We start from the raw sequence: 115,343 nt of genomic DNA on the forward strand, positions 1-115,343 counted from the left end.
AAATAGACTTATTGATTTCTTCTTGTCGCTCTCCAGGACTCTCATCACTGACCATAGCGCAACGAGGTTTGGACAAAGTATTGCTTTTTGTAAGGTTAACGCGTTGTCAGGCGATCATCATGTGATTCTACCCGTGGTAGCTTATGAATTGTGAACTGTCAATGACGTTTATGTTGCAATTAATCATGTTTTTTAAGGATGAAATTAAAAAATATTACCAATAAATAATCATCTAAATCATTGGGTTGCATTTGTATGGTGCGAAACCCATCACATTGTATTACATTGTTTTTTACATTTAATGACTGTGTGCCATTGCGTTTTTAAGACTTGTGATATAATTAGCAACATAAATGAGGAAAAAAACAATTAAAAATCAATAAATAATGGGCTGAGATATGCTTAAAAAATCGCTAAAGATTAGCAGCCACGGATATCCAGTCTTTTTAAAGCTGGTCGATTTCATTGTAATCAATGCGACGTTAATTTTTAGCGCCCATCTGTTAGGTCTGGCGCCATTTAACACCATTGCCATTCTGAGTATTCTCTTCTCAGTCTTTTTCTTACTGTTTGCTGAATACATTAAAATGTATCAACAAAAGATTAAGACGATCGGTTTACGTAATCAAAAACGGTTGGTTTTTTGTACGCTACTGGCGATTTTTTTTAACGAACTGGTCAGCATGACGGTGGCTGAACCCGAGTCTCTCGGCTACTTAGACAAACTGCCTTCCCCCTTTTATTCAGCGATTATTTACTGGTACTTCATCCCATTACCTTTTCTTTATTACATTCGCTTTTTCATTTTTAAATATTCAACGAAAAAGAGTATGCGCGTGGCGATTATTGGTCTGACCGACAATGGTCTGGCGGCAGAAAACGCGTTAATGGATGAATACGCTAATATCACATTAGATCTGGCTTTTTATGATGAGCGCGCCTTATCCCGCTGTGGCGATATCGTCGATAAGGTTAAAAGCCCCTTTCGTGGGCCGGTGATCAATCTGGTTGAGGAAGCCCGGCAGGGAAATATAGACGAAATCTACATCGCTTTACCGATGGTAGCTTTACAGCGCATTCGTCATTTTTTGGCGATGATGTCAGACACTACCGTAGATACGTATATTGTTCCTGACTTCTATACCTACAGTAACAACATGTCCAAGCTACGCTCCATTCACAACCTGCAAACTATTGGAATTTTTAGTTCGCCGTTTGAAGGGGCGGGTTCGTTTATCAAGCGGGCGGAAGATTTGGTGCTTGGTAGCATCATTATGGTGATGATTTCTTCGCTGATGTTGGCCATTGCCATTGGAATCAAACTCACTTCCCGCGGGCCAGTCTTTTTCAAACAAGATCGGTATGGTCTTAGCGGGCAAAAAATTAAGGTCTGGAAGTTTCGCTCGATGCGCGTTATGGAGAACGCCGATACGGTTATTCAGGCCACTAAAAACGATCCGCGGGTAACCAAATTCGGTAGTTTCTTACGCCGCACCTCACTGGATGAACTGCCGCAATTTATCAATGTATTGCAGGGAAGTATGTCGATTGTCGGTCCCAGACCTCATGCGGTTACGCATAATGAGCAGTACCGTAAACAGGTCGAAAATTACATGATCCGCCATAAAGTTAAGCCTGGGATCACAGGGCTTGCGCAGATCAACGGTTTCCGCGGGGAAATCGATGCGCTTTATAAGATGGAAAAAAGGGTTCAGTACGATATTGAGTACATTCAAAACTGGTCTTTATGGTTGGATATAAAAATTATTATTAAAACTATTTTTAAAGGATTTATCGGTAAGAATGCATACTAAATTACTCGTGATTACCGGAATCGTGATATCGCAGCCCGTATGGGCTGATTTAACACCGAAATCACACATTGGCTTTGCGGGGATCGACTTCCAGGGCAAGGTCGCTGTGGACTATGGTTATAATGATAACGTGTCTTATCAGCCACATAGCAGAGATGCTATCGGTTCCTCGTTTCAGAGCGCAGCGCCCGTTTTGAGTATGATCGGAGAGCGCGGTCAGGATAAGTATTTACTGATGTACTCCGGTGATTATCGTAACTACTCAAGCGATTCCGCTGATAACTATAACGATCATTTTTTCCGTTTTAACGGTGCCTGGCGCTATGGGCTCAAGCACGGCTTAACACTCAATCTGGAGGATACGCTTGGGCACGAATCCCGCGGTCGAGGGATCACTGAGGGGTTTCTACCGGGTCAATTCGAGCAGTATGGGATTAAATCTCCGCTGACGACGAATTTTATTAACAGTGAATTGCGCTATAGCTATGGCGCGCCGGATGGGCGCGGGAAAGCGGAACTGGCGTTGTTATACAAAAAACTGACGTTCGGTAATACGTCCGACGCCCAGGAGAGTAGTGAAGATTTCTACAATTATATTCAGGAACAGGAATGGCACGAAAATAGCCTGGTGGCAGAAATTTTTGACCAATACACATCCAGAACGCGTTTTCGCTATAGCTTTATTACTAACCAGCGTCACTATGATAACAACTCAGAAAAAGACACTAATGAGTATTATTTGCTGTATGGCCTGAAGTCGCAGTTGACGGGAAAAACCAATGTCGACATGAATATTTCATGGTTGTACAAGACATTTGAAAACAACGCAAACTCGCATGATTTTAATGGTCTAAACTGGGATATAAAAGGGGAGTGGAAGCCGTTACAGCAGTCTGTTTTCACGGTGCACTCAGCGCAAAGCATTAAAGACCCATCGGAAGTTGGGGGATATATTTTAGTCACCCAGTATGGTCTTTCTTACCAGCACTTCTGGTTAGGTAACCGTTTTTCTACCTTGCTGGATTACTCATACACTTCAGAAGACTATAAAAAACAGAATAAAGATCGGCATGATAAAGATGGGGTATTTAGCGTAACCATGAGCTATGACTACACGCCGTCGGTCAATTTTGAGATTAAATATCAAATAGATACGTTGAATTCGAATAAGGATACTGATTCGTTTTATATCGGTCCCAACGACAATCAGGAAGTCATCAGAACGTTGGGTTATGATAATTCTATGATTATGCTTAAAGCTAAGGTTCAGATCTAAAATGAAAATAATAGAACTGTGCGCGGTTTTGCTATTCAGTATCCTGATGGTCGGATGCACAACGTCCAGCCCGAGATTAATGGACGATCCTGCTACTGTTCAGCAGGATTACCGACTTGGGGCAGGGGATACTGTCAATATCGCTGTTCATGGTCAACCCGATATGACGATGCGGTTTATTTTGGATAAGAGTGGGGAGATTAATTTCCCGTTTGTTGGTGCTCTTATATTAAAAGATAAAACTGCTGAACAGGTGACTAACGAATTAACTCAACGCCTGACCGGAGATTATTTTACTACTCCGATGGTGACGGTGAGTATTGCCGAGTTCCGTAAATACTATGTTTCTGGCGAGGTGAAAAGTCCGAATGGATTCGCTTATGAGCCAGGACTTACCGTCGAGAAATCTATTGCGCAGGCGGGGGGATTTACAGATCGTGCTGACCGTCAAGATATCAACATTCGCCTGTCAGGTAGCAATCAGCTGCTTGAGAATGTTGATTTAACGCACTCTGTTCATCCTGGGGATGTCGTGATTATTGGCATGGGGTTCTTCTGACGATGAAACTATCAATAGTGGAAAACGGCAAAAAACGAGAAAGCACTGTTGAATTCTCCCGCTTTGCCAAAGCGCTGAAAAAGAACGCCTGGAAAATCGCGCTGGCCGGTATCGTTGCCGGGGTCGTGGCTTATCCGTTAATCAGCATGATGTCCTCAAAGTATGTATCAACGGCGACTGTGCTGATTAAGGCGCAGGCCGATAACGTTTCTCCGTTCCCACAGGTTGATGGTTTCGATTCAACGCGCAGTGGTTACTACGAAACGCAATATGCGTTGATGCATTCACGAATTGTGCTCGAGCAAGCCGTTCGCGATATGAAGCTGGATGAAAATCCGGCATTTACCGGGGAAAAAGCCGATGCTCAGGGCGCTGATAGCAGTGAAAGTCGGCAACTAAGAATGGAGCTGGCGCTGAAAACGTTGTCGAAAAACCTGAATGTCATCGGTATTCGGACAACGAACCTCGCCTCTATTACCTATGAATCGACTTCGCCCCAGGTTGCGGCTAATATCGCCAACGGCGTCGCGCAGGCTTTCATCAACTATACGCTGGAGCAAAAGCGTCAGAAAGTAGAGAAAGCCCGCGAACTGAATTATGAAAAAATGGAAGAGATTCAGAAGTCGATAGCGAAGCAAAAAGAAGATATGGAGAGTTATCTGAAAAATGCCGGGCTGCTGACCTTTCGCGGTATTGATGGTTTTGAAACCGAGCAGTTAAGTATCGTGACCAATCGCCTGGCCGATGCGACTCAGCGTCGTGTTGCCGCGGAATCTGTCTATAACGAGGTGAACGGGGGAGGGAAGTCCGCTGAGAGTGTTATCTCGCTACCTTCGGTCTCTAACCACGCCCAGATTCAGGATTTACGCATTGCGTTAATTCAGGCGCAGCGTACGTTGTCTGAATTGCGCAAAGTCTATGGGCCAAAAAACCCGGCCATTTTAAAAGCAGAAGCTGATGTGCAGTCGATCCAAAGCCAAACGGGACGGGTGTTGGGTGAACTGAAAGTGGGTTTACGCCAGCAATATCTGGCGGCGCTTGCGGATGAAAAGAACTACCAGCAACAATTGGCTGAGCAGAAAGCGATCTTCCAGAAAATGGCGTCAAAACGGGATGCCTGGAACAGCCAAAAACTGGCGTTAGATAAAATGGAAGATCTGTACAAATCGCTCTATCAGCGTACTCAGGAGTTGTCGCTGTCCGGCGTGAATGCCGATGCGGTGTTATACGATCCCGCAGTTCCTGCATTAAAACCGGCGAAGCCGAATAAATCACTGCTGTTGGTGATGGTGGTCATGCTGGTGGTTGTGTTCAGCATCATGTATTTCATTGTCAAAGCGGCGATGGATAACTCAATCGCTAGCCTGAGTCGCATGAAAAAGCGCCTCAACGTTACCCCGCTGGGCGAAATCCGTCGTTTTAGTGGAACCTCAGGGCGTGCGCAAGTGCGGGACATGATCCTGAAGAACCCGCTGAATGCCGATATTGTGCACGGTATCCGTACCCGGATTATGCTCGATAACCGGTCATTACAGACGCTCATCGTGGCGTCAACGGAGCACGGTGAAGGACGTTCTCTGCTGGCGAGTTTGTTGGCGAACTCCTTTAGTTTCGATCAGAAAACTCTGCTTATTGATGCGGATTTCTTTAATACTGATGGGCTCTCTTCTGAACTGGCGTCGGCAACATCCGCAGGTCTGGCGGAACTGTTGCGCGGGGAGACTGAGCTTAAACAGGCGCGGATTACGCTCAGTGATAATCTCGACTTTATTGCGCACGGCAAGAGCACCATCTCTTCTTTACTGATGTTGTCGTCGGAGCACGTTGAACCCTTAATGCGCGAACTGAAATCGCATTATCAGCGCATCATTATTGATGTTGCTGCTGTGAATCAGAGCCAGGATGTTCAACTGATCAAACGTGCCGTCGATGGGGTTGTTTTCATAGTGAAAGCCGGGATGGGGTCGGCGGGACACATCGCCAGCGCACTGGATAAGATTGAGGAAAATAACGGCGTGGTGATTGGCGCGGTGCTCAATGCGGTTGAAGAAAAAGATCTTGAAACCCAGGAGGGTCTGCGTTCACTTAACTTCAGTACCGATCAACTGATGACGACGCCAGGCCGGGTATGAGTCTACTGAAGAGCGCTTCCACGATAGCCGGTTCATCAGTCATCTCGCAGTTGATTGGTGCGCTGTCTATCTGGTTGATTTCGCACAAGTACGATATGGCTGAGGTGGGGCTTTATGCGCTCAATTACAGCATCGCCGTGGTGGGCGCGCAGGTGTGTACCTTTGCATCGCAGCTTTTAATTCCAAAACAGCACGACGACGAACTGGTACAGAACGTCGTATTTTGCCTGATCCAAAGCACGATCATTGCCTTACCGTACGCCGTACTGACAGCGTGGCTGTTTCACCAGAACATCCTGTTCCTCTATTTGCTGACGCTGGCGACGGCGTGGGTTTTAATCTCGGAAAACCTGTCGCTGCGCACGGCCAATTTTCGTTTTCTGATTTTCCAGCGCATCTCTGTCTCTGTGGTGGTATTACTTTCGGTTCTGGTTACGCATCAGGTGCAACTGTTTTATTGGTCATGGGCCTGCGCGACGATGGTGCTGACCATAAGCTGTATTTTGCATTCGTTTGATATTCGTTCCGTGGCGGCCAGACATTTGCGACCTGCCAGTAACTGGCATTTTTTCAAACAAAATATCCATCACATTACCAAAGTCGGGAGTGCGGAAGTGCTGGCGATGGCCAGCAGTAATTTGCCGATTATGTTGATTAACTTTTGGTTCTCGGCGCTGACGGCAGGTTATTTTTCCGTAGTTAGCCGCTTTTGCCTGGCGCCGGTGGTGATTATCGGCAACGCAGTGCGCAATACTATTTTTTCCAAGTGGTCTATCGACTTCAGAAATAATACCTTTAATTATCATGAATATACCAGGGTGCGGATGCTACTGTTGGTTCTGGGGGTTATCTGTACTCTCGGGGTGTTTATTTTCTATCCAATAGTGATGCGTCTGGGCTTTAGTGAAGACTGGATTAACTCCATTGAAACGTCGCGCTACATGTTGCCCTATTTATTCCCGGCGCTGGCGATAAGCCCTCTGACGGTGATTGAGCTTATTTTTGGTTCCCACCGCTATTTTCTGCGTATCCAACTGGAACAGCTGGCGATTGTGTTATTCGCATTTGTCGTCATTCCCTATTTTCATAAAGATTATGCCACGTCGGTTATCCTGTTTTCTTCACTGACATTTATTCGCTACGCCTTCATTTATCTGAAAATGAATAAGCGAGCCAATCTTCTGAAAGACAAGCCGGTGATACTATGACGCTGAATACCGGATACTATTTACAGGTTTTTAGCTTTATCACGCTGATCCTGTGTGGCCTGGTGCAATACTTTACCGGCATGCAGTCGGTGCTGTGGATCCCCTTTTTCCTGACCCTGTTGATGGTGGGATTATTGGTGATGCAGACGCGTGATGGCTCGCTGCAGCTGGATGCGCAGGAGACGATTGTCCTGGCGTTGTATTTTTCGTTCCTGATACTGGCCGGAACATCGACGCTGATTCAGGGCGGGATCACCGTCGCGATTGTGGCATTTAAAAATGAAATCGCATTGTCACTGGTGATGATCTGTTTGCTGCTGGGATTTTGCCGGGAGTCGCAGATTTACCGTGCAACGCGCTATCTGTACTGGGTGTTTTACGCGCAAATCCCGGTAATGATTTATCAGGTTTTACTGGTCGTTCCCCAGCGCGTTGCGGTGCGTGGCGAAGATGAGAAATGGGACTCTGTGGTTGGCACGTTTGGCGGTGACCCCATGGGGGGCGGTAACACTGCTGCGATGGGCCTGTTTTGCCTGTTGATTATGTTGTTAAAAGTCTCTGAGTATAAGCACGGGTTGACCACGTTCAAGTCCATGGCGTTGCACATTGTTCTTGGGATCGGGCTATGTATTATTGGTGAAGTGAAGTTCGTCATTCTGCTGTCACCTCTGTTCCTCGCGTGGGTGTGGATCTCACCGAGCTACGTCAAAGACGTCAGTAAGGTTAATCTGAAGACGCTGTTGGTTATTGTGGCGGGCATGCTGCTGCTTATTAGCCTGTCGATAGTGATCCTCGCGTACTATTATTCTTCCGCGTTTGGCGGCGATCCGTCGAAAAGCTCGTTAAGCATTTTCATCGACTCCTTAAGCTATATCTTTGACCCGAACTACATCATGTCTACCGGGGAGTTAGGGCGCTTTACGACGTTCCTGTTCTGGTTGAAAAATAACGATCTGTGGGGGCTTTCAGGAACGTTATTTGGTTATGGGCTCAACGCCACAAACAGCGGGAGTACGGTATCGCCGGGCTTTTTGAATATCATTTATAACTTAATTCTCGACTCGACTTCCCTGAGTATGCTGCTGTGGGAAGTCGGGGTGATCGGCACGTTACTTTTTATTAGCTTATTCATTTATATCCTGAAAGTTTGTCAGCCAAAGCCATTACTGACGCTTGAACAACTGGACCAGCAGGATCTTCAGTTGCTGAGCTTTGCACCGGCGTTTAACGCTTTTGCTATCAGTTGCTTAATTAGCTTACCTTACAGCCAGATACTGATGATTACACCGATGTTACAATTCCTGTTCTATTTATCACTAGGATCAAGTTTAGTGATTCGTCGAACCGTCCTTCGCTGTGTAGGGTAATTGTATGGACCAAAAACCGTTTATTTCAGTGAGTATTAAAACACTCAATGAATCTGAATGTATTGAGAAAACGATAGACAGTATCCGCAGGCAGCTTGTTGATTATCCACATAAAATTATAGTGGCAGATAGCCTGTCAACGGATAACACCCAACAGCTTGCGATCGATAAAGGGGTGACCGTGGTCTCTTTAACTGACCCAGGCGATCGCTGCTGCGGCGTCGGGCATCAGTTAGGTTATCTGTATAGTGAAGGGGAATATCTGTTGCTGATGGACGGCGACATGGAGCTGGAAGAGGGCTTTGTGGATCAGGCTGTCGCTTTTTTGCAGGCTGAGCCGGAATATGCAGGTGTCGCGGGAACCGTTGAAATGGACGATGCCGTTAACTATGAATTTAAATCGCGTAAGCAGCGTATTAGTAAAATCTATCCGCTTGGAGATAGCGACCATTTAGGCGGTGGTGGGTTATATCGCCGCTCTGCGATTGAGAAAATTGGTTATCTCACCAACCGTAATTTGCACGCTTATGAAGAAGCTGAACTTGGCCTGCGTTTGCTCGATGCGGGTTATAAACTACGCCGTCTGAATATTCCGTATTTTATCCATACTTCGCATACCATGCCGACCTTTCAGATGCTGAAGCACCGCTGGAAAAGTGGATACTATCAGGCACCGGGCGAGCTTTTACGTTGTGCGTGGGGAAAACCTTATTTCGGCAAAGCGTTAAAAATGGTTAAGAACGAGGCGATTTTTTCTGTTTATCTGATTGCCTTGTTTATTGCGGCGGTGACCTTCAATCTCGAACTTTTCGATATTGCATTTCTACCCTTGCTTGCCTTTATTATCTTGAAAACCGTGCAGAATCGATCGTTATTGAACGGATTGCAGAGCGTAATGAACCTGGCCGTGCTTTCTGCGGGACTTGTTAAAGGGTTGACTAAACCAGTACGCGATCCGTTGACTCCGCCTGACAGTAAAATCATTCATGAATAACTAAGGCTGGCGCAATGAAAGTTTTATTAGTGAATAAGTTTTTTTTCATTAAAGGCGGCGCGGAAACCGTTTATTTTCAAGAGCGCGAGATGCTGAAACAGGCCGGAGTACAGGTTATTGATTTCTCGATGCAGCATGAGAACAATTTCCCTTCGGACTATGCGGATTATTTCGTCAGCAATGTGGACTACCACCAGGAGCGCAATCTGCTGGGCGGGCTCAAAACGGCGGTTAACTTTATTCATAATTCGCAGGCCTGCAAAAAGATGCTGGCGCTACTACAAAAAGAGCGTCCGGATATCGTCCACTTCCATAACATTTACCATCAGTTAACGCCGGCGTTGATTAAAGTGGCCCGCAATTTTGGCTGCAAAACGGTGTTGACCGCGCATGACTATAAAATCGTCTGTCCTGCCTATTCCATGCTGCGCGACGGTAAAGTGTGTGATTCCTGTATTACCGGGACGGTTTTCAATGCCTTCAGGTATCGTTGCCAGGAAGGCTCTGCTTCAAAAAGCCTCCTGCTCTCTTTAGAGGCGACCTGGCAGTATATTGCGCAAAATTACCAGGCGCTGGATGTGATCGTTTCGCCGAGCGTCTTTTTACGCGGTGTATTGTTGCGTACGCTGCCGAATTCGCGCATTGATGTCATCGTCAATGGCGTTGATGACAGCCGTCCTCTGGGTGAGGTAAGCGATGCGGGCTATATGCTGTACTTCGGTCGCCTGAGCCGTGAAAAGGGCGTGGCAACGTTATTGGCGGCGCATGAGAAAATGCAGAACAAAGCGCCGCTGAAAATTGTGGGGCACGGTCCACTGCACGATGAATTAGTCGCCCAATACCCGGACGTTGAGTTTTTAGGTTATGTGCAACAAGGGGAAGCTCTCGATAACCTTATTAAGCATGCACGGGCAGTGATCCTTCCTTCAGAATGCTATGAAAACTGTTCGATGGCGATATTAGAGGCGATGTCCTTAGGCAAGCCGGTGATCGGATCGCGCATCGGCGGTATCCCGGAACAAATTCGTGACGGAATCGAAGGGATTTTATTCGAACCTGGCAATGCGCAGGAGTTAGCAAATGCGCTGGATGCACTGGCCGACTCGCCAGAGAAGGCGCGGGTCATGGGCTTACAGGGTCGTGCGCGATTGAGTGAAAAATATGCGCTGAGTAAACATATGGATACTCTACTGGCGCTCTATAAAGAACTGCTGAGCAGGCCATAGTATGAGTAAAAAAATAACGGTTTTTGGTACGCGTGGTATTCCCGATGTATTGGGCGGGGTGGAGACACACTGTCAGAATCTATATCCTGCCATTAAGCAGCAGTTGGACGTTGATATTTGCGTGATTGCACGCTCGCCGTATGTAAATTACAAACGATCGTTATATAAGAAAGTTGAAACCTACGCGCTGTGGGCACCAAAAAAGCGCTCGCTGGAAGCGATTGTCCATTCCGTTTTAGCGGCATTTAGGACAAGTATCGACCATTCAGATATTGTGCATGTCCATGCTATCGGACCTGGGCTTGTGATCCCATTATTACGCATGTTAGGGAAGAAGGTGGTTTTCACCCACCATGGACCTGATTACGATCGTCAAAAATGGGGATTCGTTGCCAAAAAAATATTGCTGCTGGGTGAGCGTTGGGCAGTGAGATATGCCAACGAAGTGATTGTGATTTCTGAGGTTATTAATCAACTGATCCAGAAAAAACACGCTCGCTATGATGCGCATTTAATTCACAATGGCGTCAACGAGCCGCGGTCGTTATCTGTGCTGACCATCGACAATACGCTCTCCCGCTTTGGGCTGCAGCCGAAAAACTACCTCGTGGTGGTTGGGCGATTTGTGGAAGAAAAAGGGATGCATGATGCCATCGCCGCCTATCAGCGCAGCGGTTTAACTATGCCGTTAGTGTTAATTGGCGATGCGGATCATCCGACCGAATACAGCATTCGCCTCAAAAAGCTTGCCGCGGACACGCCTGGCGTTGTGATGACGGGGTTCTTGCGTGGTGATGAGCTTCAGGCGGTGTTTTCCCAGGCACAGCTGTTTGTGATGCCTTCATACCATGAAGGATTGCCCATTGCGCTGCTGGAAGCAATGTCATTTTCTCTTCCTGCCGTCGTCAGTGATATTCCGGCTAACCTCGAAGTTCAACTGCCGTCCGAGGCCTATTTTAAGGTGGGGGATGTGACCAGCCTGGCCGAAAAACTAACCGAGTGGGCGGCAACCAATAGCGTGGACTATCGTGTATATTTGCAAAACTATAACTGGCATGAAATCGCCAAAAAGACGATTAACGTCTATCACTCAATTGATAAAGATATAGGTTAATTTTGACCAGTCCTCAAAATCGTCCTCCCGTCATCGAACGATTTTATGCTCATCTTGACGAGCCGATTGCGCAAGAGTTGACCCCTGAACAAAAAGAAGGGGTGGAAAAAGCGATCCTGGCTTCGACTCTGACTTCTCGGCATCAGATCGATATTCGCCGAAGCTTTCCCTTTTTCAGTAAACGCTATTATCTGGTTTTTTTGTTTGGCAGAGATTTGCGTCGGCAGCATCGTCAGGAATCGACCCTGTCGAGAATATTGCTCACTTTTTTGCTGCTGATTGCCGTGTTGTTCGTTACCTGCTGCGTATTGCTGACGCTGTATATGATCAAATCAGCATTAGGTATTGATGTGTTCCAAAATTTTCATGTGGGTATATGGGACTGGTGGTTAAGCCTGAAAAACCGCTAGCGTAAACAAACCTGTGGAGGGCGTCACTGCGATGAAGTGTAAATGGGTTTCTGCGCTGTTGTTGATGTCCTTTCCGTTGGCGGTTATGTCCGCATTAACGACCGTAACCCCCAAAGCATTAACGGGCCCGCTAACCAATCCGGGGATTGGCGTGGCAAGTTTTCATCAGGGGTACGGTGAAACGCTGGGTCTGGCGGATTATCCCAATACCGGATTTGAATACGAGCGATTTTACTGGCGAGAGCTGGAGCCTGTTGAAGGTCAGTATAATTTTGCGCTGGTGGATGATGCCTTCAAATACGCGGCAGCGCATCGTCCCGCGATGAATGTCGGGCTGCGGTTTATGGTGCTTGCCGATCCGGGGGATGGCACAAAAATTCCCGATTGGCTGATTAAAAAAGGCGTGAAAGGCCGCTGGACGCCCGATAATAAAACATTTATTCCGGATTTAAGCGACCCGCTGTTTATTGAGTACAGCCAGCGTCTGCTGAACGCATTCGGAAAACGCTACGGCGGTAATGAGAATCTCGCTTTTGTGGATATCGGCATGGTGGGGGCCTGGGGTGAATGGCATAACAGCAATTTCCCTGATCTGAAACCACTGTTGGAGCAGTACACCACCGCGCAGTTAGACCGCTACGTCGCAATGCACTTTTCTGCCTTCCCTTCGACGCCGAAAATAATGTTGATGAGCGGTGGGCAAAGCCTGGCGAATGCGGTGGCGCGAGGGGCTGGATGGCGGGCGGATTGCTGGGGTGACCTGCGCGTATTTTCGGACTCCTGGAACCATATGGCCGATGATTACCCGCAGCGATTACTGGCAGCGCAGCAGAGCTATTCAGGGTTTAACGATGCCTGGAAACGTGCGCCGGTCAGTCTGGAAATCTGTTCATATATGCAGGACTGGAAGAACACCTTCCACTATACGCGTGCCGAAGTGCAGGGCATTTTTGACTGGGCGGTCAAGCAGCACGCCAGCACGATCAACCTGAAATCGAGAGCGATACCTAGCGATTATCGACCGATTGTTGATGATGCGCTGACCAAACTGGGCTATCGGTTTCGCTTAGCGTCTCTGAGCCATGAGTCCGTGTGGGACGGCGGACAAACGTTGAGGTTGAACAGTACCTGGTATAACGAAGGTATCGCACCGATTTATCTGCCCTACACGCTGGCATTTCGTGTGGTGGATAGCGCCAATAAGGTGGTGGCGCAGGGGAATGCGGCGGATGATATACGACGTTGGCTCCCTGGCGTTTATCAGGTTAGCTACGCATTGCCCATGCCGGGCCGACTGGCGAAAGGGCAATACGCCATTGAGGTTTCGATGCTGGATAAATCCGGGGCGGCAAGAATTAACTTTGCCAACGAAGGAAAGCAGAGCAGCGGCTGGTATCGCGTATCAACGATAACGGCACGCTAACCCGTCATGGCAACGAGCCTGAGGCTCAGGCTCGTTGCCGGGTACATCAGATGTTATAACCATTCGGGTTGTTTTTTTGCCAGTTCCAGGTGTCACGCATCATTTCATCAAGGTTGTAGATGGCCTTCCAGCCCAACTCTTTGTATGCCAGTGACGGGTCAGACCAACATTCGGCAATGTCGCCGGGCCTTCTGTCGACAAATTGATAGCTTATTTTTTTCTGTGCCGCTTTTTCAAACGCCTCAATCAGATTAATCACAGAATAACCGACCCCGGTACCGAGATTAATCACCTTGTAGGCAGCGCCTTTGTTCTGGCTATCCAGCGCGGCTAAATGGCCGGTCGCCAAATCCATGACGTGGATATAATCACGAACGCCGGTGCCGTCGGGGGTTGGATAGTCATTACCGTAAACCGACACGGTTTTCAGCTTACCAATCGCAACCTGGGAGATGTACGGCACCAGGTTATTGGGGATACCGTTGGGATCCTCACCAATTCGACCCGATGGATGGGCGCCGACTGGGTTAAAATAGCGCAGGCAGGTAATGCGGAAGTCGGGCTGCGCGCGGGAGAAATCGGCCAGAATCTGTTCGACCATTAATTTAGAGGTACCGTACGGATTGGTGGTTCCCCCCGTACGCGATTGCTCGCTCAGCGGCACGCTTTCCGGATTACCGTATACCGTAGCAGATGAGCTAAAAATGAATCGATTAACGCCTGCGGCCAGCATCTCATCCAGTAAAACCAGCGTTCCAGTGACGTTGTTTTCGTAGTAAGCAAGGGGTTCTTTTATCGACTCGGAAACCGATTTGAGGCCCGCAAAATGAATGACATCGGTGATGTTATGGTTGGCGAAAATGTTTTTTAATGCCTGCCTGTCGAGAACATCAGCGATATAGACAATGGGTTCCCTTCCTGTGAGTTCCGCGACCCTGTCCAGCGAGATTCGGCTGGCGTTTGCCAGATTATCGATGACAACGACATCATCGCCTCTTTCCAGTAGCGTTAAAACAGTATGTGAACCAATATAACCTGCACCACCAGTGACAAGAATAGCCATATGGACTCCAGAAAAATGCTAAAAACCCGAGCGATTTTCCACCAATACCACCCAAGGATCCAGGGGATCAGTTATTTTGCCGGGAAAGGTATACGTTTCTATATTTTATCATACACTTATAGGATATTTTTTTAAAGATTGCCAACAGACTGAACTTATTTATTTTTGTATCATAGGCAATATAGTTATTTGAGAAATTTAGCGTGTGAACGCCGTCACTGTGGTTGATCGACGAATTGATTTGTTCGATCAGATTCTCATCAAAAGTAGCGTCATTCAGTGTGACTAATTCTTTGATGTAGATAGATTTTCCATATGTTTCAGGTGTGCATTCCTGGGTTAAGAAATACATTTTGTTATCGACAAGATAAGGCGCACCCGCTCCCCGATGATGATGATTGCTCACCTTCAATGCAGGAGTAATTCTCTGCCACTGTCCGTGAAGATGCTCTGCCGAATGAATAATTATTTTATTATCCATGGTGGTCGATATAAGATAGCAGGTCTCATTCATTGAAAGAAAAATGTTATCTGTCACTTCGGTGTCAGAGATTAGAACTTTAATTTTCTTCCAGCGTGTAGGAAACTCTACTGACTGAAACAGTATCACTTCTTTTCTTTCTGATGATTCAGGAATCATGAAGAGCTGATCGTTAATATTGATCAGGAACGGAAATGACAAATGACACATCAGGTCGTCAAAACCTTCAAGTTTCACGTCATCAATTTCAACCAGTTCACGATCAAGAATACGGCATCGGAGCGTGCCTTTCGAGTTGCGAAAGCTAAAAGCTTCATAAAAAACATACAGTTTATCATCTTTTTCAATAAGAAAAGGATCGGCTTGAAACGTATATTCCTTTTTTAACTGCTGTGCAGCGGATTTATTTAATATATCCAGTGTGTTATCTGGGAATTGGTGTGTACCATGATCCTTAATAATCATGATATCCCATGATTCATGATAGAATAACATATTTATTATTCGTTTTAATTTCGCTAGCATTTGCGTCAGCTCCTTTTTATCGCCTGCACCATTATCAGAATTGATATCGCTGCTAGATAATTTTGATAAAACACTCAGGTGAACAGCTGTTTTAACTCTAAATACATGCAATCTGTTGCAATACTGAATGGATGAGCTAAGGCCAATGCAAAAGCAAAACATCAACGGCTATTTAAAAAACTAGCTGCAAGTGCGTTTTTTGTCTATAGCACAAAAGTAGGTAAAAGCTCTCCAGAGCATCCTTGCTCCAGGGGAAAATTTACTCGAAATGCACCTGCGGGTTATCTGCAAGGGAAACATAGGTTTTGCTGTTTTTATCAAGGGTACGGATTTCACCGCTTTCGATGTCATATACCCAGCCGTGCAGACGAAGCGCATTATTTCGCAGCCCAACCGCGACGCAAGGATGCGTTTTAATATTATTGAGCTGTGCGATAACGTTTTCTTCCACCATGGCGTTAACTTTATCGATTGGGTTATCCCAGGTTTTCTTCTCAACCACGGCTTTCGCGGCATCGGCATAGTGCAACCAGTGAGCCACAGCGGGCATCGGATCCAGAGGCTGGCTATCAGCAATGGCTTTCATCGCGCCGCAGTTGGAGTGTCCGCAGATGACGATATCCGTCACACCAAGTGCGACAACCGCGTATTCAATCGTAGCAGATACGCCACCGGGTTCCGGTCCAAAAGACGGAACGATATTACCGGCGTTGCGGATAACGAAAAGCTGTCCGGGCTCTTGCTGAGTAACGAGTTCTGGCACCAGGCGGCTATCGGAACAGGAGATGAAAAGCGCTTTGGGATTCTGGCTGGATGCCAGGCTGCGAAAGAGTTCCTTACGTTGAGGGAAAATCTCTTTTTGGAAGTTGAGGAAGCCCTCAATGATATGTTGCATAGCAGTGTCTCTTTTCTCTGTTTAAGCAGGTTATGATGAAGATCACACTTTCCAGTTTAACACCAGCCGACAGAACGGAAAAACTTTATAGCAGTTCTGCAACATCTTTGTATAGTTTTGCCCCACCGTGGCGGGGCAAAGAGTGTGATGCGCGCTACGCGTTCTGTCGTTTTTGGTACGCCGCTTTCAGTCGGTTCATCGCTTCTACCAGTACCGAGCGCGGGCACCCAACGTTGAGTCTCATGTGACCCTCTCCGCCGGGGCCATATTGTGCGCCTGGTGACAGACCCAGTTTTGCTTCCTGCACAAAAAATGCGCTTAGCTGTTCATCGCTAAGATTCATTTTTTCCGCGTTCAGGAACAGAAGATACGATGCGCCGCCATACACAATGGAGATTAAGGGACAGTGCTTTTCAATTTCACTTTTAACAAACGCCACATTGTCGGCCAGGTAGGCTAATAATTTTTGGTGCCAGTCGCCACAATGGGTAAAGGCGCTGTAAATGGCCGCCTGCTGTAATGAATGTGTCTCGGCCAGGTAGCAGTTATCCAGGAAACCATAGAACTGATGGCGTAATTCATCATTTTTAATAATGGCAATTCCGCCCTGGATCGCCGCCGTATTGAAGGTTTTACTGATTGAGGTCAGCACGATTGACTGACTCCCTGTCGCTTCGTCTAAAGTAAAAAACGGCAGATGGCGCTTGCCTGGCAGGGTTAAATCACTATGCACTTCATCGGAGAGAATAATGACGCCAGCTTGCTGACAATAGTGACTTACTTTTTCCAGCGTTTCCCGCGACCACACCATACCGCCCGGATTATGCGGCGAAGGGAAAAGAAACATTTTGCACTGCTTGAGTTTTTCGCTGAAATCATGCCAGTCAAATTCGTAATGACCATCTTTCTCAATGAGGCGCGTTTGAATCAAATTCCTGCCGCTGGTATTTACCAGATTAGGGTAGGGGTCATATATTGGCGTACAGGTTAAAATATTATCACCTGGTCGGGTAAACACCATCAGAGAGAGCACAATAGTTTTTATGACGCCGGGAATAAAATGCAACCAGTGTGGCTTTATGTCGACATCATACTGTTGTGCATACCAATGAATAACGGACTCTTTCCATTGCGGATAATCCAGGTTGTAGCCTTGTACTGGCTGCGATACCACTGAACGCAGTGTGCTCATGATTGGCTCTGGCGTCACAAAATCCATATCTGCAATCCACAGCGGTAATACATCGGTGGTGCCGTACATCTGTTGTAATTGACCGTATTTACGGCAATTAACATCCCTTATGACAATATCATCAAACAAAGACATTGCTGACTCCTGGACAGTCTCTGAAAAATAGTTTAAGCAACGCAACAGTGAAGAATATTTCTGTATATCTAATTGATATATTAAATTTACCCTGGTGGTAGCCAATATTTAGCTATTTATTAGCCTATGATTTTTGCTCAACCATATGCTCTGTAGCTTCATTTGGTTCATATTTAGCAATACCAATACCGGTGGCCGCCCACAGCAGGGCAAAGATGATGCCGCTGTAGCAGAGGATTGCCCATGGCAAATAATCAAGCGTCGCCACGCCCAGCATCGTGGCGCAATAAACGCCTGAGGCAGACCAGGGGATAATCGGTTCGACAACGGTTCCGGCATCTTCGGTAGTACGCGAGAGGTTCTTTGTCGCAAGCCCTCGTTTTTTATATTCTTCTTTAAAGGCATCGCCGCACAGCAGCAGTGGCAAGGTTCCATTTGCCGTACAGGCACAGATGGTGAACGTCGTCACAATCGTGGTGGCCACCAGGCGGAATGTGGATTTAACGCCTTTCGTGAGCGCGTTTATGACGGTGTGCAAAGAGCCTGTCGCACTCATTGCGCCGGCAAAGCTGAAGGCGCTGAAGACGGTGACGAAGCTGCTAAACATTGAAATGGCGCCGCCTCGTTCCAGTAAGCGGGAAACATCTGATGACAGTGTTGGCAGGTTATCTCCGGTGAGCATCGCGAGCTTAAAACCGCTAACCACGGATTCGCCAACCGATGATGCGGTAAATTGCTGAAAGGCTAATGCCAGAATCATCGAGACTATTGTGGATAAAAAGAGCATCGGGATTGGCGGTCTTTTTGACAGTGAGCCATACAAAACGATGATCGGTGGCAACAGTAGAAGAATGTTAAAGTGATAAATCTGGCCGATAGCGTTCATCAAGTTGGTGATATTGGCAGGCGCGCTGGATGAGGCATCAATGCCCATGCCCATATAGCTGTATACGACGCAGCAAATAATAAATCCCGGGCCGGTGGTCCACAGCAGATGGCCGATATGCGAGTACAGGTTTACACCGGCAGCCAGCGCCGCCATGTTGGTTGAGTCAGAAACCGGAGAAAGCTTATCACCAAACCAGCAGCCGGAGACAATAGCGCCAGCAGCAATGGGCAGCGAAACATTCAGACCAATCGCTACGCCAATCATGGCGATCCCGACGGTTCCGATGGATCCCCAGGAGGTGCCGGTACAGACTGAGATCAGCGCTCCCAGCATAAATGCTGAAATATAGAAATACTGCGGGTTAATCCACTTCAGACCATAATAAATCATCATTGGAATAGTGCCTGACACCATCCATGCGCCAATTAAGAAACCGATACTGGCGACGATTAATATGACAGGAAGCGCTTCAGATATTTTATTGCAAATAGATTGTAGAATGTCATCCCATGTGTAGCCGTGAGCGATGGCGATAAACGAGGCGGTTGCGGTTCCCACGAGGATCATGGGTTCAGCTCGAATATTGAAGATAAAATATCCGATGCTAATGCCACCCAGCATGACTATCATGGGTAAAACTGACCAAAAGAAAGACAATGGCTTTCTGTTGTTGGCGGTGCAGCTATTTAATTCCATAATTCCATCCCAATCGATAATGGTTGAACACGTCAAATAAATACCTGCTACAGGTCACCCATAAATGGGTAACATAGTTGCCAGAGTTCATGGCTGAACCCTATTTTATTAACTGCTGCAGATTATCTATTTTGACCTGCTATTCTGACGCTTATATTTTGGTAGTAAGGTAAGAGTGAGTTTGACGAATAAATTACCCCTCGGCATAAGGTGAATGATTTCGGCGCTGTTGGCTCAGTTTGCGATATTGCTGCGGCGGCATGCCGACGTATTTATGAAATGAGCTATAAAAACGGCTGCTGGATCGGAAACCTGCAATTGTAGCGATATCCAGAATTGTTTTATCCGTATCGCTGAGCAAAGCCCGCACATGGTTGATGCGCATTGCGGTAATATACTGTTTCATGGTTAGTTGCATCACGCGATGAAAAATGCCCATCGCATAATTTGGGTTGAGCTTAACGTGTTCGGCAATTGCATCGACCGTAAGCTGTTTGTCGCAGTTTGCGGCAATAAACTCCAGCATCTGGCTGACGTAAAACTGTGAATGCCGTGAAATACTGTTTTTCTGGGTGCGCGATGTTTTGTTACCCAGCACTGGCAGCCAGCCAGCGAGGCTAAATCGCTTGAGCATCAGGGCAATCTCATCAATGGCTAATTGACGAATTTGCTCATTGTCGCTGTTGAGTTCACTCTGCCAACGCTGCACTTCAAAAGCGCTCAGCTGCTGCGAGGCAAGCGACGTAATCACCATCCCATGCGTCACGTGGTTAATCAGTTCCCTGTCCAGCGGCCAGGACAAAAACAGATGCATCGGTAAGTTGAAGATGGCCATCTGTTTACAGTGCCCGGCATCCGTCAGCTGATGGGGTGTGCAGGCCCAGAACAGCGTGATAAAGCCCTGTTTGCTTTTCACTACTTCGTCATTGAAAAGGTACTCCACATCGCCATCAAACGGCACATTCACTTCAACCTGACCGTGCCAGTGGCTGTAGGTCATGGCCAGCGGAGCCCGCAGCTCGACGTCCATCCGCTGATACTCTGAGTAGAGCGCCAGCGGACTTCGCGACTTTTTTTCATAGCTGCGACACATATGTGGGTCGAGCGGCAGCTGCGGGGTACTTTTTGCCATTATGGGTGGGTTCCTGAATAGTGAATCTGACCATGGGTAGCGCCAAAGCATGAACATAGCTTAACCGAAAAAAAACGCCGTTTTCTCTCCATTTTCGCGAAGTTATTCCCAAAAACTCAGATCCTGTGCCTGTCGCTTGCCGATCTGAGTTAACGGGAATGGCGGTTTTTAATTTAAAAAACGGTCAATCAAAGCTGCTCACTTTGCAAAGCGACAGCGTTTTTCTGCCAATAAATCGGATTCATAGCGATAGCCAATATTCACGCAATACCATACATTTTGTATGTATCCATATCTTAAGGAATCATCATGTCCAGGCTCCGTACTTTAGCAACGGCTTTAGTTGCCGTTGCCGCGATGTCGATGTGCGCTATCCCCGTTTCGGCTAACCCCGGTAATGGCAACGGAAATGGTAATAGCGGCAACCATGGTAATAGTGGGAATAAGGGTAATAGCAGTCATAGCCAGAAAGGAAACCCAGGCCCAAAAAACAACTCGCAATCGGAACAGCGTAAAAATTATGGCAAGCCGGATCATGTTGATAGTGATATTAGCTATAACGTGGCCAGGCAGTACGCCGTCAGATATGGTTTGACGGGATATAAGTCACTGCCTCCGGGCATCGCCAAAAATCTGGCGCGAGGAAAACCACTTCCTCCGGGGATCGCTAAGAAAAGTGTCCCATCCTCGATGCTGAATCAACTGCCGTATTACCCAGGTTATGAATGGCAGGTTGTTGGCGACAATCTGGTGTTGATTGCACTGAGCACGGCAATTGTCACCGCGGTTATCAATGGTGTGTTTGATTAAGTATCCCTGTACTTAATTTGCTCTGTTATACCCACCACAAGCCCGCGCTACGCGCAATACCGTTCAGTTAAGCATGTATGGAGAACATGTGATTCCGGCTCAGGGTTCCGTTCACCTCAGCGATATCAATTCTCTGAGGCTCAGATACCCGTGAACGTGCAAGAGAGGCTCACCGCCGCCTCCCTTGCAACCCAGGCTCCCGGCGGGAAAATCGTCGCTGCGCGATTCATTCGTCTTATGCCGTCTGCCTGTCGGGTCGGGGCCGGGCCTGCGTCCCTGCAGGCCGTCCCCTCTGCCCGCATCCCTGCGGGCAGACCCGGTCAGCCGTTAACGCCTCATCGATTTTCAGCCGGACCGGGGTCATCGCTGCAACGCACTGACTTCCAGTTAACTCTGTTTTGCTGTTCAGATAAAAAACGCAGGGGGTCAGGTGTGGGCTGGTCCGGCTGAAAATTGCCGACGTGTTTCCGTAAGGCCGGGAGAACCCGCAGGGATGCGGGTTCAGGGCGCGTTTTACAGGGAAGTTTCCTCGCGCCCGGCCCGGTAGCCTGGAGGAATAAACGGAGGGGACCGCGGAGCGGCAATTTTCCCGCCGGGAGCCGGGATTGTTAAGGGTACGGCGATAGTACCCTTAACACGTTCACAGGAGTCGGTGTTTCAGAGACACGATGAACATGAGGTGAACGGAACCCTTTCTCTGCGATGGCATGCTCATTACCTCCGCCAATACAGACTGTTGCTTTCTGATACAGAGGCGTTAACTGAACTGCATTATGCGCTACGCGGGCTTAATTGTTAAAAAAGTGGGGCTCACAAACCATACAGTTTTATTTTTCGATAGAGCGTGGCAATACTGACTCCCAGTTCTGATGCAGCCTGTTTTTTGCCCTCCACGCTTGAACCAAATCGCTGGATGGCATTTTCGATGGCGTCCCTTTCCGCTTGTTTTCCTTGGTTCGCCAGCTGTCGGGGTTGTGCGGTCATCGTGGTTTTCCTGCTGTCAGCCGGGGAGAGTAAATAAGGGGGCAGATGGCTGGCGTTGATCCCGGCGGCTTCTCCGCGCATCACAAAAATGTATTCGATGACGTTGCGTAATTCACGAATGTTCCCCGGCCAGTGCCAGGCATAAAGGCGATTAATAACGTCATCGGGCAGTTTTTGCGGTGAACGCTGGTAACTGACCGAAAACTCATCGGCAAAGTATTGTGCGAGGACGGCGATATCAGCCCTGCGTTCACGCAGGGAAGGAAGCACCAGAGGGACGACATTCAGGCGATAGAAAAGGTCTTCGCGAAACTGATTATTCTCCACCATCGCGCTAATATTTTTGTTGGTCGCGGCAATAATGCGCACATCAATATTAATGATGTTATTAGAACCCACGCGGGTGATCGCTTTTTCCTGCAACACCCTGAGCAGCTTGGCCTGCAGGTGCAGCGGCATATCGCCGATCTCATCCAGAAACAGGCTGCCGCCGTTGGCCAGTTCAAATTTCCCCATTCGTCCTTTGGGATCTGCACCGCTAAATGCACCGCGTACATAGCCAAACAGTTCGCTTTCCAGTAGTTGCTCGGGGATTGCCGCGCAGTTGATTGTCACGAAAGGGGCGGCTTTACGGGGGCTGTTTTGGTGAATGGCAAATGCCACGACCTCTTTACCCGAGCCGCTTTCCCCGGTGATGAGCACGCTGGCGTAGCTGTTGGCAATTTTGCTAATGGTGCTTCTGAGTTGCTCCATTGAGGAAGAGTGACCAATCAGCCGCACCTGCGTGTCAGACTCGTAAGGGGATGGAGTAAGGTTACTCAGGTAGTCGTGCGCATCACGAAAGATGACCATCGTTAAGCGATCGTTATCCAGCGAGGAGAGCGAAATTTGTTTGCACAGTACATGGTGTTTCTGGCCTTCAAGCGTCAGCCATGCTTCTTCATCGCCATACAAACTGTCCCCGGTTGTTTCAATGGTCAGCGGTAATCCCTGAACTTCGCGGTTGAGAATGCGATCGGCTGAATGATTGGCATGCCAGATAAGACCATTGCCATCAATTGCTACAACGCCGCGGTCCATGGCATCGATCAGACGCCGAAATGCGCCGAGGGTTTCCTGCGCGCGTAAACGCTCCAGACATTCAAAGACCTTACTGGAGATCATCACCGCGATTTGCTCAATAAAAGTGACAAATTTATCAATCTGGCTCAATAACGCGTCACGCTGCGCCTGGGTTGAGCAAATAATTCCGATCACGCCAATCACTTGATTGTTGAGAAAAATTGGTGCGTTCAAATCCAGCATTTCAGAACAGTAGTGGTGTTTTTCACATAACTGACACAGCGGATGTTCGCCGGGGTTTTTGATAAGAACCGTTTCTCGGACCTGCAAAACGTGGTGGTAGATGTAGCCATTTTTTGCCACGTTTTCATTGAGCATATGTCGGTATTTACCGGTGCCAGCGATGCGCATTAAGGATTCATCGATGATTTCAACATCCGTTCCGGTTATGCCAGAAATAGCGTCGGCATAATTGCAGATATCATCCTGGATATTGCTGAGTACTGAAATCATGGTACTTCTCCGGCAGTGAGTGGCATTTCTCAAGGGAGATGATAAATATGCGAAGCAATGCAAAAATGATTTGCGAAAAATCAATCTACCGCTCTGTTTTTGGATGTTTTTTTTATTTTATCTTCCGCGATCACACTATTTATCAATTGTGAGAATTTATCAAACGAGGCGATAAACTAACGCTGTGGTATTTTTCAGTGCCCATCTCGGTTTCTTTTTAATTATTTGAAAATAAAGACTTTGTTAAAATATTTATAAGGTTTTACTCGATTAATAAAAAACTGGTAAGCATTTTGCTCTATTGGCAATACCGATAGCGTAAATATCTCTGTATACGTCTATTACAGGGAGTGAAATACCAGAACAATGAGGTTTTATGATGCAGGAAAACTTATCATTTTTTATCAACCAGACACCGTTTACTGAACATCCAAACGCGCCGCTGGCACCGTTTAGTCGCCAGGAACTGGTAAAAGCGTTGAATTTTCATCGGTCTATTCCGGGTTATGCGCCGACGCCGTTATATACGCTGCCGGCTCTTGCACAAAAGTTGGGTGTTAAAAATATCTATCTCAAGGATGAGTCTCAGCGTTTTGGCCTGAAAGCCTTCAAAGCGTTGGGCGGCTCCTATGCGATGGCGTGCCATATCGCGGAATTAATCGGCAAGGATATCAGTGAACTGCCGTTTGACGTGATGACCAGCGAAGAGGTACGCCGCGATCTCCAAACCGTCACGTTTGCCACCACCACCGATGGCAACCACGGTCGCGGTGTGGCGTGGATGGCGCGCCAGCTGAAGCAAAACGCCGTGGTTTATATGCCGAAGGGCTCTTCGCAGCAGCGTTTGACCTCCATCCGTAATGAAGGCGCTACCGCTGAAATCGTCGATATGAACTATGACGATGCGGTTCGCATGACCGCGGAACAAGCACAAAAGCATGGCTGGATTGTGGTGCAGGATACCGCCTGGGAAGGGTATGAAAAAATCCCGCAGTGGATTATGCAGGGCTACGGCACGCTGATGCTGGAGGCGATAGACCAGCTGCATCAGGTTGCGCCGACGCATATTTTTGTTCAGGCAGGCGTTGGCTCGTTTGCCGGAATGGTGCAGGGAATGGTGACGGCAGCCTGGGGGGCACACCGCCCGAAAGTGATCGTCGCTGAAGCGTTAATTGCCGATTGTCTTTACCGCTCTGCCCGTTCTAAAGAGGGGGATGCAATTGCGGTGGGCGGCGATTTGCAAACCGTGATGGCTGGTCTCGCCTGCGGTGAGGCGAACAGCATCGGCTGGAAACTGCTACGTGATTATGCCAACGCATTTGCCTCCTGCCCTGATGAAGTTGCAGCGCTGGGCATGCGCATGCTGGGTAATCCGTTGGCGGGCGATCCGCAGATCGTATCTGGTGAGTCCGGCGCGGTCACTTCCGGTCTGCTGGCGCTGCTGATGACCTCACCTGAACTGGCGCAAACGCGTGAACAACTGGGGCTGGATGCGCATTCCCGCGTGCTGTTGGTCAGTACCGAAGGCGACACCGACCCACAACAATATCTGGATATTGTCTGGGGCGGTCAGTACCCGGGCATCAAATAACACATTTCCTGATTGAGAGAAATAACGGAGAAACCCATGTTATCTGCAAAACGTATTGATGAAGTCATTAAAAACTGTCAGGCGCTGATCCAACAAAAAAGTTATTCCGGTCAGGAAGGGGAAGTGGTTAATGCCATAAAAAAAATGATGCAGCATTACCAGTTCGATGACATCCACGTTGATAAGTACGGCAACATTGTGGGCGGCATTGTCGGCAATCAGCCGGGGAAAACGCTGGTTCTCGATGGACATATCGATACCGTGCCGGTCAACGAAGAGAAGTGGAGCCGCAACCCGTACGGCGGCGATATCGACGATGGCAAAATTTATGGTCGCGGTACAACCGATATGAAAGGTGCCGTGGCGGCGATGATTTCCGCCGTGGGTTTTTTCGGCCAGGACAATCAGCGTAATTTTGCCGGCAAAATCTACGTTGCCTGCATCGTGCATGAGGAGTGCTTTGAAGGTATTGCTGCCCGGCTGGTCAGCGAGCGCTATAAGCCGGATTACGTGATCATCGGTGAAGCTTCCGAGTTAAACCTGAAAATTGGTCAGCGTGGCCGCGCTGAAATTGTGGTCGAAACGTTTGGTAAACCCGCGCACTCCGCCAACCCGCAGGCAGGCATTAACGCGGTGTACAAAATGGCGCAATTGATCGACAAAATTCGCACAATCACTCCGCCATCGCACCCGGTACTGGGGCCTGGCATTCTGGAACTTACCGACATTAAATCTTCGCCATACCCGGGAGCTTCGGTAGTGCCGGATTATTGTCGCGCAACCTACGATCGTCGTTTGCTGGTGGGTGAAACCAAAGAAAGTGTTATTGCCCCACTGGAAAATGCGCTTGCGGAACTTACCGCACAGGATCCGCAGTTTAAGGCCCGTGTCTCCTACGCGGTAGGTCAGGAGTCTTGCTATACCGGTGCCACGATTGAGGGCGAGCGCTTCTTCCCGGGCTGGGTGTATGACGAGTCTGACGAATTCGTGCAGGCCGCTCTGGCTGGCGTTCGCGAGGCCGGGTTTAATCCAACCATCACACAGTACTCATTTTGCACCAACGGCAGCCACTATGCGGGCGAAGCGGGAATTAAAACTATCGGCTTCGGACCTTCACGCGAAAACCTGGCCCACACCATCGATGAATATATCGAGATTGATCAGTTAACCGGCTCGGCCAGCGGCTATTACAGCATCATTCAGACACTCTATCGCCAATAAAAATAAAGATAACAACCTCTTACCTTACAAGTGGTGTCGTGAAGCGACACCGCTATGGAGAATAACGATGAAAACCATTTTCAAAAACGGAAATGTAATCGATGGAACGGGCAGTGAAGGCAGAATTGCCGATGTGATGGTTGACGAAGGACGCATTGTCGCAATCGGTCAAATTGACGCTGGCGTTAATGAGCAGGTTATTGACGCAACGGGAAAAATTATTTGCCCTGGTTTTATTGATACCCATACGCACTCTGACCTGTCGGCCATTATTAACCCCGCGCTGTCGGCAAAAATTCGTCAGGGTATTACCACCGAGCTGTTAGGGCAGGATGGTGTCGCCCTGGCGCCGTTACCTGAAGAATATATTCCGGCCTGGCGTAAAAATATCGCCGGACTGGATGGCGATACCGACAAAATAGACTGGAAATATAAAAACACAGACGGCTACCTCAATCTGCTGGCATCGCGTCATCCGGCGACAAACCTCGCGTATTTAGTTCCGCATGGCAACGTACGCATGGAAGCCATGGGCCTGGATGGGCGCCCCTCTACTCGTGAGGATGTGGCGAAGATGTGCGAAATCCTTGAGCGGGAGTTACAAGCGGGGGCGTTTGGTCTTTCCACTGGGCTCATCTACATGCCTTGCGCCTTTGGCGATACCGCCGAAATGATTGAACTGTGCAAAGTGACGGCGAAATATGACGGGATCTTTGTGGTGCATCAGCGCAGTGAAGCAGACGATATTATCAACTCAACGCAGGAACTGATTGATATCGCCACCGCCACTGGCGTCTGGCTGCATATTTCACATATGAAGGTTTGCGGTAAGAAAAACTGGGGGCTGATTGACCAGATGCTGGGCATGTTGGAACAGGCGCAGGAAGAGGGGATTCGTATCTCTTTCGACCAGTATCCGTATGTGGCGGGTAGCACGATGCTCGGCGTGATCCTGCCGCCGTGGGTCCACTCCGGTGGCACTGACAAATTACTTGAGCGGCTGGCCTCGCCTGAACTGCGCGCCAAAATGATCGACGATATTCAGCAGGGCATTCCTGGCTGGGATAACTTTATCGATTTTGCCGGGCTGGACCAGATTTTTGTCACCAGCGTGAAAACGACAAAAAACCAGGATGCCGTCGGTCTGAACCTCGTTCAGTTGGGCGAGCTACGCGGAAAAGATCCGTACAACGCCACCTTCGATCTGCTGTTTGAAGAAGAAAACGCCGTTGGGATGGTCGACTTTTACGGTACTGAAGAGCATGTGATTAAGTTCCTTTGCCGTCCTGAGCAAAACGTCTGTACCGACGGTTTAATGGGGGCTGGCAAACCGCACCCGCGCGTGTTTGGCGCATTCCCTCGTGTGCTCGGTAAATATGTGCGTGAAGAGGGATGTCTGAGCTGGGAAGCGGCAATCCGTAAGATGACTGGCAAACCCGCTGAGGTATTAGGCCTGCAGGATCGTGGGCTGCTGAAAGTGGGTTATGCGGCGGATATTGTGATGTTCGATCCTAACACCATTGCCGATAAGGGCACTTTTGTTGAACCCAATCAATATCCGGAAGGGATTGAAATTGTCATGGTTAATGGGCGCATTGCCTTAATCAATGGCACTGAAAGTTATGCCTGTAGCGGTACGGTTATTAGAAAACAATATTAATAAATAACGCTAAACACGCATTGATTTATCGCGACCATTTATGGCCGCGGTAGATCACTACACCCTAAGGACATCACAATGAACCTACAAACGTCTTTACCTTCAGGTAAACCAAAGACCTGGAAAGCAAGGTATACCGTCCTGACATTGATCTGGCTGGCGTGGCTGCTCTCTTTTCTCGACAGAATGGTGATGAGCGTTTCGCTCCCTTATATCGGCAAAGATTTAAATCTGGATACGACCCAACAAGGGTTAATTATTAGCGCCTTTTTTATTGGTTATGCCGCGTTTCAAATTCCCGGCGGTTTACTGGCGGATAAGTTTGGTTCGCGCAAAATCATGGCCATCGGTATTGCCTGGTGGTCTGTTTTCACCAGCTTAACCGGCGCCGTGTTGACGCTGCCGCTAATGCTGGCCGTTCGCTTCTTCTTTGGTGTTGGTGAAGGTTGTTTCCCGTCGGCTTCCTGGAAGATGATATCAACCTATTTCCCGTCGAAAGAACGTGGCCGCGCCACGGCGATTCAGTCAACGGTAAACACCTTAGGCCCGGCGCTGGCGGTAGTGGTAGCCGCAAGTATAATCGGGGCCTTTGGCTGGCACATGGTCTTTATCGTGCTAGGTATTCCGGGTCTGTTTATCGCGGCGGGGATTTACTTATTTACCCGTGACAATCCGAAAGATCACCCCGCAATTACGCAGCAGGATCTGGCGGAACTGGCTGCTGACGAGCAGGGAAGCCTGCAAAACACCAGCGGCATCGCGTTTAAAGACGTCCTCAAAATGCCGGTGCTCTGGCAAATGGCAAGTATCTGGTTTTTGTTTGATATCACCTTCTGGGGCTTTTCAACCTGGCTGCCAAGCTACCTGATCACCGTTCGTGAGTTTTCTCTGGCAAAAACCGGCGTCATGGCGGCCATTCCCTTCCTGTTTGGCGCAGGCGGAACGTTGTTAGGCGGCTATTGCTCAGATAAATTTAAACCCCAGCGTAAAACGTTGTATGTCGTGACCTCTGTTATTGCCGCGGGTTTCCTGTACCTGACCTTCAGCGTGAGCAGTGCAGATATGGCGGTGGTTTATCAGTGTATTTCAGCCCTGTTCATGTTCTTCGCCATGGCGACATTCTGGGGCATTCTGATGGATACCATTCCCAGCAACATCATGGGGCGGGCATCCGGGATCGTTAACTTTGGCGGTCAGATGGCGGGAGTCGTTTCTGCACCTATCATCGGCTGGCTGATTCAAAGCAGTGGTGGAAGTTATAACAGCGCCTTTATCTTTATGATTGCCGCGCTGTTGTGTTCTGCCGTCGTTACGCTGACCGTGAAAAGCTCCCATGCTATTGGGGCGTTGCCCAGTAAAGCCTGATTAATGACTGACTCCTGTGGCTCTGCTGATTCCTGAGCCACAGAGCGTTTTACTATCAAATCAGCAGGTTTATTATCTTTTTCTCCAGATTTGACCTGGCATAAAAATGATTCTTAGATAGCTATTCTGCATATACACCTTTGCCGTTGTGATGAAAACTCCCCTTGGTTATATGACCCCGGCCATTAAGAATGAATCATAATAAATGAGAGATTTATCCTACACATGTAGGAATATTCCTTTTGGTTGTGTTAATGGTTTGATATTTAGATAGGCTCAAGGTTTAAAATTTGTAAAATGCAGTGTTGCATTTATACCTTATTCTTCGTTTTTATAAAAAACTAATAAATATACGTGTGAATGTGTTAGGATTTACCTGATAACGCCTTATTTTTATAAATTATAATGCTTAAGGCTCACCTGCTCGATAGCCATCGCCTCTCTTTATTTATCGGGATTCTTATACGCAATGAACGCGATAATCGTTGATGATCACCCATTAGCTCGCATAGCCATCCGCAACTTACTCGATACTAATGGTATTACCGTAACCACCGAGCTCGACAGCGGAGAGCATGTGGTCCAAACCGTTGAGAAAACTAAGCCGGAGCTACTGATTATTGATGTGGATATTCCGGGTATCAGCGGCATCGAAGTGCTGGAGCAACTGCGAAAGCGGCACTATGCTGGTGTAATCATTATCATTTCAGCCAAAAATGAATTTTTTTACGGCAAACGTAGCGCCGAATACGGTGCCAACGGATTTGTGAGTAAAAAAGAGGGTATGAATAATATTCTTGCCGCAATCGAAGCTGCAAAAAATGGGTATAGCTATTTTCCCTTTTCCCTTGAGCATTTTACTGGCTCATCTGTCAGCGAACAGGATAAGCTTGATACGTTGTCGACCCAGGAAATGAGAGTGTTGCGTTATATTCTTAACGGTATGGATTACAGCACTATTGCCAGCAAAATGAACATCAGTAATAAAACGGTAAGCACCTATAAAAGCCGTTTGATGGAGAAATTAGATTGCTCGTCATTAATGGAAATTTATGATTATGCGCAAAGAAATAAAATAGGATAGAGTAATGCTGGAACGCTTGTTTATTTTTTTGATGGTCATATTTACCATCGGGTTTTCTACGGGTGTAAGCTCAGCCCGGCAAGTTGAGCTAAAAAGTAACTATAATACCTCAGTACAACATATCGGCTTGAACAGGGAAGAAACAAACTGGTTAGCGCATAAAAAAACCTTGGTTGTTGGCACCTGGTTACCGGAAGTCTCCCCCATTGTTTATCAAAATAGCGGTGAATATTATCGGGGCGTCAACGCGGATTATCTTGCGCTAATGCAAAAGAATCTCAATATAAAAATTGTTATAAAGCAGTATGATAATGAGCAAGAAGCGCTGACCGCACTTACCAGTAACGATGTAGATACATTGATAACTCAGCTGTCCCGGCGACAAGATGTCGGCGGCCATTTATTGCGCACTTCGGCATTACTGACGACGTGGCCGACGCTTGTGACCTCGCTAAAAAACACCATGCTGCCGCTGACCTCGGAGCATCAGGTTAGCGTCGCGTGTGTGCGAGATTGTCCTTTTCTTGATGTTATCCAGGATGCTTTTCCTGAAGCTAAAGTCTCATTTTACGACGACGAGTATCAGGCCATGGCATCGGTAGTGAACGGTGATAACCAATATTATATTGGGAACAATATCACCAGCAGTCATTGTGTCTCCCGATATTTTTCGCAATCACTGGTTATTACGCACTACTTTGATAAACAAGAGCAATATAATTATTTTGTGGTGAAGGACGACCAGCCAGTATTAAGAAATATTCTTGATGGTTTCATTACGTCAATCAGTAATGAAATTCATATGCAGGTCATGCAGAACTGGCTGAACCGCGGTAACCTTGCTTTTCTGAATGCGCCTATTCCTTTTACCGATCAGGAAAAAGCGTGGCTGAAGAAGAAACATACTATTCGCATTCTTATCAATCCAGATTACCCGCCTTACACGCTTGTCGATCGCAGCGGTGAGTTACGTGGAATTCTTGGCGATTTGCTGAATATTATTCATCTGCAAACGGGGATTGATTTTGAGCCGGTTTTGGCCAACACCAAAAGTGAACAGACCAAACAAATAAGCGGCGAACGATGGGATATGTATCCCACTATCACCCTGACAAATCAAAATCAGCACAATTCGACCTTTAGCGATCCGCTGATGAATGTGGCGTTTGTGATTATCACTTCCCGCGATGAAACGGCCGACTCGTTACTGAATACACCGATCCGTATTGCGTTGCCCGCCGGGCATGTTTTGGAAAGTGACCTGAAACAACGCTACCCGCAGGCCACCTGGGTGGATGCTGATACTGGCAGCGTCGCGATGACTATGCTCAGGGATGGCAAGGTTGACGCGGCAATTGCTACCGAATTGTCGGCAAGGTTCATGGTCGATCATGACTACCAGAAAAATATGCACTTTTTTAGGCTACCAGATATGCCTGGCGCGTCGGTGAGCTTTGCGGTTTCTCCCCACGAGCCCATGTTGAAGTCCGTAATGGATAAAGCGCTGCAGGCGATACCGCCGCGTGAGATTTTGCAGATGACGGAGAAGTGGTCGAAAATTTCTAATACGCAGGTCGATCTCTGGAGTCGGTATAGCAAACAGTTCTATCAACTGGTGGTGTTTGCGCTGTTGCTGATAGCAATTAGCCTGATCTGGGGGATCTCACTCTCCCGTGAGGTAAATAAAAGAAAACAATCGCAGCGGCAGCTGGAAGAGCAGCTTCATCTCAAAGAGGCATTGTCTCAAGAACTGGAAACCGAAAAAAATAAAGCGATTGAAGCAACCAAGGCCAAAAGTCGCTTTCTTGCGAGCATGAGCCATGAATTACGTACCCCTGTCAGCTCGATTGTGGGCTTTCTGGAATTACTGTCGAGCTCAGAACTCAGCCCGGCACAACGAAAAGAGGCGATTGCTCTTACCGCAGCGACAGCCCAGTCACTGCTTGGGCTGATCGGTAAGATTCTGGACGTTGATAAGATTGAGTCTGGTAAATATCAGGTTGTTCCTCAATGGACGGATCTCTCGCAGCTCATTGAATTGCAGTGTCACTCTTTTGATGCCTTAGCCAGACAGAAAGGCGTTACGCTTGCTTGCGTAAGTCAGTTGCCGGCAAACGAGCGGGTGTTTGTCGATCAACAAGCTTTGCGGCAAATTCTCACCAACCTGGTGGGCAATGCGCTCAAGTTTACCGAGCAGGGTAGCATTCATGTGACAGCCCGTTTAACACCTGACGGGGAGAATCACGGTACCCTGACCATCGCCATTAGCGACACCGGTTGCGGGATTAGCGAAGAGGAGCAGGCCGGGCTGTTTCGTCGCTACGCTCAGGGGCGCTGTGGGCGTCAACAAACGGGGTCTGGTCTGGGATTATTTATCTGCAAAGAGCTGGTGACGCTGATGGGCGGTACGCTGGAGTTGATGAGCGTCCCGGCGCAAGGAACCACGTTTACCATAACGCTGCCGGTTGAGACTGCCCGCCAGTCAATTGTACCGGATAGCAACACGCCAGGTGCGCTGTTGCCGCTGCCGTGTCTGTCTATTTTGATAGCAGATGACAACCCGACCAATCGCCTGCTGCTTAAGCGACAGTTGAACACCATTGGTTACAGCGTGGATGAAGCGTGTGATGGTGAGGAAGCCGAAGCCAAACTGGCTAAAAAATCATACGACCTGTTGATAACCGATGTGAATATGCCGAAGAAGGACGGGTTTGATCTTGCGGCTTCGTTACGTCGTCAGCAGCCTCATTTACAAATATGGGGACTGACGGCCAGCGCGCTCCCACAGTCACGTGACAGGTGTCTGCAAAACGGCATGAATTTGTGTCTGTTTAAGCCCGTGTCGATTCAGACACTGACGCATGAATTAAGCAAAATCGAAACCGGTTATTCGTCTCCTTGTGCAATTCGGCATCTCAAATTCAATGTCTTGACGGAAAATACCGGCGGCGATCGCGCATTAATGAACGAGATACTCGAAACGTTCCGCGAGGCAACGTTTAACGATTTACAGGCGGCCGAGAAAGCCGTTGAGCAAGACGAACCCCAGCTGTTTTTGCGAGCCCTTCACCGGTTGCATGGTTCGGCGCAAATTCTGGGCATTACTGCTCTTCAGACGCTATGCGAACCTTTTGAATCGATGCGACATGATGATCTTCCTCTGGCAGTACGCCAGGAAGCATTACAGAAGATTGTTGCCGTCATGCGGGAAATTGAGATTGAGATTAACAGTCTGATTAGCCATTAACCCCCCTGATCGGGTTGCCGTAGCAACCCGATCAGGAGAGAAAGTCCTGGTTCAACACTCCGTAGTGCTGAGTATTACTGGCCTGCGCCCAGCATCTCGCTATCGATCACAATGCCTTCTTCAGCACCCTTTAACACAAGGTTTGCTTCATAGTATTTACCTGAAGACAGCAGTTTTTGAGCGCTGGCAACGGCTTTACGCGTCTGATTCAGGGGCATCAGGTATTGGGTCTGAAGCACGCTGATACCCGCCAGTTGCAAGGTATCCACAGCACCTTTCCAGTCGCCTTTAGCCATTTTGCCATTCGCTGTATTGATAGCGGATTCTTTAGCTGGGGTGGCAATATAGTCTTCTGACAGCGCAATCGTAGCGTTAATAATCACGTACTGATCGTCAATCATCTTGGCTTTAGGCGCAGCTTTTACAAATTTCGCCCAGTCGTGGCTGTCACCCGCAAGCAGGGAAGCGGCGTCATCGGTTAACTTTTTAGCACTGTCAGGCTGTCCATGAAACAGGGCCAGACGGGCAAGCTGAATATCACGCATCGCATTTGCACCTTGTACTGCGACCTGCATAATATCGGCAGCTTCTTTTTGTACATTGGCGGTAGCAGTTTGTGCCGGCGTGGTAGTGGTAGCTGCCAGTACCGGGGCTGAGCCCATCATGGTTGCAAGCAGACCTGCAAGAATAATCTTTTTCATTACTTTCTCCTGAATAAATTTGGTATATCTCACCAAACGAAATAAGCATATTAAATAACTTCGAAGAGTGGAATCAGAGCCAGGATAGAATAATGAGCGTTTAATCTTACAGGTGTCAGACGTCTGACACGTGTAAGATTATACGGATAATGACATTCCTTTATTCTTATATACGAATTCGGAGTGAAAGTCTTATCATTCCATTGTAAGTGATATGTATTAAGTGAATATTACTCTTTTATTAGTAGGTTACATTGCGTTTCTATGTAACGGAGGATGTATGTTTGTTTTTAATCAGCGTAGCCTGAAAGCATTTAATGAAAAAACACTATTTCATTATAAAAGACACGCCACAATCATGGCCGTGCTGTTGTTGGTTTGCGGCATCTGCTGCTTAATCTATCCAATCGCTGCAGGTGTTTACTTAAGCTATGCAACAGGTTTTATGTTCCTTGTGTGTGGCTTCTATTCTATTTACAGCCTTTTTTCCTCGGGTAAAAAGCAGTTGAAAGCCAAATTTACCTATGCCTTTTTTGCTATCGCATGGTTGCTGCTAGGATACTGTTTCCTCGAAAATCCTGTGATAGGTATGAATTCATTGGCAATGGTTTTTTGCTGCCTGTTTATTCTTGGCGGGATTTTTCGTGTTGCTTCCGGCGTCAAAATGTTCCGCAGTCCGGGCTATGGATGGAATATTTTTATCGGTATTTTTGACCTGCTTATTGCAGCCGTGTGGCTGAATATGGATCCCGACCGCTCTTATGTGTTTACCTCCATCTTTATAGGCGTTGAGATGATCTTTAGTTCTTTGGCTTTTATCAGTCTGCGCAGAAATGCGTCGTTGGTACAAACTGAAAAACTCGCCGATAAAAATTAATGCTACTTCTGGAGCGCATTGTGAATATTAAATTGATTGTCTCTGCAGCTATTCTTATGACCTCTGTTATGGCGCCGATGAGCCGTGCTTTTGCTACACAGGCAACGGAAGCGGCGCCACAAGATATGACCTGTAAAGAATTCGTTGATATGAGTCGGCAATACATGACAGCAATAGCCTTTGTGATTGTTAATAAAAATTCGGACTTTAAAGGCGATGATTATGTTCCCCTGCATGAGGTGGAAACTGTCGCTGTACCGAAGATGATTAAAATGTGTCATCGACACCCTGATACTAAATTGGGCGAACTGGCCGTAAATCTGAAGGGTTCCGGTCTGCACTATTGATTACCCGTTTTGATAGCCTGGCATGAGTCAGAATTGACAACCTCTGTACCTACCTTAGTTGTTACCCTACAAGAAAAAATCCCCGTAATGTTTACCCTGCTATCCACGAGAAATTCGCTGGATAGCAGGGCCCGCTAACAACCGTAGACCTGATAAGCGAAGCGCCATCGGGCATTGATTACCCGCAGAGCAGAGGGACTCAAGTGTGATGGAGAATGCCACTCTTAACGTAGTCACAGTATCGTCGCTGTAATGAAATGAAGAACTTAAGGTGAACGGAACCCTTTCTCTGAGAGAGCATTGAGAATCCCTGGGAGTTAATAAACTTATCCCAGGGATAATCACGTACGAGGGCAGGGAATCAGCGCCGTGTTTTGAATCGCGCCAGCATGTTTTCTACGAGAACAAAGAACAGCGGAACAAAGTAGATCGCCAGCACTGTCGCGGCCAGCATCCCACCAATAACACCCGTACCGACGGCATTTTGCGCACCAGAGCCCGCGCCGTTGCTTATTGCCAGAGGGATAACCCCTAAGATAAAGGCCAGTGACGTCATCAAAATAGGGCGTAAGCGCATTTGCGCGGCCTCTACTGCGGCTTCAAGCGGCGTTTTTCCTTCCTTTTGCATGATCTCGACGGCGAACTCGACGATCAGAATGGCGTTTTTAGCCGAGAGCCCCATGGTGGTGAGCAGGCCTACCTGGAAGTAAACATCATTGCTCAGGCCGCGCAAGTCGGTCGCCAGCAAAGCGCCGACCACCCCGATTGGCACAACCAGCATTACCGAGAACGGTATCGACCAGCTTTCATACAGTGCCGCCAGTGCCAGAAACACGACGATCAGCGAAATGCCGTACAGCATTGGTGCCTGGTTTGTGGACAGCGCCTCCTGATAAGACAGACCGGTCCAGGCATAGCCGACGCCTGCGGGCAGCTTATTTATCAGCGATGCCATAAATTTCATCGCATCGCCGCTGCTTTTCCCTTCGACCGGCTGGCCCAGAATTTCCATTGCAGGCTGACCGTTGTAGCGTTCAAGGCGGGGAGAACCGTAGGTCCACTCGGTGGATGAGTAGGCCGAAAGCGGCGTCATAGCGCCGGAGGCATTACGTACGTACCAGTGATTGATATTATCCGGCAACATACGGAACGGCGTATCGGCCTGGACATACACTTTTTTAACGCGTCCCTGATTCAGGAAATCATTGACATAGCGACTACCGAACGCCGTAGAGATGGTCTGATTGATATCCGATAATGCAACGCCCATGGCTTCTGCCTTCGTGGCGTTAACATGAATGCGGAACATCGGTGTATCTTCCAGACCATTCGGGCGCACCCCGTCGACCTCACCGGACGACTGGTTGGCCAGCGCCAGAAGCTCGTTTCGGGCCTGCATCATTTTTTCATGCCCAAGGTTACCGTTATCCAGCAGCTCCATGTCAAAACCTGAAGCCGTTCCCAGTTCTGCAACAGCGGGTAAATTAAACGGATAAACGACGGCATTATTGATGGTGCTTAAGGCCATCATCGCCCGTCGAATAATGGCGGTAACTGAGTTTTCTTCACCAACGCGTTCTGACCACGGTTTCAGGCTGATAAACGCCAGACCGTTGTTTTGCCCCTGGCCGCTGAAACCAAATCCGCCTACGGTGAAAACCGAAGCGACATTTTTCTGTTCTTTCGTCAGGTAGTAATCCGTTATTTCCCCGAGCACTTTGCTGGTGTTCACCATCGTTGAGCCCGAAGGCAATTGCGCGGTGGTCATGAATACCCCCTGGTCTTCTTCAGGCAAAAAGGAGGTCGGGGTACGTAGAAACAGCACAATCATGCCCGCGCCAATCACTAAGTACACGACCATATAACGGCCTGTGCAACGTAGCAGTTTACGGGTGCTATCCGTGTAGTGCTGAGTACATTTCTCCATAAAATGATTGAAACGGGTAAACAGAAAATGTGTGTTTGCTTTTTCTCCCTCGTGGGATTTCAACAGCATGGCGCAGAGTGCTGGCGTCAGGCTCATCGCCACAAACACCGACAGCAGCATGGAGGAGATTAAGGTGATAGAAAACTGACGGAAAATTTCACCGGTTGCTCCGCTCATAAATGCCATCGGCATAAATACGGCGGATAACACAACGGCAATACCGACCAGCGCTCTCTGCAACTGGCCCATCGCTTTGTGGGTCGCCGCTTTTGGTGACAAGTGTTCTTCGGCAATAATGCGTTCTACGTTCTCAACCACCACAATGGCATCATCGACTAGCAACCCTATCGCCAGCACCATGCCAAACATCGTGAGCGTATTAATCGAAAAACCCGCGACGTCGAGTATCGCAAAGGTGCCAAGGATCACTACCGGAACGGCGATTGTGGGAATAAGCGTTGCGCGGAAACTTTGCAAAAACAGATACATGACGAGGAATACCAGAATGATTGCCTCGATCAAAGTATGAAAAACCCCCTGAATCGAAATTTCGATAAACGGAGTGGTGTCATAGGGATAAACGGTTTTCATGCTGGCCGGAAACCAGGCCGATAATCTGTTCAGCTCCTGTTTGACTGCCTGGGATGTTTCCAGGGCATTCGCGCCAGCGGCAAGTTTAATTGCAATCCCGGCGGCGGGTTTTCCGTTGTAGCGTGCAACCGTTGCATAATTTTCCGCACCCAGCTCAATTCGCGCGACATCGCGCAGCAGAACCTGGGAACCATCTTGCTGAACTTTAAGGAAGATCTTGCCAAATTCATCGGTAGTTTGCAGGCGCGTCTGGACGATTATCGACGCATTTAGCTGCTGATCGGCTGACTGAGGCATGCCTCCCAACTGCCCGCCCGATATCTGGTTGTTCTGAACTTTGAGCTGGGTAATGACGTCCTGAGGTGTGAGGTTATACTTGTCGAGCTTTTGCGGATCCAGCCAGATACGCATGGCGTATTGCGAACCGAATAACTGTACGCTCCCCACCCCGGCAGTGCGGCTTATTGGGTCTTTGATGTTCGAGGCCACATAGTCGGCAATATCATATTGGCTCAGGCTGTTATTATCAGAGATAAAGCCGGCGACCATCAAAATATTGCTGCTGGATTTATCAACACTGATCCCTTGCTGCTGTACTTCCTGCGGTAAAGAAGGCATCGCCAGCTGCAGTTTATTCTGTACCTGAACCTGCGCAATATCGGGTGACGTGCCCGTTTTGAAAGTCAGGATAATCGACGCATTACCTGCCGCATCGCTGGTGGATGACATATACATCAGGCCATCAAGACCATTCATATTCTGTTCAATCACCTGAGTTACGGAGTCTTCAACGGTCTTTGCGTCTGCCCCTGGGTAGGCAGCGCTGATGGTAATGGTTGGGGGAGCAATTTGTGGATACTGGGCGATCGGCAGGTTCATTATCGCGATACCGCCCGTAAACATCATGATAATGGCGAGCACCCAGGCGAAAACCGGGCGCTCAATAAAAAAGTTGGCCATGAAGAAAGTGTCCTTAATACCTGAAATATTACTGTTCAGTTCCCGCGGCAGGAGTGGTCAGTTTTGAAGGGAGGACCCGGGCTTTGATTCCCGGACGAATTCTTTGTAATCCGGACACAATGACCCGATCGCCGGGGCGTAATCCTGCGGTCACCAGCCATTGATTGCCAACGGCCTTCACGGCGTTTATTTCGCGCAGTTGCACCACGTTTTGCTGGTCAAGGATCAGCGCGGTGGCTTTTCCTTGTTCGTTATGCGTAATCCCTTGTTGGGGGACCATCAAAACGTTCTGCTGGCTGCCTTCGTCCAGCAACGCCGTGACATACATGCCGGGTAAAATTTCACCTTCAGGATTGGGGAACACGGCGCGCAAAGTCACCGATCCGGTGGTCTCATCGACGGCGGGATCGGAAAACTCAAGCGTACCGGTATGGCGATAGGGTTTGCCGTTTTCCAGCATCAGCTCAACAGGAATTTTGCCTTGTTGCTGGGCAATTTTGCCGTTGGCTTTCTCTTCTTTCAGGCGTAAGAAATCTTGTACTGACTGTGTTAAATCAACATAAATCGGATCCAGCCGCTGAACGGTGACCAGCGCGTTTTCCTGATTTGCGGTGACCAGGGCACCCACGGTTACGGAGGATTTACCGCTGATGCCATCAATCGGTGAGGTGACATTAGCGTAACGAAGGTTGATGGTGGCCTGCTCAAGATCCGCTTTGGCGACGGCGACATTGGCTTCTGCTTCATTAAGCTGTGAGCGTGTCGTGTCGTAGTCCTGGCGGCTGACGTAATTGGATTTTATTAACGCTGACTGCCTATTTAATGTCAGACGCACATTATTGGCCGTCGCCAGTGCCTTTGCCAGCGCGCCTTTGGCTGAATCCAGTCGTGCCTGCAGCGGGGCAGGATCTATTTGATACAGTGACTCTCCTTTGCTGACTTTATCACCTTCAATAAAGTTGCGTTTTATGATGATCCCACCAACCTGAGGGCGGATTTCGGCGATCTCGAATGAAACCGCGCGACCTGGAAGTTCACTTTTAATATTCACGGAAGAGGGCGCTAAGGTAACAACGCCGACCTCGGGCTCCATCGCGGTGGTTTTTACTGCAGGTTTATTATCGCAGGCGGTGATGATGACGCTACTAAAAAATAATGGTATCAACAGTAAGCATTTTCTGTTCATAGTAATCCCTGAATAAATCGTAAACACCAATGTTCTTTTATTACAGGCAGGGTGGAAGAGTTATCGGTAAATAACAAAAGATGCTCAGGCATGAGATGGCTAAAGCCCATTTTTTCGCTCAAGTGTTAGCGGGTAAAATTATATGTAACAGGAAGAATGCGTGCTAAGCGAAGGATCTCATAAAGCAGGATGGCGCAATAAGGTTAACGCGGGGTGATGTGGTGGGCGTTTGTCAGTACCCGACTCCGGTATATATTCGCGCCATCTTACTACAGAGATTATTTCACTAGCTCCGGAGTTACCTGAGTTACTGTATTAGCGTAATAGGGGGCGCCCCACATGGGTTCAGGCCAGAACGCGCCATAGCCGTAATCCCACATATTATAGGTGGTGTTGACTGACTCCGTTAAATGCCAAACCTGAATACCTTGTAAATCAACTTTAACAAAGTTGTACGGGACTTTGTTGATGAATCCTGGTTCATCTCCTTGAATTGTCCCCAAAATAGTAACGAAATGGTTTCTGTAGTTTACCGGATCGAGAAAACCTTTCTGCTGGGCAAGAATACGCCCCTGATAGCTCGCGTCTATTTGCGGTTTAGCATAGTTGTTCAGTGGCAGAACGGCGATTTCCAGTAATGTATCCGTTTTGGTGTTAATCACATTGATGACTTTACCCCCAAAGCGGGCCTGCTGACCGGTATATAATCCCGGTTGGTTATGCACGGAGATAAAGTTTTTTTGTATATCTGGTTGATTATTACCTTTGATATTCTCAGGAATTGAAGCACATGACGCCAGGGTGAAAGCAAGGGCAACAATTATCAACCCTTTTGTTTTTTTCATTTTACTTTCCTGCTAAAAAAAAGACAGGCCAATAATAACCCTTTGCTCATTATTGTCAGCAAACGTGCCGTTGATTATCTAAAATTAATATTATTGTAGCTTATGGTAATAGCGGACTGTATTTTATCTGGTCGCTGGATAAGGGCGAAAGTGTTTGGCGACAGGGAAAGCGATTTACTGTCGCCACACGTGGAGTCAGGTCCAATGCGTTACCGTGGCCCTGCTCTGGTTTAGCCAGGCGGGTAGGCAATCCTGGATTACGGCTCATTACTTATAAAAAAAACCGCGAAAGCGGCTTTTTTTTATTGAATGGCTGGAAGATTACTCGCTGACTTTTTTCTCAACGGAGGCAGCACCTTCTTTGGTCTTATTCCAGCCTTTCTCGGTACCTTCTTTTGTTGCATTCCAACCTTTTTCAGTACTTTCTTTGGTTGTATTCCAGGCTTTTTGTGAGCTTTCACTCACTTTACTGCTCAGGTCATCTTGTTTACCTGCAGCAGCATGTTTTGCTTTTAACTTTTGCTCTTCGCCCTGATTCTGCGCCTGATGCAGTTTTTCTTTTGCGGTATTAGCATTTTCGTGTGCGGCGGCTACATCATTATCAGTTGCGTGTGTCGTCGCGGCAATAACGGGAGAAGCCAGCAGAATTGCAGATAATGCGATAATTGTCTTTTTCATAATATCCTCGCTTAGCGTTATAAGTTATTAGCGTGATTAAGCATGGCACACGAACGAAGCGCTGGCTTTAGGAAAAAACTGTAAGTGCTGATGACGGTATTTATCCATTTTGTGCAGCTGTGAGCGATCAATACGGTAATTTTGTGGTGGGTCAAAAAGCCGCATTCAGTGTTAGGTTAAATAATAATTAATTATCGTTATTAAGCATGGATATATTAAGTATATGTAAGCACACCCGTTTTAACGATCCGGCCAGTGGTATAGAGTTGCGATAATGCGCCAGCGACCGCGGGTGTCTTTTTGTTCATACCGTTGCGGAATGTGTGATCGACAAACTTGCTCCGTCGCACACCGTTGTTGTTTTTGCCTATCCGGAAGGAACAGAAGATGCATCGAATTGATACAGCTACGGCTCAGGTTGATAAATTTGGGCCGGGGAAAAATGGCTTTACGAACGGAGACCAGGCAACCGGCCGCCGGATCTTAACAGTGATATGTGGGATGCCGTACAGGAAGAGATTTGCAGTGTCGTGGAAGGTGCTGGTGAGACCCTTGAAAAAGGGAAACATACCCAGTTATTTGAGGCGATACAGTTGCTGGTAGGGAGTGGTGTGGGTAATGCCTTGTTAAAAGCGCAAAACCTTGCAGATCTCCAGGATAAAGCAAAGGCAAGAAGTAATCTGGCATTAGGGGAACTGGCGACGCTTGGGTTAAATGATGTTTACCCTGTTGGCGCGCCAATTCCGTGGCCGTCTGACTCAAATCCATCCTGATTATATGCTCTTATGCAGGGGCAGGCGTTTGATAAAACGAAGTATCCAAAATTAGCGCTGGCCTATCCCTCGGGGATTATTCCTGATATGCGCGGCCAGACGATAAAGGGCAAGCCAACCAGCGGTCGGGCTGTTCTGCCGCAGGAACGGGACGGCATTAAATCACATAACCATAGCGCTACGGCTGCAAATACGGATCTGGGAACAAAAGCGACAACGCCATTTGATTACGGGACAAAAACAAGTAATAGCACAGGCGCTCACACCCATGGAGTATCTGTTTATTTCCTTAATACATCGGTGCAAACGGGATTAGTCGGTGCAGGGGGTGCTGGAACTCAGCAAACGACGTCAGGTGGTGCCCACTCCTATACAACAGCAATTGGTGCACACAGCCATAACGTTACTTTGGGCGCACACAATCACGCAATTACGGTCAACGCTGCGGGCAATGCAGAAAATACCGTAAAAAATACCGCATTTAATTATTTAGTGAGGCTTGCATAATGACTTTTAAAATGACTGATTTGGATCTTATTATTACCATCTATAACCTTTCCGCAGATACAAACGAATTTATCGGTAAAGGTGATGGCTTTATTCCGGCGTATACGGGTTTACATGCCTATTGCACTGATATTGCCCCGCCTGATTCGCCGGATGGCTTTGTTGCCGTGTTCGACGATCAAACAGGTAAATGGGCGCTTGTCGAAGACCATCGCGGGAAAATTGTTTACAGCATCCAAACGGGGGAAGCAACCACAATTAACCAGTTAGGCGCACTATCTGATGATGTTGTTTCCATCGCACCAGAAGGCCATTTTGTGAAATGGGACGGAAAATAATGGATACACGACACGGAGGCAGAAAAAGTGGCGCAGGTTACTCAGGCGACGCAACAAAAAGAAAGTCTGCTGATGCTGGCAAAATCAGAGATTGACTGGCGTCTGGATGCTGTTGGTGAAGGAATGGAAACGGAAGAGAAAACCGCCGCGTTGTCAGAATGGAGAAAATACCGCGTTCTGCTTAATCGCATTACGCCAGCCGATGCGCCAGATATTGACTGGTCTGTTTCGACATGTGATTAACACTTGTTGCGATAGATATGATAAACACGTCTATCGCATTCAACCACAGAATTTAATATGAGTTAATACGACCTAAATACATTTAATTTAAAATGTTATCGGTGCTCATGAATGGTATTACTTCATATGGGATAGCTGTTTTATCTGAGAGGTTGAAAATATTCCCACGATGCTTTTTCATTAGAAAAGTAAAGGATTTCAATATAAAATCAAAATCCGTGGGTAATGTTGTAGGTTGTGGTTTACCTTCGCTATAAAACCTCTCACATTTTCCTTTCATGTCCAAACCTGAGAAGTAAATTTTTTGGAATTTAAGTGTTATTGCTAAATAGATGCGCGGAATAGTAGATCACTGAAAGGGAACTCAGCCCGGATTGTGCGATCTGATCAATCGCCAAACCAACCAAAACCACCAACCGGACTGAGCGATGCCGATCATAGCACCAATACCCCGTGGCGAACGACGCCTGATGCAGAAAGCTATTCATAAAACGCGCGATAAAAATCATGCCCGCAGACTCACGGCCATGCTGATGCTTCATCGGGGTGAACGGGTCAGCGATGTTGCCAGAACTCTCTGTTGTGCTCGTTCATCCGTTGGTCGCTGGATTAACTGGTTTACGCACTCAGGTATTGAAGGCCTGAAATCCTTACCCGCAGGGCGCTCCCGACGCTGGCCTTTTGAACATATCTGCACCCTGTTACGTGAGCTGATAAAGCATTCTCCCGGCGATTTTGGTTATCAACGTTCACGCTGGAGCACCGAATTACTGGCAATAAAAATCAATGAGATAACCGGTTGCCAGTTACATGCAGGAACCGTTCGCCGCTGGTTGCCATCTGCGGGGCTTGTATGGCGCAGGGCCGCGCCAACTCTGCGTATCCGTGACCCACATAAAGATGAAAAGATGGCGGTAATCCACAAAGCGCTGGATGAATGCAGCGCAGAGCATCCGGTATTTTATGAAGATGAAGTGGATATCCACCTTAATCCTAAAATCGGTGCGGACTGGCAGTTGCGCGGACAGCAGAAACGGGTAGTGACGCCGGGGCAGAACGAAAAATACTATCTGGCCGGCGCACTGCACAGTGGCACGGGTAAAGTCAGCTACGTGGGCGGCAACAGCAAAAGTTCAGCGCTGTTTATCGCTCTGCTGAAGCACCTGAAAGCCACTTACCGGCGGGCGAAAACAATCACGCTGATCGTTGATAACTACATTATCCATAAAAGCCGCGAAACACAGCGCTGGTTGAAAGCAAATCCCAAGTTCAGGGTAATTTACCAGCCGGTTTACTCGCCGTGGGTGAATCATGTGGAACGGCTATGGCAGGCACTTCATGACACGATAACCCGTAATCATCAGTGCCGCTCAATGTGGCAGTTACTGAAAAAGGTCCGCCATTTTATGGAAACCGCCAGCCCATTCCCCGGAGGAAAACATGGTCAGGCAAAAGTGTAGCGGTATTAGGCGCAGCTATTTAGTTGTAATGCACTAAATGCAACCGTCGCACTACCGAAATGACCATGATATACATCGGTTGAGAAAGCAATTACTTTTTCTTTACGTGATGCAGAACATTTTATAAAAATGTTTTTATTGATTGCCGATTTTATTGTGTATCTTATTTTCCTTCCAGGACCACCCCTTGATCCACAAAATTCATTTAGGATAAAACATGTATTAAGTAAGTTTTCTCTTTCTGTAGGTGTTGCCCGTTTAATAACATCATGGCTAATGAAAGTATACTTGGCATAAGATGAATATTTAAGAAAAAGATTCTTGTTATTTTCATAATATGAACCATCACAAACAATATATGCCAACACTGGAATATTGTGGTCTAGTAAGTAACCTGTGCTACCATTGACACTAATGACGCTTTTTGAACGCAATAGTTCCAAAGGTGTGCAAAGTGATGATGGACCAGATAAATAAATAATACAGTCATCAGAAATGGTTTTCCTTATTGTTTGTAATTCTCTGTGTGTGATTTTCATTTGGTTACCATAGGAAAGTAATTAAATTAAACAGCACATTTATAACTTAGCACCGATTTCACGCATTTTATTTAACACTTCATTTAATTCATTTTTATCTAGTGTTAATTGAGCTGCAATAAAAAAAAGTATGTGCGGTGATATCGCGCGCGGCGACTCACCGCCTGTATATTTTCTCCATTGGCTGTTGCTTGCTACACCAGCCAGATCTGCCATTTGTGTGCCGGTATAACCAAGCTGTTCTTTGAGCTGGTTAAGGTCTTCTGGAGTAGGGGGGGCGTAGTCATTAATCAGTCGCATATATCACCTGTATAAAAGCCCCTTTCGGGGCTTTATATTAGAATAATTTGAGCAGTACAGTGGTAATTGTTGCTACCGCCCCGATAAGCCCTGAAGCAACAACAATCGGATACTAGGCTGATTCGCGGTTAAGCTTTGAAGTTTCTGCCATCAGCTTGGCGATTTCCGCATGGATTTTTTCAAGTTCGGCGGTTGTTATATCGTTAGTGCTCATTGTTCATCCTTTCGGGTCCGGGCTGCGGCCTTTCCTCTACCTCATGCAAAGAATAATAGCCCCTTTGGTGCTAGTAGTCAATTCTTCATATCAAAGATACAAAAAAGCCCGCAAAGCGGGCTTCTTCATCGCTTAGGAGCCGCGGCTCCTTTACGTATCCTTTTTTGTCCCGTTACCGTCTGGTCGATGTCCTGCTGAGACTGCTAACATCCTGTTTTTGTTAGTGCTGTCCTAGCACTGTCCAGCTGGCGGAGTCTGAATTGGTGCTATAACTTATTGTTTAATGGCTGGTAATGTTCAGTTCAATTTTCACTTTGGTCCCATTGTTGGTCCTAAAAGAAAATGTCAGGTTTTTTTCGGGGGAGGGGAGGGTACAGCAGAAGTTTCTTCGTCTGTGAGATTAGCATTTTGCTTTCCTTTAGTCTGCTCTGTATTTAAGCGTTTATTTCACGTTAGTTTTTAGCAAGCCGCTAGAGCGCCTTGCTCGCAGAATATCCACTACGGAAAGATACGGGGTTTGTTCTTGCCACGAAAATCCCTTTCGGTCGATACGAACCAGTTCGTATTTTTCCACCAGAAAATTAACAGCATTAGCCAGAGTGATACCGGCATCGATATGCTCCTTTATAACGGTTTCATCGCTAAAAGGTGTGTCGCTTAGCATTAGGCCATAGTGCTGCTCAAGCAGACGAGTAAGTAACATTTGCCAGACTGCAACGGGCGACAGACAGGGCTTCGCCGCCCGCGAAATTGTAGCAGGTAGAGTTTTCATGCTTGCTCTCGTGAAATTTGTTAGCGTTGAGTGGGATAAATGGCGATGTATACGTAGCCGCAACTACCAAGGGTATCGGCTTCGCAGGTGAAACCGTTGTGGTACAGGGTGACACAGCGGGCATGGCGGGGATTCATTTCACCAGTGGTCAGCATCGATTCCATCTGACTGATAAAATGCGGAAATGCCACATCCAGCTTAAAACATTCGGCATCACTAAACTTACCGGTGATACTGGCCCGGTCAGCCAGATAATGCAGTTGGTTCCCCTCCTGTACCAGACGGGCTCCCAGACGCGGCGTGGTATCCCGCTGCAGGCCCCATGTAATGTTGCTCATTTATAACCACCTTTATTGTCAGTTCAGAGTGATACTCATCAGACAGGCATAGGGCCCGTTGCAGTCCTGGCGGCGTTCGGCGTATACCGCCAGCACGCCGGGAATGTCAGGAACTACCTTACCGGTGTAATGACAGACACTGCCGTGCCACTGGTATCTGCCGGTGCAGTATCGAAAAATGCGTGAGGCCGGATGCTGACGGTAAATTGTCATCGCCCGGAGTTTACTGATAATTTTCATGTAATACCTCAAAGCAGACCATGCTCAGCGAACGACAATATCTGCGTACCACCGACGATAAGGTGGTCAGGCACACGGATATCAACGAGCTGAAGCGCCTGCACCAGACGCTGCGTTATGGTCTTATCTGCCTGGCTGGGCGTGGTATCGCCGGAGGGGTGGTTATGCGCCAGTATCACTGCTGCTGCATTGAAATACAGGGCGCGTTTGACCACCTCACGGGGATGTACCTCGGTGCTGCTGATGGAACCGGCAAACAGGGTTTCATGGGCAATCAATTGGTTCTGCTGATTCAGATACAGCACCATAAACTCTTCGCGCTCCAGTCCCGCCATTTTCAGTTTCAGCCAGTCACGGGCAGCCTGAGTGGAAGTGAATGCCACGCCTGTTTCGCGTAGGTGTCGGTCAAGTAGCGTCAAGGCGCGTTTTACCGTGCGTTGTGCGGTTAGTGGTAGTGCCGGAGTTAGTGGGATAATTGACTGTTCCATCATAAGTATCCTTAATCAATAATGCGCAGAATGGCGCTGGATTCAGGGTGCTGCAGGGCGTAATCCCGCAGGCGGTAATAGTGCTCCGTCATGGCATCGCATTCGGTGCGACAGGCGTGATGGCTGTATTCAATCAGGCAGACAGCGATACCTGAGGCTTCTGCACTCATTTGGGTACCATTGCCGTTCATGCTGTTGAACATATGCCAGTTATCGTCAGCGTCAGGGGCCATAAACGCGCCGCCATTGCTGAGCGTATAAAAGGACCAGATACCACCGCTGTACTCATCACAGAAGCGGTCCATCCAGGCGAAAATACGGGGTTCCAGCGTTACCCATTGCGGGATAGCGCCAAAGTAAAGCGGCCAGAAATCGAGGCGCTGTTCGTCAGGTACTGGTGTTGCAGTGAGGTCAAATTGAGGTTCATTAGCGGACATCAATTCGCATTGCGTTTGTGTCGTCATGGATATTCTCCGTCAATAAAAACGCCAGCGACGATGGCTGGCGTATGGGAAATAAAGGACTTGCAGGGATGATGAATGGGTGTGGTCAGGAGGAGGATGTTCTGAGGATGCCGTACTGTCGGATATAACGGTTAAGCCCTTCACCGGCATCCGGTTCAAAGTTCCACGCCCGCCAGACCATCCGGCCTTCGGGGTCGCGAACTATCAGACGGAAGTGACTGCCCTGGTCGTCTTCAATGGCGATGTTGTGATAGCGGCGGGTAACAGCTTCGGCCTGCTGGCGAGTGAATGAACCCGACGGCAGTAATTGAGATTCAGGCATTCGGTGTACCTTAAAAGCAAAAGCCCCTGACGCAGACGCGTCAGGGGCTGTGGGAGTATGCAGGTGTGGGGGGATTATCAGTAACCGGTTTGTACCTTATACAGCCGCAGGGTTTTACTGCCCCGGACAATCTTCACATACAGAGCATTATCTTTCGGGCCACGCACAAACCCGGCCTGCACATCGCCCTTACAGTCACCACCATCGTAAGGAATATTGACACCGGTCTGGCGCACCAGGTCGATAACCCCGAAGCTTAAGTCCTCACAGGCCGGGCCCGGCAGGTCCTGAATCAGGGCAAATTTATGGTCGTCGCTGACACCGGTCAGTGAGCACATGGACGTATTGATGTCGTTTCCCTGGCACCAGTACTCCTGACCGGGATTATCTTTATCCATCAGACTTGCCGGAAGCTGAGCGGCACCGGCACTGTAGGCAGCAAGTGACAGAATGAGGGCGGGTACAGCAGAGGTCATCATTTTCAGCATGGTTTTCTTCCTGAATTAATCCAGCCCGCTGTCGGGCAAAATGAGAGATTGATATCGGGTGTTCTCAGAAACGCCGGTAGCGAAACAGCTCTTTGCCCTGGTACAGCGCCACCAGGTCGTCATATTCCGGCTTCTTCTGGTTGGGCTTAAAGGTCACTACCGTGCCCGGACGGCACAGATCTTTTACGGTGAGACCGAATTTCTTATCCGGAGTAATGGTGAATCCCTTCGACACATCGTTGTGCATGATAGTTATCCAGCCCCACAGGCCGCCTTCGCAGTCTTTAAAGGGTGCTGAACGCACCGTGACCATCCCGCCCTGACGGTCAACAGACATGGCTTCGCATTTTCCGGTAACCTGTCGATGCGCATCACACCAGAAAATATTCCCGTTGTTGTCATTGACGACTGCAGGTAGCGTCCGGTTATAAGGCTGAGCCTGAGCGCCCGCACAGAGCAGAAGGCTCCCGGTAATACCCAGTATTTTAATCAGTGTTTTCATTACGTTGGTCCTTAACAGAGAAAGAATCAGGTAGTAGTCATTCAGGCCCAGACGGTCAGGCCCAGCATCAAAAGCCATACCCAGAAGTAAGCCGGTTTATGACCGAGAGTTTTCGCCCGCCGCCACAGATAGAACGGCACCAGCCAGGCCAGCTTGCCGAACGTGGTGGTGTCCACTCCGGCCTTACGCATGCGTCGTTCATCGAGATACCCCAGTGTGATATTGAGCAGCAGCGTGATAAACCAGTACTGCCCGCCCGAGACGGCCTCATATGCCTCGTCAAAAGACATTCCGTTCAGCCCTGCCGTCCACAGCTCGAGCGCATAACCAATGAAAGGAGCAAATGCCAGCGTCCATACCACTCCGCCCGGAATGCGACTCCCCGGCAGCGCTGGTGGTGTGGTGCTGTGGAGCAGCGCAGAAGCCAGCGGGGTGGCGGAGACCGGTTGCCAGTCCGGCATGCCCTGTCGCCACACCAGCGTGGCAGCAGTGAGTTCACCGCGCTTAATCAGGCCAGTGATGTCGTCTTCGGTCACATTGTCGTGACGTATGCCATTTTTCTCGTAATGCCAGGTCATTGTTTTTCCTTCTTAACAGAGGTAATTAAATCAGTGTGTTGCCCTGCTCCTCCTCAGAGGGCCCAGGAGACAGGATTTCGCGAATACAGCTGAAGTGCGGTAGAGCCCGGATAAAGCCCACCTGTGTGGTTAACTGGCTGAGACGTTCTCGCGGGGTAAAAGTGGTGTTCAGGACTGTCACCGCATGGATTGTCGCCAGAGGGTGCACAGTGATATGCCCGTTAAGTTCACCGGTGAGGTACCAGCAGCCGTCGAGTGATATCAGGCGGTACGGAGCCAGCCCGTCACAGCGCTCTCCCTCGGCCAGCAGCAGTACCCGCTGGCAGGCGGTAATGGCACTAACAAGACGGTAGAACACCAGTGAGATGGCCGGTGACACAGACTGTGGCGGCTGCCATACCAGACACGGCATCCCTCCTGCAGTGAGCAGCATGCCCGCCAGACGCCGGTCCAGCCCCGGAAAAATATCGGCCAGTCCGGCCCGGTGTGCGAAGGTCAGCGCATCCAGCTCCCCCTGTACGCCCCCACCGGTGCTGCGCAGGCGGCATTGCCCCCGTCGATACTCAAGGTCGAGGTACATCAGCCGTTCGCGAAAATCCCGTCGCAGGGTACGGACTGACACACCAAACTCTGCAGCCAGCCGCGCCATGTTCAGCGTTTCACCTGCAACCAGGCGGCTGATTATCAGTGACAGCCTGACAGCCAGCCGATCATGACGGCGCTCTGCCTGTGTCATCTTAAATCTCCGTAATAGTTAACTGACTGAATATGAAATGATTCTAAAGAGGGGGGCGGACAGGGTATGGACATGGAATGAACTATTTTTTATCTGCCACCGGAAGCAGGCCCGACGCGGCATATCGTGAAATACGGTGAAAAAACACTCAATCCAGTGGAGGTAAAACGGACAGGGAGTGTCCTTTCCTAACATGCTGATAACAAGCTCAGGACTGAAACCCACTCAGCATCGCTTCAGCCATCACCCAGAGAGCCCGGTTGAGCTTCACATCTCCGTCGATACCACGCACGGCGCGGGTATGCGTTCGCCCGCCTTTCGCACTCCGACCACTGAGCCCGCCCTTAATCAGGTTCTCTTGAATACGCTGATATGTGGTCCACAGATCATTGCTCTCATCCTGCCAGCGGCGTGGGGAGAGTATCTGAGGTGCTGTCACTGGCTGGTGGTCCTCACCGAAACGGTACGTCAGTGCAGCCTGTGCCAGAGCCTGTTGTGCAGGTGGCGGCAGCATCAGCGACTGCATGGCATCCCGCTTCTCTTCCACACGGTCAAAAATACCCAGCACTTCATACGCCCCCTCAATCACCTGACTCACGACATCTCCTTTGTGCGGCACACGCACCTCGCCAAACGACTCACCGCAGACAAGCCCGTTCTGGCATACCGCACGGAATAGTCCCGGTAGCATCTGATACGAACTGGAGCCATCGTGAGAATTGAGCAGAATAATTTCCGGCACCTGCTTACCGGTAATCTGCCCCTCCCGACGCAGGCGCAGCATGTGCTTTGTGTGCTCGCGGCGACCTGGGTCACGCACTCTGGTCTGACAGGCAAAGAAGGGCTGAAAGCCTTCGCACTGCAGACTATCCAGCAGGGATATGGTGGGTATATATGTGTATCGTTCACTGCGGGATTCGTGTTTGTCCTCGCTGAAAACACTGGGCACTACACGAAATAGCTCTTCGCGGGTTAACGGACGGTCACGACGGATAAGATTTGATGCGCCAAAGCGCGAAGCCAGACGTGTCATAAGCAGACTCCTCATGATGGGAAAATAAAGACAGAAAAGCCCTGCCGCTCAATCGCGGCAGGGCTCAGGAAACTACGGGTTAGAGGGGGTAAGTGTTCAGAAGAAGAAATTCCAGACGGCACGAGCGACCGATACCACGGTGTCGCGTGCAGCCTGAATGATTGCCCGTATTGGGGGTGGTATCAGTGGCATGGAACTTATTGTGTCCAGTACCGAGCCGACCGTTTCACCAAAATCGTCACGCGCTTTTTTATTAACGGCATTGGTACGAAGCGGAGCACTAAGCTGTACTGCCACCGGACTGCTGGCCTCACGTGGTAAGCAACGGATCATCCGTTCAGACATCACCCGCAGCCCCCACTGCAAACGTACCGACACCGCACAGACAGGGTTTACAGGTTGGAATAGCTCATGTAACAGGCCGATTTTGCGGCTGATGTTTTGTTTCTGTTCAGTGGATAATTTATCACCACCGCTGGTGGGTTCAGCTTTATCTGCCTGACTGATAACAAATAGCATCTTATGCCGGTATGCCTCACCTATCACCTGTCGGTAAAAATATTCATCCACCGCCAGTGCCCGGTCATCGGCCTTAATCAGCCACAGTATCAAGTCGAGCCGGGGAAGTTGTTCACGGTACAGCGTGGCATACTCGCTATCGCGAACGCCACTTTCGCCCACTCCGGGCAGGTCCACGATGGTCATATAGCGCTTTCCCAGCTGCAGGCGAAAGCACAAGGGCTCGCGTGTGCAGGCTGTAATATCATTGACTGGCGACACCTCCCCGGCAAACAGGGCATTGCACAAGCTGCTCTTACCCGCGCCGGTTTTCCCCATAATGCCTATTACAGGCTCGTAGTGGGTTAACTGATTTATCTGCTGCAGAATGCGTTCAGATACCCACTGGGGCAGACCAGAAAGCGAGTTCTGCATGGGCAGCAGGCCGTCAGAATTTTTCATCGCAACTCCTTTAAAATATAGAATAAAAAAACGGCAGAACAGTGAAGTTCTGCCGTTATGTTCAGAGAAATAATATATATTTGAATATTTTTAAAAGTTTAGTATTTGCTTTGATAGAGGAGTGCGCCGAATAATATAAATTGCATATTTTCGCGAAGACTTAGAGTCACTAGACATAGTCAATTTAAAAATTTTTTTGGCAACATGCTCTCACTAATTAAATTGGCTCAAATACTTGCCGGTGGTTGCGATGAAATTGCTCAAGACTGTACTGTCGCAGTGTTTCCAGCCAGCGTTCGGCTACAGTGCGGCCAACCTTCAACTCCAGTGCAGCTTCACGTAACAATAGGAATTCTGTGCGTAGTGTAGTCGGCATAATACCGGGATCGTCGGTATTCACAAGCACTCGTACCGGCCCACGCCGCAAGCCATAAAGATTGGCTTCCGCACCGTTATCAAGTACAGATTCATCAGGTGGATGCCACCGGAAGATTGGGTGCTCAGCATGCGACTTTAACCGCGCAATATAAACATTGGATGTTGGATTAGCCTCTATGATTAGTCCCAACTGATCGTATTCGTTCAGCAACCAGTCCTGCAATGCATGCATAAAATCTAGTTCGGCTGTGGTTTCCACATCCTCGAGAAGATCGTTGTTGTGCTTACTACCAAAATGGGCTTGCACTAGGCTTTCATCACCCACTCGAATAACCACTAACTGTTTTTCCTTCCCACTACTCAACCATTCATGACGTGCAAAATACAGTTTACTTGCCATACTCGTACCATTGACTAATTGTTTATGGTCCGGTAGGGCAATACTTTCCTTTGATTGCAATGGCCAATCATTACGTAGTCCTTGCCAGCTGTAATGGCAGTTTCGTCGCAATAACCATGATGCAAATAAATCATCTGCTGTCGCGGATCTTAAAGGTGAACTATCAAAATCAGCAGGGCTAGAACCCAAACTATGTAGACTCATTGGATCCGGTACCTGCCACCAGCAGGACTCGCGCCAAAAACGGGCAATACGCCTAGTAAGCAGCGGTAATACCTGCTGAGCCAAGGGCAAACATGCACTCAGTAGGCTAGCGTGGTGCCATAGCCATACAAGATTATCCAGATGCTCATCAAGCGTCAGGATCATCTCACCTTGCCGTTTTGCCCAACGTTTGGGGTCAATGCCTAGCGCTAAGGCATGTCCTAGTCGATCTCCCTCGCGCATTTGACAAAACTGCACTGTTTCGTCTACATGTCGCATTCCTGAGGCGGGATGGGCGTAATCTTCTCCGGCATGGATGCTCAGATGAAAACCAGAGCAAGCCAACTCACCAGCCTGTTTCGATTTGAAGCCACTGCGCAGCCAGCGTAGTACCGGTGCAAACCATTCGATCTTCAACGCATTTTCATCACCAGCCACGTCCAACCCGCGAAACCATCGCGCTGGCTGAAAGCGGAAATTAGAGTTTAGATTTCCTCCCATGAATTCGGATGCAACCCAGCCAGACCCGCTTTGCAGATTACATACGAGGTCTTCAGCTTGTTTCCATAACCCCTTAATATCCGGTCTCGCATGCTGGTTTTTTTGATGTGTGGCAGAACGCAAGAAATGGCCGCAAAACTGCCACTTTTCCAGCGCGTGCATGCTCGCTAACGCCTTTGTATCCAGTGGTATCTCATGTTCGCCAAAAATATATGGTGGCTTGGGTAATTGCAGTCCTTCTCTCGCTATTAATTCTTTGGCGATTCTCTTAGCGAATTTTGGAGCAAAGACTGAAGGTGTGCTTTTTATCTCTGCCACGTCTCCCTGCCCCATCCATACACGCTGGACTCTGCTTGCAATATCACCTCCACGTCCAAGTGCTGGTTTGAAGTAACGTTCAACAAAACGTGTTAGCCCTTGACCATCCATAATCAGAGTACGGCGTAGAAGGTTAACGGTCTGCCAAAAGCACAAAGTGGCGGCACGTTGGAGTGGGTGGGTATTAGGTGAACGGTAGAGGCTGCACAGATACAAATATAGCCATAACCAACGGTTGGCTCGACCATATTGCATAGTACGAGCGAATTCACCCAACAGCCATTCGGACGAACCAATTTTAGCCGCAACGAATCGATTGGCGAGCACTTCCCAGTTGGGTAATTCTTTTGGTTCATCCATTCGAGTGGATAGGGTATTAAGAATACTTGGCCATCCTTGCTCCTTATCAAGGAGCAAAATCAATAACTGCCGCGCCCTTCTTTGTAGAGGCTGCAAAATCTCGTGTTGTTCTTCTTGCCAAAATCCATCTCTTTGACTAAGTGTCTTCTCATTTTTGCTCAATAAATGACCATCAAGGATAATGCAATCAGTAGTGATCCCTCCCCAATGTACATGCCCTTCAGCAAAAGGCTGGGAGGGATTGCTCGAAGGTGCGAAAAACGTTGTTTGGGCAGATAGAACGCGGTGAATATCATGGATGGCTGGCTGCGGGATATCTTCCAACCACTGAGCCAAGTGCCAACCAACCAGAAGAGTTGGATCCAACCCTGCCGCAAGACGCACATATGCCTTAACCTCACGCTCTCGGTAACTGAGCAGATCGCCATTTCGCAGCAATAGTCGTTGTTGTAAGTCATGCAGCCAAGGTAACTCTGGTGTCAGCAACAACTCACCAGCACACATTTTCCCCATCAGCTGACGAACATCGGTAAGTCGATGCTCTCTCGGATAACGAGCCTCTACACCCTCGACTAGTAAATGGTAGAAACGATCTTGAAGTTTTTCCCAAAAACCAGCTATAAATCCTTCAGATGTTGGCTGTAAACTTTGCCACAACCATGCAGCCAATCTTTCATCACCATAAAAGCATTCGGCGGCGTGTTCGCTTAGGGTTCTCTGGAGCATTAGCTATTATTTTCCGGATGCAATTTAGTTAACCGTGTTTTGAGATTTTTCACGATAATATCATTTACCCCAAATTGAGCTTCAAGATTTTCCAAGAGCTCCCTTGCTGAATCAGGATCATCTTTTAGTTGAAGTTCGATTTTCGTCCAAGGGATCCTGTCTGTTTCAGGTAAATTAAGTTCTTCTAACAATACCTCTTTGGCAGTGCGTACAGAGGGCCATTCAACCTCAATCAACTCATCAATCCATTTTCTCAGAGGGTGTTCTGCCAGACAATAACTGATAGTTCGGGTACTTTTTCCGTATGTACTTCGAATTTGGTAGGGCTCATTATCATTTTCAATTTGCGAATTACTAGGTGCAAAAGGGCCCACATTGATGTTGAAATGGTCATTCTTTTCAAAATTATTTAGTTTGTCTGCATTTAGATTGGTAGTTGCAACCACATTAGGTAAACCAAATAATTCACCTTTTTCAAAACTGCCAAATGCAGACCAAGTTGCGTAAAAAGTATGAGCCACCATATTCATTGCAATCCCAACATTTTTCATGCCACTAGGGATTTTCTCGTTACTAGCAAGTTGGCTATATACCTTGTTAAACACTTTATAGACCAGCCAGGGTGAAAGTTCGACTTGCTCAAGATTGTGCTCTTTGCGCCAATTATCAATATCATTTTGCAAAACAACAATTGGATCAAATTCATCACTAGGCTCTGCTACTGTTTCCGCTTCACCAGTTATATTTTGTACTCCTGTTGTGCTTCTATTTTCAGTCTTTAAGTAATCAATCAACAGTGTTTTAGTGGGGGCCAATGCTCGGGTGGAAAAGAATGGTGCACGACTCAATATAGTCTGCAAGTCTTCACGAGAAATAGGGCCTGCAATACTGGAAATAATTAGTTCAAAGATACGACCAATATTCAGAAGCATGGTTTGTTTAGCATTGGTATAGAAGTTGTACTGAACAAGCAGGTTGATCAAAAATGTAGCCTTCTTCTTCCCTTCATCATTTAGAACAATCCTCTCAATCATACCTTGATAATCCCATGCTGTAGCTGCATTAATGCCGACTTCTGCCACAGGATAAGGTAAAATGGTTTGATGAGATTTTAGACCAATAAGCCATTCTTCAGGTAAGCGTTCTTCCAGTGCACTTGCCCATGCTGATAGATCAGAAGTTTTGTCAAAAAAAGCAAGGTTAGCTGTATTATGTGTTAGTGGTTGGAATAGAGGTGTATCAAAAATACTGCCTTGACGTACTAATGAATCAGTATTTGTCCAATTTTGCCAGTATTGTTTGGCGATTAGCACCAGATAAACCGCACCAGCTTTGGATTCAAAACGGAAATAGTCCGCCATTTTTACGGCCAGATCATTTTTCGTTATGTTGTTTTTATTATCATTCTCTACCTTGTCAAATGAATAATCAACTGGCGATAGTTCTTTCATTTTTTCGGTAAATAGTTTGTACGCATCGGTATACTCTCGCTTTGATTTTTCGCTTAGCTCTTTATGCTTATCCTGAAACGCTGCCATTACTTCTAATGGCACCGTTGGCATCTGCCAAACTCGGCGAACTTCCAATTCATTTTTAGCGGTACGAATTGCATCAGGTAATAAAGCAATAAAACTGCTGCAATGGCCAATCAGTTGGGTTAAGCTGCGAATAGACGGTATTGGTAAAATAATACGGCTATCCTCTTGTCCATTTACAGGTCCAGATATAAAAATTTCCAACCAGGCGATGAAATTACGCAATGGCATAATGTCACCGAACTTTTCGCTACGTAAATAGATGTCTGTCTGTTGCCAATAGCTGCTGACTGCTGGCATAGTCAGTCTACGCGGGAAAGGTAGAATTTTTCTTTGGTATTCTTCAGCTAATTCCAGTGACCTTTCATACGCTGACTCCGCTAGGTAGTCCGAGTCTTTTATCAAACGTCCATGAAAATCACGCCAAGTCACTTCATGATATAGAGCCCGGTCACCACTGACGATTGGTAGTACATAAGGCGTTGTCATATAGCGGCGGATTATTTCTAGGTTTTCAAAAGCTCGATTAAGAGAAGTGTCTACGTCGTCAATCGGTAGAACCAGCAGCTTTTTACCTAGAAGATGCACAGCTTCACGAAAAAAGTCTTGCACGCTGTCGGCTAGGTGTTTATTACCATACATAGCACGTACTTTGTCCATGCCAGAGTGTTCTTTCTGTGTATCGACCGCTTCCAACGTGTGTGCGAGCTTGTCTAAAGCTCGGTTGAGCGCACGTGACTGTTCAGGTTTGTTGCATTGAGCCTGTTTTATCCCATCGTCGTGCAGAACTGCCGCCACTATGATATGAAGGAACAATGATTCGCCGTCCTCCAGAAGGGTTGGATCGATCGGTTCCATAATGTGGATATCTGAAAGCAGATCATTATGTTCCAGTTCAAGATAACGTTTGAGGTTTACCAGCACGGCTGTTTTGCCAGTGCCACGTGCTCCATCGATCGAGATAGCATTGTGTGCTCGCAACTCGTTTAATGATTTGTCTTTTGCCTCGATTGCACGATTCCTCGCTTGCCGGATCAGTACTGCCAATTGCTCGTAAATTTCCTCACGAGGTAGCAAGGTATTGGCGTCATGAAGCACGGCAGTTTCGCCGACATTGAGTGGGATATATTTGTTTTTCTCTTGCTGAGTCATATGCGGCACCTGGTATAAGCCTCTCGGCAATATGCCGCGGCATGTAATAACTATCTATTATCTTACAATTAACGTCGTAAAGATTGTTAGATGACAAAAGTATTTTTGATCTTGACCCTCCATCTCCGGACAGCTTTTGTATCTTAAGTTAACGATGTCCGCTGCCGCCGGTATTCCCTCGGGGAGTGATATCCCAGCGCGCTGTGCGGGTGGTTTTCATTGTAATGCGTGAACGCTACTGCAAGGTTTCGCAGTGCTGTTCTCACATCCGGTTTTGGCATGAACGCGATATAGTCTTCTTTCATCGTTTTCACGAACCGTTCGGCCATGCCATTACTCTGCGGGCTGCTCACCGCTGTTGTGCAGGGCTCCAGATTCAGCTCTCTCGCGAACCTCCGCGTTTCATACGCGGTATACGCTGAACCGTTATCCGTCAGCCACTGCACTGGTGTTTCCGGTAGCCTGTCGCCGAAGCGCTTTTCCACCGACCTCAGCATCACATCCTGCACGGTCGAACTGTCATAGCCTCCCGTGCTTGCTGCCCAGTCTATGGCCTCACGGTCGCAGCAGTCCAGCGCGAACGTTACCCGCAGTTTTTCGCCGTTGTCGCAGCCGAACTCGAAGCCATCTGAACACCAGCGCATATCGCTTTCTGCCACCGCTATCTTGCCCTTATGTTCACGCTTCGGTCGCTCTGGTTTGTCATGCAACAACAACAGGTTATGCTCGCTCATTATCCTGTAAAGCCGTTTGGCGTTCACAGGTGGCTGTCCCTCTGTGCGACGTTGCTTGCGCAGGATGCCCCACACGCGTCGATAACCATAACTCGGCATATCGCTGATGATGTCGAGGATAGCCGACAGTATTTCTTCGTCTGCTTCGTCATTACGCCGGTTACAGCGCCTGTCCTGCCAGTCGGCAGAACGGTTAATCCGCAGTGACAGCTGCGCACGCGACACGCCCATGGTGCGGCTGACCAGGGCTATTCCCCGTCCTTTGGCAACAAGGGCGCGTGCGCTATCCATTTTCGCGACTGGCCGTACTCCACGGCTTCTTTCAGGATCTCAACTTCCATCGTCTTCTTGCCCAGAAGGCGCTGAAGTTCCCGGACCTGCTTCAGAGCAGCAGTAAGCTCAGAAGCAGGAACGACTTCCTCTCCGGCCGCAACGGCGGTGAGGCTGCCTTCCTGATATTGCTTCTTCCACTTAAACAGCAGGCTGGGCTGGATACCATGCAGGCGGGCGACATGGGAGACATTCATGCCCGGCTCCATCGTCTGCTGGATAATGGCGATCTTCTCCTGAGGAGTTTTACGTTTACGGGCTTCTTGCCCTAACAGGATCCCGGTCATCTCAAAATTGGCGTTAGTGTTAGACATATATTCAAGCCTATCTCTTATCTGGAGATACAGCTACTGTCCGGTGTTTCAGGGGGCTACATCATGACAAAAGTATTTTCATGATTGATATTCAGATTACTGACATAAGTCAGCGGAGATACTTAGTTATATGTGATCTATCTCTCATTTTTAAGTCACGGAAATGTTACCAATGTCCGCTTTGGTATTAAGAGGGCAAAGTGAATTGCTTCTTGCCCCATGAGTGAAATGGGGAGATTAGAGATGATGTTGATCTGGCCTAAAAGATTTTGCAGCTAAACACATTGTCACTCTGCTCAGCGTATCGGGAAGTTTCACGATGTAGCGACCAGCTCTAGCTCTTTGGAGCAATCGCTTGCATATTAAAGCAGCAGCAACACAACCCGATTCGGAGGCGAATAGCCCAACAGAAATTCGTACATTTTGAACACACCTTCTGGTTCACATGCTTAATCAATAATTATTTCTTTTAAATCAATAAATTAATTTTGATTGCATTTTGGTTTGAACCCTTGCGATTTAGACGTATTATTTTAAGATTAATCCACTTGCCCAACCTTCATTGCTGCTTGTGAGTGTGCGTGAGGAATGATTTTAAGGTTATATATCATGGAGTTATTGAAGTTTCTGGCAGCGATTTTAGTAATTTACTTGTTGTTTTTTAGAAAGAAAAAACGTAAATCTCCAAAGTCTTATGCTTCAAGCCCCGTGAAAGCACCGCCAAAAGAATGGATCGCTGACATCAAGAAAAAAGAGACGGTTGTGCGAAACGATGATAGTGAAGATAACAACCTTGCAACCTTTACATTGAGTGGTGGCCGGGGTGTTGAACTTCGGGAGACAACCAATCATTACCAGAGCACCTCAAAGTCAGTAGGTGCATTAGCTCGCTGGGTACTTCCGGGTGAAATGATAACTGTAGCTGGTGTAACAATTAGCGGTGGCCACATTTACATGGGGCAACGTATGAAGCCCTCTAGTCAGGAGTCAGGCGGCTATTATGACGATGGAAGTGAGGCATCATTAATTGATGATACATGTAAGATACAACCCACTTCGTATCTTTACGAAGACAGTTCATTAGGATACTGGCCCAGTTTTTCCTCTCTTTCCCCTGAAGCACGCGGTGCGTATGTTAGTTGGCTTGCCAGCGATAGGTCCGACCCATCGTGTCCTATAGGCTATGTTTTTATATACCTCTACGGTCTGGAAAGAAAAGCGCTTGTAGATTCCACTTACCAAAAATTCCCTGCTGCTGAGTTCAGCAGCCTGTTCAATGAAGTCGCTCGGTTAAGATCGGTATTCATTGAGAACCGCTCCTTCCGTGTATATTCGACGCAATTGCTCGAAGCCATGTCTATTCTGCGTCCGGATTTGGGTTTAACCACTGTGCTCGATAGCGATTCTGGTTTCAGCAACGGCATGCAATTTAAGCTGGCTCTGGCAAAAACTGTACATGAAGGAGTTCCTGTATCAGCTGAACTGGCATTGAACTGGGTAATAAACCATACCGAGTATTCGCTGCGTACCCCGGCTCGCCGCTGTGCTAAAGAGTTTGCTGCGCTTTTCAAACGGCGTTACACCCTCAAATATGGTGAAGGGATGGTCGTTAAGGCGAATAAAACGCGCCTAAGGTTAGATTACACACCAGCAAGTCCTAGTTTGCGAGGTGTCCGACTTCCTGTTCCTGACCTGCCTGATCCAAGTGCATTGAAGGGACCTGTCCAAAAAATTATGGCCCTTGCTGACATATGTACAGATGAACTTGATGCTTACAGTCGCTACCTTGGCCGGAAAGGTACGTCAGTCAATGATACGGCTGCAATTATGTTGCTCCCTTCAGAGATCGTTAATGAAAGCGCAGAAAAAATATTAAGCTCATTCAAACGCTGGGCTGATGAGGCGATCCTCGAAAAAGAGGGGCGAGTATCAGTTGCTGACTTTTGGGCACATATGAATGCCAGCTGTCCAACTAAAATCAATAAAAAAGAGGCCGACTTGATGCAGGCCTTTGCTCTGAAGATGGGTTACGGTCTGGCACCTGACCCGTATTATCACCATGTGAAGGCGGATGTTGATGGGACACTTGTTCTATTCCCTGCCGCCGAAGGTGGACGCTTCTCACCTTCTCCTGAATTTATCTCAGCAGTAATGACGCTCAGATTAGGGGCGATGGTCGCCTTGATTGACGATTCCCTTGATCAAGCTGAACAGAAAGTTCTTGAGAATGCCATCAACAACAATCCTGTCTTCACCGATGATGAAAAGCGCTCTCTACATGCGTACTTAACGTGGCAGCTTCATACCCCAGCCAATATGACGGGAATGAAAAGCAGGGTTGAGTTGATGGGGGCTGCGGAAAAGGCTGCTGTGGGTAAAGTTATCGTTAGTGTTGCCTGCTCAGATGGAACAATAGCGCCTGCCGAAATTAAACAGCTTGAGAAGATTTATTCAAGTTTGGGTCTGGATCCCTCATCTGTCTCGAGCAATATCCATCAGCATTCTGCAACTGAACATGATCTCGTCTCGTCTGTACCAACTGATCAGCCAACGGCAGGGTTCACACTGGATGCTAATGTACTTGCCCGACACGAATCTGCCACGGATGATGTTCGTAAATTACTGAACACAATTTTCACCGAAGAAGAACCGGAAGAGCCAGAAAGCGCACCTGCCTCATTAACGGAGGCGGGGGGCCTTGATTCCGCACATAGCCAGCTTTATCGCAGTTTGCTGGAGAAAGAACAGTGGTCCCGGAAAGAGGCGACAGAATTGTGCGGAAATTTGAACTTGATGCTCGGCGGTGCGCTTGAGGTGATCAATGACTGGTCCTATGCGGTGGTTGATGCTCCGGTACTGGACGATACCGATGATGATATCTGGGTTGACCTGGAAATTGCCAAAGAATTAGAGGGATAGTGAATGTCTGTAACACGTATAAGAGTGAAAGAACGCGACGCTATTATTCAGTCACTTAAGTCAGGTGTAACGCCAAGGATAGGCATTCAGCATATCCAGGTTGGCCGCGTGAATGAGATCACCGCTCTCCATCAGGATATTGAGAGGATTGCTGACGGTGGTGCAAGCTTCAGACTTATCATCGGTGAATATGGTTCTGGTAAAACGTTCTTTCTGAGTGTTGTGCGCTCTATTGCGCTGGAGAAGAAGTTGGTGTCAGTCAGTGCTGACCTTTCTCCTGACAGACGTATTCACTCATCGGGAGGTCAGGCTCGTAATCTTTATTCTGAGCTCATGAAAAACATGTCCACCAGAAACAAGCCGGATGGTAATGCGTTACTTAGCGTTGTTGAAAGGTTCGTTACGGAGGCAAGGAAGGAAGCTGACACGGACGGCTCCGAGGTTTCATCAGTTATTCATAAACGCCTGGCAGCACTATCAGATATGGTCGGTGGATATGACTTTGCGAAGGTCATTGATGCATTCTGGCGGGGGCATGAGCAGGATAACGAAACGCTAAAATCCAATGCCATTCGCTGGTTGCGTGGAGAGTACACTACTAAAACTGATGCCCGTCACGATCTCGACGTTCGGACTATTATCTCAGACGCTTCATTCTATGACTCTTTGAAGCTGATGAGCCTTTTTGTCCGCCAGGCTGGCTATGCCGGTCTTTTGGTCAGCCTCGACGAAATGGTGAACCTCTTTAAACTGAATAATACGCAAGCAAGAACAGCGAACTACGAACAGATTTTGCGGATCCTGAATGACTGCCTGCAAGGTTCAGCCGAGAACATTGGTTTTATCCTCGGGGGGACGCCAGTGTTCCTTTTCGATCCGCGCAAAGGTCTTTACAGCTATGAGGCGCTCCAATCACGTCTGGCGGAAAATCGGTTCGCGCAAAAAGCAGGAGTGATTGACTACTCGTCTCCTACTTTGCATCTTGCCAGCCTCACCCCTGAGGAACTGTATATTTTACTGAGAAATCTTCGCCATGTTTATGCAGGCGGAGATCCAGAGAATTATCTGATTCCAGATGAGGCACTGACTGGATTTCTGCATCACTGTAGTAAAACCATTGGAGATGCTTACTTCCGTACCCCCCGTAATACCATAAAAGGTTTCTTGGACATGCTGGCCGTGCTGGAACAAAACAGAACGATGAATTGGCAAACACTAATCGAGGGTGTGGCGATTGAAGAGGACAGGCCCAGCGATATGGATGACGCCATTGTAGAGGAAAGCGATGACGATGACGGACTGGCGAACTTCAAACTATGAGCAGTGCCTATGATAGTCTCGATCCCCGCGTCCGTAAGTGGGTTTACAAGCAGGGGTGGTCTACATTAAGGCCCTTGCAGGAGAGTTCTATCCCGGCAATTTTAGCCCGTGATCGAGACGTGCTAATCAGTGCAGGCACAGCAGCGGGTAAAACAGAGGCTTTCTTTCTTCCTGCCTGTTCGGCAGTTGCAGATCTCACTAATGGATTTGGCATCGTCTATATCAGTCCGTTGAAGGCATTGATTAACGATCAGTACCGTCGTCTTGAGAGCCTTGGAGATGCATTGGAAATGCCAGTGACTCCCTGGCACGGGGATGTGCCACAAAGCAAAAAGAAGAAGGCTCGGACAAACCCTGCTGGCATTTTACTGATTACACCTGAGTCACTTGAGTCTTTGCTCATAAATTCAATGGGCTGGCTCAAACAGGCGTTTTCTTCAGTCGCATACATCGTTATTGATGAGTTTCATGCTTTTATTGGCTCAGAGCGTGGTGTACAGCTGCTTTCTCTGCTCAATAGAATTGACCATGTGCTAGGACGCCAGGTAAATCCAATTCCCCGCGTTGCGTTGAGTGCCACGCTGGGGGAACTGGAGAAAGTGCCCGAAATGTTGCGCCCGGACAAACGACTCCCCTGCGTAACTGTTACAGATAGTAATAGCACGGCCACTCTTCAGGTACAGGTCAAAGGGTACCTGGAGCGAGTGAACCAAAAAGAGGAAGAACTTCAGAGTTCAGCTGAACATGACGTTTGCGCTGACATTTTTAGACTTTGCCGTGGCGATTCTCATTTGGTCTTTGCAAACAGCCGAAAGCGCACTGAAAGTATTGCGGCAACGCTGAGCGACATGTGTGAGGAACAAATTGTTCCGAATGAATTTTTCCCCCACCATGGTTCCCTTGCCAAGGAATTACGTGAGGCGCTTGAATCTCGTCTTCAGAAAGGTAATTTGCCCACAACTGCTGTTTGTACAATGACGCTTGAGTTGGGAATTGATATCGGTAAGGTTAAGTCGGTTATCCAAGTTACGCCTCCGCATTCTGTTTCCAGTCTGCGTCAGCGTATGGGACGTTCTGGGCGACGCGACTCCCCATCAGTTCTAAGAATGCTAATTACAGAAAATGAGCTTACTGTAACTAGCAGTATCGTTGACCACCTACGGCTGCAGTTGGTCCAGTCGATGGCAATGATCAGATTGATGATCTCTAAACAATGGTTTGAACCAGCAGATGCTCGACAGATGCATTATTCCACGCTGTTGCACCAGATTCTTGCTATTACGGCACAATGGGGCGGAGTTCGTGCCGACCAGCTCTGGTCACAACTATGCCAGACAGGGCCGTTTAGAAATGTAGATTTAAACGATTTCAAAAGTCTGCTTAAACATATGGGAACCTGTGGCCTGCTCACTCAACTTGCTAGCGGCGAAATGGTTGTTGGGGCAGAGGGTGAGAAACTGACTAACCATTACACGTTTTATGCCGTGTTCAATACACCGGAAGAGTTCCGCATTGTCACCGGAAACAGAACCCTTGGAACAGTGCCTGTGGACTCCCCACTGCTACCAGACCAACATATCATCTTCGGTGGGAGGCGCTGGAAAGTGACAGAGATCGAGACAGAGAAAAAAGTTATCTATGTAGAGGCGACCAAAGGCGGTCAGCCACCACAATTTAGTGGGGGAGGAATGTCTGTTCATGATGCCGTACGTCAGGAAATGCTCGCTATCTATAGGGAAAGTGATTACCGCATAGCGATAGGTAGCAAAAGAGTCGATTATGCCGATTCTGCCGCCAGAAATCTATTTGCTGAAGGCTGTAGTAACTTTCGGCATTATGACCTGCAAAATGAATATTTTATTACGAGCGGGCAACACTGTTACGTAATTCCCTGGATGGGGGATAAAGTTGTGAATACGATTACAGCCTTGCTCCTACGCTGTGGTTTTAAAGCAAATTCGTTTGCTGGTGTTATAGAAATCGATAATTCAAGTGTAGCTTCCGTTCAGCACGCGCTTAAAGAAATACTGTTGTCAGGCTTGCCATCTGCATTTGATCTTGCTACGGATGTTCCAGAAAAGCACTTGGATAAATATGATGATTATTTACCAGAATCCCTTCTTGCGAAGGGATTTGGGGAAAGGGCGTATGATATAGCAGGTGCACGCATCTGGCTGCAAAAAAATCTTTAGTAATATAATGTTGTATTTAGGGTTTAAATAAGTTAACTATATCCTAAATTTATTTACCTGTTGATTTGCTAGGCTTCAACCCCGGGGTGTTGCCAGGTGTATCTTTATTATCACGTCGACGTTGATCCGGTTTTCCTGTCGATTTAGCAATTGGCTTTGGACCTGGTTTTAGACCCATGATAGTTTTCCTTTTGAAATTTAAGAGAAAGACTCTCAGCATCAATATTATTGATGTTTTGAAAATTATCAATGGAAGCGAGCAATGTTTCAATAATTAACTCTAAATATGCGAACAGTGTCAGCTTTTGGGACTAAGTGGTTAGATCTGATGGAACTGACCACTTAGTCCAAAATATAATATATTTATAAGTTTAAGGGCTAACGATAACTCTTATATCCGATCCGGAAATACTTTTAATGTATGAGTAACTCGTTCCAAGCACTGCTAACTGACCGCTAGAAATTTTTGTAGCTGAAATAGCAGGTTGTACTATAGCAAACCTGAAAACCAGTTCGTGATCATGACACTTATTTCGCAATATCTCGAGTTGTTCTGGGAGTCCTTTTAGGATTCTATCAAAACCGATTGGAAGCGACTTTTGATAACGATCCATCAAACGATCAAAAAACTTCTCACCCGTATATAACCATTTTACAGATCTGGATGCCTGACCACACACTTCGTAAACATCGTTCACGCGGGCTCCTGGTATAGCCACTCCATCAGTCAAGGAACAATATTTGCAGTGAAATAAATCAATATGAATGACATTTTTACTTTCACGAATTGCAACGAGATCGGCGATTTCACCTGCACCATCATCATTGAATACTATACTGTAATCATCAGCAATCTTGTTGTAAGTAAATCCCTGTACACTATCAAAGCGTTTTTCTGCACGCATTGATTCCTGATGAATTTTAGTTGTCCCCCAATCCCATACCTCAAGTAGAGAGATTGGCAGTTTTATATCTACACTGTTGGGCGAGAAATAACGATAATTACCTAGAAGCATTGACCCATCGACACTTAGTAGCACCAGTGGTTCGCTATCCAAGTATTCATCTAACGGAACCTCTTGAGATAATGAAATTTTCAAACCGGGGCAGTGTGTTTTGTAACCATCCTCCAATAGCTTAATATTGATCTTTGTAATTAGATGTTCCAATCCATCTGTATCTGCGACGTACACAGGAATACTTAAAGTTAGGTCATCATCATAATTTGGCTTGCCCAGAACAATATCAAGAAGGTTGAACCTCTCTCCTTGAAAAATAAGAGATATTTTTTGTTCATTCTCGATTGCTATGGACTCAGGCCAGTCTGAGTAAAAAAGGCCATCAGGCCATTTTTGCTCAATTTTCTCTGCTCGCATGACATTCTTCAATAAATCACTTGGGTCTATTGTTTTATCATTAAGTTTCTTAGAGATATTTTTACACCATTCGACCCAATAATTAATTGGTGATGAGTTCATCTCCCAAATTTTACCTTTGTGCGAGCAACCAACTGTAGTTCTATCACCTTGTTCGAAACCAGTTGCAAAAACGTTGGATTTCTTTGCACTACCTTTTTCAATCTCACTGATTACTTGATTGATGTCGTGACCTACATGCATCGTAAATCGGAGATCCTTTCGGGCACGAGATAAGCCTACGTTTTGCAATTTCATTAACTTAATATTGTGGAGCGAGCGAAATGTCGGTTCACCATTAATACGTACAGGTTCTTTAGCCACTAAATTAAGGAATCGGTTAGATTGCATGTCATCACCCGATGTGTGAATAAAAAGTGTGTTCTCGGGTTTGTTGTAAAATGCCAGATATAAGAGCCAGTTGGTGTCGAAAATAGCTTCAGTTTGAGCCCATCCAACAAGTGTTTCTCGTTTTGTTACTACGATAACTGTATCTGCTTCATCATTAATGGAAATATATTGTAACTTCTCTCTGTTGCCAGACATTTCATTTGCTCTTTCCGGCATCCAGTTCTTGGGGGAAAGATGATAGGCTGTTGCACTAATCTTTGGATTTGGATTCAACCCAAAGATAGTATCTGCGTCTTTCTCATCTGAAAACTGCCCACTGAATGACTCTTTTTCTATTTCCTTACTAACTTTTTCTTGACTAACATCCCGGATCACAGAACCCCAGTCAGCACTCTCTTTATAGAGCTCTGACATTTGGTGATCAGTCTTTTGGTTTGCAATGTTGGCAACAAATTTTGCGTTCCCAAGAGAATTATCAACCCTAGTTAACCGGCCAATAAACTGTAATGTGACTGCAGGGCTTCTGTGCTGATCATGAATAGCAGCGATTTTAAGTTCAGGCAAATCAAAACCTTCCCCTAGCATGTCCACACAAACGATGATTCGGTATTTTTTCAGGACAATCTCTTCGAAAATTCTAGCTTGGTTTGGAACTTTGCTATGTATTAATACCGGGTTAAGATCCGCATGAGTCCTGTAAATTTCGAAGAGGGCTTCAGCTCGTTTTTGTGATTTAGCCCGCACTAACATCAGATGGTTATAGCCCGCTTGTATATCTTTTCTCAATAGCTCTACAGCCTGATCTGCTATAGCTTGGTCAGAGCGATCTAAATTGTATTCCCGTACTGGGTGAAATTCGATGCTTTTGAAATAGCCATCATTTTGAGCATCGCGAAGAGGGTAGTTATAAATAATTTTTCCTTCTAATGCTAAACCATCTTCTCGAAATGGAGTTGCGGTAAACTGAATACATGGTTTCCCGTTGAAAGCTTTTTTGATACGGCCCCAACTTGTTGCTGCAACGTGATGGGCTTCATCTATTAGAAGGTGACTACAGATTCCTACCAAAGCTTGCAGTGCATCCTTATCGAATAGTTGGAGGGCTTGCGGAGTAGCTACAATAACATTTGCTTTAGCAAGCTGAAGAACTTCTTGTTCAGACATTCCCGAGTTGATTACTTCGACTACAGGGTTTAAAGCCGTATCAGATATGGCTCCCACAGTGCGAAGTGTTACGAATTTTTCGCATTTACCAGATATTTGAGTTCTCAGAGCATCTGATGGAACCAGAATTAAGGTTCTAGACATTTTGCCTGCAATGAGCAGGGCAAGCATTGTGTCAGTTTTTCCTGTACCCGTAGGCATTACGACCGTTGCCGGGGAGGAAGGGTCAACCACCAGATGCCCCAGCGTTGCATAAATAGCAGCTAATTGGGGCTTACGTAGACCGGGAGTGTTGGTCAAGGGTACTGCAAGACTGAAATTAAATCGGTGATCCTGCCAACTTTGAAAGACATCCGTATAATTAGCTACTTCGCTCATAGACTTTTCCTAGGTTAACGACAAAGGAAGAATTCGGATCTCTATATTATCATGAGGCTAATACCTCTTTTAGAGGTATATTGTGACGAACCCGATAATTGAGCGAAAAACATATCTTAATTTTGTAGGGATTGTTACAACCTGCTACATGTAGCAAGTTGTAGCAGGGTACCGAGGCAGACTACAGAAATTTCACGGAGAAATGTGTCAATTATGTTAATAGCACTCTGAGTGAGGATAAATACCTCACTCAGAGTGCTATTAACAGGCTAATCCGCCTAAGCGTGAACACTGGCTTGTGCCAAAATTATGGTAATCGCTGTAAATATTCTTGGTACTGGTTTACGCCAGATACGCCAGTCGAATCAGGAAACGCCAGTAGGCATGAAATATGATCGACCCGTTAGCTGAAATAAATAACATACTCATCTATCTCTGACCCCTGCTACAGCTGCTACACGTAGCAGCTGTAGCAGGGGAAACATAAAGCGTTATTTACTTTTTCTGACTGAACCAGTACTTCTCTGTTGACGTATGGATACGTTTCCCTTTTCCATAATTTTCCCTATCTACGTTTTTCTGATGCAATTCTCAAAGCCCCACATACCTTTTCCCGAAGACGTTTTGGCTTCTCTGTTACTCCGGCAAATATCCTAATGTGTCCTAGTTCTTCTCCAGGGCATCTCAAATAACTAATAAAAACATTGATGCTACTCAGGAAATTATAAAGTGTGCATTTATCAAGTACGCCAACCAGGTTTTCATTCAATTCGCGAGCTGTTAGTGTTTTATTTTTTACTATAAACCCGGCCAGTTCATTACTATCAATACTATCACCTGTTTCGCAAACCAGGGAATTTAGCTTACCCAGCGCAAATTCTATTTCATTAAGAAGCCCGAATATAGATTGCGGACAGACTTCAGACGGTGAATCCTCAGATAAGTAACTTACCTTTCTTATCATGTGGTTGTACATTTTTATTGCACGCATGATCGTCATGTTATCTGCAGATAGTACAACATTACTATCAGTTTCTCCTGTAGTTACAGGTATAAAATCAGTAAGGGTACCTTGATTACTCAAAGTACTGTTTATCACGGATAGTAATGTTTTGTTTCTTGTTTTTTTTCTTTCCAGTTTTACTTTTAATGCCATTTTGATAACTGAAAAGGCTGAAGGCAGATAACCAATAGGTAAGCTATCTAATGGGATTTTGTTTACAAGACAGAAGGCTTCGTATATTTTATTTTGACTGAGAAAAGTGATGATTTGCAAAAGTTGGGAGTAAGGCTTTAGTACATCTGAGTTAGTGGCGGCATTGAGACTGGATTCCATTTCGGCTAAATCCCACTTAGTGTATTTGTTGCCTTCACTAATGTTGAAAATAAGCCATTTTAATTCGTGAACGTAGCGATACGGTTTCTCCTCTATCATTACCGAAATCGGTCGGACTGCTTCGTTATAAAATGGGAGTGTGATATAGTGTAATAGTCGTTCATCATACCCTTTGGAATAAAGATATCGACATAGAATGCCAAAGCTAGTGTTGTAATTAACGCCATTGCTCACCGTATGTCGGTAATGCATGGATATTGCTGCGACAGCAGAGGTCTTGCGTTCAAATGCAAGTAACACGTTAAGTGAAAGATAAGCTTTTTCAATTTTATTTAAATTCAGAAAATTGAGTTTTATGTTCTTTTCAGAGATGTAACTTTCATCATACTCTAAACGGCAATCTTTTATTATTCTCCTTATAGTCGCTTCCTTCTGTCCACTACTTGCTTTAATGTCATTAATGAAACTAATTAGTGGTGCCAGATGATCCGTGTAGTGAAACTCAAGTGTGCGAATATATTCTCGAAGGTATTCCTTTACTCCTGAATAAATCTTTCTTTTATCAGCGCTTCCGTGTGGGCAGTGTATGCTGATTAAAAAACGATGAATATGGTAATAGAAATGCATTTCATCATCGGGGGGAAGAGAATTATAGACGTCTAATGCTACTATGGGAGGCAATGCGACCTGAAGGTATCGCTTTGTGATTTGGCTATTATCTAGATGAGAAAAGACCGGAATATGCATTAGCGCGTTATATAGTTGCTCGTATTTGTAAAAAACTTCGCGTCTTTCTTCGAGGCTGAAGACTTCATTGCTGTCAATTATTCTTATTAAATCGTTATAGCCTTGATCGAAAAAATTCTGATGAAAGGAAAAACTGCTGTTTCCACGCACTTCACGCCGTTCGTCATCTTTTTCAAACAGGCCAAAGCACTGGTAAAGACGATACATCATATCAGCAAAAGCATGAGTCCCCACGTTCCCTCCGGTTGGTTTCCGTTTTTTGACGGGGACAGTATCTCAGATGGTGTGAGAAAGTCGAATCCAGCTAAAGAGGTCCAACAGGAGGAGTGAAAATGCCGAATATTAGTGAACAAAAAGCACACCCGCTGCGCATCCTGCGCATGACTGAGCTGACCATGATGCTTGGGATATCTCGCTCAAGCATCTACGAAAAACTGAATCCAAAATCCAAGTATTACGATGCCGAGTTTCCTAAACCGGTCCGACTAGGGGCCGCATCAGTAGGATGGCGATCTACTGCTATTGACGAGTGGATCGCTTCCCGAACCGTTTAATTTTTTGCAAAAAAATAAAGGATGATGCAATGAGAAATAAAAACAAAATTAATCATGAGCTTAACCTGAAATTTGACATTCTGCCACGTCATATCAGGCATTGGGCTTCGCATTTGCAATACATAACTGGAGTGGCTATTGAGATAATCATTGTTACGTTATTAGCCTTTTTAGGGCTGGCCTGTCAGGATTTGTACTGTGTTCAGTTAAAGAACAAGCAGCGATCCCTTCTGGCCTTATACCTGCTGCTGCTTTCAAGATCTGGCAGTGGAAAATCAACAATATTCAGATTGTTGAAGGCCCCCTTTGCACAACAAGAGCGGGAGTTTGAAGATGCTTATCGTGCTGAGCTTAAAGCATTTGAGCGAATAAATATTCTTTGGGAGGCAGAGTTTAAAGTACTAAAAAGGCTTTATAAAAAGTCTCTGAGCAAGGGGGAAGATACTACCGAAACGAGTAAGAAAATTGAAGAATGTATTGGCCGACAACCGAAAGCGCCAGTAAGAAAGGTCATTATCACAACGAATCCGACAAGCGAAGCGCTCGCAAAATCAATTGGGCTGGGGTATCAAAATAAGGCGCTTTTTAATGACGAGGCAACCGCAGTGTTCAAGGGGAGTATGTTCAACAATCCCGCGCTTCTCAATACATACTGGTGTGGAGACAAAGTTACAATAGACAGGGCTGCCACTGAAAGCTTTGTTATTGAAAATTATGTATTTTCATTTTTTTTAGCGATGCAGCCTCAACCATATGACAATACCAGCAGACAGAAAAAAGCAAACATGAGAGAGACTGGATTGCAGGCACGTACACAGATGATAGACATGGAGCAGATTACTGAACCGTGCATCATCAATGGTCATTACACTCATAGCGAGGCGGTGCTTTCTGAATTGTACTCAGTGATAACGCGGCATATAAAAGCGGGGGTGAAGCGAAGAGAAAATGGTGATGAACTAATAACACTTACTCTGGCCCCGGATGCCCAGGAACTGCTGGATAAAACATCGTTAAGTTTGCAGCAAAAGATGAAACCTGGAGGTTCCTTGTATCACTACGATGATGTAGGTGCCCGGATTATCGAGCAGGGACTCAGAATGGCAGGCATTTTTCAGGTTTCTGGTGAACCCGGTTCGACAATAATAACAGAGGAAAATTTGTTATCAGCTTTGAATTTGATGGATTGGTTTGTCAATCATGCAATCGCAAAAATTGATTCTGCAAGAGAGCTTAGTGATGAAGAGAAAATATTATTCTGGATGGAATCGCAACTTGTCGAAAATGGTTCCTACGATTTCAGAAGAAATGACATTATCAAAAAGGGTCCAAGATCCATAAGATGCTCTGAGCGGCTTATGCCAGCATTAGAAAAGCTTGAATCAAAAGGAATGGTGCAGCTATTCGAAGAGGCAGGTATCAATTATGTCAAATTTATCGGTTCAACAATGAACCCTGTCGAACTGGCAGCGAGGACCAACACGCCAATACACCAGACTGGCTCGCTGACACTGAGTAAGTTAGCTCGACCAGAATAACTTCAGAGTTATTTTGATTTTATATCAGCTAGTTAGATATATTTTTTACCCAAGCATACTGCGGCTTCCCTCATCACCACGTAGTTGCCTTGGGCACCTAGAAAGGTCCGGTATATGTAATATATGTCTGCATTGTATAGGTATCTATATCAATCATGGATAAGCATATAAAACATAGTAGAACATGTCAGTAGCCAAGGTGAGTCTAATGTAAAAGGGCATCGTAACCTTAGCTTAAACCATCCCACAATAACCTGGGTAGTTATCGGCTACCCATTACTCAGTGAACTCATATTATGAAATCACCGTATAAATTAACTGAAAAGCAGTTTAAGTTCCTGCAACAGGAAGCAGCGGAAAAATATAACTCTCTTATATCAAGCTATATGCTCCGTAGAGCATATGACGTGACATCTAATTTTTCAGAGAAACATGACCGGATGTTCACGTTACGGGCCGACTTTCGGTTTGCTCAGTCCCATGTGCCTGGAGAGCCAGATATGCCGATATGCTTTCAGAAAGATGATGAGAAAGCCATTACTCGGGCTATAGAATCCCTGAAAAGCCAGCTACGGGAAGATCACAAGCGCTCTGGCAGGGCTGGTGAGCCTACACCACTCGGCTATATCTGGGCCAGGGAACGTGTTACCGGGGAACGCCCTCACTACCATCTGGTTCTGCTATTCAACAAAGACATTTATGGTTATCTGGGAGATTATACAAAGCCTGATGCTGATAATATGGGGACCCGTATTCAGAAAGCTTGGTGCAGTGCAATAGGGCTAAGTTATCCTTACTATGCCAGTCGGGTTGAATTCCCGAAAAATCACAGCGCCTGGTTCACCCGGCAGGATGCGTTAACGTTAAGTCCCGATTATTACGACTTCCTGCTACGTGTTGCTTACCTAGCAAAAACGTACAGTAAAGATTCCCATGACGGCTATCGTAACTTTGGCACTAGTCAGTTAATATGACGGCAGCTGAGAGGCCTTTAGAGCTTATGATGCAGACTTGCCGATAAAAGCGCAGGTTTGCATCTATTTCTTGATTCTATTTCCACCATCACCTGACAAGCTGGCGATAATCACATTCCATCTCATCGATGAAATCATCACCGATTGTCGGAAAGCCATAGCTCAAATGCTCTTTCCCTTTAATTTCAAATAAATTATAGAGATAGCTATCCTTTTGGTTAGCGACGTGAACAGGCATAAAGGGCCTGTTTCTTACGATATTTTCGTTTAGTTTACTGGCGTTGATGATGTTGTATTGATCTCCGGTGATATCAATAACGTAATTTTCCACTTCCAGCCAGAAGTGAGTTATTGCGCCATTTTTACCGGTGACTCCAGTGACCCCTTTCAATTCCAGTTCGGGCCATAATTGCAGAAAGTGGAAGGAAAGTAACATTGAGCAAAGCTTGCAACTCATTACCGGGAAGCCGTGAGGTACAAGGTAGGTTGTTGACGGATCACATGTTTCGAGTATCTTTCGAAACCTATTCGCCTCTTCACGTGCAGTCTCAATGGTAAACAATATTATCCCCTGATTTAGCATACGAGTGTTTGTAAGCATACGTACCAATGGCAGGCTCCTTAGGATTTATTCAGCGTAGTATGAGTCAATGCTGTCCGGTCGAATCATACGTGAAGCCTAGGGAGTTAGACTTTATATAACTGGATTGCGCCATTACCGCACACTCCTGTTTTTCGCTTGTGTGGATTAAGAATTGGTCTTATCCAGTTAGCTTTAATGTTGTTAATTCAACGTCAGTGAGTCTGCCACTATCTGCCTTTTTCACAAAGTAAGCCCACCACTGCATCATCGGACGACGTTGCTCAAGGTAATCACTGCGGTTGTAAGCGCGACGAACCTCATTTTTGTCCACATGAGCCAGTGCTGCTTCAATGACATCAGGCGGAAATCCTTTCTCATTGAGTGCTGTACTGGCGATAGAACGTAAGCCGTGTGAAACGAGTACGCCTCCTAAGCCAGCACGCTTCAGTGCGGCATTAACTGTTTGGCTGTTCATTGGCTGGGTTGGTTTGATGCGACTGGGAAAGATAAATTCACGGCCACCACTGAGTGACTTCATCATTTCCAGAATAGAGAGAGCCTCATTGGATAGTGGAACCGTATGGTCCCGGTTCATCTTCATTCGAGCTGCAGGAATTTTCCATTCGCTAGCATTGAAATCGATCTCATCCCATCGAGCCTCAGCAGCTTCGGCAGGGCGGGTAATGGTGAGAAGCTGCCACATGAACAAGCACCGCGTTGACACACTGATACTTGCTGTACGCATTGTTTGCATTAACTGTGGAAGCTGATCCGGACGGATACTCGGCATGTTTTTCTTTTGCGGTTTCTCGAACGCTTTTCCGATATTTACACTGGGAACTGCATCAATCAGGCCTGTGTTCTGCGCATAAATCATGACTTCGTTAATACGCTGACAAAGGCGTCGGACTGTCTCTAATGCACCTCTGGCCTGGACCGGCTGCACTGCTTTAACCAGAGTATGGGCCTTAATCTCAGTGACACTGATATCACCGATTGCTGGAAAAATATCTCTCTCAAGTGAGCGCCAGATATCGTCGGCATAGCCTTCTGTTACGCTGGCTTTCTTCACATTCCACCAACGCTGGGCAACTAGCAAGAAAGTGTTGGTTTTAGCCTCTTGAGAATTTCTTACCTGTTCTTTCTGATGTTCCTGAGGATCAATGTCTTTCGCCAACAAAACTCGAGATTCAGCTCTGAGTTTACGCGCATCAGAAAGGGATATGGCAGGGTATGCACCGAAGCTCTGTTTGGTTCGCTGCTTGGTCAGAGGCCGATAGTAACGGAACTGCCAGAGCTTACTACCACTGGACTTGATTAATAGAGTAAGCCCGTCACCATCATACAGCTGGTAATCGGTAGCTTTAGGTTTGGCGGCTTTGATTTCCGTATCGGTTAACGGCTTGGTTTTTCTTGCCATGGGGGAGTCTCCATGCGTTTAGGCCCAACGAAAACAATAGAGCTTTTCGTTGGGCCTATCAATGGGCCTAAAAGGTTCGGATTTAATTAGTTCTCTTCGGACTTCGCGGGACAAATTGAAGGCACAAAAAAGCCCGCAGGGCTTGTGCCGTGCGGGCTCTTAGGACTTCATCGGATGACTCTGGTAATCACCGATGGAGAATTTTGGTGGAGCTGGCGGGAGTTGAACCCGCGTCCGAAATTCCTACATCCTCGGTACTACATGCTTAGTCAGTCTTTACATTCGCCTGGCACCTGCGGACAGACACGCCACTACCAGACTAGCCTGATTAGATTTAACGCTTCAACCCCAGGCAGGGCCTCCACGCGATCTCTTTTGGGTTTGACCTCTCTTTGATCCCCGTCTTAAGAGCGGAAGCTAGGGAGAGAGGGCTCAGAGCAGGTTATTAAGCTGCTAAAGCGTAGTTTTCGTCGTTTGCGACTATTTTTTTGCGGCTTTTTACGAGGCCAACCGCCCCTCGGCATGCACCTTGGGTTTCGCGAATCCCGTCGAATCCAGAATCAGCCCCAATGTGTTAGAGCAAGTATAACAGACTTGTGACATGCGTGACCAGCCCCCGCAACCCCTAATCCTCAAGGATTTACCGCTCGCGCAGCGCTTCTTTTGCGCGATTAAACGGTTTGATTAAATAGTCGACGATGGTTTTTTCACCTGTTTTTATATCCACTGTGGCAATCATTCCCGGTACGATGGAGAAATGGCGTCCCAGTTTGTTCTGTAAGAAGTCCTGATGGGTGCGGATAAACACGCGGTAGTAGAATATTTCCGGTTTCACTTTGTCCTGAATAGTATCCGGGGAAATAGTTTCGACTACGCCTTCCAGACCGCCGTAAATCGCGTAGTCATAAGCGGTTATTTTCACCAGCGCCCGCTGGCCGGGGTGGATGAACGCGATATCGCGCGGAGACAGGCGAGTTTCAATCAGCAGATGATCGTCCAGCGGTACAATCTCCATCATCTCGCCATTGGGCGGGATAACGCCGCCAATGGTAGTGACCTGGATGTTTTTCACAATACCGCGCATCGGCGCGCGCACGGTCAGGCGGGTGACGGAATCCTCGCGTCCTTTCAAAATAGCCGCCAGCATATCCACTTCGGCATTGGCTTTTGACAGCGCTTCCCGCGCCTGCACGAAGTATTGTGAGCGCAGATCGGTGATTTTTAATCCTAAATCGCTTTTTTGTCGTTGCAGGCGCAGCACTTCAACGTGGCTGGCGGCACCACTTTTTTCCAGCCGTTGGGTTATGGCCAGCTCTTTATTTACCGAGACCAGCGCATCCTGCAGTTCTGCCATAGAATCAGCGAGCTGCGCGCGGCGACTTTTATACAAGCGCGTTTCGGAGGCGATGAGATCCGGCCAGGCGCGTAGTGAAGCGGGAAAAACGAGCGGCAGATCGTTAACTTCGGCATTGAGCCTTGCGCTGGAAGCCAGTGAAGCGCGATAGCGGGCGGCGCTCTCCCCAACGTTGGACTCAGAGCGAGTGGGGTCGAGGCGCGCGACAATCTGATTAGCCTGTACTTTATCTCCTTCGCGTACCGTGAGCTCGGCGAGAATGCCGCCATCCAGCGACTGCAAAACCTGCTCGCGCGAGCTGGGGATTACCTTCCCGCTGCCGGTCGAGACTTCATCCAGCTTGCCGAAATACGCCCAGATACCCAGGACGGCAAACAGCAGCGTGCTGAGCAGAATAATGCGGCTGGCCCCGGAGAAACGGTGCTCGCGGCGGATATCGAGGTCGTCCATGGCAGCGTCATGCGGATTGGTTTTCATTTTTCCACTCCCGACCGTGAGTAGGGGCTGGTGCCCGGCTCGCATTCAGCGCCTGCGCTTTCGGGGCATCCATGACCAGTTGACCTTCTTTTAACACCACTACGCGCTCGACCAGCTCCAGAACCGGTACGCGATGGGTGGCGACAATCAATGTTCGGTTGCCCAGCCACTGGTTCAGGCGTTGAATAAACTCTCGTTCGGTATGTTCATCCAGCGAGGCGCTGGGTTCGTCGAGCAGCACGATATTGGGCGATCGCAGCAGCATTCTTGCCAGCAGGATCGACTGCCGTTGTCCACCGGACAGACCGTTGCCGCCCTCCATAATGGGGTGCGCCAGCCCTTTGGCGAGTTGTTTAACGAAAGCCGCCGCGCCGCTGACCTCCAGCGCTTCGAAGATCTGCGCGTCACTGGCATGCGGTGCGCCGAGGGTCAGGTTCTCGCGCAAGGTGCCGAAAAACAGCCGCGCATTCTGACTGAGAAAACCGATATTGCGGCGTAAATCGGCCATATCGATCTGCGCCAGGCTCAGGTTATCGAGTCGGACATCGCCCTGGATAATCTCCACGCCGCCCGCCATGGCCTGTAGCAGCGTTGATTTCCCGGCGCCGTTACGCCCGAGGATCGCCACCCGTTCACCGGGCATGACCTCCAGACGTGAGATTCGCAGCGGAACGCGTTGATCGTCGCTGTGGTAGCGAAAGTGCGCGTTTTCAAACAGATAATGGCCGTGAAAAATCTCCTGATGCACCCGGTCTTCATCGTACTGCGTTTCGGTGGGAAGCTGCATGATGCTGTCTAGCCCCATCTTCGCCGCCTTGACCTGTTGCCAGCGGGCCAGCACGCCGCACAGATTCGCCATCGGGGCAATCATTCTGGAACCGAGCATCGACGCGGCCACCACCGCCCCGGTGGTCATTGTGCCTTCAATGACCATCGGCGCGCCGAACATAATGATGGCGGCGTAGACCAGGCTTTGTACCGACATGCCCCAGCCAATCAGCCCCTGAGTCAGCTTGCGCGTGCGCAGTCCGGACTCTCCGGTAATACGGATGTAGCTGTTCCACTGTTGTAAAAAGCGGTTTTCCGCCTGCATCAGCTTGATATCTTCCAGCCCCTGAACGCTCTCGACCAGCACCGCGTTGCGCAGGGTGGATTCATGCGCTGCCTGGTTGGCGAGCACCGCCAGTTTCTTCTGTAACAGCAAACCAGGCAGGATCATCAGCAGGGCCGCGACGGGGGCTATCCACGCCAGCGGCGGGGCGATAAAGGCCAGCACCACGATAAACAAAAAGAAAAACGGTAGATCGACAATCGTCGACAGGGTCGAGGAGGTGATCATCTCGCGAACCTGTTCCAGCTCGCGCAGTTGAGAAATAAAGCTCCCCGTCGAGCGGGGAACGGCGCTGTTGCGCAGCCGCAATGCGTGGCTGAACACGCGATCGGAAATGCGCATATCAGCGCGTTTGCCGAGCAGGTCCATTATGTGGGTACGCGCTTCGCGCAGCAAAAAGCCAAACAGCACCGCCACCAGAACGCCGGTGGAGAGAACATACAGCGTTGGATAAGACTGGGCGGGGATCACCCGATCATAGACCTGCATCGAAAAGATAATCCCGGCAAGCGACAGGACGTTAATCAGAAAGGCGGCAACCATGACCGGCAGGTAAGGGCGGATGTCCTGTAACACCAGTTCGCGCATCCAGTCGGGCCTGAAGCGCGAAATATAGCGGTCTACCCGACTGTCCTTCAGCGCTGACAGCGGGCGCAGCGCAGTAATGCTCACGAGCTCCGGCAGAAGTTCTGCAACTGTGAGTCGGTTACGCTGGCCCTCTTCGGCGATGATAAAAACATCCAACGCATCTTCACCGTTGAAATGTTCTATCACCATCAGTTGGCCGTCGCGCAGTTCGGCCACCACCGGCAGACGCCACTGGCCGAACGCCTGCGTGGCGGTATCCAGCGCATGAAATGACAGCCCCGCCTGACGCGCCAGCTGCGACAGGGCCATAGCTCGGCTTTTTCCCGCAAACCACGGGGCGTTGGCCTGGATTGCACCGGGCGAACAGGCAACGCGATAGTGGCTGGCAATATGCGTCATTGCCTGCGCCCACTGGCTCAGGGCGTGTTCGCCAATCGCATCTTCCGCATGTGTATCGACGTCGCTCATAGCTTTATCTCCACCGATTGAATACTGCGGTTATTTAAGGCGAACGCCTGGCGAAGCGAGCCGGTGTTATAGAGGCAGTTCAACTGGAGCTGGCGCAGCTGGTTTTGAGTCTGGAGTTCAGCAAAACGGGCCTGATATACCTCCTGCTCGGCGTTAAGCACGTCGAGCAGTGGGCGTGACCCGAGGTCCAGATACTGCTGTTGATAAAGCTCGCGCGTTTGTTCACTCAGCCGTTGCTGGCGACGCAGGATCTGCAGGGCAGTGGCGAGGCTCATCGCCTGGCTGCGGGATTCCAGTAATTTCTGCCGTACTTCAAGTCGGGTACGCTGGATGGAGTACTGTGCAGACTCTACCGCGTGACTGGCGGCGTTGCGTCTGGCGGTGAGTCCGCCCCCCTGATACAGCGGCATCTCGACTTTTACCCACGTGGAGTACTGGGTTTTGTCGAGCACCTCATGGCTGGGGTATTTGTCGTTGAGATAGTGCTGAACCGACGGCTCCAGGGAGATAGTGGGCGTCATCTGCGCGTTGGCGTAATCGAGATTTGCCTGGGCCACATTCGCCTGCGCCCATGCCGCCAGCACCGCAGGAACCAGCTTATCGTCCGGTTTGACCACATCACAACTGCTGTCCAGTTTGACCGGAAATTCGTTGCTGATGCCGTTAAGCGAGTTCCAGCCGAGGAAGCTCATCAGCGTTGCCTTGCTGCTGTCGAGATTGGCCTGATACTGCGCCAACTGAGAACGTGCAGACTCGATACGCGCATCGGTTTGCACCACGTCGGATAGCGAGGTTGCCCCTTCATCATTGCGTTGACGGGTCAGCCGACCAATACCGTTCAAGGCGCTGAGCTGCTCTTCGGCGGCGTCCACCATTTGCTGCCACGTCTGCACCTGGACTATCGCGTTGGCGGTTGCGTGGGCGATGGTATCAATACTGAGTAACACATTCGCCTGCTGTTGTGCGGATCCGGCGGTTTCAGCGCGGACCTGGCTTGCCACTTTGCCGAAGTCGTACAGCATTTGCGACACTGAAATAACCAGGGCCGGGCTAAAGCCGTGATCGGTATAAGTATTGCTGTAACCGTTGTTCATCCCGGCAGAAACCTGAGGGTAATATTTTGATTTCGCCACGTCGATCTGCTCATTTTGTGAGAGCAGTTTGCCGATGGATTCATGAATAGAAGGATGCCAGCTCACGGCGCGACTCACTGCGTCGTTGAGCGTCAGGCTGCCGGGGGCGGCAGCGCTCAGCGGCAGATCGGCAACCGCGCCGTCCAGCGAGGGCAGCATCTGGCTGGTGGCCAGGCCTTCCGGCGTAATAATTTGCGGTTCATCTTCGGCATTCACCCGCAGGGTACAGAGCGTTAATGCCAGCAGTAAGGCAACAGGCGCGACATTTCTCATAGTTTATCCCTTACAAAATACGGCAGCGACGACTGTTATTGCCCCGGACGTCATGGCATCCGGGGCTGTAGTTATGGCGCTTTAACGTTATGCGTTAGCTTCAGGGCACAATGTGATTTTGTTGCACCAGCTCATCGAGCGTGGTGTGGACGTTCTCCAGCGTTATGAGATTGGTTGAGTGATAAGTGTTGCCGGTACCGTCGCGGTCGATGGCAATCACCGTGTTGTTACCGCTGGTGGTCACGGTGAGGTAGTTGCCGAGCGTAGCGTTCTGCCCGTTCCAGCCCACCAGCAGGTCGCCGATATCGATTTTGTCACCCTGGGCCAGCGAGAAGTTGGTCCAGGTATCGGTAGGTCCAACGCCAACATTGCCAACGTTACCACCGGTAGCATCGTTGGCGTTGAGCAGGTGATAAATCAGCGTATCGCCGTAGACACTGCCGGTAAAACGATCGGCATCTACGGTGCTTACAACCTGCGGATTCATGTTGATGGTCAACGTAGCGGTATCGGTATGCCCATTCTGATCGTTTAGGGTGTAAGTAAATGTCTCTTTGGTGAGGATGGTGGAAAGTGAGACATCGCTGTTGAGGGCGTAGGTGTAATGACCATCAATGCCAATGGTCAGTTTGCCGTACAGTCCGTTAATGATGGCGCTGGTCGTGCTGCTCAGCGGATCCAGCGTGGCGGTGCTACCGCCCGTGCCGTTCACCGTCAGCAAGGTATGCACGCTGGCAATATGGTCCCCGTCATAAATGTTGCCGGCGACGCTGTTTGCCGCGGACGTTTCGACGTTCTGCAGGTCGATTATCGTGCCTTTCACGCTAGGGGTGATGGTGATATTCCCCAGCCCTAAAGCCCCGACGCTGCCGGTGTAGTCGAGTCGATAGTTACCTGGGTGCAACATGATCCCCAGGGCAATATCGATATTGCCGCCAATAAGCAATCCACCGTTGAATGAGTTACTGGCAACCTTGACGTTGTTGCTGTCATACAGCGCCCAGGTGACGGTCAGTCCGCCCAGCGTCAGACCTGAAGCAACGTTAAAATGCAGTATGGCGTTTTGCACCGCCGTTCCCGTCGCGACCTCAATGACGCCAGTGCCATTTTGTGAGGTGGGAGAAAGGAGTTGGGCGTTCCAACTGGCGTTCCCGACGCTGTTGTCAGCAAACAATCTGGAGGTGTCCGCCTGCGTGGTGACCGCCATCGTGCTGCTGACGTCATTTACGGCGTCCAGCGGCTGCGGCGTTGGTTTGATATTCAGCGAGGCGCTGCCGGTATCGCCGTTTGGTGCTCTGACCTTATACACGAAGCTGTCCGGGGTGTTGATACCGTCTGCACCCAGTCCGCTTCTTAGCGTGTAGGTGTAGTTCCCCTTCGCATCGATAGTCAGCGTGCCGTACTGCCCATTAATAGTGGTAGTGCCCGTCCCGTTAACGACAATACCGTTTACTTCGGTGATAACGGTATTGGCCGGAGCCGAGTCGTTGACCAGCAGATTGCCATTGGTTGTCGCACTCAGGCTGTCGACGGCGTAGGTGTGATCGGCCTGAATATTCAGGGTATAGCTGGTCAGCAGCGTCAGGCCGCCGGAAGCGTTAAGCAGGAACAGATAATCGCCACCTGGTAGCGTAATGGTATACGCTGACGAACTTCCGCCCAGTAGGGCGGTGACCCAGTTTGGCTGTACCCGGTACTGCTCATACTGCTGAATTGACTCGTTGAAGCGATAAACATAGAGATCGAAGCCGCCAAGCGTCACGCCGAGAACATTCGCCTGTACGGTCAACGTGCGGGTTGCGCCATCGTCAACGTTGAACTTAATCGGGTTAGTCAGACCGTTGACCAGACTGACGTCCAGCACATTGCCGAGTCCTACGCTGGCGAGCGTGAAGCCGGTTTGTTGTGATGGCAAGTGGTCAACCGCGATGACCTGCGTTCCGTAAGTCAGCACTGCTGCATCGTCTGCCGCGGTTACCGTGCTGGTGGTTGGAGCCTGACCGAGCGTTACCACCAGTTTTGCCGAGGAGTGATCGCTGCCATGCGTCAGCGTGTAGGTGAAGCTTTCGGAGCGCCCATACACCGAGATTGACGTATTGGTCAGGGTATAGGTGTAGCTACCGTTCTGATTGATATGCAGGATGCCGTATTTCCCCTGCACATCAATGCCGCCCGCCGGGATATTCACGACGTTGCCGTTACCGTCGGTGATGGAGGTGACCAACGTGCCGGAAGGCGCATTATCCTGCCCGTTGGCGGGATCGGTATCCGTAATGATGTTCCCGGATTCCGTGGTACCGCCGATGATGGTCCCTGCGCTGGCTTTCACCACCGAGACATCAAGGCTGGTGTATGCGCCGGTCGCCAGCAGGTTGGTGTTGTAGCTGACCACGCGGTAATCACCACCAGTCAGCCCGCTGTAATTGAGCGTTACGCCCGAGGCACCCAGTGTGAGCAGGCTGGCGAAGTCTGGTTTCCCGGTATCCACCACCGTTACCCAGGCATTCAGCCCGGTGTCAAAGCGCTGGATAACGACTTCAAGCGTGTTTAACAGCGACAGCACCACGCCGGTCGCGGCGGCATTGATCGTAATGGACCCGCTGCCGCCAGAAGCGATGCTGAAATTAACGCTTGCCGTATCGTTCCCCAGCACGTTGGCGACATTCCCCAACGCATTAACCAGCAGGAAACCATAATCGCTTTGATGATCGGTGCTGACGATAACATCGGTTTGCAGCGGCAGGCTGGTGACGTTGTCTTCAGCCAGCAGTGGCAATACCGGTGCGATAGCGCTTGTCGGCGATGAGGTATTGCCCGCCGCATCGGTCGCCGTGGCGGACAGCGACTGGCCTTCAATTTGGCGAACCGGCAGGTTGACGCTGTAGACACCGCTGCTGTTGGCGATTGCCGTCACGCTGGTGCCGCCGGGCAAGGAGATAGTGACCGTGCTTCCCGCTTCGGCGACGCCGCTGACGGTGGCGCCATCGGCGCTGATCAGTATCGTTGGCGCGGTCGGTGGCGTGGTGTCCACAATCACGCTGAACGAACTGGACAACCCGCTTGCGCCGTTGGCGTTTGTTGCAGTGGCGGTAAACGCGTGGTTACCTTCGCTGAGCGCCCCGGATGGGGTAAAGCTCCAGATCCCGTTACCGTCTGCGGTCGTGGTGCCCATTAGCACGCCGTTGTTGTACAGGTTGACGATGGCGTTAGCCTGCGCCGTTCCGCTGAGCGTTGGCAGCGTATCATTGGTGGTTTTGCCCGCCGCGACGGGCCCCGTGATCGTACCGACGTCATCGAGAACGGTGGCAATAACCGGCGCAGGCGGTACGCCAGTAAACGGTGCCAGAACGTTACCCGCCGTGCCGATGTTGCCTGCGGCATCCTGGGCGCTGACCTGCAGCGTTTGCCCACTGATTTGCGGTGGGTTCAGCGTGAAGGTGAAATCTCCGGAGGCGTTGGCGGTTGCCGTGCCGAGCACCGTTCCACCGCTGGAGGTAATAATGACCGTGCTGTTTGGCTCGGCAACGCCGGTGAGCGTGGTACCGTTGGCGTTTACCGCCAGCCCTGTAGGAATGCCCGGGGCGACGGTATCGACCACGATCGCTGCCGCAGACGATATGCCACTGGTATTACCCGCACTGTCCGTTGCGGTGATGGTAAAGGAGTGGGTACCTTGTGCCAGCGCGGTGGTTGGGGTGTAACTCCAGTTGCCGCTGCCGTCCGCTGTCACGCTGATGACAAAGCTGCCGTTATCGTAAATATCGACCCGCGCGTTGGCTTCTGTGGTGCCGTTTAACGTTGGGCGTGCGTCGTTGGTTGGCTGATTAGCGCCAATCGCCCCGGTGTTTGGCCCGACGTCGTCAATAATGCTGCTGATTGAAGGCCGCGTCGGCGCCGTGGTGTCGACCACCACGCTAAAGCCTGCCGTCGCACCGCTGGTGTTGCCCGCCGCATCAGTCGCGGTGACGGTGAAGGTGTGCGATCCATTCGTCAGCGGCGTAGTTGGGGTAAACGACCAACTGTTATTACTTTGCACCAGCGCCGTACCCAGCAGGGTGCTTCCATCATAGATGCTGACGGTGCTGCCTGCCTCGGCGGTACCGTTCAGCGTCGGGCGCGCATCGTTGGTCAGTTGTCCGTTGTTGAGCGCCGCATTGAACACGCCGCCTGCGATATCATCCACCACTGAGACCAGCAGCGGGGCGGATGGCGCAATGGTGTCGACATTAATAATAAACCCGCCGGAGGTAGGACTTACGTTTCCGGCGGCATCGGTGGCGATAGCGGTAAACACATGCTGACCGTTACCCAGCGCGGCAGGCAGATATTCCCAGGTGCCGTCTATCGCCGCAGTTACCGTTGCCAGCAGTGTGCCATTATCGTAGATGGCTACCCGGGCACCGGCTTCCGCCGAGCCGTTGAGTACGGGACGGGTGTCGTTGGTAAAGGCCCCGCTCGACAGCGTTCCGGTTCCCGGTAGCACGTCATCAAAAGCCTGGATAATCGTTGGCGCAAGCGGGGCGACGGTATCAACAACGATGTTAAATCCAGCGGACGTGAGGCTGACGTTTCCGGCAGCGTCGGTGGCTGTCACCGTCAGCGCGTGGTTACCGTTGCCGAGCTCGGTTCCTGGCGTGAAGCTCCAGGCGCCCGTGCCATCCGCTGAGGTAAAGCCGATAAACGATCCGTTATCGTAAACTCTTACCGTGGAATTGGCTTCAGCCGTGCCGCTAAGCGTCGGGAGTGGATCGTTCGTGGCCTGACCGTTGTTCAGATTACCGATCAGCGGGCCGACATCATCTGCAACCTGAGTAATCGCTGGCGTACCAGGCAACACGGTATCCACGATAAGCGCGAAGCCATTGGATGGCTGGCTGGTATTACCGGCGCTGTCGGTGGCGGTGACGGTCAGCGTATGCGGACCGTTACTGAGTGCATCCGTTGGGGTTAAGCTCCAGGTGCCGTTTGCCCCAACGGTGGTGGTGCCGATGGGCTGACCATCGCTCAGGACGGTAATGGTCGCGCCAATTTCACCGGTGCCGCTCAGGGCCGGACGGGATTCATTCGTGGTCTGCCCGTTGGTTATCGGGCCTGTTGTCGGTGCGGTGCTGTCCTGAACTGAGCTGATGACCGGGATTGACGGGGCAACTGAGTCCAGCTCAATAGTAAACGATGATGATACTCCGCCGGAGTTACCTGCCTGATCGGTGGCAACGGTGGTGAATATATGTTGTCCCTGTCCCAGCGGTGCATCCGGTGTGAAGCGCCAGTTGCCTGACTCGTCCACCTGCGCTGTACCGATGGCGACGCCGTTATCACGGATCGTGATGATGGCGCCGATCTCGCCTTTGCCGTTCAGCGTAGGCTGCGCATCGTTCGTCAGTTGTCCGTTGGTCAGCGTTGTATTGCCAGGCTGATCGTCAATTACGGAGGTAATGGTCGGTGCCGCTGGCGGCAGCGTGTCGACGACAACCACAAACGGCGGCGTTGCCGGGCTGATATTGCCCGCGGCATCTGTGACGGTGGCAGTCAGCGAGTGGCTGCCTTCACCGAGAGCAGGCGCAGGCGTAAAGCTCCAGTTGCCGTTTTCATCGCTGATGGTTGTGCCGATGACCGCCCCGTTATCGCGGATAGTAACAATCGAATCCGCCTCGGTAACGCCAGCAAGCGTTGGGGTATTATCGTTGGTCAACTGCCCGGAGGTCAGGATTTGGGTTGTACCAACGTTGTCCGTGACTGTAACAATAGAGGGGGCATTCGGCACCAGGGTATCGACAATTATCTGGTAATCACCGGATGGATCTCCCTGGTTGCCTGCAGCATCTGTTGCGCGAGCGGTAAAGATATGGTCGCCTTCACCCAGCGGAGCGGTAGGGGTAAAACTCCAGAATCCGTTGCTGTTTACCGTGGTAGTGGCATAAGCGATGCCATTATCGTAAAGGGTGATGGTTGCCCCCGCTTCGCCGGTTCCGTTAAACGTTGGGCGTGAATCGTTGGTAATTTGCCCTTTATCCAACGATCCGGTGCCGGGGGCAATATCGTCAATAATGCTGGTGATAGTTGGCACCTGCGGGGGCGTGGTGTCGATGGTGATTGCGTAGTTGGGCGACAGACCACTTGGGGTACCGTCCACCGTTTGTGAAACCGTGAAGTTATAGGTAATGCCGTTAGTCAGCGCAGTGGGTAGCTGATAACTCCATGCGCCAGACACGGCATCGGCGGTTACCGTGGCGATGGATGCGCCATTTTGATAGATAGTCACCGATGCCCCTGCAGTTGCGGTCCCTTGCAGCAGCGGTAAGGTGTCGTTGGTGGTTTTACCGTTGCCAATCACCCCCATGATGGGCGCGATGTCATCAACGATCTCAAGAGTCGGTGGATGCGGAACGCTGGAGGTAGCGGCGTTAAACGTTGTCGGATCACTTTGATTTCCGGCGGTATCCTGAGCGATGGCGTTGAGCGCCTGACCGGTTGTTTGCGCTGGCGAAATGGTGACAGAGAAGTTACCAGAACCGTCTGCCACCCCCTGGCCGAGAATGGTGTTACCGCTGCGAATAATCACGGTGCTGCCGGCGTCGGCCGTACCGCTTACCAGCGTCCCGTTAGGGTCTACGCTGGTAACCGTAGGCGTTGCAGGCGGCAGCGTATCGACAATCAACGTCAGCGGGTTATCTGCAGCCAGTGAGTTACCTGCGGCATCCACTGCGCCGAACGTCAGTGTGTGAGTGACGTTCGGCGTGAGGGGAACATCCACACTCCAGGTGCCGTTAGCAGCAACGGTAGCCGTAGCAATTGCGACGGGATTATTGCCATCGAAAATTAACACTGTACTGCCCGGTGTGCCGGTCCCGCTGAGGGTCGGGGAGGTATCGTCCGTGACGCTGCCACTGGTTAGCGAACCGGTAAAGATTCCAACGTTATCCTGGATATCCGTTACCTGCGGCAACGTCAGCTTCGTGTTGTTAACCGTAAACGAAATGCTGTTTGAATTGTTGCTGATGTTACCTGCCGGATCGGTTGCGGTGGAGCTTAACGTGTAGCTTCCGTTCGCCAGCGCAGTCCCTGGCGTAATACTCCAGGTTCCACCAGCCACAGTTGTAGTACCGATTACCGTCCCCCCGTTATACAGGGTGATGGTATCCCCGTCTGTGCCAGTACCGCGAATGGTTGGCGTGGTGTCATCAGTCACGGCATCTGGCGCAAGGTCGCCCGTGGCGTCACCGACATTATCGTTGGCGGCGATAATCACCGGAGGTGCAGACGACGTCGTGTCGATGTTCAGTGTTATGGCGTTAGATGGCAGGCTGACGTTGCCTGCTGGATCGGTTGCGGTGAGAATTACCTGATAACTACCAGGAGCAACCGGTGCTGACGGAGTGAAGCTCCAGGTACCGTCTGCACCTACTGTTGTTGTTCCCTGCAATGGGGGAGTACCGGCAAGATAGAGGGTAATCAGATCCCCGACGTTCCCCGTGCCGCTAAAGGTTGGCGTGGTGTCATTGGTGTTGCCATTAGTGACCACTCCCGTTACCGGAGCCACATCGTCGGTAATGATTGGCGCGGCTGGTTGTGCGGGAGGCGTATTGTCTACTGTCAGAGTAAAGCTTGCCGACGGGATCCCCGTGTTGCCTGCAACGTCAGTCGCCGTGGCGGTAAATTTATGCGGCCCGTCGGCGAGTGAGGTTGGGGTAAATGTCCAGGTGCCGTCTGGCTGTACGGTGACGGTGCCAATAGAACCGCCATTATCATAAATCGTAATCTTCGCGCCGGGCTCGCCGGTTCCGGAGAGTTCGGGATTCGAGCTCTTGGTACTGCTGCCGTTACTCAGCGTTTGTAGATTTGTCCCAATCAGACCTTCTGCAGAGCTGATAACCGGGGCAACTGGTGGGGTGGTATCAATCGTCAGCGTAAAGTTCCCTGCATTGCTGGCGTTGCCTGCAGCGTCCGTGGCGATAGCGGATAAATTGTGTGCGCCTTCACTGAGCGGTTGGCTGAGTTGAATACTCCAGGTGCCGGCGGGTAAAACCGTTGTGCTGCCAATTGGCGTGGAACCCTCATAGAGGGTGATTGTAGAACCGGCTATTCCGGTTCCTTTCAGCTCTGGTAAGGTATCGTTTGAACGGCTTCCGGAAGGCAGATCGATCGGCGCATTCCCAACGTCGTCGGTGGCAGCCAAAATGACAGGATCGCCTGGCGGTTGAGTATCTACGGTAACGCTGACCACAGTGGGTGAGGTGATGACATTACCGGCGGCATCGGTTGCCGATACCGTAAACTGATGAGTGCGATCGCTGAGCACCTGATTTCCCGGAACGGTATAGCTCCAGGTGCCTGAACTGTCGACAAGAATAACCGTCATCAACAGACTGCCATCGTACAGGCTCACCAGTGAACCTGGTTCACCGGTACCCGAGAGGGTTGGCGTGTTATCGTTGGTGACCCAACCGTTATTTGCAACGTTGCCCGTAATGCTGCCAACATCATCGTTAACCAACGTTATTACTGGAACGGTTGGGGCGATGCTATCGACAATAATTTTCCAACTGGCGGCGCTGCTGGTGTTGTTGGCAGCGTCTGTTGCCGTCACCGTAAATACGTGCGCGCCCTGGCTTAGTGCTGCGGTGGGCGTATAGTTCCATTTACCGTTGTTATCAGCGTTAACGGTCGCAAGCAGGGTGCCATTATCATAAATTTTGACCCGCGAACCTGCTTCGGCGATGCCTTCAATTTTCGGTTTATCGTCGTTGGTTAACCCATTGTTATTGATGGGGCCAGTGAAATCGTCAACATCATCAGTAACGGCAATAATAACTGGCTGGTTTGGTGCAGTGATATCCGGAGCCAACGCGGAGGTAGGCTGACTCTCGTTATTGCTGCTGTCCGTTGCGGTGACTTTTACCGTTTCGCCGTTCTTTTGCGACGGCGCTATAGACACGGTGAAATTGCCGCCGCTGTCAGCCTGGCCTATGCCAATCGGGTTACCGTTGCTGTCTTTAACGGTGACGGTGCTTCCCGCTTCAGCATGTCCGCTTACAGAACCGCCGTCTCCGGCGACGGTGACGCCGGTTGGCGCATCAGGTGCCGTGGTGTCCGGTGCGGTGACAGAGGCGTTGTCGCCCTTGTTGCCTGCGGTGTCGGTCGCATTTGCCGTAAGGGTCTCGCCGTTGGTTTGCGGCGGAACCAGCGTTGCGGTGAAATCCCCATCCGTATCGGCAGTTGCCGTACCAATGATATTGCCATCTGGATCCAGAATATTGACCGTACTGTTGGGTTCGGCTTTGCCGGTGACCTGGTCGCCAGTGCCATTAACTAGCAGGTTTGTTGGGGGCTGTGGCGCGGTAATGTCTGGTGCAAGCGCCGTTTCTGGCAGGCTTGGGTTTCCTGCCGGATCGGTTGCGATGGCTTCAATGGTTTCGCCATTGGTCTGTGGTGGGTTAATGGTGATGGTAAATGAGCCGTCTGTTCCGGCGACGCCGCTGCCGATCTGAGTTCCGCCACTGCCGGTGATAACCACGGTATTGCCTGGTTCGGTCGTTCCGGTGACGACAGTCCCATCCGCAGATACGTTGAGATCATCAGGTGGCGACGGTGGCTGGGTGTCGATGCTGATATTGAACGCTGGTGACATGCCTCCTGTACCTGACTGGTTTGTCGCGGTGGCGGTGAAGGCGTATAAGCCGTCCTGCAAATTGGTGTTGGAGGTCCAGGTCCAGTTGCCGCTGGCATCAGCTAGCACGCTTATGACAAACACCCCATTGTTATAAATGTTAACCGTGCTGTTGGCGTCGGCAGTGCCAGAGAGCGTGGGGGTATTATCGTTGGTGGCCTGATTATTGCTCAATGGTCCGGTTGATGGGGCAAAATCATCCATTATGCTGACGATAACAGGCACGCCCGGGTAGCCAGAGTTGGTGGCATTGAAAGAGGTATCTGGCCCGATGTTGCCTGCCTGGTCCTGAATTTTCGCGATCAGCGCTTCACCGTGCGTCTGTGAGGGCGAAATCGCGATGACGAAATTGCCGGTTTGACCGACCGTTGTTGAACCCAAAACCTGATTATTACTGCCGATGATAATGACCAGGCTTCCCGCCTCAGCGCTACCGGTTACCGTTGTACCTTCCGGATTAACGGAGGAAATGACTGCGGCTGCAGGCGGGGTGGTATCAACGGTGAATGTCGGCACGCGCGTTTCCGCGCTTACGTTACCCGCGGCGTCAGTTTGCGTCAGCGTCAGATTGTGAACACCATCGCTGAGCGGAATGTCTGGTGTAAATGTCCAGTTCCCATTGTCATCCACCCGGACCATGCCGATCAGAATGCCGTTATCAGAAATGCTGATGAAACTACCTACTTCGCCTGTACCAGTGAGCGTCGGCGTAGCATCGTCGGTTACGCCGTTATTGGCGATAAAGCCGGTAATGGAACCGACATTGTCGGTTTCCTGAGTGACCACGGGGGCGTCGGGGGCAAGCGAATCGACAATAATTTCCCAACTGTCCGACATGCCGCTGCTGCCAGCACCGTTTGAAGCGCTGACGGTAAACTGGTGTGTGCCGTCTGCCAGAGGAGAGGATGGCGTAAACGACCAGTTGCCGTTGGCATCGATTGTGACCTGGCCTATTTCGACGCCGTTATCAAAAATATGTAATGTGGCATTCGCGGGGCCGGTGCCCTGGAGTGTCGGCGTATTATCGTTGGTGGATTCCTGCTGATTGACAGGGCCAGTAATCAGGTCCTGGTTATCGATTATGCTGGTGATAACGGGGACGTCTGGCCTGTTAGGAGTTGTCGTTGGCGGTGTGCCGCCATCACCGTCACCGTCGCCATCACCGTCGCCATTACCGTTACCGTTACCGTTACCGTTACCGTTACCGTTACCGTTGCCGCCGTTGCCATTGCCGCCGCTACCATTGCCGTTCCCGGCATTACCGTTTCCAGCGTTACCGTTTCCAGCGTTATTATCACTCCCACCGCCGCCGCCACCACCCGCAGCGAGGCCAATCCCGCCAGCGACAGCGATCCCGCCAAGAACCCACGGCCAGACGGCGCCGCCTTCATGACTGCCTTCGGCCGTCATCAGCGGTGTGAGATCGTCCAGGTGCTGGAAATGGAATGCTCCGTCAGTATCCTGAACCCACCACAGTGCGCCATTACTGTCCTCCAGAACAAGTTGGTTTTGCGCTTCGCCTTTTCCGAGGTAGAAATTTTTAATGGTGATGGTTTCACCTGAGCGGAGTGTGACAACCAGATCCTGATTAACGCGCGTGAGTTGACTCACCTCCTCACGCGACACAGACAGTTTCACGATAGAAGGTGAACTGAGCGTAACTTCAGAGGCTTCAACATTTGTGGAAACGCCAGTTAATTTTGATACAACGGCGAGTAGACGCATATGTTCACTCCTGATGGCATGCCGGGAGTATTAATCCGCAACAGCGCGTTGGGAAAATGAGCAGACAGGGGCTCCATTCATCATAAAGATGAATTTACACATGTAGTTTCATTGATTAGGTCACATAGATGTTAGTTTATTGATTAAATACGTCTGGGCCCTTTCGGCTGAATAGTTCTTTCGTATTAGATGATATAGTCAGAAAGAAAGTATTCTGCAACTTATCCATATTAAAAAAGTAATTAGTCATTTGAAAAGGATACTTTCCAGTTTGCTTTTAACGGTTGTTTTCATGGCAACTAATTGTATTTAAATGATTTTGTTTTTATTGAAATGAATGTCAATATAATAAACAATAGTAATAATAGTGTTATTAAATAAATGGAAATATGAATGCTATGGTCTTGAACTTTTATATTATTGGACTATAGACCGCAACGGTAATGACAGGGGGTTTATTTCATATCTGAACGATTCAGCATAAATAAACTATAAACTCGGTGAATGTATTGTGTGGGTTTCGATAACTAAAAAATAAGAACCAGTCTCAGGAGGAGAGACTGGTCACAGGGGAGTAGCATTTAGCGGCCAGCATTTTTCATGATACGCGCTTTATCTAACTGCCATTCGCGTTCTTTCACATCAGAGCGCTTGTCGTGCTGTTTCTTACCTTTCGCAACGCCAATTTTCACTTTGCACCAGGCATTCTTCCAGTACAACGAAAGCGCAACGACGGTATAACCATCACGATTCATACGACCATACAGGGAGTCGAGTTCACGCTGGTTTAACAACAGTTTACGGGTTCGGGTGGGGTCGCATACCACGTGTGTTGAGGCCACCGCCATCGGCGTGAAGTTGGCGCCAAACAGGAACGCTTCGCCGTCTTTGAGTATGACATAGCTGTCGCCGATGTTGGCTTTACCCGCGCGCAGGGATTTGACTTCCCAACCTTGCAGGGCGAGTCCTGCTTCGAACTCTTCTTCAATAAAGTATTCGTGTCGTGCGCGCTTGTTTAGCGCGATTGTGGCTGAGCCAGGTTTGTGTGCTTTTTTCTTCGTCATAATGCCGCTCAGTATAGGTAATCTGGAATCGAAAAACACCCCATTTCATCCAGCGGGGCGCAAGGCGCTATCTTAGCACGAGTTAGGCTATAGCGTTTTTTTTAGCGGGTGATAAATGGTATTATTTGTGTGATTGATATTGATGGGAATTGTTATGCCTCAGATTAGCCGGACCGCTTTAGTACCCTACAGTGCGGAACAGATGTATCAGCTAGTGAATGACGTTAAGTCCTATCCTCAGTTTTTGCCGGGTTGCACCGGTAGCCGCGTACTGGAGTCGACTCCGGGACAAATGACGGCCGCTGTGGATGTCTCGAAAGCAGGGATCAGTAAAACGTTCACCACGCGCAATCAACTGACCAGTAATCAGAGCATTCTGATGCATCTGGTCGATGGGCCGTTCAAGAAGCTGATTGGCGGCTGGAAGTTTACGCCACTGAGTCATGAAGCGTGTCGTATTGAATTTCACCTCGATTTTGAGTTCACCAATAAGTTAATCGAGCTGGCGTTTGGCCGTATCTTTAAAGAACTGGCTTCAAATATGGTGCAGGCCTTCACGGTTCGCGCGAAAGAGGTTTACAGTGTCAGCGTCGGCTAAAATTGTCGTTGAAGTGGCGTACGCGCTACCCGAGAAACAGTATTTACAGCGCGTAACGCTGCAGCAGGGCGCAACGGTGGAAGAGGCTATCCGCGCTTCCGGGCTGCTGGAATTACGTACCGATATCGATCTCAGTAAAAATAAAGTGGGTATCTACAGCCGTCCGGTAAAGCTTGCTGATGTTCTGCATGACGGCGATCGGGTGGAAATTTACCGGCCACTGATTGCTGACCCAAAAGAGCTGCGCAGACAGCGAGCAGAGAAATCCGCTAAAAAGTAACAGACAATAAAAAAGGTGCTCATTGAGCACCTTTTTTTGATCTCTCAAACCTACTTGTTATCGGTCAAAGCGGGTTTGTTATCAATGTTGGTCAATACGCCGCTGCTGTTAAAGGTCAGCGTCAGCGTTTGCTGGGTTACGCCTTCATGTCCAGGTTGCTGACGGAACACATAAAACCAGGTATTAGTGCCAAAAGGATCGGACATCATTGGTGTACCCAGAGCATAAGCAACCTGCTGTTGCGTCATACCCGTGCGCACTTTAGCGACATCGGTAGGTGTCAGATAATTTCCCTGGTTGATGTCAGGGCGGTAAACCACTCGCTCCAGAGTGGAACAGCCTGCAGTCAACATCAGTAGTACTGCTGCAGCAGCAGTCAGCGTTTTACAGCGCATAGTGATTTGATTCCTTTTCGGGCCCGAGCAGTACGCGGCTCATATGTAATATGCCGATGATAATAGACCTTTCACCACTTTAAAACCTTTTGCTGTCGGGTCGGTCGGCGATTTTATGTTGAACTCAGACCTTCACAAGGTAAAAAAGTTTATGCCGCCAGCAGTTCTTTTGCATTTGCGAGGGTATTGCGCGTCACTTCGCTACCGCCAAGTAGACGGGCTAATTCCTGCAGGCGCGCGCGTTTATCAAGCGGCTGCATGTGTGTTTCCGTCATCGCGCCATCTGTTTCTTTGCTGACATAGAAATGTTGATGACCACAGCCCGCAACCTGCGGCAGGTGAGTAACACACATTACCTGCGTTGACTCGCCCAACTGTCGCAACATTTTACCCACTACCGCAGCCGTCGGGCCGCTGATACCAACATCCACCTCATCGAAAATTAGCGCAGGCGTTTCCATCTTACGTGCTGTAATGACCTGAATAGCCAGCGCAATACGTGACAGTTCCCCGCCGGAAGCGACTTTCGCAATTGGCTGTAACAGCTGACCTGGGTTAGTGGTTACTTTAAACTCCACGCGATCGGCACCGTCTGCGCTCAGATGGTGCTCCTCAAATTTCACATCAATGCAAAAGACACCGTGCGGCATCGAGAGAGCATGCATGCTCTCTGTAATAAGTTGTCCCAGTTCCTGCGCATAATGCTGACGCTGTTGGTGCAGCATTTTTGCCGTTTCCAGCGCCTGCTGGTGGTGATTGTTCACCGCCAGGGTTAAGGTTTCGAGCGAGTCGGCCTGATCGTCCAGTTGCTGTTGTTCATCCAGCAGCGACTGATAGAACTGTGGCAGCACTTCAGGGGCAACATGATGCTTACGCGCCAACGAGATTTGCCTGGAGATACGCTGTTCGAGTTCGAACAAGCGGTTAGGGTCTAAATCCAGACGATCGCAATAGTGGCGCAGCTCGTCGCTGGCTTCGCTGAGCTGGATGGTGGCCTCTTCCAGCATATCCAGAATACCTGAAAGTTTGCCGTCCATGCCTGCCAGTTCAGTGACCAGGTGTTTTGCGGTGTACAGTTGGCTTTGCAGATTGATGTCTTCACCATCAGCCAGGATAGCCAGCGCCTGTTGGCTGGTGGTGAGCAATTGCCCACTGTTAGCCAGGCGCTTGTACTCTTCATCGATTTGCTCAAACTCACCCGGCTGGGGATTGAATTCGTTCAGTTCCTTTAACTGGTATTGCAACAATTCCGCCCGGGCTGCGCGTTCCAGGCTTTGTTGCTGATGATGCGCCAGGTCACGGCAACTTTGGTGCCATAGTTGGTAGCGCGCAGCCATTTCCTGGGTCAGAGACGCTTCATTGGCGTAACCATCAAGCAGGGATTTTTGGTGTTCTGATTTTGTCAGGAGCTGATGCGCATGCTGGCCATGGATTTGAATAAGTAACTGACCCAGCTCGCGCAACTGCGATAACGGAACGGCGGTTCCGTTAATAAACCCACGGGAGCGGCCATCGCTGCTGATAACGCGACGCAGCAAACACTCACGGCCTTCCTCAAGCTGGTTCTCTTCCAGCCAGCGCAGGGCTGCGGGGGTATCTTTTAAGGCAAAACGGGCGCAGAGGTCGGCTCGCATGGCGCCTGCACGCACCATGTCTGCGTCTGCGCGTCCGCCCAGACACAAACCGAGAGCATCAATGGCAATGGACTTACCCGCACCGGTCTCACCGGTGATAACGGTCATTCCGTTCTGGAAATCGATCTCAAGTTCACGAACGATAGCAAAATTGCTGATGGTCAGTTGTGCCAACATAGCTGTTTTCCTGTATGAAAAACCATAACTGTAATTTCATACAGTATAAACTGGTTTTTTATACAGTAAAGAGGTTGGCGTTAAATTAGAATAATTTTTTTGACCAACCAAGCTTAGTGCTTAATGTGTTGAAATAGCTGTAATCTTTTGGATGTATCAGGTTCAGATGATAATCACAGCGGCGAATCAATACGTCTTCACCTTCCTGTATAGGTAGGGCGATTTGGCTGTCACAGCTGATCTCCAGATCGTTACGGCGATGGGAAAAGCGCAGGCGAATGGTGCTGCTACTGTTGATCACCAGCGGTCGCGCGGAAAGCGTATGCGGAAACATGGGTACCAGCGTAATGGCATCCAGAGAAGGCGTCAGAATTGGGCCTCCGGCAGAGAGCGAGTAGGCGGTAGAGCCGGTCGGCGTCGAGATAATCAGCCCATCTGAACGTTGGGAGAAGGCAAAAATTTCATCGATATAGACTTCAAATTCAATCATGTGCGCCACTTTCCCGGGGTGCAGCACAACTTCATTGATGGCAGTGCTAATGCGCTTCTGGCAATCCTGTTGACACACCTGAGCTTCGAGTAAAAAGCGCTTTTCGCTGATGTAGTGGCCTTCAAGCACGTCAGCTAACTGTTGCTGGGCATTGTCTGGGTCAAGGTCGGTCAAAAAACCGAGGTTGCCGCGGTTAATGCCAATAACCTTGATGTCATAACGTGCCAGGGTGCGTGCGGCGCCCAGCATATTGCCGTCGCCGCCGACTACCACGGCGAGGTCTGCCTGTTGGCCAATTTCTGCGAGCGTGCCGGTTTTCACATTTTTCAGTTGCAGTTCGTGGGCGATTTGTTGCTCAACGATAACCTCATAACCTTTGGTGCACAGCCAACGGTAGAGCATTTCATGTGTGGTCAGTGCAGTGGGGTGACGTGGATGCCCCACAATGCCAATACACTTGAAATGTTTGTTCATTTTCTCGAGGTCCTTGTAACGAAGATTAGTGACAATGTGAGTACTTCCCTTGAATCCCTGAATCTGATCCCCATAATAAGCCAAGTTAGCGAGATGAATGCGAAAAAAACGCGGAGAAATTCATGAGTAGTAAAGAACAGAAAACGCCTGAGGGGCAAGCCCCGGAAGAAATTATCATGGATCAGCACGAAGAAGTTGAGGCGGTTGAATCAGACGCTTCTGCTGAGCAGGTGGATCCGCGCGATGAAAAAATTGCGAATCTGGAAGCTCAGCTTGCTGAGGCCGAAACTCGCGAGCGCGACAGCGTGTTGCGTATCAAAGCGGAAATGGAAAACCTGCGTCGTCGTACCGAACTGGACGTAGAAAAAGCGCATAAGTTTGCTCTGGAAAAATTCGTCAACGAACTGCTGCCGGTGCTGGATAGCCTGGACCGCGCGCTGGAAGTGGCGGACAAAGATAATGACGCTATGGCGGCGATGGTTGAAGGTATTGAGCTGACCCGTAAGTCAATGCTGGATGTCGTGGCGAAGTTTGGTGTACAGGTGGTTGCGGATATCGATGTGCCGATGGACCCGAACGTGCACCAGGCAATTGCAATGGTAGAGTCCGACGACGTTGCTGCCGGTAATGTGCTGATGGTAATGCAAAAAGGCTATACCCTGAACGGACGTACCATCCGCGCCGCGATGGTCTCTGTGGCGAAAGCCAAAGGCTAATCAGCCTTCAGGCCGGGTAATGCTCACGCGCTACCCGGCCTGAATTACTCTCACTGGTCCGACACGCTTTCCCGTAGCGGTTTGACCGGCAATACCTGCACCTGTTTAATCATATTGTCCTGCACGTCGAGAATATCGATATCGTACTGTCCAATGCGCACACGCGTGCCGGCAACCGGGATCTCTTCCAGCGCTTCAAGAATAATACCATTCACGGTACGTGCGTCATCTTCCGGCAGGTGCCAGTTAAACGCCTTATTGATTTCACGAACGTTGGCGCTGCCGTCAATGATCACCGAGCCATCATTCTGCGGCGTTACCTCTTCGGCAAGCGTGGGTGACATTGAAGTGGTGAAGTCGCCGACAATCTCTTCCAGAATATCTTCGACCGTGACCAGCCCCTGAATATCGCCATATTCATTGACAACCAGACCCACTTTCTTCTTGTTTCGCTGAAACTTAATGAGCTGGGTGCTGAGAGGCGTACCTTCCGGGACGTAATAAATTTCGTCGGCGGCACGTAACATAGTCTCTTTGGTGAACTCTTTTTTCTCTGCCATCAATCGCCAGGCTTCACGTACGCGCAGCATACTGATGGCGTCGTCCAGCGAGTCGCGGTACAGCACAATACGGCCGTGTGGAGAGTGCGAAAGCTGACGCACGATTGACTTCCAGTCATCGTTAATATCAATGCCGATGATTTCGTTACGCGGGATCATAATGTCATCGACGCTGACTTTTTCCAGATCCAGCACTGACAGCAGCATATCCTGGTTACGGCGTGAAATTTGCGAGCGCGATTCATTCACCAGCGTTCGCAGTTCATCTTTACTCAGCGAACCGCTCACCACGATATCCGTTTTGATGCCCATCATGCGCATAAGTAGCCGCGTGATGGTGTTGAGTAGCCACACCAACGGCATCATCAGAATCTGCAGTGGAGCCAGCAGTACACTGCTCGGATAGGCGACTTTTTCTGGATACAGCGCGGCAATAGTCTTGGGCAGTACTTCGGCAAAAACCAGCACGACAAACGTCAGTACCCCAGTGGCAATAGCGACACCCGCATCGCCATACAGGCGCATACCGACAATGGTGCCGAGCGCGGAGGCCAGAATATTCACCAGATTATTACCGATGAGCACCAGGCTTATCAGGCGGTCCGGCTTACGAAGTAGCTTTTCAACGCGTTTTGCCTGACGATTCCCCTGCTTGGCCCGATGACGTAGACGATAGCGATTCAGGGTCATCATTCCGGTTTCAGAACCGGAAAAATAGGCGGAAATGACCACCATGATGAGAAGCGTGATAATGAGCGTGGTGGTGGAGATGTGTTCCACGTAGGGTTCCTTAAAGATTTAACTCACGAACTGCTGCAGGATACGACTGCCGAAATAGGCCAGCGTTAGAATGCCTGCGCCTGCGACGTTAAACCATACGACGCGACGTCCGCGCCAGCCTTCATGGTAATGCCCCCACAACAGAACGATATAGACAAACCATGCCACGATAGAGAGAACGGCTTTATCAATGTTCTCGGTACTGAACAGGTTATGCATGTAAAACAGGCCAGTGCACAAGGTGAGCGTCAGCAGAACCACGCCAATTTGGGTGATATGAAACATTTTCCGCTCAATACTCATTAGCGGCGGCATCTCATTGCTGAAGGCCAGTTTTTTGTTTTTCAACTGGTAGTCGATCCATGCCAGTTGCAGCGCATAGAGTGCGGCGATAATCAGCGTGGCGTAAGCGAATAGCGATAGCCCGATGTGAATCATCATGCCCGGTGTAGCTTCGAGATGGGTGATGAACTCGTTCGGCATAAACGTGGCGAAGGCCAGGTTGATTAGCGCAAAGGCGTAGACAATGGGCAGCAATAGCCAGCCACGATTGCGGGAAGCGACGATAGTCATTACCGTACAGATCATCAGGCTAACCAGTGAGCCGACGTTCAACAGACTCAGGTTTTGTCCGCTTTCACCGCCGGGCAGAATTCGCGCTTCCAGGGCGATAGCATGACTTACCAGCGCGACGACCGCAGAGAGAATAGCCATACGCCGCCAGCCGCTGTTTTTTTGCAGCAGAGCGGGAATAATCAGCGCAAGGCTGACTGAGTAGGCGACAAGGGCGAGCAGAGCAAAAACGGGCATATAGGTGTCGACAGTTGGCCAGTGATAAAGAAAAGCAGTATAGCGTTACGTGACCGCTGCTCCAACCGTTGCATAACAACAAAGGCGGCTTCATGTTATACTGCGACAAATTTCTGTTGATGTGTCGCTGTCGCGACCGACCGTTTCCACCCCAGGCGAGAGACAATGTTTGATAATTTAACCGATCGTTTGTCGCGCACGCTGCGCAATATCAGTGGCCGTGGACGCCTTACTGAAGACAACGTTAAAGAGACGCTGCGCGAAGTGCGCATGGCGCTGCTGGAGGCTGACGTAGCGCTGCCGGTAGTGCGTGAGTTTATCAATCGCGTAAAAGAGAAAGCGGTTGGTCATGAAGTTAACAAAAGCCTGACGCCGGGTCAGGAGTTCGTCAAGATTGTCCGTAACGAACTGGTTGCGGCAATGGGCGAAGAAAACCAGACCCTGAATCTGGCTGCACAGCCGCCAGCCGTTGTGCTGATGGCTGGTCTGCAGGGGGCGGGTAAAACGACCAGTGTCGGTAAGCTGGGGAAATTCCTGCGTGAGAAGCACAAGAAGAAAGTGCTGGTGGTCTCCGCGGACGTTTATCGCCCGGCGGCGATAAAACAGCTGGAAACGCTGGCCGAGCAGGTCGGTGTGGACTTCTTCCCGTCGGATGTCGGCCAGAAGCCGGTCGATATCGTTAACGCCGCGCTGAAAGAAGCCAAACTCAAATTCTACGACGTGCTGCTGGTGGATACCGCCGGTCGCCTGCACGTTGATGAAGCGATGATGGACGAAATCAAACAGGTCCACGCTTCTATTAAGCCGGTTGAAACGCTGTTTGTGGTCGACGCCATGACCGGTCAGGATGCCGCGAATACCGCAAAAGCCTTCAACGAAGCGCTGCCGTTAACCGGTGTCGTGCTGACCAAAGTTGATGGTGATGCTCGTGGTGGTGCGGCGCTCTCTATTCGTCATATCACCGGCAAGCCGATTAAATTCCTCGGCGTCGGCGAGAAAACCGAAGCGCTGGAGCCGTTCCACCCGGATCGTATTGCTTCGCGTATTCTCGGCATGGGTGACGTGCTGTCGCTGATCGAAGATATCGAAAGCAAGGTTGACCGCGCGCAGGCAGAGAAATTAGCCAGCAAGCTGAAAAAAGGCGACGGCTTCGATCTCAACGATTTCCTTGAGCAGCTCAACCAGATGAAAAACATGGGCGGCATGGCAAGCCTGATGGGCAAGCTGCCGGGCATGGGGCAGATCCCAGACAACGTGAAATCGCAGATGGACGATAAAGTGCTGGTGCGTATGGAAGCCATCATCAACTCGATGACGATGAAAGAACGCGCTAAGCCGGAAATCATCAAAGGTTCCCGTAAACGCCGTATTGCTGCCGGCTGCGGTATGCAGGTACAGGACGTAAACCGCCTTCTGAAACAGTTCGACGACATGCAGCGCATGATGAAGAAAATGAAGAAAGGCGGTATGGCGAAGATGATGCGTGGCATGAAGGGTATGATGCCGCCAGGCTTCCCTGGTAGATAAATATTTCGGGCTACCTAATTTGCCTTTTTGACGCCGGGGTGGGCTCGAAATGCTCACGTACTGCATGTACGTTCCGCTTTCTGCGCGCACGCCGACGCCAAACTGGCTGCAATGGTAATGCCCTGGTATAAAGCCTCATCACATGTTGATTGCTTTTTTCCCAGAAATCAGTAAAATTTTCGGGCTTTTAATATGACACCCGGGCTCCGTTCCTCGATGGGGCCTGGGTGTTTTATTCACACAAGAGGATGTTATGGTTACTATTCGTTTAGCTCGTCACGGCGCTAAAAAGCGTCCGTTCTACCAGGTTGTTGTTACCGACAGCCGTAATGCACGCAACGGTCGCTTCATCGAGCGCGTTGGCTTCTTTAACCCAATCGCTAGCGAAAAAGAAGAAGGCACTCGCCTGGATCTGGATCGCATCGCTCACTGGGTTGGCCAGGGCGCGACTATTTCTGATCGCGTAGCTACGCTGATCAAAGCAGCAAACAAAGCAGCTTAATCTGTCACGGTGGTCATGATGAGCAAGCAACTCGCCGCGCAGGCTCCTGTGGAACCCATCGTTTTGGGGAAAATGGGGTCTTCTTACGGTATCCGTGGTTGGCTCAGAGTGTTTTCTTCCACTGAAGACGCCGAAAGCATTTTTGACTATCAGCCCTGGTTTATCCAGAAGGCGGGTCAGTGGCAGCAAGTACAGCTGGAAAGCTGGAAGCACCACAATCAGGATCTGATCATCAAGCTGAAAGGCGTTGACGATCGTGATTCGGCGAATCTACTGACTAATTGCGAAATTGTCGTGGATTCCTCGCAGTTGCCAGCGCTGGAAGATGGTTCCTACTACTGGAAAGACCTTATGGGCTGCCAGGTAGTGACCACTGAAGGTTACGATCTCGGTAAAGTCGTCGATATGATGGAAACCGGTTCGAATGACGTCATTGTCATTAAGGCAAACCTGAAAGATGCGTTTGGTATCAAGGAACGTCTTGTACCGTTCCTCGATGGGCAGGTTATCAAAAAAGTCGATCTCGCTACTCGCACTATCGAAGTAGATTGGGATCCTGGTTTTTAAACCACCGGATAAACGGTAAAAGTCGGCGTTATGGGGATTGGCTTGTGTTTATAGGTATCGTTAGCCTGTTTCCAGAAATGTTCCGCGCAATTACCGATTACGGGGTAACTGGCCGGGCAGTAAAAAATGGCCTGCTGAACATCCAGAGCTGGAGTCCTCGTGACTTTACTCATGACCGGCACCGTACCGTGGACGATCGTCCTTACGGCGGCGGACCGGGGATGTTAATGATGGTGCAACCTTTACGGGACGCCATTCATGCAGCAAAAGCTGCGGCTGGTGAAGGCGCAAAGGTGATTTATCTGTCACCTCAGGGACGCAAGCTTGATCAAGCGGGCGTTAGCGAACTGGCCACGAATCAAAAGCTGATTCTGGTGTGTGGTCGCTATGAAGGAATAGATGAGCGCGTGATTCAAACCGAAATTGACGAAGAATGGTCAATCGGCGATTACGTTCTCAGCGGTGGTGAGTTACCGGCAATGACGCTGATCGACTCCGTTTCTCGGTTTATTCCGGGAGTTCTGGGTCATGAAGCTTCGGCAATCGAAGATTCGTTTGCTGACGGGTTGCTGGATTGCCCGCACTATACCCGACCTGAAGTGTTAGAACAGATGGAAGTACCGGCGGTGTTACTGTCGGGGAACCACGCTGAGATACGTCGCTGGCGTTTAAAACAGTCGCTGGGCCGGACCTGGCTTAGAAGACCTGAACTTCTGGAAAACCTGGCTCTGACTGAAGAGCAAGCAAGGTTGCTGGCGGAGTTCAAAACGGAACACGCACAACAGCAGCATAAACATGATGGGCTGGTCTGAGACCCCCAAATATCAGTTTACCCAGGATAAGAGATTAAATTATGAGCAACATTATTAAGCAACTTGAACAAGAGCAGATGAAGCAGGACGTACCTTCCTTCCGTCCGGGTGATACCGTGGAAGTGAAAGTATGGGTTGTTGAAGGTTCCAAAAAACGTCTGCAGGCATTCGAGGGCGTGGTTATCGCTATTCGTAACCGCGGTCTGCACTCTGCATTCACTGTTCGTAAAATTTCCAACGGCGAAGGCGTTGAGCGTGTCTTCCAGACTCACTCTCCGGTAGTTGACAGCATTGCTGTTAAACGTCGTGGTGCTGTTCGTAAAGCTAAACTGTACTACCTGCGTGAGCGCACTGGTAAGTCTGCTCGTATCAAAGAGCGTCTTAACTAAGATTCGCGCAAGCGACATCCTGTTAGAAAAGGGCTGGCCGAAAGGCTGGCCCTTTTTTTATTCCGACCTTACTCTTTTGTTTTATTGCAATTGGATGGCTGCGCGGCGCGCAGCCAGTTGAGGACTTTTACGGCGTAGCGATCACGACTGCAACCCGGCGGTTTTCAGCACGACCTTTTGACGTCTGATTACTGGCAATCGGGTATTTTTTCCCGAGTCCCTGAGTTGTCAGGTTAGAGCGGGGAATATTGGCGCCCTGTGCCCAGGCATCGGCGACCACATTCGCGCGTTTGAGCGACAGCGCTTCGTTGTAGCTGTCTTCGCCGTAGTTATCGGTATGACCATCCATACGCGCATGGTTTAACCCGGTAGCTGCCAGTTTGGATGCCATTTCCTGGATCTGCTTTTCACTTTCAGGGCGGAGCTTATAGTCGTTTTTGTCAAACAGGATGTTGTCAGACAGACCAAGAGACCAGTCTCCGGAAGCTTCGGTAAATCCGTACGATTTCATGGCTGCAATTTGCTCCGGGGTAAATTTTCCCTGAGGTGCCTGACAGCCTGCCAAAATCAGTAAAAGCAGAAGAAACGGGGATGATAGACGTTTTAGCATGTGTAAGTCCTTATTTTTTAATAATGCGTTCAGAACGCAAATTTTTGGCCTGATACATATTTTTATCGGCAAGTTCTTGTAATTTCTCGGCAGAGGCATGTTCCCACGTCAGCGCAAAACCAATGCTGAGTGTCATGCTTGCCTGATGACCGTTATGCAGGTCAAAAGGTCGGTTAAACTCGTGTGACAGTGCCGCGCAGATCCGCTGAACTTCGTATTCAGAGTGAACGCTGTACAGCACCATAGCGAACTCATCGCCGCCAAGTCTGTAGGGGTGATGTCGATTACCACCAAACTCGGCCAGCCTGTTTGCAACTTCAATCAGGACCCGATCCCCCGCTGCGTGGCCCCAGGTATCATTAATAAATTTAAAATTATCACCATCAAGGAATAACAGTGCGGAGCTGCTGTGGGCGGCATGGTCATTCATCAGGGCGTTAATGCTGCTGCGAAATGCGGCGCGATTCGCCAGGCCGGTCAGCGGATCGTGTAGCGCCGTACGCAAAAGCTGGGCGTTCTTTGCCTGCAGTTTAAGTTGCCACTCCTCCATCTCGTCCAGAAGACTATTAAAATCCTGGGCAAAAAGGTGAAACTCTTCAATGCGCTCTTCTGAAACGCGCCGTGAAAAGTTACGGTTGGTACGAACATCATGTACCACCTCGGTTATATTTTGCAGGGCTTCCACGACGCCATTATGTAAATAACGAGTGAGCATTAATGCAATGCCAGAGGCCAACAGAATGCACCCGGTAAGGACGGCCAGCGACAAATAGATGAAATGGCTGATAACACTATCGCGCGCAGTCAATCGCACTTCGCCGATGACGTTGCCATTATGCAAAATAGGTTGAGTGACCGGTTGTGGGAACAGCCAGTGGCTGATAAGTCCGCTGATTTTTTCAGTGGTATCCTGCGCGTTATAGCGCCAGGTGGCGATCACCTTCTGGTTTTTATTACGAACTTCTGCAACGGAAAATTGCCCCTGCTGGCCTAGTGCTGCCAGCGTTTCAGTTGCTGCGACGCCATCAGAAAAAACTAATGCTGCTTCAAGCGTGCGGGTCATGGTTGCAGCGGTCAGATCCAGGTTCTTTTGCGCATACTGTCTCAATGCCAGCACCGAAGAAATGCTGAGCAGCAGCCAGATCAGCGTCATAGTTACCAGAACGCTGATTATGCTGATACGCCGTAATGTCCGCTTAAACGTCGGGCGTGTTATGGGAGAATGGCCCTTATCCATGCTTCTGATTCCGTGCAAGCATTAATACGTCCGGACTGACCCTTACGCCACTGCGTGAAAGGGAATCCATATTTACGGAAAATCTCACATCTTCATCTTTAATTATGAGGCAAAAGGCGCTGCCAATAACGCATTCGGGGTTCTGTTCGGCAATTAATAGCAATGCCTTAGACGGATATTTATTCTTTAATTCCACCTGATAAGTAGGGGATTCTTTTCCAAAATAAAAACCGTCACACTGCGAAACTAATATTTCTTGTTCCGTACGAATGATGACGGGAAGATAGGGTAATGCTCCGGCACTGGTATCTCCCAGGACACTGGAAAAACGCGATGAAGAGAAAATACACAGTTTGGGGGGCCCGGACAGTGCAGGCCAGCGCGTATAACTAACGATGCCGGAAACCATAGCGCGTACAGATTTTGCTTCTTCCGTAACGCTTTGGGCGTACAGCGGTAATCCGGTCAGGAGCAGTGCCAGTAGAAGTATGAGTCGGTAAGAATAGCTCATGAATAGTTACCTACCAGCGTTTGCCGTAAAACGTCGAAATACATTCAAGATTATTTAGGACAAAATAACATTATTTTCCTAAGCCGTCATTATGCCAGGTGGAAAGCTATTAGTGATTTAAGTTAAATGTTAGTAATTTATAAAATATAAGCTATTGTTTAATTTAATCTTATTGAGGTGGCACCTTCGTTTGCTCCTTTTTGCCAGGCACTGTGTAACTGGTCAATATTTTCGACCGTATCACAACTTGAGGGAAAGGTTTTCCCGGTCAAACCTCTGGCGTAAACAAAATCCGGCTGGCAGATTTTACGTTGTCCCTCGGCATAACCCTTAAGATATTCCGTACGATCGACTTCGGGGTCATTGTAGTTGTCGGCAAGAGTTTCATTATCTTTAACGGCATACCCCGAAATGGCATCTTGTATTCCGGCGTCGTACCAGGCGGTTCCCGTCCATGTGGGGGCGTGGGTATAAGGATCTATCTGACATCCGCTAAGAAGTAATAGAAATAGAGTGCTGATGAGTTGCTTCATTGCCTGTACTCCCTCGTTTTTTTAAGCATAGTGGATCTCAATACCGGATGGTGTAAATTTTAATGTACGCAATGGAGGGCGTGCTCTGTCATTAAAGTGTGTGTTGTAAATTAAAATTTACGGTTTGTGGATTGAAATCTTTACCTGTTGTGTTATCGTTATCACCTCCTCGCTGAGGACCAACTATCGCAAACGAGCTAAACAGGATCACCACCATGCAAAAAGACGCGCTGAACAACGTACATATTACCGACGAACAGGTTCTGATGACTCCGGAGCAGCTGAAAGCTGAATTCCCGCTGAGCCAGGCGCAAGAAGCGCAAATCTCCCAGTCGCGTAAAACCATTTCAGATATTATCTCTGGTCGCGATCCGCGCCTGCTGGTGGTATGTGGCCCGTGTTCCATTCACGATCCTGAAATGGCTATTGAGTACGCTCGTCGGTTTAAAGCCCTTGCCGCAGAGGTCAGCGATAGCCTCTACCTGGTGATGCGTGTCTATTTTGAAAAACCCCGTACCACCGTCGGCTGGAAAGGGTTAATTAACGATCCTCATATGGATGGCTCTTTTGATGTTGAAGCCGGCCTGAAAATTGCGCGTCAGCTGCTGCTTGAACTGGTGAATATGGGACTACCGCTGGCAACTGAAGCGCTGGATCCCAATAGCCCGCAATACCTGGGCGATCTGTTTAGCTGGTCTGCAATCGGTGCGCGTACCACGGAATCGCAGACTCACCGCGAAATGGCTTCCGGTCTTTCGATGCCGGTCGGCTTTAAGAACGGTACTGACGGTAGCCTGGCGACCGCCATTAACGCGATGCGCGCGGCGGCACAGTCGCACCGCTTTGTTGGTATTAACCAGGCTGGACAGGTTGCACTGCTGCAAACTCAGGGTAACCCGGACGGTCACGTGATCCTGCGCGGTGGTAAAGCGCCGAACTACAGCCCGGCAGATGTCGCCCAGTGCGAAAAAGAGATGGAGCAGGCGGGACTACGACCTTCTCTGATGGTAGATTGCAGTCATGGTAACTCCAATAAAGATTACCGCCGCCAGCCTGCCGTGGCTGAATCCGTGATTGCACAAATCAAAGATGGCAATCGCTCGATCATTGGCTTGATGATTGAAAGTAATATTCACGAAGGCAACCAGTCTTCTGAACAGCCGCGTAGCGAAATGAAATACGGCGTGTCTGTAACTGATGCCTGCATTAGCTGGGAAATGACGGATGCGCTACTGCGTGAAATTAGCCAGGATTTAAACGGCCAGCTGTCGGCGCGTGTAGCATAAGAGGTTGGTTATGGTTGCTGAATTGACCGCATTACGCGATCAAATTGATGAAGTCGACAAGGCGCTGCTGGGTTTACTGGCACGTCGCCTGGAGCTGGTGGCCGAAGTCGGTGAAGTAAAAAGCCGCTTTGGGCTGCCTATCTACGTGCCGGAACGGGAAGCCTCTATGCTGGCCTCCCGCCGGGCGGAAGCGGAAGCCCTTGGCGTGCCGCCGGACCTGATTGAAGATGTGCTGCGCCGGGTTATGCGCGAGTCTTACTCCAGTGAGAACGACAAAGGATTTAAAACGCTTTGTCCTTCTCTGCGACCGGTGGTGATTGTCGGCGGCGGCGGTCAGATGGGACGTCTGTTCGAAAAAATGCTCACCCTGTCAGGTTATCAGGTACGGATCCTGGAACAGCAGGACTGGGATCGTGCGCCGGAGATCGTCTCTGATGCTGGCATGGTGATCGTCAGCGTGCCGATCCATGTCACTGAGCAGGTGATCGCCAAATTACCGCGTCTGCCGTCCGACTGCATCCTGGTGGATCTGGCTTCGGTGAAAAATGGTCCTTTGCAGGCGATGCTGGCGGCGCACGACGGCCCGGTGGTGGGATTACACCCTATGTTTGGCCCGGACAGCGGCAGTCTGGCAAAGCAGGTCGTCGTCTGGTGTGACGGACGTCAGCCGGAAGCTTATCAGTGGTTTCTGGAACAGATTCAGGTGTGGGGTGCGCGACTGCATCGGATCAGTGCTGTTGAACACGACCAGAACATGGCATTTATTCAGGCATTGCGTCACTTTGCGACCTTTGCTTACGGTCTGCATTTAGCGGAAGAGAATGTTCAACTGGAGCAGTTACTGGCACTCTCTTCGCCGATTTATCGCCTTGAACTGGCTATGGTCGGACGTCTGTTTGCCCAGGATCCGCAGCTCTATGCCGATATCATTATGTCGTCTGAGAGTAACCTTGCGCTGATCAAACGCTACTACCAACGTTTTGGTGAGGCGATCGGTTTACTGGAGCAGGGCGATAAGCAAGCGTTCATCGACAGCTTCCGTAAGGTGGAGCACTGGTTTGGTGATTATGCGAAACGCTTCCAGAACGAAAGCCGTACTTTGTTGCGCCAGGCTAACGATAGTCGCCAATAAATACGATGCTTGATGGCAACGCTGATGCGTTGTATCAGTCATACAAGGATCGGCTAAATAGAATGCCGGATAAGCGTAGCGCCATCCGGCATTGTCAAACGTTAGCTTGGATCGACCGGCACCACATTCTCACTTGGATAGCAGCCAAGTACTTTCATCGAGCGCGTAATCTCACCTAACTCCTTCAATGCTTTTTGCATCTGGGGTGATTCCAGGTTGGCCTGGATATCAAGATAAAACATTTCCTCCCAGGGATTGCCGTGAATCGGGCGTGACTCCAGTTTAGTCATAATCAGATTATGGTTGCGCAGTACCAGCAGAGCTTCTACCAGCGCACCGGCTTGTTGTCCTGTCGCCATCAGCAACGTGGTTTTTGCTGGCACCTGATCGGAAACATTGATTGCCTTGCGCGCCAGTACCACGAAGCGGGTGATGTTTTGCGTCTGATTAGCTTCGATATGCTCAAGAACCTGCAAACCGTATAGTACGCCTCCGGCTTCGCTTCCCAGAGCCGCCACGCGCGGTGAGTTAGCCTGCGCAACTTTTTCCATCGCCGCCGAGGTGCTTTCGGTGTACTCAATCTTCCAGTGTGGGTAACGACTCAGGAATTTGCTGCACTGCTGGAATGGCTGCGGATGGCTATATACCGTTTCAATGGTCTCGAGATCTGTCGTGCCGGACACCAGTAGGCAGTGGTCAATCGTGATAGTCATCTCGCCAACGATAGACAGGCTGGTGTGCTGTAGCAGGTCGTAAACGTCGTTAATCCCACCGGAACTGGTGTTTTCAATCGGAACCACTGCGTAGTCAGCTTGTCCGGTTTCGACCTGATTAAAGATATCGGCAAATTTCGCGCAGCCGCTTTCTATAAATTGTTCAAAATGGCGGGCAGCATACTGGCGTGCGGCAAGATGAGAATATGACCCTTTTGGCCCAAGGAAAGCAACGCGTGCTGAGTGCGGGTTAATTTTGTTCAGATGCTGCTGGAGCAGTGCCTGCTGAGTCAGGACGGAGTCTTCGATTATGAGCTGGAACAGGCGAGTGATGTAGTGAGCATCAAGATGATGTGCTTTGCCAAGCTGAATCAGTCGGTCCAACAGATCGCGCTCACGGTCGATATCACGAACTGGACGATGTGAAAGGAGCTTAGCTTTGCCAACTTCTACGGCCAGTCCACGTCGCTCAGCCAGCAGGGCCAGTAATTTTTCATCCAGCGTGCTGATCTTATCGCGCAGCGCCAGCAATGGGTTTTCCGATGTCATAGTGTTGCCTTTCTTGTTATCAATAAAAAAGGCCCCCCGTTGTGGGAGGCCTTATTGTTCGTCTTCGCATTCTTTATCACACGACGAAACGCCTCCCATTCAGGGGAAGGTAAAAAAGAATGCGAAGAAGAACGGGACAAGTTTCATGTAATTTTCCTTTGGCTACGTCAGTAAAGTACCCGTACTGTTTTCACCCTGTCAACAAAAAACGCGCCCGGAGGCGCGTTGGCGATACACTCAATGTAAGGGACTACTCTTCTTCTGCTTCGACGAAGTTGGCGTCTTTGACTGAAGTTGTTGCACGACGGGCTTCGCCTTTGTGCTGCACTTTATTGAGCTGCCGTTCCAGCTTGTTGATCAAATCGTTAATTGCGGTGTACATATCCTCGTGTTTTGCGCTGGCGACCAGATGTCCGTTCGGTGTATTGATGGTGGCATCAGCAATGAAACCCTGCGGCTCCTTAGACAGAATGATATGTGGATTAATCAGATGAGTTTGCCATTTTTCGAGTTTGGCGAGACGGTCTGCGACATGCTGGCGAATTGCCGGAGTAATTTCCATTTGTTTACTGGTAATGTTCATTGTCATAAATTTTACCTCTTGTCTTTCCCGTCTTGGTGATTCCAGCATACCGTTCCTAATGTCAAAATGTGTGATGTTAATCACATTTTTTTGTCGCTTTTTGTCAAGAAAACCTTTTTGTGAGGCACCGCAGGAACAAGCGATTTTTTACTTGAGGAATACCTGAAAGCAGGCCATATTTGATGAGATGCGTTGCGGCTAAACCGCTTCAGTTGTGGTGTTTACGGATAAAAAAACGGCAGCCTTTGGGCTGCCGTTTGCATTCTGAGATAAATCAGGTATTGCTGCTGTTGGCGGCAATGATTTTCGCTACTTTTTCTGCCTGCGCATTCATCTGCATCTGGCGATAAGCATTTTCCATCAACGGCAGGGCATTGCGTGTTGCCTGGGTATCCGGGAAGTCGCGCAGCATGCCTTCTACACGGTTTACCACGGCAACCCATGCACCGCGGGCAGTGTAGTATTCCACAACGGAATATTCATACTTCGCCAGACGGTCTTTCAGGAATACCAGACGTTTGGTGGCGTCAGTGGTGTACTGGCTGTTCGGATAGCCACGTACCAGTTTGGAAAAGTCATTAAACGCAGCTCGGGCATGTTGCGGATCGCGATCGCTGCGATCAACACCAAAGAATCCTTGCAGTGCGCTATCATCCAACGCCATATTGGTCAGGCCACGCATATACATGACATAATCAATGTTAGGGTGTGTCGGGTTAAGACGAATAAAACGATCGATGGCAGCCTGAGCAAGTGGCAGATCGGCGTTTTTGTAGTAGGCGTAGATGAGATCTAATTGCACCTGCTGAGAATACGGTCCAAATGGATAACGGTTATCCAACGCTTCTAATTGCGTTATTGCCTGTTTCCAGTTACCGTCCTGCAGCTTTTGCTGAGCAGTCGCGTAGATTTCATTTGGCGGATTATCGGGCACCTCTTCCTTTGAACCAGAGCAACCCGCCAAAAACAGGCTCAACGTGGCTGCTGCCACCAGATATTTCATGCGCGTCATGACGTTTTGACTTTCCTCAAAATGTTTTACGGGAGATTCTCTGTTCCTGCTCCCGGTTAAGACCAGCTACAATAGCACACTATATTAAACGGCAAAGCCGTAAAACCCAACGTTAAACGAAGAAGCAGTTTATGGCACAACGAGTAGAACTCACCGCAACAGTCTCCGAAAATCAGCTCGGTCAACGCTTAGATCAGGCTTTGGCCGAATTGTTCCCTGATTATTCGCGATCGCGCATAAAAGAATGGATCCTTGACCAGCGCGTACTGGTAAATGGCAATCTTTGCGATAAACCGAAAGAAAAAGTGTTGGGTGGAGAGCGCGTCTCCATCACTGCAGAAATTGATGAAGAGGTTCGTTTTGAACCTCAGGATATCCCACTGGATATCGTTTATGAAGATGACGATATTCTTGTCATCAACAAACCCCGTGACCTCGTAGTGCATCCGGGGGCCGGTAATCCTGATGGCACGGTATTGAATGCATTACTGCATTACTACCCGCCAATCGCGGATGTTCCACGTGCTGGTATCGTGCACCGTCTGGATAAAGACACGACCGGATTAATGGTGGTGGCAAAAACCGTTCCGGCGCAAACGCGTCTGGTGGAGTCGCTGCAGCTGCGTGAAATTACCCGTGAGTACGAAGCCGTGGCGATTGGTCATATGACGGCAGGCGGAACCGTTGAGGAACCGATTAGCCGCCACCCGACCAAGCGTACGCACATGGCGGTACACCCGATGGGGAAACCGGCGGTGACGCACTATCGCATTATGGAACACTTCCGTGTGCACACGCGTCTGCGGCTGCGTCTGGAAACCGGACGTACGCACCAGATCCGCGTGCACATGGCGCATATCACCCATCCGCTGGTGGGCGATCAGGTCTACGGCGGTCGTCCGCGTCCACCGAAAGGCGCTTCTGACGAATTTATCTCCGTTCTGCGTAAGTTCGATCGTCAGGCGCTTCACGCGACTATGCTGCGTTTATATCACCCAATTTCAGGTATCGAAATGGAATGGTACGCACCGATTCCACAAGATATGGTGCAATTGATTGAAGTGATGCGCGCTGATTTCGAAGAACATAAGGATGATATTGCCTGGCTATGAGTAAGCTAATTGTCCCGCAGTGGCCGATACCGCAAGGTGTTGTGGCGTGTAGTTCTACCCGTATTGGCGGTGTTAGCATGCCGCCTTATGATTCGCTGAATCTGGGCGCCCATTGCGGCGACAACCCGGAGCATGTTGAAGAGAACCGCAAGCGGCTGTTTGCTGCGGGCAATCTG

91 protein-coding genes, 1 other RNA gene, 4 pseudogenes and 1 other annotated feature (1 of these 97 cut by a window edge) are annotated in these 115,343 nt (G+C 49.2%); of the genes and pseudogenes, 44 read left to right on the top strand and 52 right to left on the bottom strand.

The genetic code is table 11. The features are described from left to right. Nucleotides 1-398 precede the first annotated feature (398 nt). Genes HV237_RS06085 through HV237_RS06135 form a run of 11 tightly spaced genes read left to right on the top strand, consistent with a single transcriptional unit; the run spans nt 399 to nt 13,523 of the window. Nucleotides 399-1,814, top strand: a complete 1,416-nt coding sequence (locus HV237_RS06085) for an undecaprenyl-phosphate glucose phosphotransferase (RefSeq protein ID WP_046274861.1) — start codon at nt 399-401, stop codon at nt 1,812-1,814. Next, on the top strand, nt 1,804-3,090 hold the full coding sequence (locus HV237_RS06090; protein WP_046274862.1) for an outer membrane beta-barrel protein: 1,287 nt from the start codon (nt 1,804-1,806) through the stop codon (nt 3,088-3,090). The genes HV237_RS06085 and HV237_RS06090 overlap by 11 nt, the downstream gene beginning before the upstream one ends. A 1-nt stretch (nt 3,091) precedes the next feature. Next, nucleotides 3,092-3,649: a polysaccharide biosynthesis/export family protein gene (locus HV237_RS06095; RefSeq protein WP_047358829.1), complete on the top strand. Its 558-nt coding sequence runs from the start codon at nt 3,092-3,094 to the stop codon at nt 3,647-3,649. A 2-nt stretch (nt 3,650-3,651) separates the two neighbouring features. Continuing rightward, nucleotides 3,652-5,781: a tyrosine-protein kinase domain-containing protein gene (locus HV237_RS06100; protein WP_047358830.1), complete on the top strand. Its 2,130-nt coding sequence runs from the start codon at nt 3,652-3,654 to the stop codon at nt 5,779-5,781. After that, nucleotides 5,778-6,989, top strand: a complete 1,212-nt coding sequence (locus HV237_RS06105) for an oligosaccharide flippase family protein (RefSeq protein WP_047358831.1) — start codon at nt 5,778-5,780, stop codon at nt 6,987-6,989. Before HV237_RS06100 ends, HV237_RS06105 begins: the two co-directional genes overlap by 4 nt. Further along, a complete protein-coding gene (locus HV237_RS06110) occupies nt 6,986-8,356 on the top strand; it encodes a hypothetical protein (RefSeq protein WP_047358832.1) in 1,371 nt (456 codons plus the stop codon). The genes HV237_RS06105 and HV237_RS06110 overlap by 4 nt, the downstream gene beginning before the upstream one ends. Before the next feature lie 4 nt (nt 8,357-8,360). Continuing rightward, the gene (locus tag HV237_RS06115; RefSeq protein WP_016154114.1) at nt 8,361-9,350 is read left to right on the top strand and encodes a glycosyltransferase; all 990 of its coding nucleotides are present in this window, start codon (nt 8,361-8,363) and stop codon (nt 9,348-9,350) included. A 14-nt stretch (nt 9,351-9,364) separates the two neighbouring features. Next, nucleotides 9,365-10,576 carry a glycosyltransferase family 4 protein gene (locus HV237_RS06120; RefSeq protein ID WP_047358833.1) on the top strand — a complete coding sequence of 404 codons (1,212 nt, stop codon included), beginning with the start codon at nt 9,365-9,367 and terminating at the stop codon, nt 10,574-10,576. A gap of 1 nt (nt 10,577) precedes the next feature. Continuing rightward, on the top strand, nt 10,578-11,690 hold the full coding sequence (locus HV237_RS06125; RefSeq protein ID WP_047358834.1) for a glycosyltransferase family 4 protein: 1,113 nt from the start codon (nt 10,578-10,580) through the stop codon (nt 11,688-11,690). A gap of 2 nt (nt 11,691-11,692) precedes the next feature. After that, nucleotides 11,693-12,100, top strand: coding sequence for a hypothetical protein (locus HV237_RS06130; RefSeq protein WP_047358835.1), 408 nt, complete (start codon nt 11,693-11,695; stop codon nt 12,098-12,100). A 31-nt stretch (nt 12,101-12,131) separates the two neighbouring features. Further along, nucleotides 12,132-13,523: a DUF4832 domain-containing protein gene (locus tag HV237_RS06135; protein ID WP_047358836.1), complete on the top strand. Its 1,392-nt coding sequence runs from the start codon at nt 12,132-12,134 to the stop codon at nt 13,521-13,523. A gap of 46 nt (nt 13,524-13,569) precedes the next feature. Here the strand turns inward: HV237_RS06135 and galE are convergent, their stop codons facing one another. The 6 genes from galE to melR form a co-directional block, all read right to left on the bottom strand. Next, on the bottom strand, nt 13,570-14,586 hold the full coding sequence (gene galE, locus HV237_RS06140) for a UDP-glucose 4-epimerase GalE (RefSeq protein ID WP_016154109.1): 1,017 nt from the start codon (nt 14,584-14,586) through the stop codon (nt 13,570-13,572). Between the two features lie 67 nt (nt 14,587-14,653). After that, nucleotides 14,654-15,592 carry a hypothetical protein gene (locus HV237_RS06145; RefSeq protein ID WP_047358837.1) on the bottom strand — a complete coding sequence of 313 codons (939 nt, stop codon included), beginning with the start codon at nt 15,590-15,592 and terminating at the stop codon, nt 14,654-14,656. Nucleotides 15,593-15,851: 259 nt separating this feature from the next. Continuing rightward, nucleotides 15,852-16,487: a carbonic anhydrase gene (locus tag HV237_RS06150; protein ID WP_016154107.1), complete on the bottom strand. Its 636-nt coding sequence runs from the start codon at nt 16,485-16,487 to the stop codon at nt 15,852-15,854. Nucleotides 16,488-16,641: 154 nt separating this feature from the next. Next, the gene (locus tag HV237_RS06155) at nt 16,642-17,814 is read right to left on the bottom strand and encodes a PatB family C-S lyase (protein WP_046274870.1); all 1,173 of its coding nucleotides are present in this window, start codon (nt 17,812-17,814) and stop codon (nt 16,642-16,644) included. A 124-nt stretch (nt 17,815-17,938) separates the two neighbouring features. Further along, nucleotides 17,939-19,399 carry a Na+/H+ antiporter NhaC gene (gene nhaC, locus HV237_RS06160; protein WP_046275107.1) on the bottom strand — a complete coding sequence of 487 codons (1,461 nt, stop codon included), beginning with the start codon at nt 19,397-19,399 and terminating at the stop codon, nt 17,939-17,941. Nucleotides 19,400-19,592: 193 nt separating this feature from the next. After that, on the bottom strand, nt 19,593-20,531 hold the full coding sequence (gene melR, locus HV237_RS06165) for a transcriptional regulator MelR (protein WP_047358838.1): 939 nt from the start codon (nt 20,529-20,531) through the stop codon (nt 19,593-19,595). A 309-nt stretch (nt 20,532-20,840) separates the two neighbouring features. Between melR and HV237_RS06170 the strand changes: the two genes are divergently transcribed. Further along, nucleotides 20,841-21,341 carry an anti-virulence regulator CigR family protein gene (locus HV237_RS06170; RefSeq protein ID WP_016154103.1) on the top strand — a complete coding sequence of 167 codons (501 nt, stop codon included), beginning with the start codon at nt 20,841-20,843 and terminating at the stop codon, nt 21,339-21,341. 810 nt (nt 21,342-22,151) lie between these two features. On the opposite strand, the gene HV237_RS06175 is transcribed toward HV237_RS06170, so the two are convergent. Next, entirely contained in the window at nt 22,152-23,900 is a 1,749-nt protein-coding gene (locus tag HV237_RS06175) for a sigma 54-interacting transcriptional regulator (protein ID WP_047358946.1), read from the bottom strand. Nucleotides 23,901-24,279: 379 nt separating this feature from the next. On the opposite strand from HV237_RS06175, the gene dpaL reads away from it, so the two are divergent. From dpaL to HV237_RS06205, 6 genes are all read left to right on the top strand, one after another. Next, nucleotides 24,280-25,491, top strand: coding sequence for a diaminopropionate ammonia-lyase (gene dpaL, locus HV237_RS06180; protein ID WP_047358947.1), 1,212 nt, complete (start codon nt 24,280-24,282; stop codon nt 25,489-25,491). Nucleotides 25,492-25,527: 36 nt separating this feature from the next. Continuing rightward, entirely contained in the window at nt 25,528-26,712 is a 1,185-nt protein-coding gene (locus HV237_RS06185) for a YgeY family selenium metabolism-linked hydrolase (RefSeq protein ID WP_047358945.1), read from the top strand. Between the two features lie 67 nt (nt 26,713-26,779). Continuing rightward, entirely contained in the window at nt 26,780-28,372 is a 1,593-nt protein-coding gene (locus HV237_RS06190; protein ID WP_047358944.1) for a D-aminoacylase, read from the top strand. A 78-nt stretch (nt 28,373-28,450) separates the two neighbouring features. Beyond that, the gene (locus HV237_RS06195; protein ID WP_047358943.1) at nt 28,451-29,737 is read left to right on the top strand and encodes an MFS transporter; all 1,287 of its coding nucleotides are present in this window, start codon (nt 28,451-28,453) and stop codon (nt 29,735-29,737) included. Between the two features lie 469 nt (nt 29,738-30,206). After that, a complete protein-coding gene (evgA, locus tag HV237_RS06200) occupies nt 30,207-30,821 on the top strand; it encodes an acid-sensing system DNA-binding response regulator EvgA (RefSeq protein WP_016157256.1) in 615 nt (204 codons plus the stop codon). A 4-nt stretch (nt 30,822-30,825) separates the two neighbouring features. Continuing rightward, nucleotides 30,826-34,068 carry a transporter substrate-binding domain-containing protein gene (locus tag HV237_RS06205; protein WP_181541749.1) on the top strand — a complete coding sequence of 1,081 codons (3,243 nt, stop codon included), beginning with the start codon at nt 30,826-30,828 and terminating at the stop codon, nt 34,066-34,068. Between the two features lie 74 nt (nt 34,069-34,142). Here the strand turns inward: HV237_RS06205 and HV237_RS06210 are convergent, their stop codons facing one another. Continuing rightward, the gene (locus HV237_RS06210; RefSeq protein ID WP_016154099.1) at nt 34,143-34,769 is read right to left on the bottom strand and encodes a YfdX family protein; all 627 of its coding nucleotides are present in this window, start codon (nt 34,767-34,769) and stop codon (nt 34,143-34,145) included. Nucleotides 34,770-35,049: 280 nt separating this feature from the next. Here HV237_RS06210 and HV237_RS06215 point away from each other — a divergent pair, with 280 nt between their 5' ends. Together HV237_RS06215 and HV237_RS06220 are read left to right on the top strand one after the other, a co-directional pair. Continuing rightward, nucleotides 35,050-35,646, top strand: a complete 597-nt coding sequence (locus HV237_RS06215; protein ID WP_047358942.1) for a DUF308 domain-containing protein — start codon at nt 35,050-35,052, stop codon at nt 35,644-35,646. 56 nt (nt 35,647-35,702) lie between these two features. After that, nucleotides 35,703-35,993: an HdeA/HdeB family chaperone gene (locus HV237_RS06220; protein ID WP_233592848.1), complete on the top strand. Its 291-nt coding sequence runs from the start codon at nt 35,703-35,705 to the stop codon at nt 35,991-35,993. Nucleotides 35,994-36,354: 361 nt separating this feature from the next. Here the strand turns inward: HV237_RS06220 and HV237_RS06225 are convergent, their stop codons facing one another. The 4 genes from HV237_RS06225 to HV237_RS06240 all read right to left on the bottom strand — a co-directional run bounded on the left by HV237_RS06225 (nt 36,355) and on the right by HV237_RS06240 (nt 42,180). After that, nucleotides 36,355-39,471: an efflux RND transporter permease subunit gene (locus HV237_RS06225; protein WP_016154096.1), complete on the bottom strand. Its 3,117-nt coding sequence runs from the start codon at nt 39,469-39,471 to the stop codon at nt 36,355-36,357. 28 nt (nt 39,472-39,499) lie between these two features. After that, nucleotides 39,500-40,657, bottom strand: a complete 1,158-nt coding sequence (locus HV237_RS06230) for an efflux RND transporter periplasmic adaptor subunit (RefSeq protein ID WP_047358940.1) — start codon at nt 40,655-40,657, stop codon at nt 39,500-39,502. Nucleotides 40,658-40,935: 278 nt separating this feature from the next. After that, nucleotides 40,936-41,502, bottom strand: a complete 567-nt coding sequence (locus tag HV237_RS06235) for a Slp family lipoprotein (protein WP_016154094.1) — start codon at nt 41,500-41,502, stop codon at nt 40,936-40,938. Between the two features lie 321 nt (nt 41,503-41,823). Continuing rightward, nucleotides 41,824-42,180 (bottom strand): hypothetical protein, encoded by a 357-nt coding sequence (locus tag HV237_RS06240; RefSeq protein WP_047358939.1) that lies wholly within the window; start codon nt 42,178-42,180, stop codon nt 41,824-41,826. Between the two features lie 308 nt (nt 42,181-42,488). Between HV237_RS06240 and HV237_RS26350 the strand changes: the two are divergent. The 6 genes and pseudogenes from HV237_RS26350 to HV237_RS06255 form a co-directional block, all read left to right on the top strand. Beyond that, nucleotides 42,489-42,581, top strand: a pseudogene (locus HV237_RS26350) (phage tail protein); the annotation flags it as partial. Then, nucleotides 42,568-42,842: pseudogene (locus tag HV237_RS26140) on the top strand (tail fiber protein); the annotation flags it as partial. The pseudogenes HV237_RS26350 and HV237_RS26140, both read left to right, overlap by 14 nt. A gap of 54 nt (nt 42,843-42,896) precedes the next feature. Next, nucleotides 42,897-43,460, top strand: a pseudogene (locus HV237_RS06245) (phage tail protein); the annotation flags it as partial. Beyond that, complete coding sequence (locus tag HV237_RS26355; RefSeq protein ID WP_338417192.1) at nt 43,460-43,798, top strand: hypothetical protein; 339 nt, start codon at nt 43,460-43,462, stop codon at nt 43,796-43,798. The pseudogene HV237_RS06245 and the gene HV237_RS26355, both read left to right, overlap by 1 nt. 27 nt (nt 43,799-43,825) lie before the next feature. Then, on the top strand, nt 43,826-44,041 hold the full coding sequence (locus tag HV237_RS26360; protein WP_346728853.1) for a tail fiber assembly protein: 216 nt from the start codon (nt 43,826-43,828) through the stop codon (nt 44,039-44,041). Between the two features lie 428 nt (nt 44,042-44,469). Continuing rightward, nucleotides 44,470-45,501 (top strand): IS630-like element ISEc33 family transposase, encoded by a 1,032-nt coding sequence (locus HV237_RS06255; RefSeq protein ID WP_046092923.1) that lies wholly within the window; start codon nt 44,470-44,472, stop codon nt 45,499-45,501. Between the two features lie 5 nt (nt 45,502-45,506). Here HV237_RS06255 and waaZ read toward each other — a convergent pair whose 3' ends face one another. The 17 genes from waaZ to HV237_RS06340 all read right to left on the bottom strand — a co-directional run bounded on the left by waaZ (nt 45,507) and on the right by HV237_RS06340 (nt 60,400). After that, nucleotides 45,507-46,040: a 3-deoxy-D-manno-oct-2-ulosonate III transferase WaaZ gene (gene waaZ / locus HV237_RS06260; protein ID WP_181541751.1), complete on the bottom strand. Its 534-nt coding sequence runs from the start codon at nt 46,038-46,040 to the stop codon at nt 45,507-45,509. A 39-nt stretch (nt 46,041-46,079) separates the two neighbouring features. Then, nucleotides 46,080-46,340 (bottom strand): helix-turn-helix transcriptional regulator, encoded by a 261-nt coding sequence (locus HV237_RS06265; RefSeq protein ID WP_047358937.1) that lies wholly within the window; start codon nt 46,338-46,340, stop codon nt 46,080-46,082. 656 nt (nt 46,341-46,996) lie between these two features. After that, on the bottom strand, nt 46,997-47,326 hold the full coding sequence (locus tag HV237_RS06270; protein ID WP_047358936.1) for a TA system toxin CbtA family protein: 330 nt from the start codon (nt 47,324-47,326) through the stop codon (nt 46,997-46,999). Between the two features lie 20 nt (nt 47,327-47,346). After that, nucleotides 47,347-47,664 carry a type IV toxin-antitoxin system YeeU family antitoxin gene (locus HV237_RS06275; RefSeq protein WP_047358935.1) on the bottom strand — a complete coding sequence of 106 codons (318 nt, stop codon included), beginning with the start codon at nt 47,662-47,664 and terminating at the stop codon, nt 47,347-47,349. An 18-nt stretch (nt 47,665-47,682) separates the two neighbouring features. Beyond that, nucleotides 47,683-47,904: a DUF987 domain-containing protein gene (locus tag HV237_RS06280; RefSeq protein ID WP_047358934.1), complete on the bottom strand. Its 222-nt coding sequence runs from the start codon at nt 47,902-47,904 to the stop codon at nt 47,683-47,685. 8 nt (nt 47,905-47,912) lie between these two features. Beyond that, the gene (radC, locus tag HV237_RS06285) at nt 47,913-48,395 is read right to left on the bottom strand and encodes a DNA repair protein RadC (RefSeq protein ID WP_032238502.1); all 483 of its coding nucleotides are present in this window, start codon (nt 48,393-48,395) and stop codon (nt 47,913-47,915) included. 8 nt (nt 48,396-48,403) lie between these two features. Then, nucleotides 48,404-48,856: an antirestriction protein gene (locus HV237_RS06290; protein WP_047358933.1), complete on the bottom strand. Its 453-nt coding sequence runs from the start codon at nt 48,854-48,856 to the stop codon at nt 48,404-48,406. A gap of 85 nt (nt 48,857-48,941) precedes the next feature. Next, entirely contained in the window at nt 48,942-49,178 is a 237-nt protein-coding gene (locus HV237_RS06295) for a DUF905 domain-containing protein (RefSeq protein ID WP_047358932.1), read from the bottom strand. Between the two features lie 77 nt (nt 49,179-49,255). Then, on the bottom strand, nt 49,256-49,666 hold the full coding sequence (locus HV237_RS06300) for a hypothetical protein (protein WP_047358931.1): 411 nt from the start codon (nt 49,664-49,666) through the stop codon (nt 49,256-49,258). A 64-nt stretch (nt 49,667-49,730) separates the two neighbouring features. Beyond that, nucleotides 49,731-50,168 (bottom strand): hypothetical protein, encoded by a 438-nt coding sequence (locus HV237_RS06305; RefSeq protein ID WP_038434461.1) that lies wholly within the window; start codon nt 50,166-50,168, stop codon nt 49,731-49,733. Nucleotides 50,169-50,209: 41 nt separating this feature from the next. Further along, nucleotides 50,210-50,746 carry a DUF4339 domain-containing protein gene (locus HV237_RS06310; protein WP_047358930.1) on the bottom strand — a complete coding sequence of 179 codons (537 nt, stop codon included), beginning with the start codon at nt 50,744-50,746 and terminating at the stop codon, nt 50,210-50,212. A 25-nt stretch (nt 50,747-50,771) separates the two neighbouring features. Next, a complete protein-coding gene (locus tag HV237_RS06315) occupies nt 50,772-51,482 on the bottom strand; it encodes a DeoR family transcriptional regulator (RefSeq protein WP_047358929.1) in 711 nt (236 codons plus the stop codon). A 208-nt stretch (nt 51,483-51,690) separates the two neighbouring features. Then, entirely contained in the window at nt 51,691-52,515 is an 825-nt protein-coding gene (locus HV237_RS06320) for a DUF932 domain-containing protein (RefSeq protein WP_047358928.1), read from the bottom strand. A gap of 96 nt (nt 52,516-52,611) precedes the next feature. Continuing rightward, on the bottom strand, nt 52,612-53,475 hold the full coding sequence (locus HV237_RS06325; RefSeq protein WP_047358927.1) for a GTPase family protein: 864 nt from the start codon (nt 53,473-53,475) through the stop codon (nt 52,612-52,614). A 217-nt stretch (nt 53,476-53,692) separates the two neighbouring features. After that, nucleotides 53,693-56,362 (bottom strand): antiviral RADAR system adenosine deaminase RdrB, encoded by a 2,670-nt coding sequence (rdrB, locus tag HV237_RS06330; RefSeq protein WP_047358926.1) that lies wholly within the window; start codon nt 56,360-56,362, stop codon nt 53,693-53,695. Then, on the bottom strand, nt 56,362-59,049 hold the full coding sequence (gene rdrA, locus HV237_RS06335; protein WP_047358925.1) for an antiviral RADAR system adenosine triphosphatase RdrA: 2,688 nt from the start codon (nt 59,047-59,049) through the stop codon (nt 56,362-56,364). Before rdrA ends, rdrB begins: the two co-directional genes overlap by 1 nt. 143 nt (nt 59,050-59,192) lie before the next feature. Next, nucleotides 59,193-60,400 (bottom strand): IS3 family transposase gene (locus HV237_RS06340; RefSeq protein WP_116799391.1). Its coding sequence is split into 2 segments (ribosomal slippage): nt 59,193-60,079 and nt 60,079-60,400, totalling 1,209 coding nucleotides; the frame shifts between segments, so codons are not numbered across the junction. 636 nt (nt 60,401-61,036) lie between these two features. On the opposite strand from HV237_RS06340, the gene HV237_RS06345 reads away from it, so the two are divergent. The 3 genes from HV237_RS06345 to HV237_RS06355 are packed head-to-tail and all read left to right on the top strand — an operon-like array spanning nt 61,037 to nt 66,858. Beyond that, nucleotides 61,037-63,346 (top strand): TerB N-terminal domain-containing protein, encoded by a 2,310-nt coding sequence (locus HV237_RS06345; protein WP_047359256.1) that lies wholly within the window; start codon nt 61,037-61,039, stop codon nt 63,344-63,346. 3 nt (nt 63,347-63,349) lie between these two features. Next, the gene (locus tag HV237_RS06350) at nt 63,350-64,666 is read left to right on the top strand and encodes an ATP-binding protein (protein WP_181541753.1); all 1,317 of its coding nucleotides are present in this window, start codon (nt 63,350-63,352) and stop codon (nt 64,664-64,666) included. Then, nucleotides 64,663-66,858, top strand: a complete 2,196-nt coding sequence (locus HV237_RS06355) for a DEAD/DEAH box helicase (protein WP_047359258.1) — start codon at nt 64,663-64,665, stop codon at nt 66,856-66,858. The genes HV237_RS06350 and HV237_RS06355 overlap by 4 nt, the downstream gene beginning before the upstream one ends. Before the next feature lie 371 nt (nt 66,859-67,229). On the opposite strand, the gene HV237_RS06360 is transcribed toward HV237_RS06355, so the two are convergent. Together HV237_RS06360 and HV237_RS06365 are read right to left on the bottom strand one after the other, a co-directional pair. After that, nucleotides 67,230-70,166: a DEAD/DEAH box helicase family protein gene (locus HV237_RS06360; RefSeq protein WP_117380722.1), complete on the bottom strand. Its 2,937-nt coding sequence runs from the start codon at nt 70,164-70,166 to the stop codon at nt 67,230-67,232. A 565-nt stretch (nt 70,167-70,731) separates the two neighbouring features. Then, nucleotides 70,732-72,483 (bottom strand): hypothetical protein, encoded by a 1,752-nt coding sequence (locus tag HV237_RS06365; protein ID WP_047358996.1) that lies wholly within the window; start codon nt 72,481-72,483, stop codon nt 70,732-70,734. Nucleotides 72,484-72,581: 98 nt separating this feature from the next. On the opposite strand from HV237_RS06365, the pseudogene HV237_RS06370 reads away from it, so the two are divergent. The 3 genes and pseudogenes from HV237_RS06370 to HV237_RS06380 form a co-directional block, all read left to right on the top strand. Next, nucleotides 72,582-72,785: pseudogene (locus tag HV237_RS06370) on the top strand (AlpA family phage regulatory protein); the annotation flags it as partial. A 47-nt stretch (nt 72,786-72,832) separates the two neighbouring features. After that, nucleotides 72,833-74,341, top strand: a complete 1,509-nt coding sequence (locus HV237_RS06375) for a DUF3987 domain-containing protein (RefSeq protein ID WP_047358994.1) — start codon at nt 72,833-72,835, stop codon at nt 74,339-74,341. A gap of 296 nt (nt 74,342-74,637) precedes the next feature. After that, nucleotides 74,638-75,315 (top strand): inovirus Gp2 family protein, encoded by a 678-nt coding sequence (locus tag HV237_RS06380; protein ID WP_047358993.1) that lies wholly within the window; start codon nt 74,638-74,640, stop codon nt 75,313-75,315. An 88-nt stretch (nt 75,316-75,403) separates the two neighbouring features. Here HV237_RS06380 and HV237_RS06385 read toward each other — a convergent pair whose 3' ends face one another. The 8 genes from HV237_RS06385 to smpB form a co-directional block, all read right to left on the bottom strand. Beyond that, nucleotides 75,404-75,877, bottom strand: coding sequence for a hypothetical protein (locus HV237_RS06385; RefSeq protein WP_032724395.1), 474 nt, complete (start codon nt 75,875-75,877; stop codon nt 75,404-75,406). Nucleotides 75,878-76,076: 199 nt separating this feature from the next. Beyond that, a complete protein-coding gene (locus HV237_RS06390; protein WP_047358992.1) occupies nt 76,077-77,318 on the bottom strand; it encodes an integrase in 1,242 nt (413 codons plus the stop codon). A 204-nt stretch (nt 77,319-77,522) separates the two neighbouring features. Continuing rightward, nucleotides 77,523-77,886: a transfer-messenger RNA gene (ssrA, locus tag HV237_RS06395) on the bottom strand. A gap of 72 nt (nt 77,887-77,958) precedes the next feature. Continuing rightward, nucleotides 77,959-79,122, bottom strand: coding sequence for an HlyD family efflux transporter periplasmic adaptor subunit (locus HV237_RS06400; RefSeq protein ID WP_085951071.1), 1,164 nt, complete (start codon nt 79,120-79,122; stop codon nt 77,959-77,961). Between the two features lie 7 nt (nt 79,123-79,129). Continuing rightward, nucleotides 79,130-81,316: a type I secretion system permease/ATPase gene (locus tag HV237_RS06405; protein WP_016157192.1), complete on the bottom strand. Its 2,187-nt coding sequence runs from the start codon at nt 81,314-81,316 to the stop codon at nt 79,130-79,132. Continuing rightward, nucleotides 81,313-82,722 (bottom strand): TolC family outer membrane protein, encoded by a 1,410-nt coding sequence (locus HV237_RS06410; protein ID WP_047358991.1) that lies wholly within the window; start codon nt 82,720-82,722, stop codon nt 81,313-81,315. The genes HV237_RS06405 and HV237_RS06410 overlap by 4 nt, the downstream gene beginning before the upstream one ends. 100 nt (nt 82,723-82,822) lie before the next feature. After that, nucleotides 82,823-94,114, bottom strand: coding sequence for a BapA/Bap/LapF family large adhesin (locus HV237_RS06415; RefSeq protein ID WP_181541758.1), 11,292 nt, complete (start codon nt 94,112-94,114; stop codon nt 82,823-82,825). 581 nt (nt 94,115-94,695) lie between these two features. Beyond that, entirely contained in the window at nt 94,696-95,178 is a 483-nt protein-coding gene (gene smpB / locus HV237_RS06420; RefSeq protein ID WP_003031211.1) for an SsrA-binding protein SmpB, read from the bottom strand. Between the two features lie 154 nt (nt 95,179-95,332). Here smpB and ratA point away from each other — a divergent pair, with 154 nt between their 5' ends. Beyond that, nucleotides 95,333-95,776, top strand: a complete 444-nt coding sequence (gene ratA, locus HV237_RS06425) for a type II toxin-antitoxin system toxin RatA (RefSeq protein ID WP_003031213.1) — start codon at nt 95,333-95,335, stop codon at nt 95,774-95,776. Further along, a complete protein-coding gene (locus tag HV237_RS06430) occupies nt 95,760-96,056 on the top strand; it encodes an RnfH family protein (protein ID WP_003839823.1) in 297 nt (98 codons plus the stop codon). Before ratA ends, HV237_RS06430 begins: the two co-directional genes overlap by 17 nt. 50 nt (nt 96,057-96,106) lie before the next feature. Here the strand turns inward: HV237_RS06430 and bamE are convergent, their stop codons facing one another. The 3 genes from bamE to nadK form a co-directional block, all read right to left on the bottom strand. Then, complete coding sequence (gene bamE / locus HV237_RS06435; RefSeq protein ID WP_003826401.1) at nt 96,107-96,451, bottom strand: outer membrane protein assembly factor BamE; 345 nt, start codon at nt 96,449-96,451, stop codon at nt 96,107-96,109. Between the two features lie 149 nt (nt 96,452-96,600). Continuing rightward, nucleotides 96,601-98,262 carry a DNA repair protein RecN gene (gene recN / locus HV237_RS06440; RefSeq protein ID WP_047358989.1) on the bottom strand — a complete coding sequence of 554 codons (1,662 nt, stop codon included), beginning with the start codon at nt 98,260-98,262 and terminating at the stop codon, nt 96,601-96,603. Nucleotides 98,263-98,347: 85 nt separating this feature from the next. Next, nucleotides 98,348-99,226, bottom strand: coding sequence for an NAD(+) kinase (gene nadK, locus HV237_RS06445; protein WP_016154073.1), 879 nt, complete (start codon nt 99,224-99,226; stop codon nt 98,348-98,350). A gap of 122 nt (nt 99,227-99,348) precedes the next feature. Here nadK and grpE point away from each other — a divergent pair, with 122 nt between their 5' ends. Next, a complete protein-coding gene (gene grpE / locus HV237_RS06450) occupies nt 99,349-99,942 on the top strand; it encodes a nucleotide exchange factor GrpE (RefSeq protein WP_003031221.1) in 594 nt (197 codons plus the stop codon). A 50-nt stretch (nt 99,943-99,992) separates the two neighbouring features. Here the strand turns inward: grpE and HV237_RS06455 are convergent, their stop codons facing one another. Next, complete coding sequence (locus tag HV237_RS06455) at nt 99,993-101,282, bottom strand: HlyC/CorC family transporter (protein WP_008785520.1); 1,290 nt, start codon at nt 101,280-101,282, stop codon at nt 99,993-99,995. Between the two features lie 18 nt (nt 101,283-101,300). Next, on the bottom strand, nt 101,301-102,092 hold the full coding sequence (locus tag HV237_RS06460; RefSeq protein ID WP_003031224.1) for an inner membrane protein YpjD: 792 nt from the start codon (nt 102,090-102,092) through the stop codon (nt 101,301-101,303). Nucleotides 102,093-102,257: 165 nt separating this feature from the next. Between HV237_RS06460 and ffh the strand changes: the two genes are divergently transcribed. The 5 genes from ffh to rplS all read left to right on the top strand — a co-directional run bounded on the left by ffh (nt 102,258) and on the right by rplS (nt 105,889). After that, nucleotides 102,258-103,619 carry a signal recognition particle protein gene (gene ffh / locus HV237_RS06465; RefSeq protein ID WP_003031226.1) on the top strand — a complete coding sequence of 454 codons (1,362 nt, stop codon included), beginning with the start codon at nt 102,258-102,260 and terminating at the stop codon, nt 103,617-103,619. Between the two features lie 253 nt (nt 103,620-103,872). After that, complete coding sequence (rpsP, locus tag HV237_RS06470; RefSeq protein WP_003031228.1) at nt 103,873-104,121, top strand: 30S ribosomal protein S16; 249 nt, start codon at nt 103,873-103,875, stop codon at nt 104,119-104,121. Nucleotides 104,122-104,139: 18 nt separating this feature from the next. Beyond that, complete coding sequence (gene rimM, locus HV237_RS06475; protein ID WP_003031230.1) at nt 104,140-104,688, top strand: ribosome maturation factor RimM; 549 nt, start codon at nt 104,140-104,142, stop codon at nt 104,686-104,688. Nucleotides 104,689-104,732: 44 nt separating this feature from the next. Continuing rightward, nucleotides 104,733-105,500, top strand: coding sequence for a tRNA (guanosine(37)-N1)-methyltransferase TrmD (gene trmD, locus HV237_RS06480; protein WP_016157187.1), 768 nt, complete (start codon nt 104,733-104,735; stop codon nt 105,498-105,500). 41 nt (nt 105,501-105,541) lie between these two features. Beyond that, nucleotides 105,542-105,889, top strand: a complete 348-nt coding sequence (rplS, locus tag HV237_RS06485) for a 50S ribosomal protein L19 (protein WP_002914145.1) — start codon at nt 105,542-105,544, stop codon at nt 105,887-105,889. A 127-nt stretch (nt 105,890-106,016) separates the two neighbouring features. On the opposite strand, the gene HV237_RS06490 is transcribed toward rplS, so the two are convergent. From HV237_RS06490 to HV237_RS06505, 4 genes are all read right to left on the bottom strand, one after another. Next, nucleotides 106,017-106,499: an OmpA family protein gene (locus HV237_RS06490; protein ID WP_047358988.1), complete on the bottom strand. Its 483-nt coding sequence runs from the start codon at nt 106,497-106,499 to the stop codon at nt 106,017-106,019. Nucleotides 106,500-106,509: 10 nt separating this feature from the next. Beyond that, nucleotides 106,510-107,736 carry a diguanylate cyclase DgcN gene (gene dgcN, locus HV237_RS06495; protein ID WP_016157186.1) on the bottom strand — a complete coding sequence of 409 codons (1,227 nt, stop codon included), beginning with the start codon at nt 107,734-107,736 and terminating at the stop codon, nt 106,510-106,512. Continuing rightward, entirely contained in the window at nt 107,729-108,247 is a 519-nt protein-coding gene (locus HV237_RS06500) for a YfiR family protein (protein WP_016157185.1), read from the bottom strand. The genes dgcN and HV237_RS06500 overlap by 8 nt, the downstream gene beginning before the upstream one ends. Before the next feature lie 158 nt (nt 108,248-108,405). Then, nucleotides 108,406-108,780 (bottom strand): DUF2799 domain-containing protein, encoded by a 375-nt coding sequence (locus HV237_RS06505; RefSeq protein WP_047358987.1) that lies wholly within the window; start codon nt 108,778-108,780, stop codon nt 108,406-108,408. Between the two features lie 215 nt (nt 108,781-108,995). Between HV237_RS06505 and aroF the strand changes: the two genes are divergently transcribed. Then, complete coding sequence (gene aroF / locus HV237_RS06510; RefSeq protein ID WP_016154067.1) at nt 108,996-110,066, top strand: 3-deoxy-7-phosphoheptulonate synthase AroF; 1,071 nt, start codon at nt 108,996-108,998, stop codon at nt 110,064-110,066. Between the two features lie 10 nt (nt 110,067-110,076). After that, nucleotides 110,077-111,198 (top strand): bifunctional chorismate mutase/prephenate dehydrogenase, encoded by a 1,122-nt coding sequence (gene tyrA, locus HV237_RS06515; protein WP_016154066.1) that lies wholly within the window; start codon nt 110,077-110,079, stop codon nt 111,196-111,198. A gap of 101 nt (nt 111,199-111,299) precedes the next feature. On the opposite strand, the gene pheA is transcribed toward tyrA, so the two are convergent. From pheA to bamD, 4 genes are all read right to left on the bottom strand, one after another. Beyond that, entirely contained in the window at nt 111,300-112,460 is a 1,161-nt protein-coding gene (pheA, locus tag HV237_RS06520; protein WP_016154065.1) for a bifunctional chorismate mutase/prephenate dehydratase, read from the bottom strand. 22 nt (nt 112,461-112,482) lie between these two features. After that, nucleotides 112,483-112,608: a sequence feature (Phe leader region), on the bottom strand. Continuing rightward, nucleotides 112,560-112,607 carry a pheA operon leader peptide PheL gene (pheL, locus tag HV237_RS06525; RefSeq protein WP_100250063.1) on the bottom strand — a complete coding sequence of 16 codons (48 nt, stop codon included), beginning with the start codon at nt 112,605-112,607 and terminating at the stop codon, nt 112,560-112,562. (Overlaps the previous feature by 48 nt.) A gap of 102 nt (nt 112,609-112,710) precedes the next feature. Then, a complete protein-coding gene (raiA, locus tag HV237_RS06530) occupies nt 112,711-113,049 on the bottom strand; it encodes a ribosome-associated translation inhibitor RaiA (RefSeq protein WP_003031244.1) in 339 nt (112 codons plus the stop codon). A 268-nt stretch (nt 113,050-113,317) separates the two neighbouring features. Then, a complete protein-coding gene (gene bamD, locus HV237_RS06535; RefSeq protein WP_016154064.1) occupies nt 113,318-114,055 on the bottom strand; it encodes an outer membrane protein assembly factor BamD in 738 nt (245 codons plus the stop codon). Between the two features lie 131 nt (nt 114,056-114,186). On the opposite strand from bamD, the gene rluD reads away from it, so the two are divergent. Continuing rightward, entirely contained in the window at nt 114,187-115,167 is a 981-nt protein-coding gene (gene rluD / locus HV237_RS06540; RefSeq protein WP_046275988.1) for a 23S rRNA pseudouridine(1911/1915/1917) synthase RluD, read from the top strand. Further along, a protein-coding gene (gene yfiH / locus HV237_RS06545; protein ID WP_016154062.1) for a purine nucleoside phosphorylase YfiH crosses the window boundary here: on the top strand, nt 115,164-115,343 show its beginning. 552 nt of this gene lie beyond the right edge of the window; the window shows 180 of its 732 coding nt (coding positions 1-180); it begins with the start codon at nt 115,164-115,166; its stop codon lies beyond the right edge, outside the window. The genes rluD and yfiH overlap by 4 nt, the downstream gene beginning before the upstream one ends.

This window comes from Citrobacter sp. RHBSTW-00570 (assembly GCF_013739755.1).
GTDB lineage: Bacteria > Pseudomonadota > Gammaproteobacteria > Enterobacterales > Enterobacteriaceae > Citrobacter > Citrobacter braakii.

What these genes read in the sequence shown, in the direction of transcription:
- HV237_RS06085 (WP_046274861.1), top strand. Translation starts at nt 399, where the DNA reads ATGCTTAAAAAATCGCTAAAGATTAGCAGCCACGGATATCCAGTCTTT.
- HV237_RS06090 (WP_046274862.1), top strand. Translation starts at nt 1,804, where the DNA reads ATGCATACTAAATTACTCGTGATTACCGGAATCGTGATATCGCAGCCC.
- HV237_RS06095 (WP_047358829.1), top strand. Translation starts at nt 3,092, where the DNA reads ATGAAAATAATAGAACTGTGCGCGGTTTTGCTATTCAGTATCCTGATG.
- HV237_RS06100 (WP_047358830.1), top strand. Translation starts at nt 3,652, where the DNA reads ATGAAACTATCAATAGTGGAAAACGGCAAAAAACGAGAAAGCACTGTT.
- HV237_RS06105 (WP_047358831.1), top strand. Translation starts at nt 5,778, where the DNA reads ATGAGTCTACTGAAGAGCGCTTCCACGATAGCCGGTTCATCAGTCATC.
- HV237_RS06110 (WP_047358832.1), top strand. Translation starts at nt 6,986, where the DNA reads ATGACGCTGAATACCGGATACTATTTACAGGTTTTTAGCTTTATCACG.
- HV237_RS06115 (WP_016154114.1), top strand. Translation starts at nt 8,361, where the DNA reads ATGGACCAAAAACCGTTTATTTCAGTGAGTATTAAAACACTCAATGAA.
- HV237_RS06120 (WP_047358833.1), top strand. Translation starts at nt 9,365, where the DNA reads ATGAAAGTTTTATTAGTGAATAAGTTTTTTTTCATTAAAGGCGGCGCG.
- HV237_RS06125 (WP_047358834.1), top strand. Translation starts at nt 10,578, where the DNA reads ATGAGTAAAAAAATAACGGTTTTTGGTACGCGTGGTATTCCCGATGTA.
- HV237_RS06135 (WP_047358836.1), top strand. Translation starts at nt 12,132, where the DNA reads ATGAAGTGTAAATGGGTTTCTGCGCTGTTGTTGATGTCCTTTCCGTTG.
- galE (WP_016154109.1), bottom strand. Translation starts at nt 14,586, where the DNA reads ATGGCTATTCTTGTCACTGGTGGTGCAGGTTATATTGGTTCACATACT.
- HV237_RS06145 (WP_047358837.1), bottom strand. Translation starts at nt 15,592, where the DNA reads ATGCTAGCGAAATTAAAACGAATAATAAATATGTTATTCTATCATGAA.
- HV237_RS06150 (WP_016154107.1), bottom strand. Translation starts at nt 16,487, where the DNA reads ATGCAACATATCATTGAGGGCTTCCTCAACTTCCAAAAAGAGATTTTC.
- HV237_RS06155 (WP_046274870.1), bottom strand. Translation starts at nt 17,814, where the DNA reads ATGTCTTTGTTTGATGATATTGTCATAAGGGATGTTAATTGCCGTAAA.
- nhaC (WP_046275107.1), bottom strand. Translation starts at nt 19,399, where the DNA reads ATGGAATTAAATAGCTGCACCGCCAACAACAGAAAGCCATTGTCTTTC.
- melR (WP_047358838.1), bottom strand. Translation starts at nt 20,531, where the DNA reads ATGGCAAAAAGTACCCCGCAGCTGCCGCTCGACCCACATATGTGTCGC.
- HV237_RS06170 (WP_016154103.1), top strand. Translation starts at nt 20,841, where the DNA reads ATGTCCAGGCTCCGTACTTTAGCAACGGCTTTAGTTGCCGTTGCCGCG.
- HV237_RS06175 (WP_047358946.1), bottom strand. Translation starts at nt 23,900, where the DNA reads ATGATTTCAGTACTCAGCAATATCCAGGATGATATCTGCAATTATGCC.
- dpaL (WP_047358947.1), top strand. Translation starts at nt 24,280, where the DNA reads ATGCAGGAAAACTTATCATTTTTTATCAACCAGACACCGTTTACTGAA.
- HV237_RS06185 (WP_047358945.1), top strand. Translation starts at nt 25,528, where the DNA reads ATGTTATCTGCAAAACGTATTGATGAAGTCATTAAAAACTGTCAGGCG.
- HV237_RS06190 (WP_047358944.1), top strand. Translation starts at nt 26,780, where the DNA reads ATGAAAACCATTTTCAAAAACGGAAATGTAATCGATGGAACGGGCAGT.
- HV237_RS06195 (WP_047358943.1), top strand. Translation starts at nt 28,451, where the DNA reads ATGAACCTACAAACGTCTTTACCTTCAGGTAAACCAAAGACCTGGAAA.
- evgA (WP_016157256.1), top strand. Translation starts at nt 30,207, where the DNA reads ATGAACGCGATAATCGTTGATGATCACCCATTAGCTCGCATAGCCATC.
- HV237_RS06205 (WP_181541749.1), top strand. Translation starts at nt 30,826, where the DNA reads ATGCTGGAACGCTTGTTTATTTTTTTGATGGTCATATTTACCATCGGG.
- HV237_RS06210 (WP_016154099.1), bottom strand. Translation starts at nt 34,769, where the DNA reads ATGAAAAAGATTATTCTTGCAGGTCTGCTTGCAACCATGATGGGCTCA.
- HV237_RS06215 (WP_047358942.1), top strand. Translation starts at nt 35,050, where the DNA reads ATGTTTGTTTTTAATCAGCGTAGCCTGAAAGCATTTAATGAAAAAACA.
- HV237_RS06220 (WP_233592848.1), top strand. Translation starts at nt 35,703, where the DNA reads ATGACCTCTGTTATGGCGCCGATGAGCCGTGCTTTTGCTACACAGGCA.
- HV237_RS06225 (WP_016154096.1), bottom strand. Translation starts at nt 39,471, where the DNA reads ATGGCCAACTTTTTTATTGAGCGCCCGGTTTTCGCCTGGGTGCTCGCC.
- HV237_RS06230 (WP_047358940.1), bottom strand. Translation starts at nt 40,657, where the DNA reads ATGAACAGAAAATGCTTACTGTTGATACCATTATTTTTTAGTAGCGTC.
- HV237_RS06235 (WP_016154094.1), bottom strand. Translation starts at nt 41,502, where the DNA reads ATGAAAAAAACAAAAGGGTTGATAATTGTTGCCCTTGCTTTCACCCTG.
- HV237_RS06240 (WP_047358939.1), bottom strand. Translation starts at nt 42,180, where the DNA reads ATGAAAAAGACAATTATCGCATTATCTGCAATTCTGCTGGCTTCTCCC.
- HV237_RS26355 (WP_338417192.1), top strand. Translation starts at nt 43,460, where the DNA reads ATGACTTTTAAAATGACTGATTTGGATCTTATTATTACCATCTATAAC.
- HV237_RS06255 (WP_046092923.1), top strand. Translation starts at nt 44,470, where the DNA reads ATGCCGATCATAGCACCAATACCCCGTGGCGAACGACGCCTGATGCAG.
- waaZ (WP_181541751.1), bottom strand. Translation starts at nt 46,040, where the DNA reads ATGAAAATCACACACAGAGAATTACAAACAATAAGGAAAACCATTTCT.
- HV237_RS06265 (WP_047358937.1), bottom strand. Translation starts at nt 46,340, where the DNA reads ATGCGACTGATTAATGACTACGCCCCCCCTACTCCAGAAGACCTTAAC.
- HV237_RS06270 (WP_047358936.1), bottom strand. Translation starts at nt 47,326, where the DNA reads ATGAAAACTCTACCTGCTACAATTTCGCGGGCGGCGAAGCCCTGTCTG.
- HV237_RS06275 (WP_047358935.1), bottom strand. Translation starts at nt 47,664, where the DNA reads ATGAGCAACATTACATGGGGCCTGCAGCGGGATACCACGCCGCGTCTG.
- HV237_RS06280 (WP_047358934.1), bottom strand. Translation starts at nt 47,904, where the DNA reads ATGAAAATTATCAGTAAACTCCGGGCGATGACAATTTACCGTCAGCAT.
- radC (WP_032238502.1), bottom strand. Translation starts at nt 48,395, where the DNA reads ATGATGGAACAGTCAATTATCCCACTAACTCCGGCACTACCACTAACC.
- HV237_RS06290 (WP_047358933.1), bottom strand. Translation starts at nt 48,856, where the DNA reads ATGACGACACAAACGCAATGCGAATTGATGTCCGCTAATGAACCTCAA.
- HV237_RS06295 (WP_047358932.1), bottom strand. Translation starts at nt 49,178, where the DNA reads ATGCCTGAATCTCAATTACTGCCGTCGGGTTCATTCACTCGCCAGCAG.
- HV237_RS06300 (WP_047358931.1), bottom strand. Translation starts at nt 49,666, where the DNA reads ATGCTGAAAATGATGACCTCTGCTGTACCCGCCCTCATTCTGTCACTT.
- HV237_RS06305 (WP_038434461.1), bottom strand. Translation starts at nt 50,168, where the DNA reads ATGAAAACACTGATTAAAATACTGGGTATTACCGGGAGCCTTCTGCTC.
- HV237_RS06310 (WP_047358930.1), bottom strand. Translation starts at nt 50,746, where the DNA reads ATGACCTGGCATTACGAGAAAAATGGCATACGTCACGACAATGTGACC.
- HV237_RS06315 (WP_047358929.1), bottom strand. Translation starts at nt 51,482, where the DNA reads ATGACACAGGCAGAGCGCCGTCATGATCGGCTGGCTGTCAGGCTGTCA.
- HV237_RS06320 (WP_047358928.1), bottom strand. Translation starts at nt 52,515, where the DNA reads ATGACACGTCTGGCTTCGCGCTTTGGCGCATCAAATCTTATCCGTCGT.
- HV237_RS06325 (WP_047358927.1), bottom strand. Translation starts at nt 53,475, where the DNA reads ATGAAAAATTCTGACGGCCTGCTGCCCATGCAGAACTCGCTTTCTGGT.
- rdrB (WP_047358926.1), bottom strand. Translation starts at nt 56,362, where the DNA reads ATGCTCCAGAGAACCCTAAGCGAACACGCCGCCGAATGCTTTTATGGT.
- rdrA (WP_047358925.1), bottom strand. Translation starts at nt 59,049, where the DNA reads ATGACTCAGCAAGAGAAAAACAAATATATCCCACTCAATGTCGGCGAA.
- HV237_RS06345 (WP_047359256.1), top strand. Translation starts at nt 61,037, where the DNA reads ATGGAGTTATTGAAGTTTCTGGCAGCGATTTTAGTAATTTACTTGTTG.
- HV237_RS06350 (WP_181541753.1), top strand. Translation starts at nt 63,350, where the DNA reads ATGTCTGTAACACGTATAAGAGTGAAAGAACGCGACGCTATTATTCAG.
- HV237_RS06355 (WP_047359258.1), top strand. Translation starts at nt 64,663, where the DNA reads ATGAGCAGTGCCTATGATAGTCTCGATCCCCGCGTCCGTAAGTGGGTT.
- HV237_RS06360 (WP_117380722.1), bottom strand. Translation starts at nt 70,166, where the DNA reads ATGAGCGAAGTAGCTAATTATACGGATGTCTTTCAAAGTTGGCAGGAT.
- HV237_RS06375 (WP_047358994.1), top strand. Translation starts at nt 72,833, where the DNA reads ATGAGAAATAAAAACAAAATTAATCATGAGCTTAACCTGAAATTTGAC.
- HV237_RS06380 (WP_047358993.1), top strand. Translation starts at nt 74,638, where the DNA reads ATGAAATCACCGTATAAATTAACTGAAAAGCAGTTTAAGTTCCTGCAA.
- HV237_RS06390 (WP_047358992.1), bottom strand. Translation starts at nt 77,318, where the DNA reads ATGGCAAGAAAAACCAAGCCGTTAACCGATACGGAAATCAAAGCCGCC.
- HV237_RS06400 (WP_085951071.1), bottom strand. Translation starts at nt 79,122, where the DNA reads ATGGACGACCTCGATATCCGCCGCGAGCACCGTTTCTCCGGGGCCAGC.
- HV237_RS06405 (WP_016157192.1), bottom strand. Translation starts at nt 81,316, where the DNA reads ATGAGCGACGTCGATACACATGCGGAAGATGCGATTGGCGAACACGCC.
- HV237_RS06410 (WP_047358991.1), bottom strand. Translation starts at nt 82,722, where the DNA reads ATGAGAAATGTCGCGCCTGTTGCCTTACTGCTGGCATTAACGCTCTGT.
- HV237_RS06415 (WP_181541758.1), bottom strand. Translation starts at nt 94,114, where the DNA reads ATGCGTCTACTCGCCGTTGTATCAAAATTAACTGGCGTTTCCACAAAT.
- smpB (WP_003031211.1), bottom strand. Translation starts at nt 95,178, where the DNA reads ATGACGAAGAAAAAAGCACACAAACCTGGCTCAGCCACAATCGCGCTA.
- ratA (WP_003031213.1), top strand. Translation starts at nt 95,333, where the DNA reads ATGCCTCAGATTAGCCGGACCGCTTTAGTACCCTACAGTGCGGAACAG.
- bamE (WP_003826401.1), bottom strand. Translation starts at nt 96,451, where the DNA reads ATGCGCTGTAAAACGCTGACTGCTGCTGCAGCAGTACTACTGATGTTG.
- recN (WP_047358989.1), bottom strand. Translation starts at nt 98,262, where the DNA reads ATGTTGGCACAACTGACCATCAGCAATTTTGCTATCGTTCGTGAACTT.
- nadK (WP_016154073.1), bottom strand. Translation starts at nt 99,226, where the DNA reads ATGAACAAACATTTCAAGTGTATTGGCATTGTGGGGCATCCACGTCAC.
- grpE (WP_003031221.1), top strand. Translation starts at nt 99,349, where the DNA reads ATGAGTAGTAAAGAACAGAAAACGCCTGAGGGGCAAGCCCCGGAAGAA.
- HV237_RS06460 (WP_003031224.1), bottom strand. Translation starts at nt 102,092, where the DNA reads ATGCCCGTTTTTGCTCTGCTCGCCCTTGTCGCCTACTCAGTCAGCCTT.
- ffh (WP_003031226.1), top strand. Translation starts at nt 102,258, where the DNA reads ATGTTTGATAATTTAACCGATCGTTTGTCGCGCACGCTGCGCAATATC.
- rpsP (WP_003031228.1), top strand. Translation starts at nt 103,873, where the DNA reads ATGGTTACTATTCGTTTAGCTCGTCACGGCGCTAAAAAGCGTCCGTTC.
- rimM (WP_003031230.1), top strand. Translation starts at nt 104,140, where the DNA reads ATGAGCAAGCAACTCGCCGCGCAGGCTCCTGTGGAACCCATCGTTTTG.
- rplS (WP_002914145.1), top strand. Translation starts at nt 105,542, where the DNA reads ATGAGCAACATTATTAAGCAACTTGAACAAGAGCAGATGAAGCAGGAC.
- HV237_RS06490 (WP_047358988.1), bottom strand. Translation starts at nt 106,499, where the DNA reads ATGCTAAAACGTCTATCATCCCCGTTTCTTCTGCTTTTACTGATTTTG.
- dgcN (WP_016157186.1), bottom strand. Translation starts at nt 107,736, where the DNA reads ATGGATAAGGGCCATTCTCCCATAACACGCCCGACGTTTAAGCGGACA.
- HV237_RS06500 (WP_016157185.1), bottom strand. Translation starts at nt 108,247, where the DNA reads ATGAGCTATTCTTACCGACTCATACTTCTACTGGCACTGCTCCTGACC.
- HV237_RS06505 (WP_047358987.1), bottom strand. Translation starts at nt 108,780, where the DNA reads ATGAAGCAACTCATCAGCACTCTATTTCTATTACTTCTTAGCGGATGT.
- aroF (WP_016154067.1), top strand. Translation starts at nt 108,996, where the DNA reads ATGCAAAAAGACGCGCTGAACAACGTACATATTACCGACGAACAGGTT.
- tyrA (WP_016154066.1), top strand. Translation starts at nt 110,077, where the DNA reads ATGGTTGCTGAATTGACCGCATTACGCGATCAAATTGATGAAGTCGAC.
- pheA (WP_016154065.1), bottom strand. Translation starts at nt 112,460, where the DNA reads ATGACATCGGAAAACCCATTGCTGGCGCTGCGCGATAAGATCAGCACG.
- raiA (WP_003031244.1), bottom strand. Translation starts at nt 113,049, where the DNA reads ATGACAATGAACATTACCAGTAAACAAATGGAAATTACTCCGGCAATT.
- bamD (WP_016154064.1), bottom strand. Translation starts at nt 114,055, where the DNA reads ATGACGCGCATGAAATATCTGGTGGCAGCAGCCACGTTGAGCCTGTTT.
- rluD (WP_046275988.1), top strand. Translation starts at nt 114,187, where the DNA reads ATGGCACAACGAGTAGAACTCACCGCAACAGTCTCCGAAAATCAGCTC.